This is a genomic window from Curtobacterium sp. PhB25 (assembly GCF_004365375.1).
Lineage (GTDB): Bacteria > Actinomycetota > Actinomycetes > Actinomycetales > Microbacteriaceae > Curtobacterium.
On record NZ_SODR01000005.1, the window covers coordinates 112167 to 223303 of the forward strand.

The following is a 111137-nucleotide window of genomic DNA, read 5'->3' on the forward strand; positions in this document are numbered from 1 at the left end:
ACGAGGTGGCACGTCAGCCCGGTCTGCTCCGCCGTCCGACGCAGGAACGGTGCGGCGGCGGAGCGCAGGTCGATCCCCTCGAGGTAGCTCTGCCCGAGCAGCAGGGCACCGAGGCCGAGCGTGAACCCGGCGTCCGCGGTGCGGCGCAGCAGGTCGTTCTCGAGCATCGGGGCCGTCAGGCGGAGCACCGTCGACTTCGAGGTGCCGAGCTCGGCGGCCAGCACGGACAGGCTGACGGACACCGCGCCGCTGCGGGTCCGGTCGGCGATGCAGTCGAGCAGGCGGAGCCCGCGACGCAGGGACAGTGCGGCGTTCCGGGCAGGACCGTCGCCGTCCGTCGGCACCGGGGCCGCGGTGGTCGCGCGCATCAGAACCACGTCGCGATCGTCCGGAGCACGGTGTCGTCGTCGGCCAGGACGTGCACCTGCCGCCACTTGTCGAACACCGTGCAAGGGTGCGAGATGCCGAACACGACGACGTCGCCGGGCGTCAGCTCGGGGGCGCCGTCCGCCAGCGCGAGGTAGCAGTGCTGGTCGTCGAGGCGGGTGACGGTGACCGCCCCGGGCGGCGGGACGACCTGTGGGGCGCCCGCCGGGCCTCCTGGCAGGGTCGGCCGTACCGACCGCACCGACCGCACCACCGGCAGCCCTTCGTCGAAGGAGATGTCGCGCTTGCCCACGGCGACGAACGCGAGCCCGGGCTCCGGGCAGGACGTCACGCGTCCCCAGACCTCGATCGCGGCGACGAGCGAGCCCTCGGCCGGGTGCCGGCCGAACGGCGTGCGCTCGGCGTAGAAGCCGTCGTCGTGGGTCAGGTACGCACCCGACCGCAGCAGGACGTCGAGGTCGTCGGTGCGTCGCGCCACGGCGTCCACGACGGCGTCGAACCAGGCGCTGCCGCCCATGCTGAGGAGGCCGCGACCGTCGACGAGCCCGCGGACGTCCTCGGCGACGTCGAGCACGCCGGCGACGTACTCGCGCGCAGCGTCGACGCCGGGCAGTCCGCCCTCGTACCCGGAGACCCCGCGGAGCACGAGCCCGGCGTCGTGGGCGAGCAGCGCGAGGGCACGCGCGTCGTCGGGGGAGCGGACTCCGGTGCGCCCGCCCGGGAACCCGAGCTCGACCAGGACTTGCAGTTCGCCGGCGACGCTGCCCTGTGCGGTGACGGCGGCGGTGACGCCCGCGGCGGAGTCGACGTAGCAGAGGACGTCGGCGTCCGGGTCGACCGTGCGCCGGGACACGAGCCAGGCGAGGCCGGCGGGGTCGAGGACCTCGTTCGCGACCAGGATCCGGTGGACGCCGTGCTCCCACGCGACCATCGCCTGCTGGACGGACGCGACCGTCACACCCCACGCTCCGGCGTCGATCTGCCGCGCGGCGAGGTCGGGTGCCATGTGCGTCTTCATGTGCGGCGCGAACAGCAGACCGTGGCGCTCGACGTAGGCCTGCATGACGGCGGTGTTGTTCGCCAGGGCGGACTCACGCAGGGTCATCACGGGCAGGTGGGCGTGGTCGAGGACGTGGTGCGGAGTGCCCGCTGCCGGGTCCCAGGCGCCCTTCGCGGTCACGGTCCCGGTCGTCGTGTCGGCGTCGGTCATCGGTGAGCCTCCTGTCGTCGCGCAGCCTCCACGCTCCCGCTCGGCGCACCCGCGGGGCAACGCACTGGTGCGCATCATTCTGCAATGCACAACAGGATCGCGGAACCTCCTGACACGATCCCCCTGCGACCCGGCACCGGGCATAGCCTTTGACGCGACATGGCGACGACGATGACGACACCCAGACGGCGGACGGGCAGCACGGCGGTCGCCGTGCTCGTGGCGGGGACCTTCTTCATGGAGCTCCTCGACGGCACGATCCTGGCGACCGCAGCGCCCGCGATGGGACGTGATCTCGGCGTCGACTCGGCCGCGGTGGGCGTCGCGATCACCGCGTACCTGGTCACCCTGGCGGTGTTCATCCCCGTCTCGGGCTGGCTCACCGACCGGATCGGGTCCCGCACCGTCTTCGCGGGCGCGATCGCGCTCTTCACGATCGCATCGGCGCTCTGCGCGATGTCGACCGGCCTCGTCGACCTGACGCTCTGGCGGATCCTGCAGGGGCTCGGCGGTGCGCTCATGGTGCCCGTCGGCCGGCTCGTGGTGCTCAGGAGCGCCGGCCGCGAGCAGCTCGTCACCGCCATCGCGATCCTCACCTGGCCCGCCCTCGCCGCGCCGATCATCGCCCCGTTCATCGGCGGCGTGCTCGTCGACACCCTGACGTGGCACTGGATCTTCCTGATCAACATCCCGCTCGGCGTCATCGCGTTCGTCGCCGCGCTCGTGCTCGTCCCGCAGGAGCGCGCCGCGCAGCGCGTGCCGTTCGACTGGTTCGGGTCGCTGCTCGCGTGCTTCGGCCTCGGGTCGCTCGTCGTCATGGCGTCCCTGCTCGCGCTCGACGTCATCCCCGTCCTGGCCGTCGTGGTGTCCGGTGTCGTCGGGGCTGTCTGCTGCTGGTTCGCGATCCGGCACTTCCGCCGCGCACCGCACCCGATCATGGGGCTCGAGGCGTTCCGGCTCGAGACGTTCCGGGTGTCGCACGCCGGCGGCAGCCTGTTCCGACTGGCGGTCTCCGCGGTGCCGTTCGTGCTCCCGCTGCTGTTCCAGGACGCCTGGGGCTGGAGCGCCGTGCTCGCCGGGTCCGCCGTGCTGTGGGTCTTCGTCGGCAACCTCGGCATCAAGCCGATGACGACACCGTTCCTGCGCTGGTTCGGCTACCGCCCGGTGATCATCGTGTCGAGTGCGATCGCTGCGCTGACCGTCGTCGCGATGGCGTTCATGACCGAGGACACCCCGTTCTGGCTGCTCGCGGTCCTGCTCGTCGTCAGCGGAGCCGCCCGCTCCGTCGGCTTCACGGCGTACAACACCATCGCCTTCGCCGACGTCGAGCAGGCCGACATGACCCCGGCCAACACGCTCTCGTCGACGCTCCAGCAGACCGCCGCCGGGTTCGGCGTCGCCGTCGCCGCGGTCGTCATCCGCGCGGCCGGCGGGCTCGGCGGCGACGGCCCGTACTCCGTCGCGTTCTGGGTCATCGCGGCGTTGCTCGCCGTCGCTTGCCTCGAGGGCATCCTGATGAGCCGCACAGCGGGGGACACCGTCCGCCCTGCCCGCCGGGTTCGCGCCTGACCCGGGCGGTTCCACGTAGCCCTGCGCGCGGCCCGCGGCTGTCCGTTTCCGTCACGGTCACACGCGTGAAACCCGACAGGCGTTACAGTCTCAGCATCCGTTTGCGAACGCCGAGTACGGTTGCCGCGGCAGGGTGACCCGGACCACCCGGACAGGAAGGCAGCATGGCCGCGCCAGAACAGCAGAGCACGATCGCCACCGACGCAGGCGTGCCGCCCACTGCCCTCCGGGTCGTCAGCTACAACCTCCGGGAGCACACCGCGAACGGTGAACTCGCCGCCCTGGCCGAGGCCTCAGACGCCGACGTCCTCTGCGTGCAGGAGTGCGACAGCAACGACCTCGCCCCGTCGATCGGTGGGCTCTCGCTCGCCGCGTCGACCCGCACGAACCGCCTCGGACTCGCCATCTACAAGCGCGACGACCGCTTCGAGGTGCAAGACTTCAGCATCCACTCGCTGCAGAAGTCCCTGCACGACCGGGTCCTCGCACCCGCGCACGAACGGCTCATCGCGATGCACCTGCGCGACACCGAGGCCGACGCCGAGGTCGTCGTCGCTTCGTTCCACGCCTCACCGCTGACCGCGACGAACTCCCTGCGCCGCAAGCAGATCGAGGCGGCGCACCAGTTCCTCCGCGAGCTCGCGAAGGACGTCCCCGCGGTCATGGTCGGTGACTTCAACTACCCCTGGTTCCAGACGAACCTGCGTCGCAAGATCGAGCAGGGCGGGTTCGCACTGTCGCTGTCCGACCAGCCGACGTACCTGCGCTACCGCAAGTTCACGGGTCACTTCGACTTCGCGACGAGCGTCGGGCTGCACATCGCCGGCGTCGAGACCCTGCCGGCGGGCATCTCCGACCACCGTCCGATCCTGGTGCGCGCGCACTACGAGCACCCCGGAGCGACCGGCACGATCGAGACCGTGGAGTCCCCGGCCGCCTGACCCGCGGGCATGTCGTCGACTGGTCAGCAAGTGTCGGCCGGCGGTCCGGCAGACGACACGTCGTGACCACTCCGCGGGCGACGGCGGGAAGTCGTGACCGCTCGGCGGGCGACGCTGGGCGCGCCGGTGGAGCCGGCAACGCACTGGAGGCCCGGTGCCGGTCTCGTGTACCGGCACCGGGCCTCCAGGCGGTTGCGGCCACGGCACATGGCGAGGCGGCGAAACGCGCCGCGCCCGCCGTCGCGTGGTCACGAACTGTCGGCCAGCGTTCCGCCGAGCGACACGTCGTGACCACTCGGCGGACGTGAGCGGGGAGTCGCGAGCCCGCGACGCACCCGCGTCAGCGACGCAGGGTCGCGCGCGCCAGCCGGTTGCCGACGAACTGGCCGAGCTGCACGATGACGACGATCGCCGCCACCGACACGTACACGATCCACCAGTCGTACCGCTGCGATCCGTAGGTGATCGCGTACTCACCGAGTCCACCGCCACCGATCAACGCACCCTGCGCCGTCATGTCGACGATGCCGATGTAGATGAACGTGTAGCCGAGGATGAGCGGCCCGAGGCCCTCGGGGATCAGGACGGTCAGCAGGATCGAGATCGGGTGCGCACCCGATGCGCGAGCTGCCTCGACGACGCCGGGGTCGACCGCGAGCAGGTTCTGCTCGACGATGCGCGACACCGCGAAGGCCGCTGCCAGGGAGATCGCGAAGGTCACCGCGGGCACGCCGATCGTGGTCTGCACCACGACGCGCGACAGCGGGGCGATCGCGGCGAGGAAGATCACGAACGGGATCGGCCGGACCAGGTTCACGACGACGTTGATGATCGTGTACGCGGTGCGGTTGCCGAGCAGGTTGCCCGGACGGGTCGCGTAGAGCAGCAGCCCGAGGGCGAGCCCGATGACGCCGGCGATCACGAGCGACACGAGCGACATGACGATGGTGTCGCGCATGGCGGCGAGGAAGACGTCGAACGTGTCGATCACGCTCTGGAACGAGTTGTTCACGCTGCTGCCTCCTCGTCGGTCGTGACGCCGTCGGTGCGCAGGGCGGCGACGGCGCGGTCGATGGCGTCCGGTGCACCAGCACCGGCACCAGCACCAGCACCGGCAACCCCGCCGGCCGTCAGCTCGTACGTGAGCGAACCGATCCGGCGCTCGCGGATCTCGCCGACCCCGCCGTAGACGAGCTCGGCGGTGACCCCAGCGGAGCGGAACACCGCGTCGATCCGGTTCTGGAGCCCGGCCTCGTCGGTGATCTGCACGGTCACCAGTCGCCCGGGGTGGCGTTCGCGCAGGCGAGCGAGCGTGTCGACCGAGGGGCGGTCGTGCAGCGCGGTGCGGACGAACCGCTGCGCAGCACCCGTCTTCGGCGCGGAGAACACGTCGTAGACGTCCCCGACCTCGACGACGCGACCCTGCTCCATCACGGCGACGCGGTCGGCGATCTGCCGGACGGCGTCCATCTCGTGCGTGATGACGATGATCGTGACGCCGAGTTCCTTGTTCACCCGGCGGAGCAGCCCGAGCACCTCGGACGTGGTCTCCGGGTCGAGGGCGCTGGTGGCCTCGTCGGCGAGCAGCAGGTCGGGCGACGCCGCGAGGGCCCGCGCGATGCCGACGCGCTGCTTCTGACCGCCGGACAGCTGCTCCGGGTAGGCGTGGGCGCGCTCGAGGAGCCCGACGAAGTCGAGCAGCTCGGCCACGCGACGGTCGCGCTCGTCCTTCGGCACACCGGCGACCTTGAGCGGGTACGCGACGTTGCCGGCGATGGTGCGGGACCGGAACAGGTTGAACTGCTGGAAGATCATCCCGATGTTGCGACGCGCCAGACGGCGATCCCGCTCGGGGATCGCCGTCAGTTCCTTGCCCGCCACGGTGACGGTCCCGGAGCTGGGGAGCTCGAGGGCGTTCACCAGACGGACCAGGGTGGACTTGCCGGCACCGGAGTACCCGATGACACCGAGGACCTCTCCCTGGTGCACGTCCAGGGAGACGTCCTCGACGGCCACCACGGTCTCGCCGGTGTCGGCGCGGCGGTAGTGCTTCGAGACGCCGCGGAGTTCGACGAGGACCGGCACTACTCCGCTGCCGCCTTCGCGTCGGACTCGACCGTGGTGAGCTCCTTCTGCAGCGAGGCGGCGCTCTCGTCGCTCGGGACGGCGTCCGGGTAGTCCTTCGCGAAGACCTTCTGCACGGCGTCGTCCTGGAACAGCTTCGCCAGGTCGAGGTACGTCTTGTTGGTCTTGTCGGCGTCGCGGACGGCGAAGACGTTCACGTACGGGGCAGCGGAGGCGCTCTTCGGGTCGTCCTGGAAGATCGCGTCCTTGGTGTCGAGCCCGGCCGAGGTGGCGTAGTTCACGTTGACGATCGCGCCCTCGACGGAGCCCTGCTGCAGGGCGTTCGCGGTCTGCGAGGCGTCGAGCGTCTGCACGTCGACCTTGTGCGAGGTGATGTCGGCCGTGGTCGAGAAGGCGTTGCCGCCGTCCTTGAGTTCGAGCAGGTCAGCGGCCTGCAGGACCAGGAGCGCACGGGCCTCGTTGATGGCGTCGTTCGGGATCGCGACCTTCGCGCCGTCCTCGAAGTCCGCGACGTCGGAGACCTTCGTCGAGTACAGCGGCAGCGGGTAGACGGCCGTCGCGCCGATCGGCTGCAGGTCGTCGTCCGAGGTGACGTTGTAGTTCGCCAGGTACTGGATGTGCTGGAACTGGTTGATGTCGATCTGCTTGTCCTTGAGCGCAGGGTTCGGCAGCGAGTAGTCCGAGAAGTTCTGGAGCTTCACGGTGACGTTGAGCTGCTCCTTGGCGGCCTTCACGTAGGTGTTCCAGTAGGGCAGCGACTTGTCCGAGACACCGATGGTGACGGTCTTCGGCGCAGCGTCACCGGCGGCAGCGCCACCGCTGTCGCCACCGGAGCGCACGACTCCGACGATGACGGCGACGACGATCGCCACGACGACGATGACGGCGGCGACGATCCAGCCGATCGGGCGCTTGCCCTTCGGCTTCTCGGGCAGTGCGGGGGCTGCGGACATGCTGGTGCTCCTCGTGGGCCGTGCTGTGCGGGGGAGCCGCGGTGGTCCGCGGCGTGGAGTCGAGTGTGACGGGAGCGGGTCCCCGGTGCGAGTTCCGTTCCGCCGTGTTACATCGCCGTCACGGGGTGCATTGGTTCACTCGGTACGTGCGCAGCATCGAACTCGTCCTCGACAGCCCCTCGGACCGAGCGGTCCGGGCACTCTGGCAGACCCTCGTCGCCGCGGAGCTGCCGAGCCTCGGCCACTCGGGCACGAACGACCCGCACGTCACCCTCGTGGCCGGCGAGGCCGTTCCCGTCCCGACGGACCTCGACGTCGCGGTGCCCGAGGCCCTGCGCGTCGCCGGTGTCCTGCTCTTCCCCGCCGGCCCCGGTCGGCACGTGCTCGGCCTCGGTGTGGTCGTCGATGAGCCACTCGCCCGCTTCCACCGCGCGGTCGACGCCGCCGCTCCAGGCTCGGTCGATTCGTCGCTGCCCGGACGGTGGGCGCCGCACGTCACCCTCGCTCGGCGGATCCGCGACGTCGACCTGCCGGCGGCGCTCCGGGTCCTCGCTGCGGACGCGCCCCTGCCCGAGGTGCTCATCGTGGGCGGTCTCCGGCACTGGGACGGGGATGTGAAGGTGGTCACCCGCCTGCGCTGACGCGCGCTGCGGACCGGCACCGGAGTGCGGGTGCGCAGGGGCGCGGGGCGTCGGACTGGAGGCGCGGGTCAGGCCCGCAGCACCCGCTCGCCGAACGCGGATGCGAACGTCCGGTCCGGGTCGGCTCGTGCGATCAGCTCACGGACGTCCGCCACCCGCGGGTACAGCTCCGCGATCGCGTCGCCGTCGAGCGAGCTCATCTTGCCCCAGTGCGGTCGCCCGTCGAACGGTGCGAGCCGCGCCTCGAGGTCGGGCAGCAGCGCAGCGACCGCCTCCGGGTGCTTCTGCCAGGTGAACGCGATGCAGAGCACGTCCTCGCCCTGGGTCGGGCTCAGCCAGAGGTCGTCGGCCGCCATCGTCCGGAGCTCGCACACGTGCAGGTGCGGCTGGATGCGGTCGGCCAGCCCGCGCAGGGCGTCGAGCGCCGCCGCCGCGTGCCGGAGCGGGACGAAGTGCTCGCTCTGCACCTCGGACCCGTGGCTCGGCACGGACTCGATGGGGAAGTGCGGCAGCCGGTCCCACCAGGGGCCCACCGACCCGTCGCGGGCCGTGTGGTGGCCGTCGCCGGGGGAGCCGGGCAGCCGGGGAGCGCCGAACAGGTCGTCCGGCACGGCGGTGTCGTCGGCGCCGTCGGGGACCCGGGACTTCACGAGCGCCTCGCTGATCTCGTCGCCGAAGACCGTGTAGGCGCACACCGAGTACCCGGCGGCGTGGACTGCGGCGACGTGGTCGGTGAACGTGCTCCACGGGAACGGCCCGTACGAGTCCTGCCGCATCCGGTACGTGGGTTCGAGGTCGAGCGTGACCCGGGTCACGACGCCGAACAGCCCGAGGTGCAGGGCGGTGCCGGGGAACGCCGGGTCGGTGCGGGCGACGGTCCGGAGCGAACCGTCGGGGCCGAGCAGTTCGAGGGACCGGACCGCGGTGGTCAACGAGCCGAGGGTGGTGCCCGAGCCGTGGGTGCCGGTGGCGACCGCGCCGCCGACGGAGATGTGCGGGAGCGACCCCATGTTGTGCAGCGCGAACCCGGCGCGGTCGAGGTCGGGCGCGACGACGCCGTAGCGGGTGCCGGCTCCGAGGGTCGCCGTCCGCCGCTCGGGGTCGACGACCAGGTCGGTGGGGATCGCGGTCAGGTCGAGCAGGACCCCCGGGGCGTCGGCGGAGTCGTTGAACGAGTGCCGGGTGCCGAGCCCGTGCACCCGCGGGGAGCGTGCGACGACCTCGGCTGCTTCGTCGATCGAGCCCGGTCGGAGCACCTGCTCGGCCGTGTAGGTGACCGTGCCGGACCAGTTCAGTTCGCTCGCCGTCGACCGCATGCCGCCCACGATGCCACGTGGACCCGTGGGCGGCACCGCGGTCAGTGCGCGGGCGGGGGCGTCGGCGCGCCCTCGGGCACCGCCGGACGGGTGACGAAGACCGATGCCAGGATGCCGAACAGCGAGATCACCGCGCCGACCATGAACGCGGTCTTCACACCGGAAGCGGTCGCAGCGGCCACGGCGTCAGCACCCGCGCCGGTCGCTGCCGTGGCGGCGCCGATCGTGAGCAGGGTGACGAACAGGGCGGTGCCGGCGGCTCCGGCGAGCTGCTGCGCCGTGCCGAGGACCGCGCTGCCGTGCGAGTAGAGCTTCGGGGGCAGGCCACCGAGCGCCGCCGTGAACAGCAGGGTGAAGGTGAGCGCCAGGCCGATGCTCAGCACGACGTGCGCCCCGAGGACGAACCACACGCTGGTGTCCACGCCGACCGTGGAGAGCGCCCAGAGCACCGCGCTGACGATGATCGACCCGGGGATGAGCAGCACGCGCGGTCCGCGACGGTCGTAGATGCGTCCGACGATGGGAGAGAGGAGCCCCATGAGCAGCCCGCCGGGGAGCAGCAGCAGTCCGACGTTCAGGACCTCGAGCCCGAGGACGCGCTCCAGGTAGATCGGCAGCAGGATGAGCGTGCCGAACATCGCCATGAAGCTCAGCGCCATCGCGACGATCGGGACGGTGAAGCCGCGGGTCTGGAAGGTGCGCAGGTCGAGCAGGGCGCTGTCGGTGCGCTGCAGTCGGGTCTGACGGAGGATGAAGACCGTCAGGGCGACGGCGCCGACGACGAGCGCGGTGACCGGGACGAACAGGCCGGTGGTGCCGGCCTCGCCGATGCTGGACAGGCCGTAGACGATCCCACCGAACGCGAACGCGGACAGGATCACCGAGAACACGTCGAGCGGTGCCCGGCGGGGCGTCGAGACGTTGCGGACCTTGACCATGCCGAGGATGAGCGCAGCGATCGCGATCGGCAGGACGAAGCCGAACAGCCAGCGCCAGTCGAACGCGTTGAGGATGAGCCCGGAGATCGTCGGGCCGATGGCCGGCGCGACCGAGATGACGATCGAGATGTTGCCCATGATGCGGCCACGGTGGGCCGGGTCGACGAGGGTGAGCACCGTCGTCATCAGGAGCGGCATCATGATCGCGGTGCCGCTGGCCTGGACGATGCGGCCGACGAGCAGCAGCGTGAACCCGGGTGCGAGCAGGGCGATCAGGGTGCCGGCCGAGAACAGGCCCATCGCCCAGACGAAGACGGGGCGGGTGTTGAACCGCTGCAGCAGGAACCCGGTGATCGGGATGACGACCGCCATGGTGAGCAGGAAGCCGGTGGTCAGCCACTGCCCGGTCGCCGCACTGATGTCGAGGTCGTCCATCAGCCGCGGCAGCGCCACGCCCATGATCGTCTCGTTGAGGATGACGACGAACGCGGACACGAGCAACAGCCCGATCACGAGTCGGGTCTCGGCAGCGGTCGGTTGCGAGACGCTTCCCGTGCGGGGGGCGGAATCGACGGCCTGGGTCATGCGGGAGCTCCTGGTGGATCACGACTGGTGGAACGAGGTGGCGCAGAACGCGCAGACAGGGCAACCGCCTGAGTGGATTCGATTATTCCGCTCCGCACCGACATCCGCACGTGAACGGTCGGGGCGACCGGGTCAGTGCAGGATCGCGAACCCGTCGGCGTCGCCGTGCGGCACGACCGGCCGGAACTCGACGTCCGTCACGGTGGCCGACGGCGGTCCGCTCCGCAGGCACTCCATCAGCGTCTCGACCGCGACCGACGGCCCCTCGGCCTCGACCTCGACGGTGCCGTCCCAGAGGTTCCTGGCGTACCCGACGAGGTCGAGCCCGTCGGCCTTCCGTGCCGTCCAGTACCGGAACCCGACCCCCTGGACGGTCCCCGACACCACGGCATGCATCCTCGTCACCGTCGTCATGATCCTCACCGTATCCACGCGGGGCGTCCCGGAGTTTTCGGCCTCGTGACGATCTGTTTCCGGTTCGTGACGACCCGGAGCTGCCTGCGGGCGCAACACACCGCGCAGCGGTGATAGTGTCATCGCAACCCGAACACTTCGAGTCAGAATGACATTAAGGTTCACCATGGACGAAGCAGGCATCCGCGTCGCGGTCTCGACCGTGATCGTCGCGCTGCGCCCGCACCCCGACACCGGGGCGCCGGCGCTGTGGATGCCGCTGGTGCGCCGGGTGGCCGAACCGTTCGAGGGGTCGTGGGCGTTGCCCGGCGGCTGGGTCGGCGTCGACGAGGGACTCGAGGACTCCGCCGCGGCGCGCCTGCGCGAGACGACGAACGTGCAGCCCCGCTACCTCGAACAGCTCTACGCGTTCGGCGACGTCGGCCGCTCACCGAGCCGGGTGGTGTCGATCGTGTACTGGGCGCTCGTGCACCCGGACGAGGCGAACGTCGTGCCGGACGACTGGAACGTCCGCTGGTTCCTCGCCGACGAGCACCCGCCGCTCGCCTTCGACCACGACCGGATCGTGGAGTACGCGCTCTGGCGGCTCCGCACCAAGATGTCGTACTCCCGCATCGCCCAGGCCTTCCTGGGGGACCGGTTCACCCTCGCCGAGCTGCGCGGGGTGTACGAGGCGGTGCTCGGGCGCGCGCTCGACCCCGCGAACTTCCGTCGGCAGGTCGAGAAGACCGACGCGATCCTGCCGACCGACGAGACCACGAGCGGGGGCCGGCACCGTCCGGCCCGGCTGTACCGCTCGAACCCCGACCTGGCCTACGCGGACAACGGCCCGCTGCAGCAGGGCACACGACCGCAGAACCGATAGGAACCACCGTGTCCATCGCGACGACCATCGACCTCATCTCGAACGGCAAGGCCGGCGGCAGCACCTGCACGCCCGACCTCGCCATGCCCACGTGGGACTTCGACTCCCGGCCCGGGTACGGCCCGGGTTCGTCGATGACCGACGTCATCCCGACGAGCGCACCGCGGCAGGGCGTGCTGCCGGACGAGTACAAGACCGCGCCGACCGACGAGCTGCACGCGCGCATCGAGCGGGCGAAGGCGACGCTCGGCGACCGGGTCGTCGTCCTCGGGCACTTCTACCAGCGCGACGAGGTCGTCCGGCACGCGGACTTCCTCGGTGACTCGTTCCAGCTCGCCAACGCGGCGCTGACGAAGCCCGACGCCGAGGCCATCGTGTTCTGCGGTGTGCACTTCATGGCAGAGACCGCCGACATCCTGGCCCGCGACGACCAGCGCGTCATCCTGCCGAACCTCGCAGCCGGCTGCTCGATGGCGGACATGGCCGACATCGACAGCGTCGAGGCCGCCTGGGCCGAGCTGACCGCCGTCTACGGCACCGAGCCCGACGCCGACGGCCGGGTGCCCGTCATCCCCGTCACCTACATGAACTCCGCTGCCGACCTCAAGGCGTTCTGCGGGCGCAACGGCGGCATCGTCTGCACCAGCTCGAACGCCGCGACGGTGCTCGAGTGGGCGTTCGAGCGCGGGCAGCGCGTGCTGTTCTTCCCCGACCAGCACCTCGGTCGCAACACCGCCAAGGCCATGGGGATCAGCACCGACCTGATGCCGATGTGGAACCCCCGGAAGCCCCTGGGCGGCAACGAGACGAGCGACCTCGAAGCGGCGAAGGTCATCCTCTGGCACGGCTTCTGCTCGGTGCACCGCCGCTTCACGGTCGACCAGATCGACCAGGCCCGCCGCGAGCACCCCGGCGTCCAGGTCATCGTGCACCCGGAGTGCCCGATGGCCGTCGTCGACGCCGCCGACCACGCCGGCAGCACCGACCTGATCCGGAAGACCGTCGCCGCGGCCACCGAACCGACGACGTTCGCGATCGGCACCGAGATCAACATGGTGAACCGGCTCGCCGCGGAGTACCCGCAGCACACGATCTTCTGCCTCGACCCGGTCGTCTGCCCGTGCTCGACGATGTACCGGATCCACCCGGGCTACCTCGCCTGGGTGCTCGAGGCCCTCGTGCGCGGCGAGGTGCTCAACGAGATCGTCGTGCCCGCCGAGGTCCAGGCCGACGCCAAGGTCGCGCTCGAGCGCATGCTCGCGGCCAAGCCCCGTGGCTGAGCCCCCAGCCCGAGCCCGAGCCCGAACCCGAACCCGAACGACCGAGGGAGACCACCGTGCACGTCGTCATCGTCGGCTCCGGCATCGCCGGACTGACCGCAGCGATCCGTGCCAGCGCCGTCCACGACGTCACGCTGGTGACGAAGGGCGCGCTCGCCGACAGTGCCACCGCGTACGCCCAGGGCGGGGTCGCGGTGGCGCTCGGAGCCGACGACTCGCCGGCACTGCACCAGGCCGACACCCACGTCGCGGCAGCCGGCAGCGCGGACGCGCGCGCCGTCGAGGTCCTCTGCACCGACGGGCCAGCCCGGGTCCGCGACCTGCTCGCCCTCGGTGTGCCGTTCGACCGCTCGACCGACCCGTCGGCACTCGACCGGTACGGCGACGACCTGGCCCGCGGGCGCGAAGCCGCGCACGGACGCTGGCGCGTGGTGCACGCCGACGGCGACGCGACCGGCGCGGCGATCGAGCGTACGCTCATCGACGCGCTGCACCGCCAGCACGTCACGATCCTCGAGCGCACCTGCCTCACCGACCTGGTCGTGCGCGACGGCACCGTCGTCGGCATCGACGTCCTCGACCTGCTCGGCGAACCCCGACGGATCGACGCCGACGCCGTCGTGATCGCCTCCGGGGGAGCGGGACACCTGTACCGCGAGACCACCAACCCGCTCGTGGCGACGGGGGACGGCGTGGCCGCCGCGTGGCGTGCCGGAGCGGTGGTCGCCGACCTGGAGTTCGTCCAGTTCCACCCGACCCGCCTCGCGGTGCCGGACGGCGGGCTCGTGTCCGAGGCCGTCCGCGGCGAGGGAGCCGTCCTCCGCGACGCGCGCGGACGCCGCTTCATGACGGCGGTGCACCCGGACGCCGAGCTCGCTCCACGCGACGTCGTCGCCCGCGGCATCGCCGCCGCCGTCCGCGACCAGGGCGGCGCACCGGTGCTCCTCGACGCCACCGGACTCGGCGCGGACTTCCTGACCGGACGCTTCCCCGGACTCACCCGGGCCACCCGTGCGGCCGGTTTCGACTGGACCCGACAGGGTGTGCCGGTGTCCCCGGCGGCCCACTACTCGATGGGCGGCATCGCCACCGACGCCGAGGGGCGCACCAGCCTCCCGGGGTTGCTCGCGATCGGCGAGGCCGCGTGCACCGGGGTCCACGGCGCGAACCGACTGGCCTCGAACTCCCTGCTCGAGGGGCTCGTCTTCGCGGTCCGCGCAGCGGACGCGGTCGCCGGACCCCGGCCCGGCCTGCTCCGCCTGCGGGGGAACGCAGACCTGCGCGTGACCAGCGTTCCCCGAGCGGCGGACGTGATCCGCGCCTCCCGTCAGACCTGGCCAGGAGGCCCGGATCACCGTGACGGGTCCACCGACGTCCGCCAGGCGGTCCAGGCCGTCATGACCGACCGCGTCGGGCTGCTGCGTGACGCGACCGGACTGGCGAGCGCCCGGCGGGACCTCGACGCGCTCACCGCGCCCGCCACCGGCGGCGTGCGCGAGCACGAGGACCGCGCACTGCTCGACCTGGCACGGCTGGTGGCGCTCGCCGCCGAGACCCGCACCGAGTCCCGCGGTGCCCACGCCCGCACCGACCACCCCGACACCGATCCAGCAGCCCCGGCCTCGTACGCCTGGGTCGCCGAGACGGTCACTCCACACATCGCCGTTCCGCAGGAGGTTCCCGCATGACCATCGACCCCGGCACCATCCCGCCGCACGCCCTCCGCCGAGTCATCGAGACCGCGCTGGAAGAGGACGCGCCCTGGGGCGACGTCACCAGCGAGACGCTCATCCCGGCCGACGCGACCGCGACGGCGACGCTCGCGGCCCGTGAGCCCGGAGTACTGAGCGGCGGGACCGTCTTCGTGGCGGTGATGCACGCGGTCGACCCGTCGATCCGGGCGACCGTGCACGCCGACGAGGGGGCCGCGTTCACCGCCGGCGACACGCTCGCCACCGTGACGGGGTCGGCGCGTTCGGTGCTCCGCGCCGAGCGGGTCGCGCTGAACCTGGTGCAGCGCATGTCGGGGATCGCCACCGCCACCGCGGCCCACGTCGCGGCCGCAGCGGGCACCTCGGCGCGCATCGTCGACACCCGGAAGACCACGCCAGGCCTCCGTGCGCTCGAGCGGTACGCCGTCCGCTGCGGCGGCGGCCACAACCACCGCACGTCGCTCTCCGACGCCGTGCTGGCCAAGGACAACCACCTGGCCGTGCTGCTCGCCGGCGGCATCGGCATCGGCGACGCGATCACCGCCGCACGGCAGCGGCTCGGGCACACCGTGCACGTCGAGGTCGAGGTGGACCGCATCGACCAGATCGAGCCCGTCGTCGCGGCGGGCGTCGACACGATCATGCTCGACAACTTCACGCCGGCCGAGCTCGAGACGGGTGTCGGCATCGTCGCGGGTCGTGCGCTCGTCGAGGCGTCGGGCGGGGTGTCCCTCGACACCGTCGCGGCCATCGCCGCGACCGGGGTCGACGTCATCTCGGTGGGGGCGCTCACACACTCGGCCCGGGCGCTCGACCTCGGGCTCGACATCGCGGTGGCGGCCGGGGACTGACCGTGTTCTACCTGGACCGGGCGGCCACGACCCCCGTCCGCCGCGAGGTCCTCGAGGCGATGTGGCCGTACCTGACCGGGGTGTTCGGCAACCCGTCGTCGACGCACGGTGTCGGTGACGAGGCCGCGCGCGGGCTCGCCGCTGCACGGGCCACGGTCGCCGGCGTGCTCGGCTGCCGACCGGCCGAGGTCGTCTTCACCACGGGTGGGACCGAGGGTGCGAACACCGCGGTCAAGGGGATCGCGCTCGCCGCCCCACGCGGACGCCACGTCGTCACCAGCGCGATCGAGCACGAGGCCGTGCTCGAGAGCTGCGCGTACCTGGCACGCTTCCACGGCTTCGACGTCACGGTGCTGCCGGTCGCGTCGGACGGCCTGGTCGACCCGTCGGTGCTGCGCGCGGCGCTCCGGCCGGACACGACCCTCGTGTCGATCGCGCACGCCGACAACGAGATCGGCACCGTGCAGGACGTCCCGGCGCTCGCCGCCGAGGCCCACGCGGTCGGCGCGCGCTTCCACACCGACGCCGTGCAGTCCGCGCCGTGGCTGCCGGTCGGGCTCGACGTCCTGGGCGTCGACGCACTGTCGCTGTCCGGGCACAAGCTCGGGGCGCCGAAGGGGACCGGCGTGCTCGCGGTCCGGTCGGGGGTGCCCGTCGAACCGTTGCTGCACGGCGGGGGACAGGAGCGGGGCCGACGCTCCGGCACCGAGGACGTCGCCGGCGCGGTGGCGGTCGCGACGGCGCTCGGGCTGGTGGCTGCCGGCGGTGCTGCTGCCTCTGGTGGTGTTGCTGCCTCCGCCGCCGCCGCGACGACCGTCCGTGACGCCGTGCTCGACGGGGTGCTCGCCGCCGTCCCCGGTGCGTTCGTGACCGGGTCGCGCGCGCACCGACTGCCCGGGCACGCGTCGTTCTGCTTCCCCGGGGTCAACGGCGAGACCGTGCTGCTCGAGCTGGAACAGCGCGACGTCGTGTCCTCGTCGGGCAGCGCCTGCGCCGCCGGCAGCACCGAGGCGTCGCACGTGCTCACCGCGCTCGGGATCCCGGACGAGGTCGCCCGGACCGCGCTCCGACTCACCTTCGACGGTTCCCTCGCCGCGGAGGACGTACCGGTCGTCGTCGGAGCGGTCGCGGACGCCGTGGCCACCGTCCGCGCTCTGGGCTGAGACATCGCATCCAGGGTGTACTAGACGTTCTACTCCATGAGTGGGGTCGTGTCCCCCCTTATGCGGACACGGAATCTGCGCCAGAGTGTCCACATGGCAAACGTGATGATGACCCGGACACGACGGGACGACCGCTTCCGAGCGGTGCAGCTCCTGCCTGCACCGGCGACCCTCGTCGCGCTCGCCCTGGCTGCGCAGCACGACCTCGGCACCGCCCCCCTCGGGCTGATCGCCGCCGTCGGAGCCCTCGCGACCGTCGGGAGCGCCCTGCTCCCCATGATCCGACCCGCCGCCGCTCGACGATCGATGCCCGCACCGATCGAGACGGACCGGTACCGAGAGGACACCGAACACCCTTGAGGTCCGACACCGCCCGGCTCCTCCCGTGATCCGGCCGGTGCCCCAGACCGGATGCCGATACCCCTGATCGACATCCGGAGCGGGGCGCGACGTTCCCCCTGTCGTCGCGTCCCGCCACACACCGCGACCCGCCGTGGGCCGACGTCGACCCCCTGAACGACGTCAGTTCCTCTGCAGCCCACGGCGGGCTCCCGGTGTCTCCCGCTCCCGCTACCGTCGGGGCATGCCCTCGTACCGTGTGACCCTGGCGATCGGCGCGCTCGCCGCCGGCACCGCGCCCGACGCCGTCCTGCCCGCTGCGGCCCGGCTGGTCGCCGAGCACGCCGTGGTCGAGGCGCAGGACGTCCGCCTGCTGCGCGGTGTGCCGTGCGCGGTCGTCCGGTTCGAGTCCGACGACGACGCCACGGCAGCGGTCGTGCGCGACCGGGCCGTGCACGGCCTCCGCGACGTGGTCGAGATCCGCTCCGCCGTCGTCACGCGCCGCGACGGTGCGCGGTGGATCCCGGTGGCGTGACGACTGCGGCCGTGCCGTCCGGAGCGTGCGGCGCGCCCGGCCAGACGTAGTCGAGGTCGTCGGGTGCGTCCGGGAACAGTACGCGGTAGTGCTCCGGCGCCTTCTGCACCAGCTTCGAGCGGTGTGACGCGTGCAGGGCCTCGTCGTCGTTCCACGGCGGGATCGGGACGTCGCCGCGCTCGTACGCCACCAGGTCCTCCGGGACCCGCCCGAGGTCCAGCAGCGTCTTCTCCAGGCAGGTGTCCACGTGCCCGCGCTCGAGCCAGACGCGGCACGTCGCCTCCTGGTACGCCATCAGCGCCGGACGGTAGCCGCGCCACATCGCGGTGACCGGGTGGTGCTGCCAGCCGTACCCCGGCAGCGTCAGCGCCCGCATCACCTGCAGGGTCTCCACGCGCTGCTTGCCGAGACGCCGGTCGTCGAGGACCTCGGCAGAGGCCCGGAAGTCGGCGTACGGCAAGAACGTCTGCATGCCGCGGGACGGTACCCGGGGGGCCTGGCACCCGACACATGTCGTCACACGCGGACCGCCTCGGTGGCAGGCGTGTGAGCATCGACCGCATGAGTGGAGAACTGGTCGTCGGCGTCAGCGGTAGCCCTTCGGACCCCTCGAGGACGTCCACCCTGGTCGCGGCCACGGTGGCGCGCCTCGGGCAGGAGATCGAGGGTGCCCGCACCGAGACCATCGAGATCGGCCCGCTCCTGGCCGACCTCGGTGCCGCGTCGTCGCGCGAGGCGATGTCCGAGCGCACCCGGGCGGCACTCGAGACCGTCGAGGCCGCCGACGTGCTCGTCGTCGGCAGCCCGGCGTTCCGCGCCGCCTACTCCGGCGCGTTCAAGCTGTTCTTCGACTGGATCGGGCAGTACGACCTCGTCGACACCCCGGTCCTGCTGACCGCAACGGGCGGCAGCGACCGTCACGCCCTGCTCGTCGAGCACCAGATGCGCCCGCTGTTCGGCTTCTTCCAGTCGACGACGCTGCCGATCGGGGTGTTCGGCAACGAGCGCGACTTCACCAAGCGCGAAGGTGGCTACGACATCGGCAACGTCGACCTGGAACTCCGCATCGACCAGGCCGTGCGCCGGGCGATCCCGATCATCCGCGGGGGCTTCGCCACCGCCGGCCTGGCCGACGTGCGGCGCCCCGCGGACTTCTGACCCGGCGCCGCCGCCCTTCCGCGCGTTCCTGGTCGATTCGGGCGCACCTGGTCTGGAGTTCTCACCAGGTACGCCCGATTCGACCTCGCATCGCAGATGTCGTGGGAAAGAACGCGCTACGGAGCGGGGACGGTGACCGTCTCGCCCGACGCCGCCGACCGGCGCGCCGCGTCGAGCACCTCGACCACGTGCACCGCGTCGTCGACGGGCACCGGCACCGGACCGAGCCCCCGGACGGCCCGCGCGAACCGCTCGTAGTAGTCCGTGTAGGAGCTCTGTGCCGACGGGACGTCGGCCGTGCCGGACTCCGTCGTGAGGGTCCCGGACGAAGGCTCGACTCCCCAGGTCGACCGGTCGTCGGCCGGTGACGCACCCGCCACGGCTGCCTGTGCCTGCACGTCGGTGCTCGTGGCCTCGTACGTCCCGTCGACACCGTCGAGGCGGAGCTGCCGTGCACCCAGCCACCCGGCCTTGTTCGACGTCAGGACGGACTCGACACCGGACACGTGCGTCGCTGCGAGCGTGAAGCCGGCGTCGATCTGGCCGTCCTGGTCACGGCCGAGCGAGCGGGCATCGCGGACGTCGAGCGTGCAGGACACCCGGGCGATCGGTCCGAACAACGACACGGCCTGGTCGACCAGGTGCGAGCCGATGTCGGAGAGCACGCCGCCGCCGATGCCGGTCGCGATGCCGTGCCGCTCGACCATGTCGAAGCGGGACCAGAAGCGCAGTGGAGTCCCGACCCGTCCGGCGTCCAGCACGCTCCGGAGGGTGGTGAGGTCGGTGTCCCAGCGGCGGTTGTGGAAGGGCGTGATCACGACGCCGGCGTCGGCCGCGGCCTGCCGGATCTCGTGCGCGGTGGCCGGGTCCGGGGCGAACGGCTTGTCCGCGACGACGGCGACCCCGGCGGCGATCGCCTGCAGGACGAGTTCGCGCCGGGTGGACGGGGGAGTGGTGACGACGACGGCGTCGACGCCCGCGGCGATCAGGTCACCGAGGGAGTCGTGCACGGTGACGCCGGGCAGGTCGGTCGCGAGCTGCTCGCGCTTCGCGGCCGAGCGGGCGACGACGCCGACGAGGTCGATGCCTGCCGCGTCCAGCAGGAACGGGCGGTGGAATGCCCGCCCTCCGATGCCGTAGCCGACGAGTCCGATGCGCACTTTGTCCATACATATGAACCTAGCGCGTCCAGCCCGCGTTGGGAACGTTCCAACGAGGCGGACGGGAGGCCCGCGGCGGCCCCGCCACGGGCCTCCCGTCCGCCTTTTGCGCGCGTGTCGGGCGCGACGTGCGCGCGTGACGGGCGTGACGGGCGCGACGTGCGACCGCCAGGTTCCACGACTTGCCGTCCGCGTGACGCCGAGGTTCCACTCCGAGGCGGCAGCGGCGCCGAGGTTCCGAGATCTCGGAACCTCGGCGGGGCGAGAGACGCCCGTGCGGCGTGACGGGCGTCAGGCGATGAGGGACGCGACGTGCGCGACGGCCAGGCGGTAGCCGTCGGCGCCCGCGCCGGCGATGACCGCGGTCGCGGCGGTGGCGACGTGGTCGACGTGCCGGAAGGGCTCGCGCTTCCACGTGTTCGACAGGTGCACCTCGACGACGGGGACGGACAGCGCCTCGACCGCGTCGTGCAGCGCGACCGAGGTGTGTGCGTAGGCCGCGGGGTTGATCACGACCGCGGCGAAGTCGTCGAGGGCCTCGTGCAGCCACTCGACCAGTTCGCCCTCGCGGTTCGTCTGGCGGAAGTCCGCGTCCAGCCCGTGCACGGCTGACTCGGTGTGCACGATCGCCTCGAGCTCGGCGAGCGTCACGGTGCCGTACTGCTCCGGGTCGCGCCGCCCGAGGATGTCGAGGTTCGGTCCGTTGAGGACGAGGATGCGCGCCTGGTCGGTCATGGGGCGAGCCTAGCGATCGCGGGCCACGGGGTACCGCCGGCAGACACATGCCTCGGCTATGTGAACGGTCACAATTCGGTGTAACGTCTCCGTCCGGGTCGGCGGAGTTGTCGACTGCAACACACTGACGTGGAGATGTTGAATGGTTCTCGCTGCAGCGAACGAAGGGATCCGGCTCGACTTGGGCTGGGTCGACTACCTGATGGTCATCGTGTACTTCGCGGTCGTCATCGGGATCGGGTTCACCGCCCGCAAACAGGTCCGGACGAGCATGGACTTCTTCCTGTCCGGGCGCTCGATGCCGGCGTGGATCACGGGCCTGGCCTTCGTGTCCGCGAACCTCGGTGCGACCGAGATCCTCGGCATGGCCGCCAACGGTGCCCAGATCGGCATGGCGACCCTGCACTACTACCTGGTCGGCGCGGTGCCGGCCATGGTGTTCCTCGGGCTCGTGATGATGCCCTTCTACTACGGCTCGAAGGTCCGGTCGGTGCCGGAGTTCATGCTCCGCCGCTTCGGCAAGGCCCCGCACCTGGTGAACTCGATCGCGTTCGCGGTGTCGAACGTGCTCATCGCGGGCATCAACCTCTACGCCATGGCCATCGTCATCGAGGCGATGCTCGGCTGGCCGGAGTGGCTGGCCATCGTCGTGTCCGCCGGCTTCGTGCTCGTCTACATCACCCTCGGCGGGCTCTCCAGCGCGATCTACAACGAGGTCATGCAGTTCTTCGTGATCATCGCCGGGCTCATCCCGCTGACGATCGTCGGTCTGCACCGCGTCGGCGGCTGGGACGGACTGTCGTCTGCCATCGTGAAGACCCAAGGCGTGCAGCACCTGCAGGCGTGGGCCGGCACCGGCTTCGGTGATGTGACCAACCCGATCGGCGCCAACTGGCTCGCGATCGTGCTCGGCCTGGGCTTCGTCCTCGGCTTCGGCTACTGGACCACCAACTTCACCGAGGTGCAACGCGCGTTCTCGGCGAAGAACATGTCCGCGGCACGCCGGACCCCGCTCATCGCCGCGATCCCGAAGCTGTTCATCCCGGCCATCGTCGTGATCCCCGGTCTCATCGCCGCGGCGGTCGTCGGCAACCAGTTCGCCGACGGCTCGCTCACCTACAACGACGCGATCCCGAAGCTCATCCAGATGTACCTGCCGACCGGTGTCCTCGGCGTCGCGGTGACCGGCCTGCTCGCGTCGTTCATGGCCGGCATGGCGGCCAACGTCTCGTCGTTCAACACCGTCTTCACGTACGACATCTGGCAGCGCTACATCAAGCCGAACATGCCGGACATCCACTACCTGAAGACCGGTCGCTGGGTCACCGTCGTCGGCGTCCTGGTGGGCATCGCGACCGCGTTCATCGCGGCCCAGGCGTCGAACATCATGACGTACATGCAGACGCTGTTCTCGTTCTTCAACGCGCCGCTGTTCGCCGTCTTCATCCTCGGCCTGCTCTGGAAGCGGATGACCACGCAGGGTGCGCTCTGGGGCTACGTGCTCGGCATCGTCACGCCGACGATCACCTGGATCGCGTACCTCGTGAACCCGGACCTGTTCGCCACGGCGACCGCCGAGACCCTGTACGGCGCGATCATCTCGTTCGTGACCGTCCTGATCGTCGGGTTCATCGTCTCGATGTTCACCACGCCCAAGGACGAGAAGGAGCTCGGCGGTCTGGTCTACGGCATCGGCAAGATCGACCTGCACGGCGACTCCGTCGCGACCGACACCGCCTGGTACCGCTCGCCCGCACTGCTCGGCACCGTCGCACTGATCCTGTGCGTCGTCCTGTACCTGCCGTTCCTCTGATCCGCGAAGGAGATCACCGACCATGAGTGACACCACCACCCCCGGCGCGCTGACCGAGGAGCAGAAGGCCGCCCTCGTCCGCTCGACCCGTCGTCTCGACCTGCGCCGCATCCTCGGCGGCCTGTTCGTGCTCTACGGCGTCATCGTGACGATCGTCGGCATCGTCCACTGGGACACCGACCCCGAGAAGACCGGCGGCATCCACATCAACCTGTGGGTCGGACTGTCGATGCTCGTCGGCGGCCTGCTGTTCTTCCTCTGGGACCGCCTGAACCCGGTGCCGGCCGAGGACATCATCGGCCAGGCCGAGGCCGAGGCCGACCAGAAGGCCGCAGGCGAGGGCCGCGCGTCCGCCTGACCTCGGTCGCGCGCCACTGAGCCGACCCGGGGCGACGAAGCCGCTGTCGCACGACAGCGGCTTCGTCGTTCCGAGTCGGTGTCCTGGATCACTTGACGTGGCCCGCGCTGGACTCGTAAAATTGATATGTCGACCGCGTGCTGCTCGGTCGAAAGTGAGCCCCGGAGAATCCTGCAGCCAGCGCGGGACCGGGGTTTTGCGCTGTCCAGGGTCGTTCACCCCACGCGGACAAGGGTGCTGTCGAGCTCGTCGTCGAGGCCCGCCACGTGCGCACCGCAAGCAAGATCAGCCAGTGCGACCAGTGGTTCATCGACCCCGCGGACGTGCTCGTGTCGCACCGGAACGCCGACTCCTCGTCGTCGAAGGGCATCGAACATCGACCGGTCGCCGTCATCTCGTGCCCCGCCGCCCGCACGTCCACACGTGCCGCTTCGCAGGCGGACGCCGTGATGACCACGGCAGCCATGACGTACGTCGTGTGATCGCGCCCGCCGCCCGGCTCCGATTCATCGACGTACGCCCGCATCGGTCCAGAATATCGCGTATCAGTCCGTACCGCGACGGAACGGTTGCGCATCGCCGCGCCACGGGCCAGGTTGAGCGTGACGAAAGGAACCTCCCCATGGACACGATGGTCTTCATCAACTTGCCCGTCACCGACCTCGACCGTTCGAAGGCGTTCTACGAAGCCCTCGGCTACTCGATCAACCCGATGTTCAGCGACGACACCGCTGCGTGCATCGTCATCAGCGACACGATCTACGTCATGGTGCTCACCCACGCGAAGTTCGCCGACTTCACCGACAAGACGATCGCCGACGCCGGCACCGTCGAGGTCATCAACTCGCTCACCGCCGGGTCGAAGGACGAGGTGCACCGCATCGTCGACGCCGCCGTCGCGGCCGGCGGGAGCGAGGACCGCGCGCCGATGGACCTCGGCTTCATGTTCCAGCGGAGCTTCACCGACCCGGACGGCCACCGGTGGGAGTACGTGTGGATGGACCCGCAGGCCGCCCAGGACGGCCCGCCAGCCGAGTGACCACACGGCTGGCAACGACGGTGTCGGCGGCGCACGCCAGGATGGTGCGATGAGCACCGAGCCCGCAGCCACCGAGCCCGCAGCCACCGAGCCCGCGCTCCACTCCGACCTGGTGATCGGCGACGACGGACTCGCCCGGCCGGTGTGGGCATCGACGGACGAGCTGCTCCGCGACTACTACGACACCGAGTGGGGCATGCCGGTGCGGGACGAGCGCGGCGTGTTCGAGCGGCTGTCGCTCGAGGCGTTCCAGTCCGGCCTGTCCTGGCGCACGATCCTGGCGAAGCGTCCGGCGTTCCGTGCGGCGTTCGCGGACTTCGACCCCGACACCGTCGCGGGCTTCGGTGAGGACGACGTCGCTCGGCTGATGGCCGACGCCGGCATCGTCCGGAACCGGGCGAAGATCCTCGCGACCATCACGAACGCGAACGCGACGGTCGCCCTGCGGCAGGACGGCGGGCTGTCCGACTTCGTCTGGTCGTTCCGTCCGGCGACGACGCCCGAACCGGAGTCGTACGCCCAGGTCCCGACGACCTCCGACGAGTCCGTCGCACTGTCGAAGGCACTGCGGAAGCGCGGCTTCGCGTTCGTCGGTCCGACCACGATGCACGCCTTGATGGAGGCGCTCGGCATCGTCGACACGCACCTGCTCGGCAGCCACCGGCGGGGGGCCTCGGGCGTCTGGAACTGACCAGGACGCCGACCCCACCGCCGGCGAGGGCACCGGGCTAGGGTCGCGGCATGAGCACCGACCAGCCGAACTCGCGCGTGCGCGCTGTCCACCCGGTCGACGCCGACGTCGTCGACGTGCCCGTCGACGTGCCGGCCCCCACGCCGGACACTGCCGGGGACTCGGCGATCGAGCCGGGCCACGACCCCGCCGAGGTCCGGATCGCCTTCCTGCTCTTCCCGGACCTGACGCAGCTCGACTTCACCGGCCCGGCGCAGGTGCTCTCGCGTGTGCCCGGCGCACGCGTCGAGTACGTGGCGGCGACGCTCGACCCGGTGCCGACCGACTGCGGGTTCGCGCTGGTCCCGACGACGACCATCGCCGACGCGGGTCCGGCGGACGTCCTCGTGGTCCCCGGCGGTGACGGTGCCTTCGACGCGATGCTCGACCCCGAGCTCATCGGGTTCGTCCGGCGCGAGGCCGAGCGCGCCACCTGGGTGACCTCGGTCTGCACGGGCGCGTTCGTCCTCGGTGCCGCGGGGCTCCTCGCCGGCAAGCGTGCGACGACCCACTGGGCGTCGAAGCCGATGCTCGAGGCGTTCGGGGCGCAACCGGTCGACGAGCGGATCGTCGACGACGGCGCGGTCGTCACTGCGGCTGGCGTCAGTGCGGGCATCGACATGGCGCTGTGGCTGGCGGCCGAGCTCGCGGGGCGGGCAGCGGCCGAGGCGATCCAGCTGCACATCGAGTACGACCCGCAGCCGCCGTTCGATGCGGGCTCCGCGGAGCGCGCCGACGCCGTCGTGGTCGCCCGCGCTCGGGCTGCGGCCGAGGCGGCTCGCGGGGACCGCGTCACCCGCGCAGCGGCTGCCGTCCTGCCGTGACGACGCACCTGCCGCGACGAAGCGGCAGAACCCAGCGGCAGGGCCCTCAGACCAGCGGCTTCTGCATCTGCGTCGCGGTGACCTCGTACCCGAGCGAGGCGTACAGGTCCTGCGCGCCGGTGTTGTAGCCGAACACGTTGAGCCCGATGCTCGTCGCGCCGTGCTCCGCTGCGGCCTGGTGGCCGAGCTCGAGCGCACGTCGGGCGTGCCCGCGACGACGGTGCGGTTCGTCGATCTCGACGTCGAACACCCACCAGTCGGTCCCGCCCGGAGCGAACGGGCCGATCCAGAGGTACCCGACCGTGGTGTCGTTCTGGTCGAGGACGTCCCACACCAGGTGTCCGTCGGCCGGGGACCCGCCCGGGAACCACTGGTCGAGCGACTTCTGCTTGTTCGCCTCGGCCTGTTCGCGGGTCTCACCCGCCTGCATCCGCGACGCCACGTACTCGGCCATCGTCCGGTCGAGCCAGGCCGGGAGGCGCGTGGCCGGCATCTCCTGCAGGCGCGTGTCCGTCATCGGTTGCCCTTCGAACCCCGGCTCGGCTTGCCGCGCATCTTCCCGCGGCCGGGGGTGGGGCCCTTGCCGGTGTTGGACTTCTTGCCGCTGCCGGACTTGCCGCTGCCGGGCGACTTGGCCTTCGCCTTGCCGCCGGCGCCTCCGGCACCCGCTCCGCCATTGGCCGACCCGCCCTTGCCTGCTGCGCCCTTGCCCGACCCGTCGGAGCCGCCACCGGCCTTGGAACCGCCGCCTGCCGCACGCAGGGCCTCTTCGACGTCGCGATCGGTGCCGGTCGGCTGGTTCCGCGAACTGTTGGCGGTGCGTCCGCGGACCACGCCGATGAACTCCTCGGTGGTCTCGGTGGCGTCCTCGTCACGCCAGACCAGCGCGATCTGCGTGCCGGGGGCGCCGAAGAGCGGGCGCGCGACGAGGTCCTTGCGGCTCGCCGCGCGGAAGAGCGACTGGGGGAGCACGACCACGCCGACGTTCGCCTCGACCAGGTCGAGCGCGGCGGCGATGTCGGCCGGCACCGGACCGGCGTCGACGACGTGCACCTCGGCGTCGGCGAGGTCCACCTCGGCCAGGTCGGCGAGGGGGGAGTCCTTCGGCATCGCGACCACGGCGGTCTCGGTCCAGAGCGGGATGGCGTTGTGCTGGTCGGAGACGGGCATGCGTGCGAAGACCATGTCGACCTCGCCGGCGAGCGTGTCGTCGACGTCGTCGGACCCGATCGGCCGCAGTCGCAGCTCGATCGAGGGGTGTCGATCCCGCCAGACACGGGCCCACTTGGCCGGGGAGACCCCGGGCACGAATGCGATGGTGAGTGCCGCGGTCATGCAGACGAGCATAGGGGCCGTACTCTAGGGGGCATGGCGCAGGAACAGACCATGAAGCCCGAAACGGCTGCGAAGAAGCTCGGCATCTTGCTGGCGGCCGCTCCGGAGTCCTTCCAGGGCGCTCCCGTCACACGGACCGCCTTCGACGAGCTCCGGACCGTACCCCCGACGTGGCTCGAGGACCTCCGACGCGACGGCCCGCACCCGCGACCCGTCGTGGCGCAGAAGCTCGGGATCTCGATCTCGGGGCTGACCCGTGCGGGGATCGACGACGCGCTCACCACGGCGGAGATCAAGACGCTGCTCGAGCAGAAGCCCGAGTGGCTCGTCCGTGAGCGCGAGACGCAGGCCGCCGTGCACGTCGAGAACGCCCGTGTGAAGCAGGAGCGCGCCGCCAAGGCCGCTGCCCGCGCCGAGGACTGACCCGCCCGGCACCGCGCCGCCGCAGCTGAGGACCCGCCGTGCACGAGACCGTCGCCGACGCCATGCTCGTCGTGCCGCAGTTCGCGTCGGTGTGCTGCATCGTCGGTGACCGCTACCGACCGCGCCCCGGCGTGATCGTGCCGGCCGCGGTGATGCTCGTCGCGATGCTCATGCCTGTGGTGCACGCGGGTGCGGTGTGGACGCTCTTCGCGGCGACGCTCCTGCTGTTGCTCGCACCGCTGCCGGTGATGCGCCGACGCCGTGCCGACGGCCGCCGCGCCGAGCCGATGGACGTGCACCGCGCGCTGTCGGCGGTCGTGATGGCCGGCATGCTCCTGATGGGCCACGCGACCGGCGTCGCCGACGGGCACGCGGGACACGGCATCGCGTTGTCCGCGGTGCTCGGTGCCGGCGTGATCGGCTACTGCGCGTTCAGCGGGTGGCTCCTGCGGTACGAGTGGGCGCAGGAGGACCGCCGGGCCGTGCGCAGCGGCGAGGTCTTCGCGATGACGGTCGCCGTCGTCGGCATGACCCTCGCGATGTAGCGCTCGAGCGCTGTCGGGGCTCAGTCGGTCGTGGGCGACGCGTCGCCCGTGTGCGTGACACGGTCCTTCGCTGCGCGGAGGGTGTCCTTCGGCACCGGCGGCACGCCCCGTCGGATGCCTCGGAGTCCGACGACGAACAGGATCGCGGTTACGACGGCGAACACGATGAACGTGATCCCCGTCGCGGCCCAGATCGGCAGTGCCAGGGCCAGGAGCGCCACCACGAGGCCGGCCAGCAGCACGAGTGTGGTCAGTGCGAAGGCCACCGCGGCGCCGGTGAGCACCAGCCCGGTCTTCGCGCCGTTCGCCCGTTCGCTGATCTCCCGCCGAGCCGAGGCCACCTCGTCACGGACGGCGCGCAGCACGGGTTCCAGCGCCTTCTGCACCAGGCCGGCGGTGACCGTGTCGCGGAAGGACGGCTTGCTGCTGGTCGTGGTGTCGTCGTGGTCCGTGGTGCTCATGGGTCTCCTGTCCGGGGCGCGGTGATCGCGTCCACCTGCTGTGACGCGTCCGGTCCGATGATCGTCACGTCGGCGGCGGCGTGCTCGGTCGCTTCCCAGCTTGCGGAGCCGCCGGTGGCGGTGGGCGCGACCGCCGGGAGGCCCGCCCCGCGTCGACGACGCAGGACGGGCCTCCCGGGGTGGTCGGGCCGAGAGCCCTACTCGGCGATCTCCTCGAGGTCGTCGATGCCACGGGCCGCCGCCGCTGCGCGGCGCGCGCGCATCGACGGGGCCGCGAGCGCGGCGAGCACGGCGAGGACCGCCACGCCGGTGCACGCCCAGAACCCGATGGTGAAGGCGTCGTCCGTCGGCAGACCCTGCGGGGTGCTGTGCGAGGTGATGAGCGCCGCGATGACCGCGGTGCCGACGCTCGAGCCGATCGTACGGACGACGGTGTTGGCGCTGATGGCCTCGCCGGTCTGGTTCGCGGGGACGCTCTCGATGATGGCGTTCGAGCACGCGGCGAGGGCCAGGCCGATGCCGATGCCGGTCAGGACGCCGGAGACGACGACCTGCCAGAGCTCACCGTGCGCGATCGCGGGCAGCAGGAACGCCGCGACGATGGCGATCCCGCCGAGCAGCATGGGCGGCTTCGGACCGACCTTGCGGACGAGGATGCCGGCGATCGGCCCGGCGACGATCATCATCAGGACGGTCGGCAGCAGGAAGAGACCGGCCTGGGTGACGTCCTTGCCGAAGCCGTAGCCGAGTGCGCTCGGCAGCTGCAGCAGGGTCGGCACGAGCACGAAGGTGCCGAACATCGCGAAGCCGAAGACGAGCGCGACGACGTGGGCCGTCCAGACGCCGCGGACGGCGAACAGGCGGACGTCGATGAGCGGTTCGGCGACGCGGAGCTCGACCAGGACGAACGCGACCAGTGCCACGGCGCCGAGGACCAGCAGGCCGATGGTCTTGCCGTCACCCCAGCCCCAGGTCTCGCCCTCGCTGACGGCCAGCAGGATCGACACGAGCGAGACGGCGAGGACGAACGTGCCGACCATGTCGAGGCGGCCGGGCTTGCGGACCGGCGACTCCGGCATGCCGAAGATCGCGCCGAGCAGGGCGATGACGACGAGCACGGCGGGCAGCCAGAACAGCCAGTGCCACGACAGGTGCTCGACGATCGGTCCGGCGGCGACGATGCCGACGCCGGCGCCGATGCCGAAGATCGCGGAGAGAAGACCGATCGTGACGCTCACCTTCTCCTTCGGCAGCTCGTCGCGGACGATGCCGATCGACAGCGGCATCACCGCGCCGGCGGCGCCCTGCAGCGCACGGCCGACGATGAGGACGCCGAGGTTCGGTGCCAGCGCGGCCAGCACGGCGCCGACGAGCAGGATCGACAGCACGACGATCAGGACCTTGCGCTTGCCGATCATGTCGCCGAGGCGACCGAGGATCGGCGTGAGCACCGACGCGGAGAGCAGGTAGGCGGTGAGCACCCAGCTCGTCGCGCTCGTCGAGGCGCCGAGGTCCTGTCCGATGGTCGACAGCGCGGGGGCGACGAGCGACTGCAGGACCGCGAACGACAGACCGCCGAGGGACAGGTAGACGATGATCGCCGTGCTGTTCGGCCGGTGTCCGGCGGTGGTGGGGTGCGAGCCCGTGCGGGGGCTCTGCATGGTGTCGGTCATCGTGCTCCGTGTCTCGGGTGATGTAAACAATTGCTGACTTGACGAGGGTACGCAGTTCTCACGCGATGTCAACACTTGCTTACATCCCGGGTCGGGCCGGTACGCTTCGACCATGAGCAAGGACGCCGCCGCCACCCGACTGCTGCTCGTGCGGGCGGCGCGGCACCGGTTCGCGTTCGACGGGTACAAGGCGACGACGGTGCGCGACATCGCCGCCGACGCCGGGGTCAACGTCGCGCTGATCAACCGCTACTTCGGTTCGAAGGAGGGGCTGTTCCGTGCCTGCCTCGACCGGGTGGTGCAGGACCTCGGGGTCGAGCAGCCCGTCGAGCGCGGCCTCGAGCGCGCGCTGGCCGGCCTGGTGTCACACGTGGTCCGCGCGCCGACCGACGACGACTCCCTCCAGCTCATGCTGCTGCTCCGGTCCTCCGGCGACGACGGTGCCGACGCCATCCGCCGCGAGACCCTCCGCCGGTACGCGGAACGGCTCGCCACGGCCGTCGGCGGCGAGGTCACCGAGGAACTGCTCGTCCGGGCCGAGATCGCGCTGTCGGTGGTGCTCGGGATGACGATGCTCCGGCGGTCCACCGCGGTGGAGCCGCTCGCGTCGGCCGACGACGACGTCGTGGCCGGGGCACTCGACGACGCGCTCCGCGCCCTGCTCGCACCGTCGCGGTAGCGTCGAGCCGTGTCCGACCGACCAGCCCGCCGTCCCGACCCCGCCCCGCGCCTCGACGAGGTCGACGAGCGCATCCTCTGGACCCTGGCCGGCGACGCCCGGATCCCGAACAACCGGCTCGCCGCCGCGGTGGGCATCGCGCCGTCGACGTGCCTGACCCGGGTCCGGGCCCTCGAGGACGCCGGGGTGATCCGCGGCTACCGGGCCGAGGTCGACATCGCGCGCCTCGGCTTCTCGATCGAGGCGATGGTCTCCGTCCGGGTCCACGCTGCGGCCCGCCACGAACTCCGGGACTTCGCGAAGCGACTGCTCCGGGTGCCCGTCGTGCAGGACGTCTCGTTCCTGGCCGGCGACAAGGACTTCCTCGTGCACATCGCGTGCGAGTCGACCGAGCAGCTGCGGGACTTCGTCGCCGACGAGCTCAGCGGCGACCCGTCGGTGGCGACGACCCAGACGAACATCGTGTTCGAGCGGCTCGTCGCCGACCGGTCCACGCAGGGCCGCTCGTTCGACGAGCTCCGCCGCTGGCGCGCCTGACGAGCCCGCCCACGCAGACGCGCCTGACGCGCCGGTCCGGTCAGCGCTGCCGGGTCATCGGGACGTGCGGGATCCGGTCCTCGAGGTACTCGTCCCCGGAGCGCACGAACCCGAAGCGGGCGTACCACTGCTCGAGGTGCGACTGGGCGCCGAGGGCGATGCTCGCGGAGCGGGACTCGGCGATCGCGGCCTCGATCAGCTGCCCCGACAGGCCTTGCCCGCGGGCGTGCGCCGCCGTGACGACCCGGCCGATGCGCTCGCTGCCGTCGGGTTCGCGCAGGAGGCGGAGCGTGGCGTCCACCGAGCCCTGGCCCGCCCAGAACTGCACGGTGCCGGGCTCGAGGTCACGCCCGTCGATGTCGCCGTACGCGGCCCCCTGTTCGACGACGAAGACGTCCTGTCGCAGGCGGAGGATCTCGTGCAGCGTGACGATGTCCAGGTTGCGGGTCGGTGCGGAGAAGATCGAGACCACGGACGGCCTTTCCTGAGAATTTCTTCCAGAACGGGGTGCGTTCCGGAACGGACCGGCGTACATTGCCGGTCAACCACTCTACGTGCGCAGCCGAGTTCAGGAGGTGAGCGCATGGACACGACGTCGCGCGCACCCTGGCTCGCGGTGCTCCGGATCGCCCTGCTGGGCGTCGGGACCCTCGCTGCCCTCGTGCTGCTGTCCCTGGCGTTCGGGGCCCGTCCGGCTTCGGCTGCCGAGGCCGCGGCCACTCCGCCCGCCCAGACGCAGCAGCGCGGGCTCGTCAGCGGTGTGGTCGACGGGCTCGGCGAGACCGTGCACGACGTGTCCGGCAGTGTCGGACAGGTCGTCGGCGGCGTCGTGGACCCCGTCCGCGCGGCGGTTGCGCCAGCTCCGAAGCCGGCACCAGCACCGGCACCGGCACCCCCGAAGTCGGCCCCGGCACCCCCGGCAGCGCCCACGCCTGCGCCAGCTCCCGTCGCCCCCGCCCCAGCAGCTCCGGCTCCCGCAGCTCAGACCCCCGCCGCTCCGGCGACCGCGCCCGCGGTGCCGGCCACGACCGCCCCTGCGGCCGAGCCGGCCACGCACCCGGTGCAGGGCGTCGTCGAGCACGTGGGCACCGCCTCCCGGCCCGTCACCGACACCGTCGCGACGGCGCTGCGCCCCGTCACCGGGACCGTGCAGACGGTCACCGACGCGCGACCCGTGACCACGGTCGTCGACACGCTCGACCACGTGGTCGGCAGCGTCCCGGTGGTCGGCCCCGTCGTCGGTGACGACACCCTCGGCACGGTCACCGCTCCGGTCACCGGCCTGGTCGACGACACCCTCGGCGGTGTCGGCACGATCGTCGGACAGGTCCCCGACGTCGTCGCGGGCGTGGTCCCGTCGGTCGGTGGCGTCCTGCCAGGAGGCTCGGATCCCGTCATCGACGTCCCCGCACCTCCGGTCGTCGTCGGCACCACCCCGTCCGGCGTGCCCGGCTCGGCTGTCCCGTCCGCGCGACCGCCGCTGGCGGCCGCCCCGGCGAGGACCCCGTCCGTGCCCACGGTCGCGTCGACGGGCGCGGACGGAGCGTCCGTTCCTGACGCCGGACGCCGGTCGGGCGTGACCACGCCGTCCACCTTCGTGACCGGACCGCTCGCCGGCCCCGTCGCTGGTGCCGTGCAGGACGCGACGCTGGGCGGCACCGCCCTGCTCGTCCCCGAGCCGGGCGACGGCCACGGAGCGCCGTCCGACCGCCAGGGCGGCGCGGGCGTCCTCGGGGGCAGTGCCACCTCGACTCCCGGCGGCGTCGCAGCCGTCGGCATCGTCGGCTCGACCGACGACATCGTCTCCCTCGCCGCGGGGTCTCGCGGCACGCTCTCCGACGACGCGGTCCCCGCATCGGTCGTCGGCGAGCACGACGTCGCCCCTGACTGAGATCGGTGCGCCTGTCCGGCACGGCAGGCACGCACACACACCGACCGCGAACGCGGTCGGCCAACGATCTCGATCAGGGAGTACGACCATGAACAACTACGTCTCGAGAGGGCTCTGGTTCGCCCTCTTCGTCGGCGGCCTCACGCTCGGAGGGGCGGCAGCGGCGAACGCTGCCACGACCTCCGGAGCGGACGGCGCCGTGTCCGGAACCCAGGTGGTTCCGTCGGTGGACGCTCCGGTGTCCCTCACCGGCAACGCCCTCGGGGTGCTCGGCGACGCGGTGTCGTCGGTGACCTCGCCCGCCGCGGCGCCCGCGGCTCCTGCAGCTCCAGCCGCCGCTCCTGCACCGGCCCCAGCTCCCGCGCCGACGACCTCGGGCGCCGACGGCACGGCCTCCGGCACCCAGGTGGCGCCGGCTGTGACCGCCCCGGTCTCCGTCGGTGGCAACGCCGTCGCCGTCGGTGGCGACGCGGTGTCGGCCCCGGCTGCTGCTCCGGCTGCGCCTGCTCCGGCTGCGCCTGCTCCGGTTCCGGCTGCCGCCGCTGCTCCGACCACCTCCGGTTCGGACGGCACCGGCTCGGGGACCCAGGTCGCCGGCGATGTGACCGTCCCCGTCACGGTCGGTGGCAACGCGGTCGCCGTCGGCGGTGATGCGGTGTCGACCACGACGCCGGCCACACCGGCAGCATCCACCCCGGCAGCACCGGCCGAGCCCGCTGCTCCGGCACCGGTCACCTCGGGTGCGGACGGCACAGCCTCGGGGACCCAGGTCGCCCCGGTCGTGTCGGTCCCGGTGACGGTGTCCGGCAACGGCATCGGGGTGCTCGGGGACGGCACCGCTGCGGGATCCGGCCCGGCGGCGACGCCGGCACCGGCCGCTCCGGCCACGACCACGCCGAGCACGTCCGGCGACGACGGGCTGCTCTCCGGCACCCAGGTCGGCGGACTGGTCGACGTCCCGGTCACGATCGGCGGCAACGGCATCGGGCTGCTCGGTGACGGCACCTCGGCGGGCACGACGCCCGCTGCGGGCACCGGCACCGGCACGACCGCCGGTCCGGCTCCGGCTGCCGGTGGCACGACGGACGGGGCGGACGGCACCGCCTCGGGCACCCAGGTGGCCCCGGTGGTCGCGGTCCCGATCACCATCGGCGGGAACGGCATCGGCGTCGTCGGCGACGGCACCAGCACCGTCGGGGCGACCCCGGCGGGCACCACCCCGAGCAGCACGACCCCGTCCGCCGGAGGGTCGACCTCCGGTGACGGTGGCCTGCTCTCCGGCACCCAGGTGGTTCCGGTGATCAGCCTGCCGATCACCATCGGTGGGAACGGCATCGGCGTCGTCGGTGACGGCACCGCCACCACCCCGGCCACCGGCACGACGCCCGGCGACGGCACGGACCCGGGCACCGACCCCGGCACGGACCCGGGTACGGACCCGGGCACGACCCCGGGCGACGGCACGGACCCGGGCACGACCCCGGGCGACGGCACGGACCCGGGCACGACCCCCGGTGACGGGACGGACGCCGGCGACGGCACCGTGCCCGGAACCGTGACCACCCCGGCCGGTGCCACCGGCGCGGACGGGCCGACCCGGGCCTCCACAGCGGGTGTGGTGACCACCACGGCCGCCGCGACCAGCGGGATCTCGGCCGTCACTCGGACGGTGGCCGACACGGTGAGTGCCGCCGGTGACGGCGCGACCGCGCTCGCCTACACGGGAGCGACCTCGCCGGTCGTCCCCGTCGGGTTCGCGCTCCTGCTGCTGCTCGCCGGGGCGGGCACGCTCGTGCTCCGTCGCCGGCACTCGGCGGTCGACACCGACGGGACGCGCTGACAGCAGGTGACCGAGGGGCGTCGCACCGCCGGCGCCCCTCGTCACCGTGCCCGGAGTTGTCCGAACGGCCGGCCGGCACCACCATGAGGGGGTGCGCTCCGCCCTCGTCCGGCATCCGGTGACGGCCGCCATCACGTTCCTCGTGGTCGCGACCGCGGTCTTCGGCATCGTCGTCCGGGTGCTGCACGGTGCCGACCCGGCCTCGTACGGGCCCTTCCGGATCTTCGCGGCGTCCACCGGCGCGGTCGCGTTGCTCACCACGATCGCCGGCGTCGTCGTCCTCGTCGGTGCCGCCGAGCGGCTGATGGGGTCGTGGCGGACCGCCCTGGCGTTCGTCGTCACCACGGTCGTCGGCACCGCGGCCGGCGCGCTCACCGCGTTCGTCGACACGGACGGCCGCGACCTCACCGGCCTGCTGCTCGGGCGGGCGACGGCCTTCGACCCCTGGACCGCGATCGTCGGGACGATCGTCACCGCGAGCGCGTTCGCCGGACCGCTCTGGCGACGACGCATCCGGGTGAACGCGCTCGCCGTCGTGGCCGCGCTCCTGCTCTACGCCGGACACGCCTCCGACCTGTACGCGGTGCTCGCCGCCGCCGCGGGGTGGGTGCTCGGTGAGCTGCTCCGCCGCACCCCGGAGCGCGGCGGATGGGTGCGCAGCTCGCACCGCGAGACCCGGGTCCTGCTCGGGACGGTCGTGCTGGTGTCGGCGATCGGCCCCGTGGTGGCGCTCGTCTCCCGCGCACGGATCGGATTGCTCGCGCCGATCGCCGCGGTGCTCGGCACCGGGCCGGTCACCCCCGTGAGCGGCTGCGGCACCGACGGGGCCGCTGGGCAGTGCCTCCGCGCGCTGCTCGCGTACCGGGCGACGGACCCGTGGACGCTGCTGCTCGCCATCGCGCCGCTGCTCGTCCTCGTGGTGGGCGGCCTCGGGCTCTTCCGGGGCAGCCGGTTCGCCGTCTGGCTCGTGGTGGCGGTCGACGTGGTGACGGCGGTCGCGGCCGCGGTGACCTACGGGGTGCTGCCGGCGCGGGCCGGTGGGCTGCAGGGCACCGCCGACGAGTTCGTCACGGCGCTGTCGGTCGGTGCGTCGATCGTGGTGCCCCTCGCGACCGCGGCCGTCCTCGTGCTCCGGCGCCGGTCGTTCACCGTGCTGCCCTCACGGCGGCGTGTGGTCGCCTTCGCGGTGACCGTCGTCGCGGCGGTCGCCGTCGTGGTCGGCACCGTCGCGGTGTTCGCGGCGTCGGCCCCGGAGCACGTCGAGGACCCGCTCCGGCTCGCCGTCGCCGCCCTCGGCCCCCTCTCGCCGCTGACCTTCTGGGAGCAACTGCCCTCACTCGGCACGGCGCTGCGCATCGTGATCGGACTCGCCGGCCCCGTGCTCTGGTTCGTCGTCGCGCTCGCCGCGGTCCGGCCCACCGGCGCAGTGGAACCCGACACCGACGCGGACGGCTCCCGGTCCGACCGCGAACGGGCCCGGGCGCTGGTGCTCGCGGGCGGCGGCGACACCTTCGGGTGGATGACGACCTGGCGCGGCAACGCCTACTGGTTCGCGGCCGACGGGCGCGCCGGGGTGGCGTTCCGGCGCAACGGTGGGGTGGCCGTCACCGTGGGTGGCCCGTTCGGCTACCCGGATGCCCGCGCCGCCGCGATGACGGACTTCGCCCGGTACTGCGACGACAACGGGTGGACGACGGTCTTCTACGGCATCGACGCCGGGACGGCCGAGCTGCTCACGACGCAGGGGTGGTCGACGTTGCCGGTCGCCGAGGACGCCGACCTCGACCCCCGCACGTGGACGACGACGGGCAAGCGCAAGCAGGACGTCCGCACCGCCGTGAACCGGGCCCGCCGCGAGGGCATCACCGCCACCTGGTCGTCCTGGCAGGACCTGCCGCCGTCGACGGCACGGCAGATCGAGGCGATCTCGGAGGAGTGGGTCTCCGAGCGCGAGCTCCCCGAGATGGGCTTCACGCTCGGCGGGGTGGACGAGATGCGCGACCCCGCCGTCCGGACGCTCGTCGCGCAGGACGCCACCGGGCGGGTGCTCGCCGTGACGAGCTGGTTGCCGAGCCACCGCGAGGGGCGGGTCGTCGGCTGGACCCTCGACGTCATGCGCCGGACCGAGGCCGCGCCGAACGGCGTGATGGAGTTCCTCGTCGCGAGCGCCGCCGAACGGATGCGCGACGACGGCGTCGAACGACTCAGCCTGTCGGCGGCACCGCTCGCGCAGGCGGGCGAGAACGCTGCACCGACCGACGGCGTGCAGAGCCTGCTCGAGCTCGTCGGGGGAGTCCTCGAACCGGTCTACGGCTTCCGGTCGCTGCTCCGGTTCAAGCAGAAGTTCGGCCCCGACTTGCACCCGCTCGTCCTCGCCTACCCCGACCCGGTCGCGCTGCCGTCGATCGGCCTCGCGGTCGTCCGGGCGTACCTGCCGGACCTGTCCCTGCGGCAGGCGGTCGCGCTCGCGCGCGGACGCGGCTGAGGCGGCACGGTCGACGGGCCGGTGCGGTGGACGCGACCGGGCGGCGGACGGGAGGCGCGGTGCGGGCCCGCCCCGGGCTCCCGGTCGTGCGCCGCGTCGCCCCGTTACGTGCCCCGCTCCGGCCCGACGCGTCGGTCACCGGTCTGGGGTATCGTTCCGACTACGCAAGCGCTCCGGGGTCGGTGCAATTCCGAACCGGTGGTGACAGTCCACGAACTGATGACGGGTGCGAACCCAGCAGAGGTTGACTCGGTGAAACTCCGGGACCGACGGTGAGAGTCCGGATGGGAGGCGCGCTGGCGGACGAGACGACCCATCCTGCGTGGGACGACCCGTCCGTCGATGCCGACGATCGTCGAACACCCCCGGAGTCCCGTTGAGAGGACACCAGTGTTCACCGGCATCATCGAGGAACTCGGCACCGTCACCGCCGTCGAGCAGCACGGCGACTCCGTCGCGCTCACCGTCCGCGGGCCGATCGTGGTCGCGGACGCCAGCCACGGCGACTCCATCGCCACCAGCGGCGTCTGCCTCACCGTGGTCGAGCAGACCCCCGACTCCTTCACCGCGTTCGTCATGAAGCAGACGCTCGACATGAGCGCGCACGGAGCGTTGCGGGTGGGCGACCGCCTGAACCTCGAGCGCGCGGCGTCGGTCGGCGACCGGCTCGGCGGCCACATCGTGCAGGGCCACATCGACGGCACCGCCACCGTGCTCGAGACCGCGGACGGCGACGGCTGGCGGCGGGTGCGGTTCTCGCTCGCGCCGGCGCTCAGCCCGCTCGTCGTCGACAAGGGGTCGATCGCGCTCGACGGCGTCTCGCTCACCGTCAGCGCCGTCTCGCCCGAGGACACCGCGCCGGACGCCGCCTGGTTCGAGGTCAGCCTGATCCCGGAGACGCTCGAGGCCACGACCCTCGGCCTGCGCGTGCCGGGGGACCGGGTGAACGTGGAGACCGATGTGCTCGCGCGGCACGTGCGCCGGATGCTGCGGCTCGACGCCGCGGTCGGTTCGCTCGAGCCCGCGGGCTCGCTCGAGCCCGCGGGCTCGTCCGAGCCCGTCGGCTCGTTCGAGCCCGTCGGATCGGAGGCCCGGTGATGGTCGCCTCGGTCCCGCAGACGCTCGGCTCGTCGAGCATCGAACTCGCGATCGCGTCGGTCGCGGCCGGCCGCCCGGTGATCGTCGTCGACGACGAGGACCGCGAGAACGAGGGCGACGTCATCCTGTCCGCCGAGCTCGCGACGCCGGAGTGGATCGCCTGGACCGTGGCGCACTCGTCGGGGTTCATCTGCGCGCCCGTCAGCGTCGAGATCGCCGACGCCCTCGACCTGCCGCCGATGGTCCAGCACAACGAGGACGTCCGCGGCACCGCGTACACCGTCACCGTCGACGCAGCCGTCGGGGTCACCACGGGCATCAGCGCCCACGACCGAGCGCGCACGCTGCGGGTCCTCGCCGACCCGACCTCCGTGCGCGACGACCTGCACCGCCCCGGCCACGTCGTCCCCCTGCGGGCACGACCGGGCGGGGTCCGCGAACGTGCGGGACACACCGAAGCCGCGATCGAGCTCGTCACCGCAGCCGGGCTCCGGCCTGCCGCGGCGATCTGCGAGATCGTCGACGAGGACGGCAGCATGATGCGGCTGCCGGCGCTCGTCGCACTCGGGGCGCGCGAGGGCGTACCCGTCATCACCATCGCCGCGCTCGTCGAGTGGCTGGACGCGGCAGACCGGACAACGGCAGCAGCTGCCCTGTCCACGGAAGGAACAGCACGATGAGCGGAGCAGGCGCGGCGGACCGCGACCACGTCGACGGCACCGGGATCCGGGTGGCCATCGTCGCCGGGCAGTGGCACGACACGATCGCGGCGGGCCTCCTCGCCGGGGCGCAGCGCGAGGTCGAACGGCTCGGCGCCACCGCGTCGGTGTTCCCGGTCCCGGGGAGCTTCGAGCTGCCCGTCGTCGCGAAGACCGCCCTCGAGGCCGGGTTCGACGCCGCGGTCGCGCTCGGCGTGATCATCCGGGGCGGCACCCCGCACTTCGAGTACGTGTCCGACGCCGCCACGAGTGGGCTCACCCGCGTGGCGATCGACACCGGCAAGCCCGTCGGGTTCGGCGTGCTGACCCTGGACGACGAGCAGCAGGGCATCGACCGGGCCGGGCTGCCCGGCTCGAAGGAGGACAAGGGCGCCGAGGCCGTGCACGCCGCCGTCGCGACCGCGGTGACGCTGCGCTCGCTGCGCGTGCTCGCCTAGCGCGGCTGGTTCACACGGCGCCCGCACTCGGAACGGCCCCGCACCTCGAGAGGTGCGGGGCCGTTCTGCGTCGGCGGAGTGGTTACCGCTTGCCGAACACGTGGATCGGCAGGAAGAAGGAGAGGGTCATCAGGATGAGGCCACCCATGAAGATGAACGCCTGGCCTGAGTCGACCTGGAACGCGAACCCGAACAGGTACATCGACACCAGCAGCAGCAGGATCGAGAAAACAGCGGCGATGACGCGGCCCACGGGATACCTCCGGGTGTCGACGAGTGGAACGTCGCCAAGTCTATCCCCAGGAACGGGGATGGTCGTTCACGCGCCGGGCTTCGTCGCGATCAGACGGTCCACGACGGCGAGGAGCGCCTCCATGTCGACGGTGCTGCGCTTCGGTCGACCGTCGCTCGCGGCACCGAGGGAGGCCTGGTGGTACAGGCCGTCGCCGAGGAGCTTGACCGCCTGGGCGGTGGGCTCGTCGTGGAGGGCGTCGACGAGGGTCACGAGCCACGCGTTCTCGGTGTCGTCGAGGGTCCGGCCCGCTTCTTCGTAGCCGGCCTGCTGCAGGCGGCTCGCGGCGAGGAGCGCGAGGTCGAGCTCGCTGCCGACGAACAGGCAGTTTCGGACGAAGTAGCGGGCGGCACCGTCCTCGGCCTCGGCCATGCGCTCGACGTCGATCGCGGACAGGTCGGAGAGACGCTCGCACAGCCCCTCGACCAGGGCCGCCTTGGAGCCGAAGTGGTACAGCAGCCCGCCCTTGGAGACACCGGCGCGGGCGGCGACGGCGTCGAGCGTCGCGGGACGTTCGCCGTCTTCGCACACGATGGCGACGAAGCTGTCGAGGACGCGGTCGCGGGCACTGGCCATGGGCACGAGTCTAGGAGGAGTTGTGCACGAGCAGGTGCAGGCGTCGCGGGCCGTCCCGCGACGCCTGCACCCTGCCGGTCGGGGCACTCGGCCCGTCAGCCCTTCAGCGCTCCGGCGGCGATGTTGGCGATGAAGTGGCGCGAGCCGATGATGAACACGCCGATGAGCGGGAACACGCTGATCACGGCGCCGGCCATCACCGCCCCGAGGTCGGTCGCGTTCACCGAGCTCAGTCCGGCCAGGGCCACCTGCAGGGTCTGTCCCTTCGGGTCGATGAGGACGATGAGCGGCCAGACGTAGTCGTTCCAGGCGGTGATGAAGGTGAAGATGCCGAGGAACGCGAGCCCGCCGCGGAGCATCGGGACCGCCACCGACCACCAGGTGCGGAAGAAACCCGCTCCGTCCACCCGGGCCGAGTCGATGACCTCGTTCGGGATCGACGAGGTGGCGAACTGCCGGAGCAGGAAGATGCCGAACGCGTTCGCCGCCCCCGGGATGATGAGCGCCTGCAGACCACCGATCCACCCGAGGTTCGCCATGAGCACGAAGCTCGGCACCAGCGACAGGCTGCCGGGCACCAGGAACGTGGCGAGCATGACGGTGAAGAGCGTGCGCTTGAACGGGAACTCGTACTTCGCGAACGCGAACGCAGCGAGCGAGTCGAACAGCATGACCAGGACGGCGGTGCTGCCGGCCACGAGCACGGTGTTCAGGAGTGCCCGCAGCATGTCCACGTTGCTGAAGACGGACGCCACGTTCGCGAGGGCGTTGTCCCCGAACCAGAGCGACGGCGGGTAGCCGAAGATCTCGGCGTTCGTCGACGTCGACATCACGAGGAGCCACCAGAACGGGAAGATCGACAGCAGCACCCCGATGATCAGGCAGAGGTGCGTGACGGCGGTCCCGAGCCAGCCGCGGCGGAACCCGCGGCCGCGGTCGTTCCCTGCGGCCCCCGGTCGGCCGAGTGCCGCGGCGGTGTTGGTCGTCGTCGTGGTCGGTGTCGCGGTCATGCGTCGACCCCCTTCGTGCTGGTGCGGACCGTGCGGGCCACGCGGAGTCGTCGTGGGGTCTTCAGGCCGTCGCGTTCACTGAGCAGACGCCAGTTGATGATCGCGAACACCACGGAGAACAGGAACAGCACCCAGGCGATCGCCGAGCCGTACCCGAAGTCGAACTGGTTGAACGCCTGCTCGTACTGGTAGAGCACGATCGTCATGCCGGCCTCGTCGGGGCCGCCCACCGCTTGTCCGTTGAACAGGATCTGCGGCTCCGTGAAGAGCCCGAGCCCACCGATCGTCGACGTGATGAGGGTGAACAGGATCACCGGGCGCAGCAGCGGCACGGTGATGCGCGAGAAGATCTGCCACGCGTTCGCGCCGTCCACCTTGGCGGCGTCGTACAACTCGGTCGAGATGGACTGCAGTCCGGCCAGGTAGATGATCGCGTTGTAGCCCGTCCAGCGCCAGATCACCATCACCGAGATGGTGACCTTGATGCCCCAGTACGACGACAGCCACCCGACCGGGTCCGCGCCGAGTGCGCGCAGTGCCGCGTTCACCAGGCCGAAGCCGTCGGAGAACACCGAGCCGAACACGATCGCCATCGCGACCATGCTCGTGACGTTCGGCACGAAGAACGCGACGCGGTAGAAGCCCTTCGCCCGGATGTTGCCGTGCAGCAGGAACGCGAGCACGAGCGCGAGGAACAGCATCGGGATCGTCGACATGACCCAGATGAGGAACGTGTTGCCGACGGCGTTCCAGAACCGCGGGTCGCCGAGCAGGTACTGGTACTGGGCCAGACCGACGAACGCGGGGGAGCCGACCCCGTCCCAGTCGGTGAACGACAGCACGATCGAGAACACGATCGGGAACAGCCCGAACACCAGGAAGAGCACGTAGAACGGCGCGATCGCGACGTACTGCGGCCAGAACCGGCGGAACCCGTACCGTTTGCCGGTCGCTGCGGTGGTGATGGAGGACGTCGGGGTCCCGACGACCGCGGGGATGCTCGTGGTCGGTGGTGCCTGCTTGGTGCTCATGCGCGGACCCCCCGCTTGTCGAGGACCCGGTTGGTCTGGTCGACGGCGTCCTGCCAGGCGCGGTCCGGGTCCTTGCCCCCGGCTTCGACGTTCGTGATCTCGGTCGCGAACGCACCGATGAACCGTTCGGAGTTGGAGATGTACGTCACCGGGACGTCCATCGCCGAGGCGTTGAAGAACGCCAGCGGGTCCTGGTCGCCGAAGTAGTCGCCGGGCTTCCGCATGATCCCGTTATCGAACGACGCCGGGGTGGAGGGGAACAGCTGGATGTCGTTGTACGTGTGCGACTGCACCTCGGGCGAGGTGATCCACTGCGCGAACGCGGCGGCCGCGGCCGGGTCCTTCGAGGTCTTCGGGACGGCGAGGAACGACCCGCCGCTGTTGCCCGGGCGATCCGGTTGCCGGGCGACCCGCCACGTACCGGCGGCGTCGGGAGCAGTGTCGTGGATGACCTGCGTCCACCACGCTCCCTCGATCTGTCCTGCGACCCGGCCGGACACCCACCCGGCGTTCTGGTCAGTGCCGGACTGCAGGTTGCCGGTGAGGCCGGAACGGACGCAGGCGACGGCGTTCTCCCACGCCTGCCGCACCGAGCTGTCGTCCTGCTCGAAGACCGGCTGGTCGTCGCGGTCGAAGTACCGCGTGGGGCTGGCGTAGATGTACTGGTTGAAGAGCTGGTTTGCGGTGATGACCGTCGCGGCGTCCGCACCCTTCCGGATCTTCGCGCCGAAGGAGCGGAACCCGTCCCACGTCGCGATCGCGTCGGAGACCTCGTCCGGGTCGGTCGGCAGCCCGGCCTTCGCCAGGACGTCCTGCCGGTAGAAGAGGCCGGTCGGTCCGGTGTCGACGGGCCAGAAGCACTGCCGGCCGCTCGGCGTCCGGCCGAGCGCGCTCTTCCAGTCGTAGTACTCGTCCCGCTTCGCCGCGCCGCCGTGGTCGTCGAAGTCGGTGAACAGGTCTTCGTCGGGGAAGTACAGCCAGCAGTTCGAGTTGACCATGAGGACGTCGGGGATGAACGCGTTCCCGGCGAGTGCCGTCCGGAACTTGGTGTCGTACGAGGCGCCGCCGATCAGGTCGGGGCGGAGCCGCTTGGACCCCTGCCCGGCGATCCCCCCGGCGGCCTGCCGCAGGAACTTCGGGTCGAGCGACCGGTTCCAGTACCAGAGGACGAGTTCGTCAGGGTCCTTGGAGATGGCGGTGCTCGTGGAGCACCCGGCCAACAAGGCGGTGGTGGCGAGGGCTCCGAGGGCACCTGCGCCGGCGAGGAACCCCCGCCTGCTGAGACTGATCGATGGAGATGACGTCACGAAACTACCTGCTCTCGTCGTTGAGATCGGGTTGGAAACAGCGATACCGGGTCCCCGGAGCGTTCGACCGTGAACGCTCACGAAGTGGTCCAGAGCATCCTCTGTGAGACACGCCGTGTCAAGCACTTCCGCATTGATCCGCCGGGCGTGTGGCACTAGCGTCGTCGTGACCGTGAAGGTTCACGAGACGACAAGGATCCGCATGTCAGCGCAGACCGCGAACACCGCCAGCACCCCGACTCCGACGGTCGCCGACCGCCCCGGCTGGGCCGTCCTCGGCCCCGGGGGCATCGCCCGCCGCTTCCTCTCCCAGCTGCCCGCGAGCGGTGGTGCCCTGGTGGCCGCCGGCAGCTCGTCCACCGAGCGGGCGCAGACCTTCGCCGACGAAGCCGCGCAGCTCGGGTTCGCCGACGTCTCCGCTGCGACCTACGACGAGGTCCTCGCCGACCCGCGCGTCGACGCCGTCTACGTCTCGACCGTGCACACCGGGCACGCGCGGCTCGTCCTCGCCGCGCTCGAGGCCGGCAAGGCCGTCCTGTGCGAGAAGCCCCTCGCCCCGAACCACGGCACCGCCATGGCGCTCGCCGACGCCGCACGGCAGGCCGGTCTGCCGCTGGTCGAGGCGTTCATGTACCGCTTCCACCCGCAGACCGCCGCACTGCTCGACCTCGTGCGGGACGGCGTGATCGGCGAGGTCACGCACATCGACGCCTCGTTCGCGTTCCGGACCGGTGAGCGGACCGGCCGACTGTTCGACGTCGACACGGCCGGCGGCGGGATCCTCGACGTCGGCGGGTACCCGGTGACGATGGCTGCCGCGATCGTGCAGGCCGCGACCGGGGTCGCCGTCGCCGAGCCGACGGAGCTCACCGCCACCGGCACCCTCGGGCCGACCGGTGTCGACGAGTGGACCGTCGCGCAGCTGACCTACCGCGGCGGCATCACGGCGTCCGTCCGCACCGGGGTTTTCGTGCAGGACGACAACGCGGTCGCGGTGTACGGCACGCGCGGTCGCCTCCTGCTCGCCGACCCGTGGACCCTCGGCGCCGACCCGACGATCGAGGTGCACACCGTCGACGAGGATCCGCGCACGCTGTCCTTCGCCGGCGAGCACCCCTACGCACGTGAGGCCGACGCCACCACCGACGCCCTGCGTGCCGGTGCGGTCGAGGCAGCACAGATGACGATCGACGAGTCGCTCGCGACCGCCCGCACCCTCGACAAGTGGCGCGCCGCGATCGGCCTGCGCTACCCGTTCGAGGCTGAGTCCGCCGACATCCCCACCGTGAGCGGTCGGCCGCTCCGGGTGCAGGACGGCAACCCCATGCAGTACGGCGAGATCCCGGGTGTCGGCAAGCGGCTGTCGCGCCTGGTGATGGGCGTCGACAACCAGCCCGACCTCGCCCACGCCAGCGCGATCTTCGACCTGTTCGTCGAGCAGGGCGGCAACGTCTTCGACACCGGCTACATCTACGGCGGCGGTGTGCTCGAGGGTCGGCTCGGCAAGTGGATCCAGAACCGCGGCATCCGCGAGGACGTTGTCGTCATCACGAAGGGTGCGCACACGCCGTTCTGCGACCCGGAGTCCCTGACGAAGCAGCTGCTCGAGAGCCTCGAGCGCCAGGGCACCGACTACGCGGACATCTACATGATGCACCGCGACAACCCGGACATCCCGGTGGGGGAGTTCGTCGACGTCCTCGACGAGCACCGCCGCGCTGGCCGCATCCGCGTGTACGGCGGGTCGAACTGGACGCCGGCACGCTTCGACGAGGCCAACGCCTACGCACGGGCGAACGGGAAGCACGAGTTCGAGGTCCTCAGCAACCACTTCGGCCTGGCCGAGGCCTACGACGTGCCGTGGGACGGCTGCGAGCACGCGACCGACGCCGCGTCGAAGGCGTGGCTCGAGGAGCGTCAGGTCCCGCTGCTGCCGTGGTCGTCGCAGGCCCGCGGCTTCTTCACCGGCCGTGCGACGCCGGAGGACACCAGCGATGCCGAGCTCGTCCGCTGCTACTACAGCGACGAGAACTTCGAGCGGCTCCGTCGCGCGCGGGAGCTCGGCGACCGGTTCGGCGTCCCCGCCACGGCGATCGCCCTGGCGTACGTGCTCAACCAGCCGTTCCCGACGTTCCCGCTCTTCGGACCGCGTACGATCGCGGAAGCCCGATCGTCCATGACGGGCCTCTCCGTCGACCTCACCCCGGAACAGGTGGCATGGCTGGACCTCCGCGACTGACCCAGTCGCCACCGGACGGCCCGCACTCCGGCGGCCGCGCGACGATCATCGACGTCGCCGCGGCCGCCGGGGTGTCCCGGCAGACCGTCACCCGCGCGATGAACGGCATGTCCGGCATCAGCGCGACCACGAAGGAACGGGTGCTCGCCGTCGCAGCGTCGCTCGACTACCGGCCGTCGCGGTTCGGCCGCGGGCTGGTGACCGGCGGCGACCACCAGCTCGGGCTCGTCGTGAACGACCTGCGGAACCCGTACACGCCCCAGCTCGCGTCCGCCGTGTTCCGGCTCGCCGCCGAGCAGGGGTGGAACGTCATGCTCGCCGACGTCGACCTGGCGAGCGACGCCGACCGGATGGTCCAGGCGCTCGGTGCGCAGACCGACGTGGTCATCGGTTACCTCGGCTCGCGCCGGCACCGGTGGAGCGAGCTCCTCGGCAACGTGCCGATGGTCGAGCTCGACCCGTCCTCCGACCCGCCCACGGCAGCGGTGTGGATCGACCCCGCCGACGCGATCGAGGCCCTTGCCGACCACCTGGTGGCGACCGGGGTGCGGCACCCCGTCGTGCTCGACAACTCGTCGCCGGACCACACGAGCGCGCGCGGCCTGCTCATGCTGGACGCGCTGCGCCGCCGCGGCTACCTGCCGGAGCTCGTGCACGCGCCGCACGGCACCGCCGAGTGCGGTGCCGACGAGACGGTGCGGATCCTGGCTCGGAAGCGCCGACTCGACGCGATCCTGGCCTTCAACGACGTGATGGCGCTCGGCGTGCTGCAGGCCTGCCGCCGCGCGGGCGTCGACGTCCCCGGTGAGGTCCGGGTCGTCGGCGTCGACGGCCTGCCGCTCGGCGCTCTGGTGTCGCCGATGCTGACGACCCTGGCGGTCGACCTCGACGCCGTCGCGCGCGAGGCCCTCACGCTCGCGCTCGGCATGCTCGCCGGTGAGCTGCCACGGCACGGCGCCGCAGTGCAGCGCACCGTGCGCCACAGCCTGCTGGTCCGCGACTCCGCCTGACGACGGCCGGCCCGCACGCCCCGCCCGCCCGCCCAGCCCCGCCCCGCCGGCCCAGCCTGCCCCCGAGGTTCCGAAATCTCGGCATGTCGGCGCTCAGGCCGCCCGACATCGGAACCCGGGCGGAGACCACGCGGCGTGTTGTGGAACCCCGGCACCGGAACCCCGGCACCGGAACCCCGGCACCGGAACCCCGGCACCGGACGCAGGTCGTGCCGTCGCCCCAGCCTCCCGCCCTGGGCGGGACCAGCCGTCGGACGGGAGGCCCGTGGCGCGCCCGCCACGGGCCTCCCGTCCGCTTGATGGTTGCATTTGCAACCATCACCGTCCAGACGGTACACTGACGGAGTCCTGACGGGGCGCGTGTCCATCCCGCGTCCCGTCTCGTCTGCCCCACGCACCGCCCGCCGTCGACCAGGTCCGGCTCGAAGTCCCAGGAGTCCGCCGTGTCCGCACTGCTCACCAGCCCCATCGCCACCCGCGTCACCGGCAGCCGCGCCCGACGGTTCCTCGCGCTCGCCGTGCTGATGCTGCCGGTCCTGCTCATCTCGGTGGACAACACCGTGCTGAGCTTCGCGCTGCCGTCGATCAGTCGTGCGCTCAACCCGGACGCCACCACGCAGCTCTGGATCGTCGACGCGTACCCGCTCGTCCTGGCCGGGCTGCTCGTCGTGATGGGCAGCATCGGTGACCGCATCGGCCGCCGTCGGATCCTGGTGATCGGGGCCACCGGCTTCGCGCTGTTCTCCGTCGCCGCGGCCTTCGCGACCGACGCCTGGATGCTCGTCGCCGCACGGATCGCGATGGGGGTGTTCGGGGCGATGCTCATGCCCGCGACGCTCTCGATCATCCGCAACGTCTTCGTCGACGCGGGGGAGCGGCGGATGGCGCTGGCCGTCTGGTCGACCATGTTCGCGGCCGGCAACGCCCTCGGTCCGCTCGTCGGTGGCACGCTGCTCGCGCACTTCCACTGGGGCAGCGTCTTCCTGGTCGCGGTGCCGATCCTCGTGCTCATGCTCGTCGGCGTCCCGTTCTGCGTGCCGGAGTCGCGCGACCCGATGCCCGGGCCGGTCGACGTGCCGAGCATGTTCCTGTCCCTCGGTGCGCTGGCGCCGATCGCCTGGGCGATCAAGTCGTTCGTGCACCCGGAGGAGCGCGGGTTCGCCGTCGCGATGCTCGCCGTCGGCGTCGTGTGCGGTATCGCGTTCGTCCGCCGACAGCTGCGGTCCCGTACGCCGATGCTCGACCTGCGCCTGTTCCGCAGCACGGCGTTCACCGGCAGCGTGCTCATGAACCTGATGGCGATGTTCTCGCTGACCGGCTTCCTGTTCTTCATCGCGCAGCACCTGCAGCTCGTGGCGGGGCTCGACCCGTTCGCCTCCGGCGTCGTGCTGATCCCCGGATCGGTGCTCACGATCGTCGCCGGCCTCGCGGTGGTGCCGGTCGTCGCACGGGTCGCACCGCGCTGGGTCGTGTCGGTGTCCCTGCTGTTCTCGGCCGCGGCGTACGCCCTCGTGGCGGTCCTCGGACACCACGCGTCGATCGCGGCACTGGCGTTCGCGTTCGTGCTGCTCGGCATCGGGATCGGCGCGTCCGAGACCGTCACGAACGACCTCATCATCTCGACCGCTCCGGCGGACAAGGCCGGTGCGGCGTCCGCGATGTCCGAGACGGCGTACGAGATCGGTGCGGTCCTCGGCACGGCCGTCCTCGGCACGATCCTGGCGAGCACCTACCGGGCGCACGTCGTGGTGCCGGGCGGCCTGAGCTCGACGGCGCACACCGCTGCCCAGGAGACGCTCGGCGGTGCGGTGTCCGCCGCGTCGTCCCTCGGCGGCGGCGCCGGCCAGGCGCTCCTCGAGTCGGCGCGGGCGGCGTTCGACTCCGGCGTGACGATCACGGCCGGCGTCGCCGCGGTGCTCATGGTGATCGCTGCCGCGGGTGCCGTCGTCATGCTCAAGCGTCGCTGACGCGCGCCGCTTCGTGAGCCGCTGACGCGCGCCGCTTCGTGAGCGGAAATGGTCGGGTTGCGCCACGCGACCCGACCATTTCTGCTCACGAAGTCATCGCCACGGCGCGCCCGGGAGCCGTCGAACCTGTGAATCGTTGACCTCAACCATGGTTCAGGTCATACGTTGGGACATGCCCGCCCAGTGACGGCACACCCCCGCGCGAAGGAACGACGACGAACACCATGCCCGACGAAGCCCCGGCGAACATCGCCGAAGCGTACAAGTCCGCGTTCCGCGGGCACCCGGCCGGCGTCGCCGTCATCACCGCCGAGGGGCCGGACGGTCCGACCGGACTCACCGCCTCGAGCGTCGCGAGCGTGGCTGTGGACCCGCCGGTCCTCGTCTTCTCGCTGTCCACGAACTCCGGGTCCGCCGGGGTCGTGCTCGGCGCTCCGGTCTTCGTCGTGCACCTGGTCGACTCGCTCAGCGTGGCGCTCGCCCGGCGGTTCGCCTCGACCGGCAGCCCGACCGCTGACGACCCGATCTGGGGCACCCTGCCCTCGGGTGACCGCTACCTGCCCAGTGCCGCGAGCGCGCTGCGGTGCCGCCCGCTCTCCACGACCCCGATCGGCAGCTCGACCGTCGTCGTCGCCGAGGTCCTCGACATCGTCGTCGGCCTCGAGCACGGCGAGCCGCTGGTCTACCACAACCGGGAATTCCACTCCCTCACCGATCGTTCCCGGCTCTCGTGAGCCGCGGAATCCCATCCGCAACCCACTGATCGAAAGGACCTCACATGGCTGAGTACACCCTGCCGGAGCTGCCGTACGACTACGCCGCACTCGAGCCGCACATCAGCGGCAAGATCATGCAGCTGCACCACGACAAGCACCACCAGGCCTACGTGACCGGAGCGAGCACCGCGCTGCAGCAGCTCGGTGAAGCGCGCGAGTCGGGCAACTTCGGTGCGATCAACAAGCTCGAGAAGGACCTGGCGTTCCACCTCGGTGGCCACGTCAACCACTCGATCTTCTGGACCAACCTCGGCCCGGACACGAAGGTCCCCGAGGGTGAGCTCGCCGCGGCGATCGACGAGTTCTTCGGCTCGTTCGACACCTTCAAGGCGCAGTTCGCCGCCGTCGCGAACGGCATCCAGGGCTCCGGCTGGGCCGTCCTGGCCTGGGACACCGTCGGCCAGAAGCTGACCACGTTCCAGCTGTTCGACCAGCAGGCCAACGTGCCGTTCGGCCTCGTGCCGATCTTCCTGCTCGACATGTGGGAGCACGCCTTCTACCTCGACTACCTCAACGTCAAGGCGGACTACGTGAAGGCCGTCTGGAACATCGTCGACTGGGAGAACGTCGCGGCGCGCTTCGCCAACGCGAAGTCGCAGTCGTTCGTGACGCTCTGATCCACCGATCGCGGGTCGCGTGACGCGACCGACGGACGAACGGGAGGCACGGTGCCAGCTGGCACCGTGCCTCCCGTTCGTGCATCACGCCGCGGTGACTGCCGCGCCGGCGGCGAGCCGGTCGGCGATCGCCCGGAGCGCGGCGTCGGTGTCGGCGCGCTCGCGGTCGACGATCGCGGTCCACTGGGCACCGCGGGCAGTCGTCACGGCGTCGCGTGCGACGCGCTCGGCGGCCTCGGCGTCGTAGCCGTGTGCGAGGCACCACGCGGCGACCGCTGCCACGTGGTCCCGGTGCAGACCGCGTTGCTGGACCCGGCCGTCCATCGCCTCGACGGACCCGAGCTCGAAGGTGAGCCGGGCCGCGAGTGCTCGGTGCGGGTCGTCGAGGCGACCGAAGCTGGTCACCAAGTAGTCAGCGAGGGCGGAGCGGTCTGCAGCGGGATCGAGCGCAGCGTGGCAGACCGTGTCCGCCAGGTGCACGACGACCGAGTCGATGAGGGCGTCGCGGGAGCCGAAGTGGTAGACGATCGGGTACGCACTGGTGCCCAGGATGCGCCCGAGGCTGCGGACCGAGACGTCCTCGAGCTTGGTGTCCAGCAGGTGCAGGGTGACCTTCTCGAGGATCGCCGGCTTGAGCGTCGGGTCGGGCTTCCGGGGCATGGCATCTCCGTCGGATCGTCGGCGGCGGGCACAGGACCCGCCACATGGTGGCATTGCGTATGTTACCGGTCGGGCAGTGCGATTGGCCACCACGACGAGGGTCCGTGCGGTCCCGAAAACGGAGCTTTACTCGGTTCCCCGTACACTGGGGCAGATGTCCATGCCGCAAGAGGCCTCCGTGCCCGTGTCGCAGCCCGAGGGGACCCGTGCCGGACGGGTGGTCGCGGGCCGCCGTCGTGGCGCCGGAAAACGGTTCCTGGTCATCGGCGACGTCCTGGACGGGGTGCTCGTGCAGACGACCGCGCACACCATCGGGGTGCACGACCCCGCCGCCGTGATCCGCCACCGACCGACGGGTGCCGCCGGCAACACCGCCGCCTGGCTCGGCTGGCTCGGTGCCGAGGTGGACCTCGTCGCGCGGGTCGGCGTCGACGACGTCTACCGGCACGAGCGCTCGTTGGAGGACGCCGGTGTCCGCCCGCACCTGCGCTACGACGCGATGACCTCCACCGGGGTCGTGGTGTCCGTGCGCAACGACAGCGGCCGCACGGCGATGTCCGACCCGGCCGCGAGCGGGAAGCTCACGGCTGCCGACGTCCCCGAGGCCGTGGCCCGACGCGCGGACATCGTGCACCTGACCGGGCACGCGATGCTCGGTGGTGGCGCCGACCGCATCGCGTCCCTGGTCGCCCGCGCCCGGACGGGATCTGCCCGGGTGTCGCTCGACCCGTCCTCGGCAGCGATCGTCCGGTCGGTCGGTGCCCCCGCCTTCCTCGAGGCCCTCGTCGGCGTCGACGTCCTCTTCCCCGGCCGGCAGGAGGCCCTCGAACTGACCGGGACGACCGACCTCGACGACGCGGTGCGGCGACTCACCGAGCACGTGCCGCTCGTGGTGGTCACGGTGGGCGCCGACGGCGTGCTGGTGGGGCGACGCGGACGGAGCGTGCACCGCGTCCCCGCGACGCCGGCCACGGTCGTCGACACGGTCGGCGCCGGTGACGCGTTCGCCGCGGGCTTCGTGCGTGCCTGGGCGACCGATCCCGTGCGCGTCGGAGCGGCTGCACGTGAGGGCACCCGCGTCGCGGCCCGAGCACTCGGGTTCGTGGGTGGTCGTCCACCGGTGTGACGGGCAGTCGCCAGACCGGCACCGACACGGACTTGGCCGGCCCGTCGCGTGGGGTCCGGTGTGTCAGTGCTCGGCGGGCTCCGCCACGACGGTGAGGGTCTGGACCCGTCCTGCCGCGCCAGGGGCGAGCCGGATCTCGACGCGCAACCGCCCGCAGGTGCCGGGCAGCCACCACCGCAGGTGCGACGGCGTCGACGACTGCTCCGCGACGGGAGCGGCGGTCAGGTCGGCACCCACCTCGGCCACCGCCGCCGCGATCGCCCGCCGGCGTCGGTCGTAGGGGACGTCCATCGCCACGTTCGGCGTGCAGACCACGTCCGCTCCGTCGTCCTGCCAGTCGGCCAGGAGGCCCGTCACGGCAACCTGCGCGGCTCGCGTCGCCCGGATGGTCGGCTCGGCGCCGGGGCGGCGCACCGGTCCGGTCGTCGTGTCGCCGTGCCCGTCGGACGCCGCCGGACGCGTTGCGTCCAGGAGCAGGTCGTGTGCCTGCTGGGCAGCGGTGGAGACCTTCGCCTGCGTGGCGTTCTCGAACGCGACGACACCGAGACCCGTCTGCGCGGACCAGCGCATGTGTGCCGAGAACCCCGGGTAGCCGCCGGAGTGCGAGACGAGTTCGCCGAACCGGTCGTCCTGTTCGACGAACAGTCCGAAGCCGTAGGCCGTGGCGCGTGACGAGCCGGGGACGACGGACGACGGCACGACCCGCATCGCCTGCTGCATGAGCCGGCGGTCGGCGGGGGAGACCGGGCCGGGTTCCGGAGCATCGGAGGACGCCGACCCGAGGTGCGTGGCCCACCGTGCGAGGTCGCGGACGGTGGAGAACAGTCCGCCGATCGACGAGAACGCACCCGGGCCGGTCATCGGCAGGGGCTCCCAGTCGCCGTCGTGCGGGCGGAACCCGGTGACGACCGGTCCCTGCGCCTCGGCCGCGCTGAACACCGTGTGGTCGAGACCGAGCGGTCGGAGCACGGTGTCATGTGCTGCCTGGGTGAACGGACGGCCGGTGACGACGGCGACGACCCGACCGAGCAGCGCGTAGCCGAGGTTCGAGTACGCGAACCGGGTGCCGGGCACGGAGTCGAACAGCAGACCGCCGCGCAGGACGTCGTCGAGCTCGGCGTCGCTGATCGACTCCTGCCGGTCCGCCCAGGGGTCGTCGGTGGGGAAGCCGGCCGACATGGTCAGCAGCATCCGCACGGTCGGCACGGGGGAGTCCGGTGTGGGCAGGGGCACCGCGCCGAACGCCGGGACGAACGCGGTGATCGGCGCGTCGAGGTCCAGTCGGCCGTCGGACACCAGCGTCAGCAGCGTCGCCGCGGTGACGCTCTTCGTGCACGATGCGATCCGGTAGACGGTGTCGGCGTCCGGCCGCTGCCCGTCGCCGCGGTCGCCGTGGCCCCCGGAAGTGACGAGACCCGTCCGGTCGAACACACCCCACGCACTGCTCGGCGCGACGCCACGGTCGACACGGTCACAGAAGAGCGCGTCGACCTGCGCGACGGCGGTGTCCCACGGGCTCATGACCGACGCATCTCGGCGTACGCGTCGAGCGCGCGCTGCCGGGTCGCCTTGAGGTCGACCATCGGCTCGGGCCGGAGCTCCTCCGACGGCACCCACCGGTGCACGTACTCGCGGTGCGGGTCGAAGCGCTCGAGCTGCCGGTCGGGGTTGAACACCCGGAAGTACGGCGCCGCGTCGAAGCCCGACCCGGCGACCCACTGCCAGTTCGCGGCGTTGTTGGCGGAGTCGGCGTCGACGAGGGTGTCCCAGAACCACTGCTCGCCCACCCGCCAGTCGACGAGCAGGTTCTTGACGAGGAAGCTCGCGGTCGCCAACCGGACACGGTTGTGCATGGCGCCGGAGTGCCACAGCTCGCGCATACCGGCGTCGACGAGGTCGAACCCGGTCGTCCCGGTGCGCCACCGGTCGACCTCGGCATCGGGGGCGTCCCGCCACGGGAACGCGTCGAACTCACGACGCACGTTCACCGTCGTGATGTCCTCGCAGTGGAAGTACTCGTTCCAGTTGAACTCGCGCCAGGCCAGCTGTCGCAGGAAGGCGGAGGCGTTCTGGCGCTGCTCGGGCTCGAGCGCTCCGTGCAGCCGGTGCCACACCTGGTACGGGCTGACCTCGCCCCAGCGCAGGTGCGGGGACAGGTCGCTCGTGGTGGCCATGGCGGGTTCGTCGCGCTGGTCGTAGTCCTCGAGCGCATGGGTGACGAAGTGCTCGAGCCGCTGGTGTGCGCCGTGCTCGCCGGGCTCCCAGGCATCGCGGAGTCCGCCGGCCCAGTCGGGGCGGGTCGGCAGGAGGTCCCACTGGCTCAGGTCGTCGCTCGCGACGCGGGCAGGGGCGGGCAGGTCGCGGGGCTTCGGGAGCGGGTGCCGTGGTTCCGGCATCGCCTGGGCAGCGCGCCAGAACGGGGTGAACACCTTGTACGGCTCGCCCTGTCCGGTGCGGACGGTCCACGGTTCCCAGAGCAGGCTCGCCGCGAAGCTGTGCGCCTCGATGCCGCGGTCGTGCAGGGCGCTCTTGATGCCGGCGTCGACCTCGCGCTCGGCCGGACCGTACCGACGGTTCCAGAACACGGCGTCGGCACCGGTGTCGGCGACGAGGGTGTCGATCACCGCGGCGGCCGCACCCCGTCGCAGCACCAGCCGCGAGTCACGGTCACGCAGTTCGCCGTCCAGCGCGGTGAGCGAGTGGTGGAGCCACCAACGGCTCGCCGCGCCCGCGGGACGGATGCCGGGGGATTCGTCGTCGAGGACGTAGACCACCGTGACGTCGCCGCCGTGGTCGATCGCGGCACGAAGTGCGGGGTTGTCGGCCAGCCGCAGGTCGTCGCGGAGCCAGACCAGTGCGCCGGTCACACCGCTGCCGGGTCCGACTCGGAGACCGACCGCGCGACGGCCCGTCGGCCCGGGGCGGTGCCGACCGCGAGGCGCAGCTTCGTGCAGAGCTCGGTGAGCGTGCGGAGTTCGGCGTCGGACAGTCCGGCGCCGACCTGCTGCGCGATGCTCGCCGCGTGCTGCACGGCCACCTGGCGGTAGACGTCGAACCCGTGCGGGGTGAGGGCCACGATGACGCCGCGGGCATCGGACGGATCCGGCTGCTTCTCGACGATCCCGCGGGCGAGCAGGCGATCGACCAGACGGCTCACGCTCGGCTGGGTGAGGAGCAGGTGGCCGGTGAGGTCACGCATGCGGCAGCGTCGACCGGGCTGCGTCGACAGGTTGAAGCAGACGTCGTACTCGTTGAAGGAGATCTCGCCGCCGGGGAAGTCCGCGTTGAGGCTCCGCATCACGGTGACCTGGGCGCGGAACAGTGATTCCCAGGCAGCGACGGCGGTCGCCTTCTCGCTGCGGCGTGACTCGCTCACGATGGCGCTCCCCTCTGGTCGGACGGTCCGTCCACACTACCGACGGCCCCCGACAGGCGCGGGTTCGACATGCATGCGCTCCGACATGCACGAGGGCCGGCCGCTCTTCCGAGCGACCGGCCCTCTCCCTTGCACCAAGAGTTTCCTGCAATCACATTCCGCAGGCGGTGCCACAGCAAACACCGTCTGCACCACCGACTGTATAACGAAGCGGTAACGGCGCGCTAGCCTCCCCGTGCGTCGTTCGCTGCGAGTTCACCAAGAGCGACCGATCAGGATCAGAAGAGGTCGGGCGACGGCGTCGAGGCGTAGCGCACGGCCACGTCGGCGTGCCGGTCGAACCGGTAGCCCACGCCGCGGACGGTGCGGACGATCTCCTCGAACGCGCCGAGCTTGGAGCGGAGACGACGCACGTGCACGTCGATGGTGCGCTCGTTCGGGGTCTCGTCCTCGCCGTCCGACCACAGGCCGTCGATGATGGCCGAGCGGTCCACCGTCTGGCCCTCGCGCAGCACCAGGAACTGCAGGAGTTCGAACTCCTTGTAGGTCAGGGGTGCTGCGTCGCCGTCGAGCGTGACGCGCTTGCGGGAGATGTCGATGACGACCCCGGTCTCCTCCGGCTCGGGCTTCTCGGCCTGCTTGCGGGCGGCGACCGCGGACCGGTCCTGCAGGGCCAGTCGGACGACGTCGACGTCACGGCCACCGGACTGCTCCGCGGCGACGGCGACGGCCGCGTAGGTCTCCGAGTTCGGCACCAGCTGCGCGGTCAGTGCCTTCAGCTGCTCGACGACGGCTGCGAGCGTCGTGCCGGCCGCTGCCGCCTTCGCCTCGTCGATCCCGACGTAGAGCGCGAAGCCACGGGCCTCGGTGCCCTCGGGCAGGGAGCGGTTGCGCTGCGGTGCGACGACCGGGCTGGTCGGCACGCTCGTCTGTCCGGTCGTGGCCGGTGTCGCGGGACGCGGACGGATCGGGGTGACCGTCCCGAGGTCGGTCGGCGCCGGAGCGGCGGTGCGGAGCGCGGTGCGGGGCTGGGCGATGGTGAGCGACATGGTGGTTCTCCGGGCGATGTGGCCGGTGCGCGTGTGGCGCTGGCGGCGGTGTCGAATGCGTCGACCCGGGTACGGCTGGATGCCGATGTGCCCTGCGGTCCTGCTGCGGACCGGGGCGGACCCGGGGGAACGGGAGACAGACCTCGTGACGTGGTGCGCGTCGCCGACGGTGTCCGTCACCCGGGGATCACACGCTCGCGACCGGGGTGGTGTCGCGGGGGATCCGGCTGGAACGGGTGCCGATCAGGCACACATTCGACAACGCATGACGGCGACCGGCATCATCATGCCGGCAGTCCCCTGGACCTCGGAGAGGACGCGGGTGGACACGGTTGCAGTCATGGGACGAGTATCGGCGGTATACCAAGGTGGTGTCAACCGTCCGAGCAGACGGTGCGTTCCGCGCACCGGTGGCGGTGGACCGGGCTGACGGACGACGGGAGGCCCGTGGCGGTGTCGCCACGGGCCTCCCGTCGATCGTCGGTGACGTCGACTGCCTACTCGGCCAGACCGTAGAGGCGGTCGCCGGCGTCGCCGAGACCGGGGACGATGTACCCGTTCTCGTCGAGCTTCTCGTCGAGGGCACCGAGGACGATCGAGACGTTGCGGTCGCCGACGGCCTCTTCGACCATGGCGAGCCCCTCCGGCGCACCGAGGATGCACACGCAGGTGATCTCCTCGGCACCGCGTGCGAACAGGAAGTCGATGGCAGCGGCGAGGGTCCCGCCGGTGGCCAGCATCGGGTCGAGCACGAAGCACTGACGGCCGGACAGGTCGTCGGGCAGGCGCTCGGCGTAGGTCTGCGGCTCGAGCGTCTCCTCGTTGCGGGCCATGCCGAGGAACCCGACCTCGGCCGTCGGCACGAGCTTGACCATGCCCTCGAGCATGCCGAGGCCGGCACGCAGGATCGGGACGACGAGCGGACGCGGCTTGGCGATCGAGACGCCCATGGTGTGCGCCACGGGGGTGTCGATCGGCGTCGCGGTGACTCGGACGTTCCGCGTGGCCTCGTACGCGAGGAGCGTGACGAGCTCTTCGGTCAGGGCGCGGAACGTGGGGGAGGGTGTGGTCCGGTCGCGGAGCACCGAGAGCTTGTGGGTGATGAGCGGGTGGTCGGCGACGTGGACTCGCATAGGGTCGAGCCTACCGTGCTGCCGACCACCTGGAGGTCCCGTGGAAGCGCCCGCTGCCCGTCCGTTCGTCCCGGCGATGGAGCGCGCGCTCGACGAGGCCCGGGCCTGCCTGGCGACCGGCGACGTGCCCGTGGGCGCGGTGGTGCTCGACCGCGACGGCGTCGTCGTCGCCGTCGGCCGGAACGAGCGCGAGGCGCTGCAGGACCCGACCGCCCACGCCGAGGTGCTCGCGCTCCGCGCGGCCGCCGCGGTCACGGGGGACTGGCACCTCGACGAGCACACGCTCGTCGTGACCCTCGAGCCGTGCCCGATGTGCGCCGGGGCGATCCTGGCCGCGCGTGTGCCGCGCGTCGTGTTCGGCGCCTGGGACCCGAAGGCGGGCGCGACCGGCAGCGTCTACGACATCGCCAGGGACCGTCGGCTGCCGCATCGTTCCGAGGTCGTCGGCGGCGTGCTCGAACGCGAGTGCGCCGCGCTGCTCGACGCGTTCTTCAGTCAGCGGCGAGGATGACGATCGCCTCGGTCGGCGGGCGCGGACCGGTGCGGAGCACGTCGGGCTCGACGTAGATGACCCGGGCGATCGGCACCGCGGAGCGCACCCGCTGCTCGACCGTGTCGATGCCCGCGGCGACGTCCCCCAGGCGGCGGTCGCCGTCGACGGCGACCTTCACGCCGACCATCAGCTCGTCCGGGCCCAGGTACAGGGTCTTGATGTGGATGATCGAGTCGACCTCCGGGCCGTCGAGCACCGCGTGCTTGATCCGCTCGACGTCGGCGGCGGTCGCGCCTTCCCCGACGAGGAGGCTCTTCGTCTCGATGCCCAGGACGACCGCGACGGCGATGAGCAGGGCGGCGATGAAGATCGTGCCGATCGCGTCGAAGACGCCGTTGCCGGTGATCGCGGTCAGCCCGACGCCGAAGAGTGCGAACACCAGGCCGAGCAGTGCCGCGGTGTCCTCGAGCATGACGACGGGCAGCTCCGGGGCCTTGGCGCGGCGGACGAACTGGACCCAGCTGAGCGTGCCCTTCTGCGGCCGGGCCTCCTTCAGCGCGGTGCGGAGCGAGAAGCCCTCGAGCCCGATCGCGATGACGAGCACGACGAGCGGCAGCCACCAGTTCTCGAGCGGGTGCGGGTGGGCGAGCTTCTCGATGCCCTCGTAGAGCGAGAAGACGCCGCCGACGGAGAACAGGATGATCGAGACGACGAAGGCGTAGACGTAGCGCTCGCGGCCGTAGCCGAACGGGTGCTCCTCGTCGGCGGCGCGGCGCGCCCGGCGACCACCGAGCAGCAGGAGGAGCTGGTTCGCGGAGTCGGCCAGGGAGTGCACGCCCTCGGCCAGCATCGACGCGGACCCGCTGATCGCCGCCGCGACGAACTTCACGATCGCGATGCCGACGTTCGCACCGAGTGCGGCGAGGATCGCCTTCGTGCCTCCTGAAGCGCTCACAGCTGTCCCCTTCTCCCGATCTGGAAGACGATCCTAGGCGAGGCCGGTCGGTAGGGTCGGGAGCATGACGATCGACCTGCCCCGTACCGCCCTGCTCGGCGTCGGCTCCATGTCCGGCTCGGTCCTCGACGGCCTGCTCGCCGCCGGACTCGACCCGGCGACCGTGACCCTCACGACGAAGTCCGAGGCGTCGGCGGCCGCCCACCGGGAGCGCGGGCTCGACGCCACCGCGAGCGACACCGACCCCGACGCGAACCGCTCGGCCGTCCGTGGCGCGGCACTCGTCGTCGTCGGTGTGAAGCCGTACGTGATCGCGGACCTGCTCGACGAGGTCGCCGCCGACCTGGAGCCCGGTGCGGTGCTGGTCAGCGTGGCGGTCGGCACCACCACCGCGAGCATGGAGGCGCGGGTGCCGGCCGGGGTCCGCGTCGTCCGAGCGCTGCCGAACACGCCGATCGGCGTCGGCCACGGCGTCACCGGGATCAGCGCCGGGGCATCGGCGGACGCCGAGGCCGTCGCGCTCGCGTCGTCGGTGTTCACGGCGTCAGGACGGGTGCTCGAGGTGCCCGAGGCGCAGCTCGACGCCCTGTCGGCGGTGTCCGGCTCGGGCCCGGCCTACGTCTTCCTGCTCGTCGAGGAGTGGCAGCGTGCCGCGGAGGCGCTGGGCTTCGCCCCCGAGCAGGCGGCCGCGATGGTGCAGGGCACGCTCCGGGGTGCCGTCGAGCTGCTCGACCGGTCGGATCGCGGACCCGCAGACCTGCGGCGTGCCGTCACGAGCCCGAAGGGCACCACCGAGCGGGCCGTCGCGGTGCTGCAGGACGCCGACCTGGCCGACACGTTCCTGCGCGCGTCGCGCGCGGCGATCGCTCGCGCGGAGGAGATCGCGGCGTCGTAGCCGCGGTCGGGACTACTCGTAGGCGGCGAAGCGCTCCAGGTCCGTCTCGGACCCCGAGACGATGATCACGTCGTTCTCGCCGATGATGCTCTCCGGCGTCGCAGGCACGAACGGGCTGCCCGGCGGCTTGATGCCGAGCACCGTCAGGCCGAACCGCGTGCGGATCACCGTGGTCGCGAGGTCCTTGCCGCGCACCGCCCGCGGCGGGAACATCTTCACCACCGCGAAGTCGTCGTCGAACTCGATGAAGTCGAGCATGCGCCCGGACACCAGGTGCGCCGTGCGCTCGCCGGCCTCGCGCTCCGGGTAGACGACGTGGTTCGCGCCGATGCGGGACAGGATCGTGCCGTGCGACCGGCTGATGGCCTTCGCCCAGATCTGTGGGATACCGAGGTCGACCAGGTTCGCGGTGATCAGCACGCTCGACTCCAGGTCGCTGCCCGTGCCGACGACCGCGATCGCGAAGTCCTGCGCACCGATCTGGCGCAGGGCGTCGATGTCCGTCGCATCGGCCTGCACGGCGTGCGTGACCCGGTCCGACCACTTCTGCACCAGGCCCGGGTCGGTGTCGACGACCAGCACCTCGCGGTCCTGCCGTTCGAGCTGACCGGCGGTGGCGGCGCCGAACCGGCCGAGGCCGATGACGAGCACGGGTGCGTCGTGACTGATCGCACCCATCGGGTGCGGGGGACGGGTTCGGTCAGCCAACGATCGGCCTCTCCTCGGGACGGCGGAACAGTTGCCGGCTCTGACTCGCGGCCAGGGCTGCGGCGATGGTCACTGTACCGACCCGGCCGAGGAACATGGTGGCGGCCAGGACGTACTTGCCGGACTCGGGCAGGTTCGCGGAGACACCCGAGGACAGCCCACTGGTGGAGAACGCCGAGATCACCTCGAACAGGACACGGTCGAGCGAATCGTCCGTGATCTGCAGGAGCACCACGGTCGCGACGGCCACGATCGTCGCCCCCCAGAGCACGATGGCGACCGCGACCCGCAGCACGTCGCTCGGGATGCGGCGGCCGAACGCCTCCATGCTCTGCCGCCCCCGGGCCTCGGCGACCGCGGCGAGGAACAGCACGGCGAGCGTCGTGACCTTGATGCCGCCGGCGGTCGAGGCCGACCCGCCGCCGATGAACATGAGCATGTCGGTGACGAGCAGGCTCGAGCCGTTCAGCTGGTCGAAGTCGACGAGCGAGAAGCCACCGGACCGCGTCATCGTCGACAGGAAGAGGGCCTGGAACGCGGTCCGGCCGGCCCCTTCCTCGCCGAAGGTCGTCGGGTTCGACGCCTCGAGCGCGGTGTAGACGATCGCACCGCCGATGAGCAGGACGGCGCTCGTGGCCAGCGTGAGCTTGACGTGGATGGGCCAGCGGCGCGGCGTGCGGAGCTGCTTCGTCAGGGTGCGGATGACCGGGAAGCCGATCGACCCCGCGACGACACCGATCATCAGGAGCGTCAGGAACCAGTAGTCGTGGGCGAACGGGTCGAGGCCGTCCGCGTTCGGTGAGAAGCCGGTGTTCGTGAACGCCATGGCGGCGTAGTAGAAGGAGTCACCGACCGCGGTCCAGAACGGGATGCCGGCGATCAGCACGGACGGCAGCAGCAGCAAGCCGAGGACGATCTCGATCGACAGGGTGCTCACCGCGACCGTGGCGAGCAGGGTGCCGACCTCGCCGAGGCGGACGGCCTGCCCCTCGGGGACCGCCCCGTGGTGGGTGCGGAGCGGGTTCGAGTCGCCGGCGGCCATCAGCTTCGCGCGGAGCCCGAGCTTGCGGGTCACGAAGAGCCCGAGGATCGACGCGAAGGTCAGGACGCCCACCGCACCGATCTGCGTCCCGATCACCACGAGGACCTTGCCGAACACCGACCAGTGCGTGGCCATGTCGACGGTCGCGAGGCCCGTGACGCAGACCACCGACGCCGCCGTGAACAGCGCGTCGGAGAAGTGCGTGCCGGTCCCGTCGGCTGCCGCCCACGGGGTCATGAACAGCGATGTGAACACGAAGATGAGGGCGACGAACACCAGGATCGCCAGACGTGACGGCGACGAGCGCAGGACCGTCGCGATCCGTCCGCCGCGTCGTCGGGTGACGGTCACGTGCCGCGGGAGCGGCTCGGTACGGTCGAGCATCGTATGCCTCCGAGGACATGGGCCGGGACGGTTCGTCATGGTACATCCGTGGTGCCCCGGCTAGCCTTGCCCGCATGGCCGACATCTTCTCCGTCGTGGCGGACCCCACGAGGCGCGAGCTGCTCGGGACCCTCCTCGCCGCGTACGGATCGGACGTCACCGGCGGGGAACTCAGCGTCGGGCAACTGGTCGAACGACTGGGCGTCAGCCAGCCGACGGTGTCGAAGCACCTCCGGGTCCTGCGCGACATCGGACTCGTCACCAGCCGTGAAGAAGGGCAGCACCGCTTCTACCGGCTCGACCCGGAACCGCTCGTGTCGCTGGAGGACTGGGTCTTGCCGTTCACCGGCGCGGTCGACGCCGACGGCATGCCCGCGACCACGGCCTGGACCCCCGACGGTCAGCCCGTGTCCGTCCGCCGGAACGGTGCTGCCGGCAAGACCACCGTCGAGGTCGGGACCGAGCTCGGGCGTGTCATGGCCGAGGCGTCCTACCGGGCCACCGCGGCGATCTCCGGTGCGCAGCAGGGCTGGGAGCGTGTCGTCGACCGCAGCCGCAAGCGCTTCACTCGCCGCGGCGACGAAGACTGAGCCTGGACACTGGGTCGCACGCGCCTCTACAGTTGCCAGTGACCACACAGGTCACACCAAACCCGTGCGCGGATCGCGTGCGAGCCACCGAAGGCGGATCATGACCGGCAGTTTCGACGACGTGCGCTTCCTCACCGTCGCTGAGGTCGCCGAGATGATGCGTGTCTCGAAGATGACCGTGTACCGCATGGTCCACGCCGGTGAGCTCCCCGCCATCCGTTTCGGCCGGTCCTTCCGTGTCCCCGAGTCAGCCGTCGCCGACGTGCTGCGCGGCGGCATCGCAGACGTCGGCTGAGCGCACACCCGTCCGTTCCGGGCGCGTTCGACATCGCGTCAGCCCTCCGGTAGACTCGGCCGGGTTGATTTTCCGCGGTCTCGACGGCCCGGTGTCCGATACATCAGCACAGTCCGAGCGAGGTCCACATGGGTTCTGTCATCAAGAAGCGTCGCAAGCGCATGGCGAAGAAGAAGCACCGCAAGCTGCTTCGCAAGACGCGCCACCAGCGTCGCAACAAGAAGTAGGCCCCGAGCCTGCAGCGTCAAGCCCCGGTTCGCCGGGGCTTTCGCATTCCCCAGGGGACGCGGACCGCGGGCTACGCTGGAGCCATGCCCGCAGTGACGTTCCTGACGAAGCCCGGATGCCACCTCTGCGACGACGCACGGCCCGTGGTCGAACGCGTCGTCGCCGAACACCCCGGCGTGACCCTGCAGGAACGCTCGATCCTCGACGACGACGCCCTTCGCCAGGAGTACGCGGAGGACATCCCCGTCGTGCTGGTCGACGGGCGCGTCCACAGCAACTGGCACGTCGACGCCGACCGGCTCGCACGTGCCCTCGAGAAGGCCGGTTCCCCCGCATGATCTCCCACGTCGTCGCCTGGACCCTGCGCGAAGACCTCGACCGCGCCGCGACCATCGCCCGGATCCGCGAACTCCTGACCGGCCTGACCGGCACCATCGGGTCGATCCGTTCGCTCGAGGTCGTCGAGAACGTCGCTTACCCGGAGAAGAACAGCGACGTCGCCGTCGTCGCGTCGTTCGACGACCTCGCCGGACTCGACGAGTACCAGGTGCACCCGGACCACCAGGCTGCCGCAGCCGAGATCCGTGGACTGGTCACGGGGCGGGCTGCCATCGACTGGCAGAGCTGAGCCGGGCCTCCCGTCCCGCCCCCGGCGCTGCGTGCGCTGCGGCGCTTCGTGAGCAGAAATGGTCGCCTCCCGCATCGGGAGGCGACCATTCCTGTTCACCATGTGCGCTCGCGCGGGGCGCCGCGCGACGTGCGCTCGCGCGGGGCGCCGCGCGACGTGACTACGGCGTCAGGCGCGTCGGTCCACGGAAGAGGTACGTGACCTCACGGATGGACGGCTCACCCAACATGAGCATGAGCACGCGCGCAAGGCCCATGCCGAACCCACCGTGCGGCGGCACGCCGTAGCGGAAGAAGTCGAGGTACCAGCCGAGCTCCTCGGGGTCGAGGCCCTTCTCGACGGCCTGCGCCTCGAGCACGTCGACGCGGTGCTCGCGCTGTGCGCCCGTGGAGATCTCCGCGCCGTTGAAGATGAGGTCGTAGCTGTTCGTGAGCGAGGGGTCGCCCGGCTTGCGCATGTGGTAGTACGGCCGGATCGAGGCGTCGTACTCGGTGACGAACACGAACTCCGAACCGTGGTGCTCCTTCGCCCAGGCGGCGACGCGGCGCTCACCCTCGGGGTCCAGGTCGCCGTCGGCGCGGACGACGTCGTGGCCGCTGTCGGCCACGATCTTCCGGGCCTCGGCCAGGGTCACGCGGGGGAACGGCGTCGCGGGGACCTGCAGCTCGAAGCCGAAGACCTCCTCGATGTCCTTGCCGTGCTTCTCCTTGACCGCGGTGATGCCGGCGACCAGGACTTCTTCGTGCATCGCCATGACGTCTTCGTGGGACTCGATCCACGAGAACTCGGCGTCGACGCTCGTGAACTCGGTCGCGTGGCGGCTCGTGAAGGAGGGGTCCGCGCGGAACGCGTCGGCGATCTCGAACACGGCGCCGAAGCCGGCCGGCTGGGCCATCTGCTTGAAGTTCTGCGGCGACTGCGCCAGGTAGGCGGTCGTCTCGAAGTACTCGAGCTGGAAGAGCTCGGCGCGCGACTCGGACGCCGACGCCATCAGCTTCGGGGTGTGGATCTCGATGTAGTCGCGGTCCACCCAGTAGGTGCGGAACGCGTGCTCCAGGGTCGTCTGGATGCGGAAGATGAGGTTCTGCTTGCGGTTGCGCAGATCGAGGAAGCGCCAGTCGAGCCGCTTGTCGAGCGACGAGTCGTCGGCGATCGGGGTCTCCGGGATCGCGGCGCTCACCACCTCGAGCGTGCCGACCTTGACCTCGAGCCCGCCGAGCTTGACGCGCTCGTCGTGCTTCAGGGTGCCGGTGGCGTGGATGAAGGTGCCGTGGGCGAGGGCCGAGATCTCGGTGGTGGTGGCGAGCGCGGCCTGGGCGGCGTCGTCACCGTCCTCGGCCTCGCGCGTGGCGGGGTTCACGAGCTGGACGGCGCCGGATTCGTCGCGGAGGACGACGAACTGCACCTTCTTCTGGTCTCGGACGGTCTCGACCCATCCGGCCACGGAGACGGGGCCGTCGGGGAGGGCAGCGAGGTCGGCGATGCGGGTGCGTTCGATCACGGTGGTCGAGTCTAACCGTCTGCGTCCGGCGGCGTCGGTCCGCAGGGTGTTCCCCTCCACAGGGCGGCTCGCTTCCGGCGTCGTCCACAGGTCTGACCGGGAGGCCCGTGGGGCGTCGCGTGGGTCCGTAGCGTTCTCGACGTGGCCGGGTCGCGAGACGAGAGGGGGGACCGGGTGGGGACGGGGACGGGGGAGCTCGCGACCTGGCCGCCTGCGGCGATCGCGACGATCGTCGCGTCGTTGTTGGCGCTCGGAGGCACCACGACGGCAACGGTCTGGTCGTTCATGCGGTGGCGGCGAGAGCACCGTGCGATCGAGCGAGCGTACGTCTGGCAACAGGTTGTCTGGGCAGCGGAGATGGTGTCGTCCGACGACGTCGGCAAGGCCGAGATCGGACGGATGGTCGCGGGCGCGATGTACGACATGCAGATTCATGGACGGGTCGACGATCCAGGTGTGAGTGTCCTGGTACGAACACTCGGAGAAGAGGAACGCGATGCAACGCATGTTCATGCACATGACCGGTGAGGAACGCCGGCGTGCGCAGGTCCGGCTCAACCAGGTCATCCTCGACGCGTACCCGAAGCGGAAGGCGCGGAAGATGATCGCCATGTTCGAGCGGGTGGAGGCACGTCTGGAGTACTCCCCGGAAGAAGCAGCCGAGGCTGAGCGGCGATGGCTCGCGCGGTACGAGCGCTCAGGGAAGCGAAGCGCGGAGTGACCCCAGGGTGCCGATGAACTCCTCGGCCATGCCGGCGCGCTCGACGAGCTTGGCGTGCCGGGCCCGGGCATCGTCGAGGTACTCGTCGAGGCGTGCAGCCAGCGCGGGCTCGTCGTCGGGGTCCTTCGCCGCCAGCGCATCGACGACCCGCAGCAGGTCCGCCATCTCGTCGAGCGTGAACCCGAGTGGCTTCATGCGGCGGATCACGAGCAGCCGGTCCAGGTCCTGCGCGGTGTAGACCCGGAACCCGCCCGTGGTGCGGCCGCTCGGCACGAGCAGCCCGACCTCGTCGTAGTGGCGGATCGTCCGCAGGGACATGCCGGCACGGTCCGCCAGCTCGCCGATGTGCATCGTGTCCGGGGTGTCGGTGGTGCTCACGGTGCACAACTCTACCCTCACGTGAGGGTAGAGTTCCGATCGATGTCCGTGATCACACACGCGCCGGCGGCCCCGAGCGTCCTCACCGCCCTCCGCTCACCCCGCATGCTCACCCGCGAGGTCCTCGCCGGTGTCGTCACCGCGCTCGCGCTCATCCCCGAGGCGATCTCGTTCTCCGTCGTCGCCGGGGTCGACCCCGCGGTGGGCCTGTTCTCGAGCGTCATCATCGCGGTCGTCATCTCGATCGTCGGCGGCCGTCCGGCGATGGTGTCCGCCGCGGCCGGTTCGGTGGCCCTGGTCATCGCGCCGCTCGTCCGCGAACACGGCATCGAGTACCTCGTGCCCGCGATCGTCCTCGGCGGCGTGTTCCAGCTCGTGCTCGGGTTCCTCGGGGTCGCGCGCCTGATGCGCTTCATCCCGCGCAGCGTCAACGTGGCGTTCGTCAACGCGTTGGCCATCCTCATCTTCACCGCGCAGCTGCCCAACCTGCTCGGCCCCGACGTCCCGTTCGTCGTCTGGCCGCTCACCGCCCTCGGCATCGCGATCATCGTCGGCTTCCCGTTCCTGACCAAGGCGGTGCCCGCGCCGCTCATCGCGGTCGTCGTGATCACCGGCATCACGATGCTCTTCAGCGTCGTCGTCCCCACGGTCGGCGACGAGGGCGAACTGCCCACCGCACTACCCGGGTTCAACGGCATCGTCACCCCGTTCTCCTTCGAGACGCTGCAGATCATCGCGCCGTACGCGTTCGGCGTCGCGATCGTCGGCCTCATCGAGACCCTGTTGACCGCGCAGCTCGTCGACTCCATCACCGAGACCGGCTCGAGCAAGTGGCGGGAGTCCTGGGGGCAGGGCGTCGCCAACATCGCGTCGGCGTTCTTCGGCGGGACGGGTGGTTGCGCGATGATCGGCCAGACGGTCATCAACGTGAAGACCGCGGGCGCACGGACCCGGATCTCGACCTTCGTCGCCGGTGCTTCCGTACTCGTCCTGACGATCGTGCTGCACGACCTCGTGGCCGAGATCCCGATGGCCGCGCTGACCGCCGTGATGCTCATGGTGTGCGTGGCGACCTTCGACTGGCACAGCATCCGTCCGCGCACCCTGCGGCGGATGCCCCTCGGGGAGACCGCCGTCATGCTCATCACCGTCGTGGTGGTCGTCGTGACCGAGAACCTCGCGACCGGCGTGCTCGTCGGGGTCGTCGTCGCAGCACTGGTCTTCGCTCGCCGGGCGGCCCACGTCGTCACCGTCGTCCGCGAGCCGGTCGACGAGCACACCGTGCGGTACCGGGTGCGCGGCGCCCTGTTCTTCGCGTCGTCGAACGACGTCGTCACGCGGTTCTCCTACGCCGAGGACCCGGAGCACGTGGTCATCGACCTGTCCGACGCGCACGTCTTCGACGCCTCGACGGTCGCGGCACTGGACGGCGTCGAGCAGCGGTTCGCCAAGCACGGGTCCACGGTCGAGGTCGTGGGCCTCAACACCGGGTCGGTGGCCATCCACGGGCGGTTGTCGGGCGAGCTCGGCTGAGCGCTTCCGCATCCGGTGAATCGGCTGTGGGGCCGGTGAGCACCGGTGGGCGACCTACACTGGAACCCATGCCCGCCACCCGACTCCACCTCGTCCGGCACGGTGAGGTGCACAACCCCGACCGCGTCCTGTACGGGCGGCTCCCGGGCTTCGGACTGAGCGACCTCGGCAAGCAGATGGCCCTCGCCTCGGCGACCGCGTGGAAGGACGCCGGTGTCGACGTGCGCCGGATCGTCGCCTCGCCGCTGCAGCGCACGCAGGAGTCCGCGGCGCCGTGGTCGGCTGCGTACGGGCTCGACGTCACGCTGGACGAGCGCCTGATCGAGCCGACGAACCGGTACGAGGGGCAGCCCCCGGGCTTCACGAAGCGTTCGCTCGGCCGTCCGGCGGAGTGGCCCTGGATCGCGAACCCGTTCCGGCCGAGCTGGGGCGAGGCGTACGAGTCGATCGCGAACCGCATGCTCGCCGCGATGACCACGGCGTGGGAGAGCGTGGACGGCGGCGACGTCGTCCTGGTCAGCCACCAGCTGCCGATCTGGACGGTCCACCGGAAGCTCGCGGGGGAGTCGCTCTGGCACGACCCACGCAAGCGCCGCTGCGACCTGTCGAGCATCACGACCGTCGAACGGGTGCCCGCCACGTCGACCGGTCGGTTCACCGAGGTCGGGTACACGGATCCCGCGCAGGAGCTGCGCGCGACCGCCATCGACGAAGGAGCAGTGTGAGCGTCATCAGCAAGCGGTTCGCGGTCCTCGCAGCGACGGCGGTCGCCGCGGCGCTCGTCCTGTCCGGGTGCTCGTCGGACAACGGTGGCCTCGCCAAGCAGTACGGCAACGGCACCACCCAGAACTACATCTCCGGCGACGGCGCGGTGACCGAGGTCACCGCCGACAAGCGGTCCGACGCGGTCGACTTCGAGGCGAAGGACTCCGACGGCGACACCGTCTCGTCGAAGGACCTCAAGGGCAAGGTCGTCGTCCTGAACTTCTGGTACGCGAGCTGCCCGCCGTGCCGCGCCGAGGCGAAGTACCTCAACGAGGTGCACGAGTCCTACGCCGGTGCCGACGACGTCGCGTTCATCGGCGTCAACGTCCGCGACGAGGCAGCGACCGCAGCCGCCTTCGAGCGCACCTTCGGCGTCGACTACCCGACGGTCCTCGACCAGAAGACCGGCACGATGCAGCTCGCCCTGTCCGGTCAGATCGCCCCGAACGCCGTGCCGGCCACGATCGTCCTCGACACCAAGGGCCGCGTGGCTGCCCGGGTGCTCGGCGCCGTCGACGGCACGAGCATCCTGAAGACCCTGATCAGCGACGAAGTCGACGCCGGCAAGGCCTCCTGACCCGTGGCCTCCAACCCCTTCGCCGAGGCGATCCTCAGCGGCCAGATGGCCGTCGCGCTGCCCGTGGCGGCGCTCGCGGGGCTCGTCTCGTTCCTGTCGCCCTGTGTGCTCCCGCTCGTGCCCGGCTACCTCGGGTACGTCGGTGGGATCGCCGAGGGCGGGCAGCGCCGAGGGCGGGTCGTGCTCGGCGTGCTCCTGTTCATCCTCGGCTTCACGGCGGTCTTCGTCGCGTACACGACGGTGTTCGGCGCGCTCGGGTTCTGGCTCGTGCGGTGGCGCGACCTCATCACGCAGATCCTGGGCGTCGTCGTCATCGCGATGGGGCTGGTGTTCGTCGGCCGGTTCACGTTCATGCAGCGCACCATCAAGCCGAGCTGGACACCCGCGACCGGACTCGTCGGCGCCCCGCTGCTCGGCATCGTGTTCGGCCTCGGCTGGACCCCGTGCCTCGGCCCGACCCTCGCCGCCATCAACCTGCTCAGTGTGCAGTCGGGCAGTGCCTGGCAGGGCATGTGGCTCGGCGTCGCGTACTGCCTGGGCCTCGGCATCCCGTTCGTCCTCGTCGCCCTCGGGGCCGGCTGGGCGACCGGTGCGATCCGCGCCGTGAAGCGGCACATGCGCACCGTCAACATCATCGGAGGAGCGATCCTGATCGTCATCGGTCTGCTCATGGTCACCGGAATCTGGTCGGCCGTCATGTCGAGCGTCGGGGCGGTGATCCAGAGCTTTGTCCCCGCGGTCTGATCCCGAAACCGAAGCGACGGGCGCCGACACCGCGTCGGACCCGCAGCGACCGTCCGACCACGTCGACGGCTCCGGACCCGGCGACGCCGGCATCAACCAGCCGAAGCTCGGCTTCGTCGGCACCCTCCGGTTCTTCTGGCGACAGCTCACGAGCATGCGCACCGCGCTGTTCCTGCTCATGCTGCTCGCCCTCGCGGCGATCCCGGGCTCGCTCGTGCCGCAGCGCACCGCCGACCCGAACGGTGTCGTCCAGTACAAGGCCGACCACGCCACGCTCTACCCGATCCTCGACAAGCTGCAGGTCTTCGACACCTACACCTCGGTGTGGTTCTCGGCGATCTACCTGCTGCTGTTCGTCTCCCTGATCGGCTGCATCGTGCCGCGCACGAAGCACCACTGGCAGGCGCTCCGCACCCGTCCGCCCCGGACCCCCGTCCGCCTGACACGACTGGCGGGCTTCCGCACCGTGGCGGTGCAGCCCGACGCGATGATCGACGGCACCACCGGGATCGACGTGACCACGGGCCTCCCGTCCAGCGAGCACGCGGTGACGCGCGCGATGGCGATCCTGAAGCGCTCCGGGTACCGCGTCGAGCGCTTCGGTGACTCGGTGAGCGCGGAGCGCGGCTACCTGCGCGAGACCGGCAACCTGGTGTTCCACGCGGCGCTCGTCGGTGTCCTGCTGGCCGTCGGTGTCGGCGGCGGGTTCGGGTTCACCGGCCAGCGGCTGCTGGTCGAGGGGCAGACGTTCTCGAACGTCCTCGGCTCCTACGACTCGTTCAACCCGGGTCGCTGGTTCCAGCAGACCGACCTCAAGGGCTACAACCTGACGCTCGACAAGTTCGTCACGAAGTACGAGGAGCGCAACCTCGACGCCCTCGGCCAGGCGCTCGACTACTCGGCGACCGTGACGAGCAAGGAGAAGGGCGGCGAGTCGACGACCAGCCGCCTGGGCGTGAACGACCCGCTGCACGTGGGCGGCACCAACGTCTACCTGCTCGGCAACGGCTACGCGATGAACGTCACGGTGCGCGACGGCGAGGGCAACGTGGCGTTCCAGGACGTCGTGCCGTTCCTGCCCGAGGACGCCAACTACACGTCCACCGGCGTCATCAAGGTGCCGGACGCGCTGCCGGACCAGCTCGGCATGGTCGGGTTCTTCTACCCGACGGCGTCGAAGCTCGCCTCGGGTGCGTACACGAGCGCCTACCCGGACACGCAGAACCCGCTGCTGACGCTGCAGGTCTACACCGGCGACCTCGGCCTCGACAGCGGCGTGCCGCAGAGCGTCTACACGCTCGACACCAAGGGCCTCACGCAGATCGCCGGCCGTCAGTCCGACACGGCGAGCATCGCGCTCGAGCCCGGGCAGACCAAGAAGCTGCCGAACGGTGCCGGGTCGATCACCTTCGACGGCGTCAAGCGCTACGTGTCGCTCGACGTGCACCACGACCCGTCGCAGGCGTGGGTCGCCGCCTTCGCGCTGCTCTCGACGCTCGGGCTGCTCACGTCGCTCTTCGTCCCGCGCCGACGCGTGTGGGTGAAGGTCGTCCCCCGCAAGGGCGCAGAGCACGGCGAGTACGACTTGGAGTACGCGGGCCTCGCCCGCGGTGAGGACCCCAACCTCGAACGGGCCGTCGCGGACATCGCACAGCGCCACACGTCGGACCTCGGAGTTAGGATGCCCCAGTGAACGACATGACCACGAACCTCGCGACCTACTCGGTCGTGCTGACGTACTCCGCGATGGCGGTCTACGTCATCGCGTTCATCTCGTTCGCGCTGGACATGGCGAAACGCTCCGGCGAGGTGACGGCAGCGGCGAAGGACGCTGGTGCGGACTCGGACGACGCTGCGGCGACCGCCTCGGTGGGCGCGGCCCGCTCGACGAAGACCGTCGCCACCGTCCGGGGCGGCACCGTCGTGCTCGAACCGGTCGCGGCACCCCCGGCGAACGCCGGCGGCTCGGCCGCGCGCGGCACGAAGTTCGAGCGCGTCGGCATGGCCATGACGATCCTCGCGCTGGTGCTGCACGTCGCATCGGTGGTCCTGCGCGGCATCGCGGCCGACCGTGTGCCGTGGGGCAACATGTTCGAGTTCTCGCTCACCGGCACGGCGCTCATCACGCTCATCTTCCTGCTCGTGCAGTTCTGGCAGAACCTGAAGTTCCTCGGCGTCTTCATCACCGGGCTGACGATCATCCTGCTCGGCATCGCGACGGTGAACTACTGGGTCCCCGTCGTGCCGCTGCAGCCGGCGCTGCAGTCGTACTGGCTCGTCATCCACGTCTTCGTGGCGATCGCGGGCACCGGGTTCTTCGCGCTCGGTGCGGGGCTCGCGGTGGCGCAGCTCGTGCAGACGTACCGCCAGGGCCGGACCGCCTCGGGCAAGCTCCGCTTCATGGCGACCCTGCCGGACGCCGACCGCCTCGAGGTCCTGACCTACCGCGTCCTGCTCGTCGGCTTCGTCCTCTGGACCTTCACCCTGATCGCCGGTGCGGTCTGGGCGGAGCGTGCCTGGGGCCGGTACTGGGGTTGGGACACCAAGGAGGTCTGGACCTTCATCATCTGGGTCGTCTACGCCGGGTACATCCACGCCCGTGCGACCCGCGGCTGGCGCGGTGCGCGGTCGTCGTGGCTGGCGCTCATCGGCTTCGCCGCCGTGATGTTCAACTTCTCGGTCGTGAACGTCTTCTTCAAGGGCCTGCACAGCTACTCGGGCCTGTGAGCGACGCGCGTCACTGACGCGGCTCTGGTCGCGACCAGGACCGGACGGGAGGCACGGTGCCAGCTGGCACCGTGCCTCCCGTCCGTCGTCCGGTCGCGTGCAGGGCCAGGGAGACGGATCTACGCGGCGGCAAGTACGGCGTGCACTCGCGCCACCCGCGCGAGCCACCATGCCGTCCGCTCCGGCGACGCGGCGTTCCGGTCGAGCAGGTCCGCCGACACCGCGACCCGTCGCACCGGCACGCGGCCCCCGACCGGCAGCAGCGGGTCCGCGGTGACGTCGGACGCGAACATCGCGGCGGTCCCGAGCCCGGCGGCGTACCCCGGGGACATCGCAGCCGCGGCGAGGAACGCGCCCATGCCGAGCCCCACCGAGGTGTCGAGCGCGCTGGAGACCACGCACGGCAACCCGGCCTCGGCGATGACCGTACGCGCCGCGGTGACGCCCCCGAGCGGTTGTGCCTTGACGACCAGGACGTCGGCCGCTCCGGCTCGTGCGACGGCGAGGGGGTCAGCGGCCTTGCGAACGCTCTCGTCCGCGGCGATCCGCACCCCGAGGCCGTCGATCCGTGCCCGCAGCGCGGCGAGCTCCGGCACGGTCCGACAGGGCTGCTCGGCGTACTGCAGGTCGAAGGGAGCGAGGCGTTCGAGCGCCTCGGTGGCCTGGTCGACGCTCCACAGTCCGTTGGCGTCCACCCGGACGGCGGCCCCGGGGCCCATCACCCGTCGGACCTCGGCGACCCGGGCGACGTCGTCGTCGACGGTGGTACCGGGTTCGGCGACCTTGACCTTGGCGGTGGTGCACCCGGGGTAGCGCGCGAGCAGTGCGGCGACCTGGTCCGGGGCGATCGCCGGCACCGTGGCGTTCACCGGCACCGAGTCGGCGGCGGCCTCGTGCTCGGTCCAGCCGAAGTCGATCGCGCCCCGGAGCCACGCGGCGGCCTCGGTGTCGTCGTACTCGACGAAGGGTGAGAACTCGGTCCAGCCCGAGGGGCCGCGGAGGACGAGCGCCTCGCGCGTGGTGATGCCGCGGAACCGCACCCGCATGGGCAGGGCGACCACGTGCGCGTCGGCGGTGAGTTCGGCGAGGTCGGGGAGCACGTCGGCCATCCTCCCACCGCACCCAGGGCACCTGCCGGTTCCTCGGAGGGGACCGCCAGGGCAGGGCATTAGCATGCATCGGTCGGCCTCGGTCGGCACTGGTCACGACCCGGATCGAACCGTCCGGAACGAGGGAGGCGCGGTGGCGCGGGAACCGCAGCAGCGTGCGCAGCGCCCCGGTCGCGACACCGACGAGTTCGCGCGGCTCATGCAGCAGAACACCGTCGACGTCCGCCAGACGGCGGGTCGGAAGCGCCGCAGCCCGATCGTCGGCAAGATCGCCCTCGGCCTCGCGGTGGTGTCCGCTGCGGTGGACGCCAGCGCCTTCGCGGTCTTCATGGGCGGTGACACCGAGTTCGCGTTCGGGATCTGCTTCGTCGTGGTGTTCCTGACCCTCATCGCGGCGGTGCTCGGCTTCGTCGCGGCCGTCGGTGGCCTCGGCCGGTGGTACGGGGCGATCGGTGTCGTGGTGGCCTTCTTCGCCAACCCGGTGATCCTCATCGTGATCCTGGTGTTCGTCGCGCCCGAGGTCCTGACCGGCATGGGCGCCTGACGGCGGCGGTACGTTGGGGGCATGGCTGCTCCCGTCTCCGACCTGTTCGACCCCGACGTCTGGACCGCGGCTCCGATCGCGGAGCAGTTCACGGACATCACGTACCACAAGCACGTCTCGAAGGGGATCGTCCGGGTCGCGTTCGACCGGCCCGAGGTGCGGAACGCCTTCCGTCCGCGCACCGTCGACGAGCTCTACCGGGCGCTCGACGACGCCCGCCAGGACCCCCGCGTCGGCGTCGTCCTGCTGACCGGCAACGGTCCGAGCCCGAAGGACGGCGGCTGGGCGTTCTGCTCCGGCGGCGACCAGCGCATCCGGGGGCGCAGCGGCTACCAGTACGTCGGCGACGAGGGTGCGCCGCCCGAAGGAGTCGACCCCGCCGCCGCGCAGGCGTCGATGGGACGACTGCACATCCTCGAGGTGCAGCGCCTGATCCGCATGATGCCCAAGGTCGTCATCGCCGTGGTCCCCGGCTGGGCAGCCGGCGGCGGGCACTCGCTGCACGCGATCTGCGACCTGACCATCGCGAGCGCCGAGCACGGCAGGTTCAAGCAGACCGACGCCGACGTCGGGTCGTTCGACGGCGGGTACGGCAGCGCCTACTACGCCAAGCAGATCGGCCAGAAGTTCGCGCGCGAGGTCTTCTTCCTCGCGCAGGAGTACTCGGCGCAACGTGCGTACGAGATGGGTGCGGTGAACGCGGTCGTCCCGCACGAGGACCTCGAGCGCGAGGCGATCCGCTGGGGCGAGATCGTCCTCGGCAAGTCCCCGACGGCGATCCGGATGCTCAAGTACGCGTTCAACGCCGTCGACGACGGCATGGTCGGGCAGCAGGTCTTCGCGGGCGAGGCGACGCGGCTCGCCTACGGCACCGACGAGGCCGTCGAGGGCCGCGACTCGTTCCTCGAGAAGCGCGCCCCCGAGTGGACGTCGTTCCCGTGGCACTACTGAGCCCGGCGGTGCCGGCATGAGCCGTCCGCTGGTCGCGCTGGGCACGTCGGATCCGCTGGCGGTGCTCCGCGGCCTGGAGGCAGCGCTCGCCGGCGGCCCCGCGCTGCTCCCCGTCGCCGAGGGAGCACCGGCGCTGCCGACCCTGCCACCGGCCGAGGTCCGGCAGCGGGTCGCCCTGGTGGTCGAGACGAGCGGGTCCACCGGCACCGGCAAGCGCGTGGCCCTCTCGTCCGAGGCGCTCCTCGCCGGTGCCGCAGCGGCGGACGCAGCGCTCGGCGGACCGGGCAGCTGGGTGCTGGCGCTGCCCACGCACTACATCGCGGGCCTCAACGTCCTGACCCGCTCGATCGCCGCGGGGACGACGCCGGTCGTCGTGGCACCGGGGCACTTCGACGCCACGGCGTTCGCGGACGCCGCGGACCAGCTCGTCACCGGCCCTGCGGCGCCCCGTCGCTACACGTCGCTCGTCCCCGTGCAGCTCGCCCGCGTGCTCGACGACGACCGCGCGACGGCTGCGTTGGGCAGGTTCGACGCGGTCCTCGTCGGCGGGCAGGCGACCCCGGCGGCGCTCCGCGAGCGAGCGGTCGCCGCAGGCGTGCGCATCGTGACGACCTACGGCGCCAGCGAGACGAGCGGCGGCTGCGTGTACGACGGCGTGCCGTTCGGGACCGTCCGCACCGCGGTGGTGGACGACGAGCTCCAGTTGGCGGGTCCGATGCTCGCCGAGGGGTACCTCGGCGACGAGGACCGCACGGCCGCGACGTTCGGCGAGCGCGACGGCCTGCGCTGGTACCGCACGGGGGACGCCGCCACGGTGTCGGACGGGGTGGTCCGGGTGCTCGGACGCCTCGACGACGTGGTGATCTCCGGCGGCGAGAAGGTCCGGCTCGGCGCGGTGGAGCGGCTCGTGCGCGACCTGCCCGACCAGCACGGCGCAGTCGTCACCCGACGGGCCTCGGGGGAGTGGGGCGAGGTGCCGGTCGTGGTCACCGAGCGACCGCTCGACCTCGACACCGTCCGGTCCCACGTGGGCGACGCCCTCGGCCGAGCCGCACGTCCGGCCGCGGTGGTGGTGGTCGACCGGCTGCCGATGCTCGCGTCCGGCAAACCCGACCGGCGGGCGATCCAGGACCTGGCGTCCTCGTAGGCCCGCGCGTCGGCACCGCGGTGCAGTGCGACGCGGCGCGGATAGGATCGGTGGTCGTGGCACGAACGAAGAACACGACGCACAAGCAGGGCCGCTCGGGCAACCCGGCGAAGGCTGCGACCCCGGTCCGCTCGAAGCGCCGGGCGACCGCGCGGGACTGGATCGGCGGGGCACGACTCCGCACGCTGACGCTCGGCGTCGTCCCCGTGGTGCTCGGCACCACCGTGGGCTTCGTCGACAGCGGCACCACGGGCGACTTCGGCGCGTTCCTGGCGCAGGACGGGCACCTCGCCATCGCGCTGCTCGCCCTCGCGGTGGCACTGTTCCTGCAGATCGGCGTGAACTACAGCAACGACTACTCCGACGGGGTCCGCGGCACCGACGAGTACCGCGTCGGCCCCGCTCGACTGACGGGGGCCGGCCTCGCGAAGCCCGGCACGGTGCTGACCGTCGCGCTGACGTTCTTCGGGCTGGCTGCCGTCGCCGGGATCGTCATCGTGGTGCTCACCCAGCTGTGGTGGCTGCTGCTCGTCGGCGCCGCGGCCATCGTCGCCGCGTGGTTCTACACCGGCGGCAAGAAGCCCTACGGGTACAACGCGCTCGGCGAGGTCTTCGTCTTCGTGTTCTTCGGACTCGTCGCCGTGCTCGGCACCCAGTACGTGCTCATCGGCCAGGCCACCACGAGCGGGTGGGCCGCCGCGGTCGCCGCCGGGTTCTTCGCCTGCGCGGTCCTGATGGTGAACAACATCCGCGACATCGACGAGGACCGTCTCGCCGGCAAGCGCACCCTGGCCGTCGTCGTCGGACGACCGGTGGCACGGGTGCTGTACGGCCTGTTCCTGCTGCTGCCGTACGTCGTGCTGCTCTGGTTCGTCCTGCTCTACTTCCGCACGGGCTTCACGTACTTCTCGCTGCTGCTGGCCCTGCCGGCGCTCGCGATCGGGGTGTCGTCCCGCAAGCCCCGTGAACTCATCACGGCACTGCAGCTGTCGTCGTTCGCCTCGCTGGTCTTCGGCGTCGTGCTCGGCATCACGCTCGCCGTCCAGCCGTAGGACTCCGCCGGACTACTCCGCGTCGGTGTCCCGGCGCGCGGCGTGCCGGTCGGCGTCCGACACCGGGCGCACGGTCGGCGTGTCCGCGGCGTCGGTGTCCGCCGCGTCGACGAAGTCGTCCTCGAAGTCGGTGTCCGCATCGCGCTCCGGGCCACCGCGGCGGTTCGCCAGGCTCAGGGCGACCTTGGTGCGGAGTCCGGCGAGCGCGATGTAGGACACCAGCAGCCCGACGAGGGCGGCGATGATCGTCGCCCAGTACCAGGGCATCGGGGTCAGGAGCCGGAGGAGCACGAGCGCCGCCGCGAAGATGCCGAGCCGGGCCAGGGTGTACAGGAGCCACGCTTTCACCCTGCGAGTCTACGGACGGCCGACCGGCAGGGTCGTCACAGGCTCGCGACCTAGACTCCTGGGCATGGTCCGCTTGTGGTTGATCGTCGTCGTCGCCGCTGTCGCCTTCACGGTGTACGCGGCCATCGACTGCGCGACGATGCCCCGCGAACGTGTCCGATCCCTCAGGCGGGGTGTCTGGATCCTCCTCGTGATCGTCCTCCCCGTCCTCGGTGGGGTGCTCTGGTTCCTGCTCGGCCGCTCGCCGGCGTCCCCGGGCACGACAGCCCGGTACCGTGGACCCGAAGACGACCCGGACTTCCTCGGCACCACGCCCGTTCCGGGGGACACCCTCACGGACAAGGACCAGGACGACGCGACCCTCCGAGACCTCGAAGACCAGTTCCACGACCGAGACGACGACGGCCGCACCGATCGCTGACGGTCCCGCCGGATCGGGCAGTCCGGCGACGGACGCTGCCCTGACGCTGCTGCAGGAACTCGTCCGCGCCGGCGTCACCGATGTCGTCGTCAGTCCGGGCTCGCGATCCCAGGCCCTGGCGCTCGCGGCCGTCGCCCTCGAGCGAGCCGGCGGCCTGACCGTCCACGTCCGGCTCGACGAGCGCACCGCCGGGTTCTTCGCCCTCGGGCTCGCGGTGGAGTCCGGTCGACCGGCCGCCGTCGTGACGACCTCGGGCACCGCCGTCGCCAACCTGCACCCTGCCGTCCTCGAAGCGCACCACTCCGGTGTGCCGATGATCGTGCTGAGCGCCGACCGGCCGGACGAGCTCCGCGGCATCGGCAGCAACCAGACCACCGTCCAGCCGGGGATGTTCGGCGACGCGGTCGCCTTCGTCCGCGACGTCGAGGCGCCCTCTGCGCACGGAGCCGACGCCTCGGTGCGTGCAGCGCTCCGCGACCTCGCCCGCCAGGCAGTCGCCGCGGCCGCCGGACACACCGGACAACCGGGGCCAGCGCAGCTCAACGTCGCGTTCCGTGAACCCCTGTCCGCCGGCCTCGACGCCGAGCGCGTGCAGGGCGTCTCCGACGACGAGGTCGACACCGCGTTCGCCACCCGTCGTGCGCACGGCGGACTCCCGGTGGCCGAGCTGTCGCCGGACGATGAGCCGGGCACGGTCGTCATCGCCGGGCACGACGCCGGCGAGGACGCCGAGCGCATCGCGTGGGAGCTCGGGGCGCCCCTGCTCGCCGAGGTCTCCAGCGGCGCACGGTTCGGCCGGAACCTCGTCGTCACCTACCGCGAACTCCTGCGCGACCAGGACTTCGGCGGAGCGGTCCGTCGTGCCGTCGTGCTCGGCCACCCCACCCTCAGTCGCGAGGTCCCGGCGCTCCTGCAGCGGCAGGGGGTCGAGACGTTCGTGGTCCGCGGACACGCGGCCGACCCCTTCGACCCAGCCCGCGCCTCCCGGCCCTCCGACACCACCTTCGTGTCCGACGTCCGCGTGACGGGCCGGACCCGGCCGGAGCACCGTGCGTGGGTCGGCCGCTGGGTCGGCGCGAGCCGTCAGCTGTTGGGCGATGGTGACGCCGGACCCGACCTCGGCGCCAAGCGGTCCCCGGACCGTGCCGAGCGCAACAAGTTCCTGCGCGACGAGGTCGCCCTCCGCCGCCGACCCGTCGACCGCGCGATGCTCGCCGACGCCGTGTGGGGCGTGACGTGGCCGCACGACCGGCTCGTGTTCGGCGCCTCGCAGATCATCCGCGTCGCCGACGGGCGCGTGCTCGGCAAGAAGATCCGGGTGCACGCGAACCGTGGGCTCGCCGGCATCGACGGCACCGTGTCGACGGCGCTCGGGATCGCCGCGGCCCTCGAACAGTCGTCGGCGTCGGTCGGCACCACGCGCGTGCTGCTCGGCGACCTGACCCTGCTGCACGACCTCGGGGCGTTCGTCACCGGGACAGAGGAGCGCACGCACCGGGTCCAGGTCGTCGTCGGCAACGACCACGGCGGCGCGATCTTCCGCGGGCTCGAGGTGGCACGCACCACTCCACCAGAGGACATGCGCCGGATGATGTCGACCCCGCAGCACGTCGACGTCGAACGGGTCGTGACCGGCCTCGGTTGGGAGTACCGCCGCGCGGAGACGTGGGGCGACCTCGAGCGGGTGCTCACCGACCCGGCCGAGCGGGTCGTGATCGAGGTCCCGCTGGCCGACTGACGCGGCGCTCAGGCCAGCGCGTCGGTGACCGGTCGGAACTTCAGGGCGGTCTCGGCGACCTCGCGCGCCGGTTCCGACCCCGCGACGACGCCCGCACCCGCCCAGGCCCGGACGGTGCCGTCGTCGTCGATCCGGGCGCTGCGGAGCGCCAGCATCCACTCACCGTCGCCGGTGGCGCTCATCCAGCCCACCGGGCCGGCGTAGCGACCGCGGTCGACGCCCTCGAGCTCGGCGACGAGCCGGACGGCCACGTCGGTGGGGGTGCCCGCGACGGCGGCCGTCGGGTGCAGGGCGTCGGCGACGTCGAGCGAGGTGGTGTCCGGCGGCAGGGTCGCCTGCACGTCGGTCGCCAGGTGCCACAGGTTCGGCAGCTGCAGCCGGAACGGCTCGGGGTCGGCGCGCAACTCGGTCACGAGCGGGCGGAGCGAAGCGAGCAGGCTGTCGATCGCGAACGCGTGCTCCTCGACGTCCTTCGCGCTGGCGGCAAGGGCTTCGGCAGCGGCACGGTCCGACACCTCGTCTTCGCCGCGTGCGGCGCTGCCGGCCAGCACCCGCGCCGTCAACCGGGTGCCGTCGGTGCGGGCGAGCGTCTCGGGGGTCGCACCGACCAGGCCGTCGACCGCGAAGGTGACGCACTGCGGGTAGGCGGCGGCGAGGTCGAGCAGCAGGGCGCGGTGGTCGGCGTCCGCTGGCATCTCGCCGACGAGGTCGCGGGCGAGGACGACCTTCTGCGCGCTCCCGGCGGCGATGCGTCGCACGGCCTCGGCGACGTTCGCGGCGTAGGCGGCCTCGTCGATCCGGCCGGGGTGCAGCGCGACGGAGACGTGTGGTCCGACGTGGGGGACCGGCACCGAGGTCCGCGTGAACGTGAGCGGCTCGGCGCCGACGGTCGTGTCGATCGCCGTGAGCCAGGCCTTGCCGCGCCGACGGCCGATGACCACGCGCGGGACGATCAGGACGCTCTCGTCGGCGGAGTCGTCGGCGAAGGCGAAGGAGCCGAACGCGACCAGGCCGGAGCCGCGCAGCTGCACCGGGTCGTCGACGACGGCCGACTCCACGACGGTGCGCCAGACCGCGGCGGCGTCGCGCATCCGGTCGGGGCCGGTGAACGTGAACCGCAGCGCCTCCCCGATGCCGACGATGCCGTCACCGTTCCGGACGAAGGCCAGGGGACGGTCGCGCAGGGTGTGGCGGAGGACGGTGCCCGGGTCGTCGAGGATCCGGGTGGAGACCGTCAGCGGGGGCGCCGCCGTGGTGGTTCGGGTCACGGCTCCGATGCTACGCGCGGTCGGTGGACCACCTGGCCGCGCGCTCGACGAGTGGGCCGTTGCTGCGAGTCCGGTGAACGTACGGTCGGGACCTCTAGGATTGGTCGGGTGAGCAGAGCGGACCTGAACAAGCGGCCGGACGAGGTGGCGGCGATGTTCGACGACGTCGCGGCCAAGTACGACCTCACGAACGACATCCTGTCGGCGGGCAACGCACCGCTGTGGCGTGTCGCCACGGTGCGGGCGGTCGACCCCCAGCCCGGCGAGAAGGTCCTCGACATCGCCGCGGGCACCGGGACGAGTGCCGCGGCCTTCGCGAAGAAGGGGGCCGAGGTCAGCGCGCTCGACCTCTCCGCCGGCATGATCGCGGTCGGTCGCGAGCGGCACCCCGAGATCACCTTCGTCGAGGGCGATGCCGAGCACCTGCCCTTCGACGACGACACGTTCGACGCCGTCACGATCTCGTTCGGGCTGCGCAACGTGAACGACCCGAAGCAGGCGCTCGCCGAGATGCTGCGGGTCCTCAAGCCCGGCGGCCGAGTGGTCATCTGCGAGTTCTCGACCCCGCCGCGTGCGCTGCTGCGCCTCGGCTACGGCACCTACCTGAAGCGCGTGCTCCCGGGCATCGCGAAGCTCTCGAGCAGCAACCCCGCCGCCTACCGCTACCTCGCCGAGTCGATCGACGCGTGGCCGGACCAGCAGGTCCTCACCCAGTGGCTGCGCGGCGTCGGCTTCTCCGTGGTCGCCTACCGGAACCTCACGGCCGGTATCGTCGCACTGCACCGTGGTCGCAAGCCCGTCGCCGACACGGTGCGCGAGTCCGCGGCCCGTCGTGCGAAGGCACGCCGCGACCACCAGACCACCGGCGAGCAGCCGCGCGTCGACCCGGCCGACGACTGACCGGTCACCATCCCCCGAAGACGGAGCAGCACTTGAATCCGAGCGTCCCGGTCGCACGTCGCGCGCCGAGCCTCCGCGCCTCGCTGGGCATCGGCGAGCGGTTGTTCGCCACGCCCGCCGACCGCCGCTTCATCGCCGCCGTCGACGACGGTCTCGAACTCGTCGAGCAGGGGCTCGAGGACGCCATGCGGTCCACGGACACCCTCGCCGACACCACGAGCCGCTACCTGCTGTCCGCGGGCGGCAAGCGGATCCGTCCGACGCTGACGCTGCTCATCGCGCAGCTCGGCGACGGGGTGACCGACGCCGTGGTCAAGGCCGCCGTCAGCATCGAGACGACCCACCTGGCGTCGCTCTACCACGACGACGTCATGGACGAAGCGCCCGTCCGCCGCGGGGTCCCCGCAGCGCAGATCACGTACGGCAACAACGTCGCGATCCTGACCGGCGACCTGCTCTTCGCCCGCGCCAGCCTCATCACCGCCGACCTGGGCACCGACGGCATCCGGATGCAGGCCGAGACCTTCCAGCGCCTCTGCATGGGGCAGCTGCACGAGACCACCGGCCCGCAGCCCGACGACGACCCGGTCGAGCACTACATCCAGGTGCTCAGCGACAAGACCGGCTCGCTCATCGCGACCGCCGCCCGCGCCGGTGTCATGTTCTCCGGCGCCGACCGTGCCTACCTCGACGCCGTCGGGACCTTCGGCGAGAAGGTGGGCGTCGCCTTCCAGCTCGTCGACGACGTCATCGACCTGGCACCGGCGACGGACAAGACCGGCAAGATCGCCGGCAACGACCTCCGAGCCGGCGTCGACACGCTGCCGATGCTGCACCTGCGTCGGCACGCGGCGACCGACCCGGCGGCGCAGAACCTCGTCCTGCGCATCGAGCGCGACGTGAACGGCGCCCCGGACGACGCGGTCGGCTCCGTGCCGTACCAGTCGGCCGTCGCCGCTCTGCGTGACCACGAAGCGACCGCGTCGACGCGCACGGTCGCGGTCCGCTGGGCCCGCGAAGCCGTGGACGCCCTCGCCCCGCTGCCCGACGGCACCGTCAAGCGGGCACTCACCCGCTTCGCCGACTCCGTCGTCGACCGCAGCCGCTGAACACCACCCGCGACCGGACGACCCCACGGTCGCCGCGCGGGACGCACCACCGGGAGCACCCCACCCGAACGAACTGGAGACGATCAGTGCCCACCCTCCGAATCGCCATCGTCGGCGCCGGACCCGCCGGCATCTACGCCGCGGACATCCTGCTGCGCGAGGCCCACGGACACGACGTGTCGATCGACCTGTTCGAGCAGCTCCCCGCGCCGTACGGACTCGTTCGCTACGGCGTCGCACCCGACCACCCGCGGATCAAGGGCATCGTCAACGCCCTGCGCGACGTACTCGACCGCGGTGTCGTCCGGCTGTTCGGCAACGTCCGCTTCGGCGAGGACATCACCCTCGAGGACCTCAAGAAGCACTACAACGCGGTCGTCTTCTCGACGGGCGCGATCAAGGACGCCGACCTCGACGTCCCCGGCGTCGACCTCCGGGGCTCCTACGGTGCCGCCGACTTCGTCAGCTGGTTCGACGGCCACCCCGACTTCCCGCGCACCTGGCCGCTGACCGCGGAGAGCGTCGCGGTGATCGGGGTCGGCAACGTCGCGCTCGACGTCTCCCGCATCCTCGCGAAGCACGCCGACGACCTGCTGCCGACCGAGATCCCGGCGAACGTGTACGAGGGCCTCAAGGCGTCGCCCGTCACGGACGTCCACGTCTTCGGCCGCCGTGGTCCCGCCCAGGTCAAGTTCACGCCGCTCGAGCTCCGCGAGCTCGGCGAGGTCCGTGACGTCGACATGGTCGTCTACGACGAGGACTTCGACCACGACGAGGCGTCGAAGACCGCGATCGCCACGAACAAGCAGGTCATGGTCATCAACCGGGTGCTCGAGCAGTGGCGCACCCGCGAGACCGGCCAGGCGAGCCGGCGGCTGCACCTGCACTTCTACGCGAAGCCGACCGAGTTCGTCGGCGACGAGCAGGGCAACCTCACCGCGATCCGGTACGAGCGCACCCGGCCGAACGGCGAGGGCGGTGTCGAGGGCACGGGCGAGATCCGTGAGATCCCGATCCAGGCGGCCTACCGCGCCGTCGGCTACTTCGGTTCCCCGCTGCCCGGGCTGCCGTTCGACGAGCGCCACGGCGTCATCCCGAACCACGAGGGCCAGGTCCTCGACGACGACAACCAGCAGATCCCGGGCGTCTACGCCACCGGGTGGATCAAGCGCGGTCCGGTCGGGCTCATCGGGCACACGAAGTCCGACGCCATGGAGACCGTGCAGCACATCGTCAACGACCAGGCGAGCTGGTGGACGCCGGAGGACCCCTCCGAGGGTGCGATCCCGGCCCTGCTCCGCGAGCGTGGCGTCGAGTACACCGACCTCGAGGGCTGGCACCACCTGGACACCCACGAGCTCGCGCTCGGTGCTGCCGAGGGCCGTGAGCGCATCAAGGTCGTGCCCCGCGACGAGATGATCGACGTGTCCCTCGGTCGCGTCGACGTGCCCACGAACTGACACCGATGACCGACACGCGCCCCGTCCCGCCCACCGCGGTCCGGGGCGCGTCCGTGTCCGGCGTGCGACTGCAGGGCGTCGACGTCGCGCGGGCCGTCGCGTTGCTCGGCATGATGGCCGCGCACATCGGCGGCATCGCGGACCAGCTCGACTGGTCCGATCCCTCGACGTGGTCCGCGGTGGCGCACGGGCGCCCGTCCACGCTGTTCGCCGTCCTCGCGGGGGTGTCGATCGGGCTGACGAGCGGTCGCACGACTCCGCCAGGACCCCCGACGATCGGGCGGGTCCGGGCGCGCCTGGCGGTCCGCGCCGCGGCCGTCGTCGGCATCGGGTTCGTGCTCATCGCGTTGGACACCCCGGTCTACGTCATCCTGCCGACGTACGGGGTGCTGTTCCTGCTGGTGATCCCGGTGCTCCGGGTCCGCCCGGCGTGGCTCCTCGCCATCGCGGGCGCCTGCGCCGTACTGTCGCCGATCGTCGCCGTCGCGACCGCACCGGCCTACGCCGATTCGGGCATGGTCGGACAGCAGCTCGGCCTGGTTTACCCCGTGGTCACCTTCCTGGCGTACGTCCTGGTCGGTCTCGCCGTCGCCAGGTCCGGTCTGGGCCCACGCCGCCGGCAGGTCGCGCTCCTCGCATCCGGCGCACTGGTCGCCGCCACCGCGTACGTCGTCGGCACGGTGCTGGCGCCGCTGCCGGCCGGGGCCGCGTTCGCGTTCCCGGGCGTCCCGTACGCCGCCGAGGGCAGCACGCCGGCCGAGGCCCTCGCCCAGCTCTTCCTGTCACCGCGCGACCACTCGTCGACGACGGTCGACGTGATCGGCACCGCGGGGGTGGCGGTGGCGGTCATCGCCCTCTGCACCCTGGTGTTCGACGGGCGCGGGCGGGTCGCCGAGCGGATCGCGTTCCCGCTCGCCGCCGTCGGGTCGATGCCCCTGACGATCTACTCGGGACACCTCCTGGTGATCGCGATGCTTCCCGAGTACCCGGAGTCGGCCGAGGCGTGGGGCTGGTTCGCGCTGGGCTCGGTCGTGTTCGCGATGGTCTGGCGCCGGTTCCTCGGCCGCGGCCCGCTCGAGCGGGCCGTCGCGGCCCTGGCGTCCACCGTCCCGATGCGCTGAGCGCCCCTGCCGGGGCCGAGCCGCGCCTCCCGGTCGTCCGCTACTGCAGCGCTGCCGTGAGCCGCGCGACGTTGTCGAGCACCTTGGACCGGCGCGGACGGTCGACCCACTCGTCGAGCGTGAGCTCGAAGCTGTGCTCCTTGTAGGCGTCCTGCACCTTGCGCAGGGCGTCGACGAAGCGGTGGCCCCGGACCATCACGGAGACCTCGAGGTTCAGGCTGAACGAGCGCATGTCCATGTTGCTCGACCCGATCACCGACACCTCGTCGTCGATGGTGAAGTGCTTGGCGTGCAGGATCGTCGGTGCCCGGTACAGCCAGATCCGCACGCCGGCGCGGAGGAGTCCCTCGTAGTACGAGCGCTGCGCGTGCCACGTCATGGCGTGGTCGCCCATCTCGCCGACGAAGAGCTCGACCTCGACGCCGCGCTGGGCGGTCGTCGTGATGGCGTAGAGCATCGAGTCGTCCGGCACGAAGTACGGCGAGGTGATCGACACCTTCTTCTGCGCCGAGTAGAGCAGTGCGTTGAACAGGCGCAGGTTGTTCTCGCCGTCGAACCCGGGCCCGGACGGCACGACCTGGCAGTCGAGGGCGTCGCCGCGGTCGGCCCGCTGGACGGGGTCGCTCTCACGGAGCAGCAGTTCGTCGGTCTCGCTGTACCAGTCGGTGACGAACAGTGCGTTCAACCCCGCGACGACCGGTCCCTCGAACCGGGCGAACAGGTCCTTGTAGACCATGCCCTTCTCGATGTGCGACTTGATGTCGTACGAGGGGTCGATCAGGTTCTGCGACCCGGTGAACGCGACCGAGCCGTCGATGACCATGATCTTCCGGTGGTTGCGCAGGTCGGGGCGCTGGAACTTCCCCTGCAGTGGCAGCAGCGGGAGCATGAGGTGCCACTCGATGCCGGCGCGGTCCATGAACGCCAGCGTGTCCTTGTACCCGGGGTAGCCGCGGCTGGCCCAGTGGTCGAGCAGGAACCGGACGGTGACGCCGCGGGCCTGTGCACGGGCGAGCGCGTCGAAGAACGGTCGCGTGGTGTCGTCGAGCGTGGCGATGTAGAACTCGACGTGCACGAACCGGCGCGACTGGTCGATCGCCCGGGTCATCTCCGCGATCGACTCCTCGGAGTCGGGGTAGAGCTCCGCCGAGTTGCCGCCGACCAGCGGCATCGCGCCGAGTTCGCGGTTCAGCGTGGTGATGCTCTCGAGCCACAGCGGCCACGGGTGGTCACGGCGCACGCGTTCGATGCCCTCGGTCTGTTCGAGGATGTACGCGTTGATCTCGGTCTGCTTCTCACGCCGTGCACGCGGCAGTTTCGTCGACCCGATGACGAGGAAGACGATGAAGCCGATGTAGGGGATGAGGAAGATCGCGAGCAACCAGGCGGTCGCCGTCTGCGGCTTCCGGTTGATCGGGACGTAGATGATCGAGAAGACGCGGATCGCCAGGTCCAGCAGGACGGCCAGGACCGTGATCGCGACGGTGAGCCAGTGCTCCACGGACGTCAGCGGAAGTTGATGTACTGCAACGGGACGTCGAACTCTTCACCCTTGAGGAGCTGGATCGTGTTCTGGAGGTCGTCGCGGCTCTTCGAGGAGACCCGCAGTTCGTCGCCCTGGATCTGGCTCTTCACGGTCTTCGGGGCGTTGGCGCGCAGGAACGCGCCGATCTTCTTCGCGACGTCCTGCTCGATGCCGTTCTTGAACTTCACCTCGATGCGGTACTCCTTGCCCGAGGGGTAGGGGTCGCCGGCGTCGAGGCTCTTCAGGCTGATGTTGCGCTTGATCGCCTTGCTCTGCAGGACGTCGAGGACGGCCTTCGCGCGCTCTTCCGAGTTCGCCTTGATGAGGACGTCCTCGCCGCTGAAGGCGACCGACGCGTCCGCGCCCTTGAAGTCGTACCGCTGCTCGATCTCCTTGGCCGCCTGGTTGAGGGCGTTCTCCGCCTCCATCTTGTCGACCTTGCTGACCACGTCGAAGGAACTGTCTGCCATGCCGGACAGCCTAACGGCGGACGGGAGGGCCGGTTCGGCTCCGGCGGTCGGCTCGCGGTGGTCACGACCACCGTTCCGGATCCGCTATGCTTTTGTGCGCGCCTTCGGTTGGTGATCACACCGGCTGGGTGCGCATGGCAAGTTACCCAAGCGGCCAAAGGGATCTGACTGTAAATCAGCCGGCGTAGCCTTCGGGGGTTCGAATCCCTCACTTGCCACCATCGCGAAGCCCCGTCCGACCCGGACGGGGCTTTCGTCGTCCCTGGCAGGATCGGTGCATGGCATCCGACTGCACACCGTCCCAGTTCGCCGACCTCGCCGAGACGATCGCGCGCGAAGCGGCCACGCTCGCCGCACGACGACGGGCCGAGGGCGTCGAGGTCGCCGACCGGAAGTCGAGCATCGTCGACGTGGTCACGGCGGCGGACCGCGAGGTCGAGGCGCTCATCCGCGCCCGGATCGCCGAGGCCCGGCCGGACGACGCGTTCCACGGCGAGGAGTCCGGCTCGGCGTCGGGGGAGTCGGGCATCACCTGGGTCGTCGACCCGATCGACGGCACGGTGAACTACCTGTACGGCAGCGCCGAGTACGGCGTGAGCATCGGCGTCGTGCGGGGCTCCGCCGACCCGATGACGTGGGAGCCGATCGCCGGCATCGTGGTGGCCCCCGCGACCGGGGTGGTGTTCCGTGCCGCCGCCGGACAGGGCGCCACCCGCGACGGCGTCCCCCTGTCCGTCAGCGCTCCGGCCTCGCTCGCCGAGACACTCGTGGCGACGGGCTTCGGGTACACGGCCGACCGGCGCCGCGAGCAGGTGGCGGTGCTCGCCGGACTCATCGGCGAGGTGCGGGACATCCGGCGCGGGGGAGCGGCGTCGCTCGACTGCTGCGCGGTAGGAGCCGGGGTCGTCGACGCCTACTACGAGCGCGGGATCAACCCGTGGGACATGGCCGGCGGCTCCGTCGTCGCGCGCGAGGCCGGAGCGTCGGTCCGCATCTGGGAGGCCGGCGGCACCCGTTCCTTCCTGTTCGCGAGCCCCGCGGTGGCCGACGACCTCGAGGCGCTGCTGCGCGGGCTGGAAGCCGAGGCGCTCGGCGTCTGAGGTCCGTCGGTCCCTCGGTCTGGGGGTGCCCGGTGGACATGACCACGACTGGCGACGTGCGACGACGTTTGCTACCGTGCTCAGGTCCCGTTATCTGCTCGTTACCAACGAGCGCGCCCCTTCCCCGATCAGGATCGCCACCGCACGCATGCCCCACTCCCCACTGACGTCCGTCCCCACCGGTCCCGTCGACGCCGCCACCCCGGTCGTCCACCTGACCCGACGAGCACGGATCGAGGCGGAGCGAGCGGCTGCGAAGGGCGCTCCCGTCACGCAGGACCACGCGCAGGACGTCGCACCCGACCGTGCCGCGGGCCCGTCGTTCGACGAGGTCGTCGGGCTGACCACACCGTCGTCGGCCGCGGCTCCCGTGTCGCCGATCGACCTCGCGCCGGTGTCGCCCGCGCTGCCCGAGTCGGCGGTCCGTCCGGCCTCCCGCATCACGACGCCGCCGGCTCCCACGTCGCCGGACGTCCGCGCCACGGCGCCGCGCACCGCGACGGCTGCAGCGGAGTCCATCGCGCCCCAGCCCCGCCGTGTCATCGGCCAGGTCCCGGCGTCCCGTCGGCGGACCGGCCGTGCCGCACCGGCCGTGCAGGTCGACCGCGCCACCCGGCACATCGCGGCCAGCCGCACCGCTGCCGCGCCCGCCCCGGCTGCTGCTGCCCGGAAGCAGGGCGCCTCGTTCCGCCGTGCGGCCTCGCGCGTGACGGCCGTCGGTGCGCTCCTCTTCGTCGCCGGCCTCGTCGTCTCGACGTCACTGCCCGCCCAGGCGCTCTACGTGCCGGAGACCGGCTCGACCGCGGCCCGGTCGACGGCGAGCGGTGCGACCCAGTCGATGAGCGTCAGCGCCGCAGCCGACGGATCGACGAGCCGCGACCAGTACACGGTGTCGGACGCCACGCAGTACAAGAACGTCGACGCCTCGAGCTTCACCAACGACCCGACCGGCACGATCCAGTGGCCGTTCCTCACCGGCGTCCCGATCACCTCCGGCTTCGGCGGTCGTCAGGTCGCGGGCTGCTCGTTCTGCTCGACGAACCACATGGGCGTCGACTTCGCTCCCGGCGAGGGCACCCCGATCCGGGTCATCGCCGCCGGCACCGTCATCAAGGTCCAGGCGAACGACGGCGGCTTCGGCAACGACGTCTGGGTGGAGCACGACGTCGACGGCAAGCAGTTCGTCAGCGTGTACGGCCACATGGAGGACAACTCCTTCAAGGTGGTCACCGGTCAGCAGATCGAGGTCGGCGACGAGCTCGGTCTCGTGGGCAGCACGGGCAACTCCACGGGCCCGCACCTGCACCTCGAAGTGCACGTCGACGGGGTCCCCGTGGACCCGCTGGCGTGGCTCCAGACCAACGCGAACTAGCGGTCGCCGACGCGGCACGCCCGGGCGTCTCGCCCGGTTCCGGAGCAGCGTCGGAGGTCTGCTATCCTCGTGTGGTGCCGTTCGCGGCACATCGCCCCGATAGCTCAGTGGTAGAGCACCTCCATGGTAAGGAGGGGGTCGTCAGTTCAATCCTGACTCGGGGCTCCGACCCGGTGCGCGTGTCGCTCCGGATCTCTGGCGGGGTAGCTCAGTTGGTTAGAGCACACGACTCATAATCGTGGGGTCGCGGGTTCAAGTCCCGCCCTCGCTACAGCAAGCCCGGCGATCTGTTCGCCGGGCTTTCGTCGTTCCCGGGCTGCGTCGTTCTCGGGCTGCGTCGTTCCCGGGCTGCGTGCACAGCGGTGCGGACGCACTTCGGCTGTGCGCTGGACCAGGTGCGTGCCAGGAGGCACGTGGCGGACGCACACCGGGCCTCCCGTCCGCCCTGGGGCCGGCCCTACAGCGCGGAGTGCGACCCGGTGTCGGCCCGCGTCTGCAGCACGCCGGCCGCGCGCAGCGCGCGCTCGATCGCCGCGTTCACCTCGTGCCAGGCGGCTCGTCGCCGGCTCGCGCCGATGCTGCCGCCGGAGACGGCCGTGCCGTGTCCGCGGTGCCGCAGCGTGATCGTGGTGGACGCCCCGGTGACGGTCGTCGACAGCTCGTAGCGGCGGAACTCGCGGGACGGGTGCACGAGCGCGCCGAGCAGGATCGTCAGCAGCCGGTTGCCGGTCGTCGCGGTGAGGGTCCCGCCGGTCGACTCGACGTGGTGTCCCGCCGTGCGGAGTGCCGCGCCGGCGACCTCCATCGCGGTGCACCGGTCGCCCGTGTGCACGGCGAACTCGGTCCTGGTGTCCATGGTTGCTCCCCCGTCCCCTGATCCGGTGTCGCGACCGGACCGCCGATTCCCCCGAACCGGCCCGGCAAGCCTAGCCGATGCATCCTCAGCATCGACAGGCCCCCGGACGGGCGTCGGTAGACTGCCGACGTGTCAGTGAACCCCGAGCTCGTCGGCAGGACGTTCCCGCCGGCCCAGCCCTACCTGGTCGGTCGCGAGAAGGTGCGCGAGTTCTCGCGCGCGGTGTTCGCGACCAACCCCGTCCACCACGAACCCGACGCGGCCCGCGCCGCCGGGTACGCCGACGTCGTCGCCCCGCCGACCTTCGCGGTCGTCGTGCAGGAAGCCACGCTCGCGCAGCTGCTCGCCGAGCCGGACGCCGGCATCGACTTCTCCCGTGTCGTCCACGGCGAGCAGTCCTTCACCTACGACCGGCCCATCGTGGCCGGTGACGAACTCACCGCGACCCTGACCGTCACGAGCGTCAAGACGCTCGGCGGCAACGCGATGGTCACGGCCCAGAGCACCATGAACGACGCCTCGGGGGAGCACGTCGTCACGGCGACGTCCACCCTCGTGGTCCGAGGAGACGACGCATGACCGCCGCACCCGCCACCGCGATCGAGGTCGGCACGGTCGTCGCCGAGCGCGAGGTGCACGTCACCCGCGACTCGCTCGTCCGCTACGCCGGCGCCTCCGGTGACTTCAACCCGATCCACTACCGCGACGACGTCGCCGCCTCGGTCGGTCTGCCCGGCGTCCTCGCGCACGGCATGCTCACGATGGGCCTCGCCGTGCAGCCGGTCTCCGAGTGGCTCGGTGACAGCGGTTGGGTCGCGGGCTACGGCGTCCGCTTCACCCGCCCCGTCGTCGTGGACCCGGAGCAGGGCGCGACCATCGGCATCGTCGCCAAGGTCGGAACCGTCGACGACGACGGCCGACCGAAGCGCATCGACCTCACCGTGACCGCCGGCGGGCAGACCGTGCTCGGCAAGGCGCAGGTCACGGTGGCGTTCCGCTGACCGTGCACGAGCCGGTGCTCGCCGACCTCACGACGCTCGGCGTCGGTGGGGCGGCCGCGCGGCTGCTCACGGCCACGACGACCGACGAGCTCGTTGCCCACACGCGCACCGCATGGGACGACCACGAGTGGCTGGTCCTCGGCGGCGGCAGCAACGTGCTGGTCGCCGACTCCGGCTTCGACGGCACCGTCGTCCTGGTCCGCACCACGGGGGTGGACGCCGACACGGACGCCGACGGCGTCACCGTCCGCGTCGCCGCCGGCGAACCCTGGGACGCGTTCGTCGCCACCACCGTCGCGAACGGCTGGACCGGCCTGGAGGCCCTCAGCGGCATCCCGGGCACCGTCGGCGCCGCCCCCGTGCAGAACATCGGCGCCTACGGGGTCGAGCTCTCCGACGTGCTCACCCGGGTCGAGTTCCTCGATGCGGCCACGGGGGAGCGCACGTGGGTGCCCGCGGCCGAGCTGGCGCTCGGCTACCGCACGTCAACCCTCAAGCACGGACGCCGCGGTGTCGTGCTGACGGTCGAGTTCCGGCTCGGCACGGCGGGGGAGCACGGCGTGCCGGTGCGGTACGCCCAGCTCGCCGGTTCGCTCGGGGTCGACCTCGGTGCCCTCGTGGAACCCACGACGGTCCGTGACGAGGTCCTGCGCCTCCGCGCCTCGAAGGGCATGGTGCTCGACGCCGACGACCGGGACACCTGGAGCGCCGGGTCGTTCTTCACGAACCCGATCGTGTCCGCGGCCTTCGCCGAGACCCTCCCCGCCGACGCGCCACGGTGGCCGGCCGGCGACGACGTCAAGCTCAGCGCCGCCTGGCTCATCGAGCACGCGGGGGTGCACCGTGGCTACGCCGTGCCGGGGTCGCGCGCGGCGATCTCGTCGAAGCACACCCTGGCCCTGACCAACCGTGGCGGCGCGACGGCGGCCCAGGTGGCCGAGCTCGCGCGGTACGTGCAGGTCACGGTCCTGAACCGCTTCGGGGTGTCGCTCGTGCCGGAGCCCGTCGTGGTGGGGGACCTGCTCGACTGAGCGCACGGGCACGGGCACGACCCGGCCACGGGCCTCCCGGAACGCAGAACGGGCCACCTCGACGAGGCGGCCCGTTCTGCGTTCTGCGGGGTGTCGTGGGCGCGGGGACTACGCGAAGAACTTCGCCAGGCGGGCCACACCCTCGGCGATGTCGTCGTCGCCGAGCGCGTACGACAGGCGCAGGTAGCCGGACGGACCGAAGGCCTCGCCCGGGACGACCGCGACCTCGGCGTGCTCGAGGATCAGGTCGGCCAGCTCGAGGGTCGTCGTCGGGGTCGAGCCCGCCCACTCGCGACCGAGCAGTGCGGTGACGTCGGGGTAGACGTAGAAGGCGCCCTGCGGGGTCGGCGTGACGAAGCCCGGGATCGCGTTGAGCCCGGCGACGATGGCCTGGCGACGGCGGTCGAAGGCCTCGCGCATGGCCGCCACCGGCTCCTGCGGCCCGGTGAGCGCGGCGATCGCGGCGCGCTGGGACACGTTCGACACGTTCGACGACAGGTGCGACTGCAGGTTCGACGCGGCCTTGACCGCGTCGGCGGGACCGATGAACCAGCCGACGCGCCAGCCGGTCATCGCGTAGGTCTTCGCGACGCCGTTGACCAGGATCGTGGTGTCGGCGAGGGCCGGCACGGCGTCGAGGATGCCGGTGAAGCGGAGTCCGTCGTACACGAGGTCCTGGTAGATCTCGTCGCTGATCACCCAGATGCCGTGCTCGAGTGCCCACTCGCCGATGGCCGTGGTCTGCTCGGCGGTGTAGACGGCGCCCGTCGGGTTCGACGGCGAGCAGAACAGCAGCGCCTTCGTCTTCGGGGTGCGCGCGGCCTCGAGCTGCTCGACGGTGACGAGGTAGCCCTGGTCGCTGCCGGCGAAGACCTCGACCGGCTCGCCACCGGCCAGGCGGATGGCCTCGGGGTAGGTGGTCCAGTACGGGGCGGGGAGCAGGACCTCGTCGCCGGCGTCGACGATCGTCTGGAACGCCTGGTAGACGGCCTGCTTGCCGCCGTTGGTGACGATCACCCGCGACGGGTCGACGGTGATGCCGGACTCGCGTGCGGTCTTCTCGGCGATGGCCTGCTTCAGCTCCGGCAGACCGGTCGCCGGCGTGTACCGGTGGTTCTTCGGGTCCTGTGCGGCCTCGACCGCGGCGACGACCACGTGGTCGGGCGTGGCGAAGTCGGGCTCGCCGGCGGCGAAGGAGATGACGGGTCGGCCCGCGGCCTTCAGGGCCTTGGCCTTCGCGTCGACCTTGAGCGTCGCGGACTCGGCGATCGCCGCGATGCGGGACGCGATGCGCGGCCGATCGGTCGGCGCGGCGGCGGGGGTTGCGGTGGACTCGGGGCCGGGGGCTGCGGTGCTCACGGGTGCCAGCCTATCGGCGCGGCACGCCGTGGAGGGGGCCAAGTGGACACCGTGTGACGGACTCCCGTACACTCGACCACCGGAACACGATCGGTGACGGACGTGCTCTGAAGGGCGGTGGCTCAATTGGTAGAGCAGCGGTCTCCAAAACCGCAGGTTGCAGGTTCGAGTCCTGTCCGCCCTGCAACTCTGGAAGGGTAGAAGTTGGCGAGCAAAGACATGGAGACGACGGCGGACGACGTCGTCGCCAAGGCGAAGCAGGACCGGGCCGAGCGCCGGGGTCCGATCGCTGCCATCGTGCTCTTCATCCGTCAGGTGATCGGCGAACTGCGCAAGGTCGTGACGCCGACCCGCAAGGAGCTCTTCAGCTACACGCTGGTCGTGCTCGTCTTCGTCGTCGTGATGATGATCCTGGTGTCGATCCTCGACTTCGTGTTCGGTCTCGGCGTCGGGTACGTCTTCGGCAACGGGCCCACGGCCTGACCCGGACGTCGACTGCCGAGTGCGGCAGTCCACTGGAGTACGGTCGCCCGAGACGGTGCCGATCGTGACCAGGACCGTCCGCCATCCCGACCCGCACCACCGAACGGAAAGAATCGACTGTGTCTGACTACTCCCGCGACGACATCGACCTCGCGACGGCTGCCGAGCAGTCCTCCGAGGTCGAGGAGAACCAGGAAGGCGACGTCGAGACCGGCGAGGAGCGCTCCGCCGAGTCCGCCGAGGAGCGCGCGATCTCCGTCGAGTCCGAGGACGACGAGTCCCTCGGCATCGACGAGGAGCTGACGGCACTGCAGGAGTCCAAGGACCCCGAGGCCGACGCCGTCGTCGAGGACGCCCTCGAGATCGACTCCACCGACGAGGCCGAGGCCGCGGTGGAGGCCGTCGAGGACGAGGAAGAGATCGAACTCGAGTCCGAGACCGCCGAAGAGGCGAACGAGACCCTCGCCGCCGACGAAGCGATCGACGCCGAAGACGACGACGCCGAAGAGGCCGAGGTCGACCCGTACGAGGCCTTCAAGGTCGAGCTGCGGATGAAGCCGGGCAAGTGGTACGTCATCCACTCCTACGCGGGCTTCGAGCGCCGCGTGAAGTCGAACATCGAGAACCGCATGGTGTCGATGTCGATGGAGGAGTCGATCTACCAGGTCGAGGTCCCGATGGAGGACGTCGTCGAGATCAAGAACGGGCAGCGCAAGCTGGTCACCCGCGTCCGGATCCCCTCGTACGTGCTCGTCCGCATGGACCTCAACGAGGACTCGTGGTCCGTCGTCCGGCACACCCCCGGTGTCACCGGCTTCGTCGGCAACGCCCACAACCCGACGCCGCTCCGTTTCGACGAGGCGTTCGGCATGCTCAAGTCCCTCGTGCAGGTCGCCGAGGCCGCCCCGACCAAGGGTGGCTCGAAGTCCGGCGGTTCCCTGCAGGCGCAGCCCGCTGCCGAGGTCGACTTCGAGGTCGGCGAGACGATCACCATCAAGGAAGGCTCGTTCGCGGGCCTGCCGGGTTCGATCTCCGAGATCAAGCCGGAGAGCGGCAAGCTCACCGTCCTCGTCTCGCTGTTCGAGCGCGAGACCCCGGTCGAACTCAGCTTCGACCAGGTCACGAAGCTCTAGTCCAGGTCTCCCCATTCGGGTAGACTCATCGAGTTTGGGCCCGCACGCCTCGTGCGTGTGGGCCTTCACCGCGGTCCGGAACGGCCGGACCAGCGGGAGAGTGCACGGATCCCCGTGCGTTCGATTCCAGGAGGAAGACAAGTCATGGCACCGAAGAAGAAGGTCACGGGCCTGATCAAGCTGCAGATCAACGCGGGAGCCGCCAACCCGGCCCCGCCGATCGGTCCGGCACTCGGTCAGCACGGCGTCAACATCATGGAGTTCTGCAAGGCGTACAACGCGGCGACCGAGTCGCAGCGTGGCAACGTCGTGCCGGTCGAGATCACCGTCTACGAGGACCGTTCGTTCACGTTCGTCCTCAAGACCCCGCCGGCCGCTGAGCTCATCAAGAAGGCTGCTGGTGTGCAGAAGGGGTCCGCGACCCCGCACACGGTCAAGGTCGCGAAGATCTCGATGGACCAGGTCCGTCAGATCGCCGAGACCAAGCAGGCCGACCTGAACGCCAACGACATCGAGCAGGCCGCGAAGATCATCGCCGGCACCGCACGCTCGATGGGCATCACGGTCGAGGCCTAAGCACCGATCGGGCTCCGGCCCACACCCAGACACCTTTCCGTGGGAGAGCCGCGCCGGCTCGTCAACCACGTATCTCGCAAGGAGACCACCATGGCGAAGAAGTCCAAGGCCTACGAAGCCGCGGCCGCGAAGATCGAGGCCGACAAGTTCTACACCCCGACCGAGGCAGTCGCCCTGGCCAAGGAGACCGGCTCTGCGAAGACCGACTCCACGGTCGAGGTCGCACTGAAGCTCGGCGTCGACCCGCGCAAGGCGGACCAGATGGTCCGCGGCACGGTCATCCTGCCGCACGGCACGGGCAAGACCGCCCGCGTCATCGTGTTCGCGACGGGTGCAGCGGCCGAGGCCGCGATCGCAGCCGGCGCCGACGAGGTCGGTGGCGACGAGCTCATCGCGAAGGTCGCCGAGGGCTACACGTCCTTCGACTCCGCCGTCGCGACGCCCGAGCTCATGGGCAAGGTCGGTCGTCTCGGCAAGGTGCTCGGCCCGCGTGGCCTCATGCCGAACCCGAAGACCGGCACCGTGACCCCGAACGTGGCGCAGGCCGTCAACGACATCAAGGGCGGCAAGATCGAGTTCCGCGTCGACAAGCACGCCAACGTGCACTTCGTCGTCGGCAAGGCCTCGTTCACGCCGGAGCAGCTCGACGAGAACATCTCGACCGCGCTCGAGGAGATCAACCGCCTCAAGCCGAGCTCCTCGAAGGGCCGTTACGTCATGAAGGGCGCCGTCTCGACGACCTTCGGCCCCGGCATCCCGCTGGACGTCAACAGCATCTGAGTCCACTGACTCGCAGAAGGGCCCGCACCGGCAACGGTGCGGGCCCTTTTCGCGTGCAGGGGCGCGCGTCCCGGTAGCGTGGTCTCGTGCGCACCCTCGTGAACTCGCTCCGGTTGATCGCCGTCATCGCCGTCGTCGTCGCGATCGTCGCCCAGTGGCTCGTCAGCTCGAAGACGGACGTCTACAACCCGTGGAACTTCTTCGGCTACTTCACGATCCAGTCGAACGTCATCATCGCCGTGGCCCTGGCGGTGACCCTCGTCGCCTCGGCCCGCCGCAAGCGTGGGGATCTGCGGGTGAGCCTGCTCCGGGGCGCCGGCACGGTCTACATCGCCACGACCGGGATCGTCTACAACACCCTGCTGACCAACGTCGACGTGTCGGCGAGCGTCCAGTGGTCGAACGACGTGCTGCACAAGGTCATCCCCGCGTACGCGGTCCTCGACTGGCTGCTGTTCTCCGACCGGTCGAAGCTGCTCCTCCGCCACGTCTGGTGGTTCCTGATCTACCCGGTGGTGTGGACGATCGTCATCCTGATCCGGGGCGCGACCGACGGCTGGGTGCCGTACCCGTTCCTCGACCCGGCGCAGGGGTACGGCGTCGTGGCGATCTACTGCGTCGGCGTGGGCGTCTCGATCGGGTTGCTCGGCGTCCTGGTCGTGGGGATGAGCCGGCTGAGACTCGTCAAGGTCTGAGCTGACGGGCTACGAGCGGAAGTCGCGCAGCTTGTCGAGCACCAGGTCGGCGAGCTGCACGAGTCCGCGGATCTGGTCGTCGTCACGGTCGACCCAGCGGCACTCGGGCTCGTCGGCGACGGGGATGAAGCCGTCGTGGCGCTCCCAGACGAACAGGGTGCGGTCGGCACCGAGCACGTACTGCTGCCACCAGATCTGCCGCAGGTAGTGCCGGGGGATGCTCCGCCAGCCCTTCGCGGTGGTCTTGATCTCGGCGAGCACCACCCGCGAGCCCTGGACACCGACGCCGTCGGGGGTGGCGAGGTGCGCCCGGTTCGCAGCGGCGTGGAACAGGTGCGCCGAGGGCTGGATGCCGTGCGTGGCCGCGACCCAGGCGGCGATGTGGGGCTCGCGGTCCTTGCCGTGCTCGGTGAACGCGTTGCCGGAGAACCGTGAGCCGTAGCGCTTCTCGGTGACGACGGCCTCGACCGCGTGCAGCGAGGCGAGCCGAGCGACGTCGGTCGCGGTGATGCCCGCGGCGCGGGCTCGGAGCCAGGCGAAGCGGTCCGAGGAGTGCGCGACGATCCGCTCGGTGTGGCCGCGCAGGGCGGTGAACGCGTCGCGACCGGGGACCGCAGCCGGCGTGGCGGAGGCAGACACTGCCTCCAGGCCGGGGTCCAGGTCGCCCCACAGGGTGGGCTGCACGATCGTCACCCGTCGATTCTCCCCCCGACCACCGGCAAGACCGAATCCGACGCGCTCACGAGGCGCAGCGCACACGTCAGGAGACCAGCTCACGCCCCTCGGCGTAGGCGACCAGCTCGTCGACCCCGGCGGGGGAGAGCGCGTAGCCGATCGCGAGCGCCGCTGCGCCCTGCAGCGCGGCGAGCGACCCCGCACGCGACTGGGCGATGACGAGGTGTTCGGTGGCGAGCGGCATCGACCGCGAGTAGACGACCTCGCGGACGCCGGCGAGCAGGTGCTCACCAGCCTGCGTGATCGAGCCGCCCAGGACGATCACCGACGGGTTCATGAGCGAGACGCACGTGACGAGCACCTCGCCGATGTCGCGGCCCGCCTGTCGGACGGCGTAGATGGCGTCGAGGTCGGAGCGGTTCACCAGGTCCAGCACGTCGGCGCCGGTGTGGGCGTCGTGCCCCTTCGCACGCAGGGCACGGGCGATCGCCGGACCGGACGCGACCGCCTCGAGGCACCCGGTGTTGCCGCAGTGGCAGGGGACGTCGCAGGCGCGGGACACCCGCACGTGGCCGATGTCACCGGCGGTGCCCTGGGCACCGCGTTGCAGCTCGCCGTCCGACACGATGCCGGACCCGATGCCGGTGGCGACCTTGACGAACAACAGGTGGTCGACGTCGGGCCAGCCGTGCTCCCGTTCGCCGAGGGCCGCGATGTTCACGTCGTTGTCGAGCAGGACGTGCGCCGCGATGTGCTGGCGGAGCCACGACGGCACGTCGAAGCCGTCCCACCCGGGCATGATCGGCGGGTTCGCCGGGCGTCCGGTCGAGAACTCCACCGGACCGGGCACGCCGATCCCGATGGCGATGACGTCCTGTCGGGCGCGGCCGACCTCGTCGAGCAGCTCGTCGATGGTGGCGACCAGCCACGACAGGGTCTCCACCGGGCCGGCGGCGATGTCGATGCGTGCTTCACGGGTGGCGAGCGGGGCGGCGACCAGGTCGGTGACGGCGACACGGCCGTGCGAGGCGCCGAGGTCGGCGGCGATCACGAGCCGGGCGCGGGGCTTCAGCGCCACCTGGGCCGGCGGCCGTCCTCCGGTGGAGACGGCGGTGTCGACGGGGCCGACGAGACCGACCTCGATGAGGGAGTCCAGGCGCACGCCGATGGTGGAGCGTGCGAGTCCTGTCAGTGCGGCGAGCTCGGCCCGGGTCCGCGGCACGCCGTCGCGGAGGATCTGGAAGAGCTCGCTCGTCCCGACCGGAGGCGACGCTGCCGTCCGAGTCAAGTCGACCATGGGGGGAGTGAAGCACACATCGAACGCGCCACGCAACGAAGTTCGTCGACCTTCCACGAACTTCTGCTTGACCGCCGACAGAAGTGGTCATAGTGTGACGCTCGGTCAGTGACGACCGCACCATCTCGACGAGGAGAACCCCTGGTGACCCAACCGATCTCGGTTCAGCTCTACACCGTCCGCGACGCCCTCTTGGCCGACCTGCCCGGCACGCTCCAGCGCATCGCCGACATCGGCTACACGAACGTCGAGGCCTTCGGCTTCGTCGACAACGCCGACGAACTCGCCGCCGCGCTCCGCGACGCCGGCCTCGCCGCCCCGAGCGGACACGCACGACTGCTGGACGCCGGCGAGCAGGACCTCGAGCGGATCTTCCACGCGAGCGTCACCGTCGGACTCGGCACCCTGATCGACCCGCACATCGACGAGGCCCGCTGGACCACCCGCGAGGACGTCGAGGCCATCGCCCGCGAACTGAGCGCCCTCGCCCCCCGCGCGGCCGACCACGGCCTGGTGCTCGGCTACCACAACCACGCGTTCGAGTTCTCGAACCGCATCGACGGCGTCAGCGCCTACGAGGTCTTCGCCGACGCGCTGTCCGACGACGTCGTGCTCGAGCTCGACACCTACTGGGTCAAGGTCGGCGGTGACGACCCGGTGGCGATCATCGGCAAGTACGGCGACAAGATCGAGTTCCTGCACGTCAAGGACGGCGACGGCTCGCACGACGACGACAAGCAGGTCGCCGTCGGCAACGGCATCATGCCGATCCGCGAGATCCTCGCCGCCGCACCCGACGCACTCCACGTCGTCGAGCTCGACGGCCACGAGGGCGACGTCTTCCAGGCGGTCGCCGACTCCTACACGTTCCTCGAGGGGGCCCGCGCATGACCGACACCACGGCGTCCACCGCCCTCGACAACAGCACCCGGACCGGCCGCGTCGGCGTCGGCGTCATCGGTGCCGGGGTCATCTCCGACCAGTACCTGTCGAACCTCACCGTCTTCCCCGACGTCGAGGTCCGCTTCATCGCCGACATCGACCTGCCGCGCGCAGCCGCCCAGGCCGAGAAGTGGGGCGTCGCCGGGTCGGGCACGGTCGAGGAGCTCCTGGCCGACGACGACATCGAGATCGTCGTCAACCTCACGATCCCGGCCGCCCACGTCGAGGTCGCCCTGCAGGTCCTCGCCGCCGGCAAGCACGTGTGGGGCGAGAAGCCCTACGCCCTCGACCGCGAGAGCGCGACCGAACTCCGTGACGCCGCACGCGCCGCGGGCAAGACCGTCAGCGTCGCACCCGACACCTTCCTCGGTGCCGGCCTGCAGACCGCGCTCCGCACCATCCGCGACGGCCGCATCGGCAAGCCGCTCAACGGCCTGACGCTCTTCCAGAGCCCCGGCCCGGAGTCCTGGCACCCGAGCCCCGAGTTCCTCTTCGCGTACGGTGCGGGCCCGCTGTTCGACATCGGCCCGTACTACATCACCACCCTGGTGCAGACGTTCGGTCCGGTGAAGAAGGTCACGGCGACGGCGTCGAAGTCCCGCGCCACGCGCACGATCGGCTCCGGCCCGAAGGCGGGCACCGAGTTCCCCGTCGACGTCCCGACGAACCACTCCGCGCTGATCGAGTTCGAGGACGGCGGGAGCGCGCAGAGCGTCTTCTCGTTCGAGTCGGACCGCGGTCGCACGGGCGTCGTCGAGATCGCGGGCGAGACCGGCACCGTCGTGTTCCCGGACCCGAACAACTTCGACGGCGACACCGAGCTGTACGCGCTCGGTGCCGAGGAGCCCGAGACGATCCCCGCGGTCGGCTCCACCTACTCGCGCGGCACCGGCGTGGTCGACCTCGCCCGCTCGCTCCGCGCAGGCGACGAGAACCGGGTCCCCGGTGCCCTCGCCTTCCACGTCCTCGACGTGATGGTCTCCATCGCCGAGGCGGCAGAACGTGGCGAGGCGGTGCTCGTCGAGAGCACCGTGTCGCCCTCCCAGACCCTCCCAGAGGGTTGGGACCCCGCGGAGCAGACCCTGGCCTGACCGGCCCGGATCCGCCCCGCACACCACAGCAGCACCCGAAGATCCATCCCGCACCACCCCTGCACCGTCCCTGCACCATCTCAACGACGAGAAAGTAGAGAGTCATGCGCACTGCCATCCGCGCACTGGCCATCACCGCGGCCGCCGCACTCACCGTGACCGGCCTCGCAGCCTGCTCCTCCGGATCGTCCGGTTCCTCCGGCGACTCCAAGACGCTCACCTACTGGGCGTCCAACCAGGGCACGTCGCTCCAGAACGACAAGGAGGTGCTGACCCCCGTCCTCAAGAAGTTCACGAAGGAGACCGGGATCAAGGTCGACCTCCAGGTCATCGGCTGGAACGACCTGCAGACGAAGATCCAGACCGCCGTCACCTCGGGCCAGGGCCCGGACGTCGTCAACATCGGCAACACCTGGGCCACCTCGCTCCAGGCGACCGGTGCGTTCCAGGAGTACGGCGACTCCGAGATGAAGGCGATCGGCGGTGCCGACAAGTTCGGCAAGGTCGCGCTCTCCACCGGTGGCGCCCCGGGCAAGACCGTCACGAGCGTCCCGCTCTACGGCCTCGCGTACGGCCTGTACTACAACAAGTCCATGTTCAAGGACGCCGGCCTCGAGGCACCGACCACGTGGGAAGACCTCACGGCGGACGCCAAGAAGCTCACGACCGGCGGCAAGTACGGCTTCACCATCGCCGGTGGTTCGTACACCGAGAACTCGCACTTCGCGTTCATCACCTCGGCGCAGAACGGTGGCGAGTGGTTCGACAAGGACGGCAAGCCGACCTTCACCGACAAGGCGAACGTCGACGGCATCAAGCGCTACCTCGACCTCATGCAGTCCGACAAGGTCGTCAACACCTCGAACGCGCAGTACGACAACGGCACGCAGGCCGTCTCGGACTTCGCGAACGGCAAGGCCGCGATGATGCTGACGCAGAACAACGCGAACGCGACGATCACCTCGCAGGGCATGAAGACGGACGAGTTCGGCGTCGTGCCGTTCCCGACCACCGCTGACGGCGCGGACATCGCGTCGTTCCCGGCCGGCATCAACCTGTCGATCTTCAAGAACACGAAGAACAAGGACGGCGCGCTCAAGTTCGTCAAGTACATGACGAGCGCGGACACGCAGACCACGCTCGACAAGCCGTACTCGGCCCTCCCGGTGCTCGCCGCCGCGGCCGACTCGGTCACCGACGAGCAGACGAAGACGTTCCTCGACATCTACAACAACAAGGCCAAGCCCCTCCCGCTGGTCCCCGCCGAGGACCAGTTCGAGTCCACCGTCGGCAAGGCGATGAACGACATGTTCGCCAAGATCGCCACCGGCGGCTCCGTGTCCGACAGCGACATCAAGACCGCGCTGCAGACCGCCCAGGACCAGGTGTCCCAGGCGAACGGCTGATCCAGCCAGGAGGCCCGGGGCGCTTCCGCAAGGACGCCCCCGGGCCTCCACCCCTCGCGTCCACAGCCGGACGCGCCGGGGCAGGTCGTCACCGGCCCCACAGCCCCAGAGCCGGCAATCCGCCGGCAGTGAGCGTCCCGTCTCACGCACGCCGTGCCTCCCGTCCGCTGCCACGGACCGGAGTGCGAAGCACCCGAACCCCCTCCTGCCGAAAGGCCCCCGCCCATGTCCACGACGGTCCTGCCCGATGCGGAGCGCATCGACCTGACGCACACGAAGGGCTCGACGCTGTCGGGCCGTCCGCCAGGTCGCAAGCGCAAGACCAACTGGCTGCCCTACGCGCTCGTCGCGCCGGCCATCCTGTTCGAGCTGCTCATCCACATCGTCCCGATGCTCACCGGCATCTGGATCTCGTTCATCCAGCTCACCAAGTACTTCATCGCCAACTGGGGCGCTGCACCCTTCGCGGGACTGCACAACTACTCGGTCGTCGTCGACTTCGACCAGGCGATCGGCAAGGGCGTCCTGCACTCCTTCCTGATCACCTGCGGCTTCACGGTGCTCGTCGTCGGCCTCTCCTGGACCTTCGGCATGGCCGCCGCGGTCGCACTGCAGAAGCCGTTCAGGGGCCGCGGGCTGTTCCGCACCCTGTTCCTGGTGCCGTACGCGCTGCCGATGTACGCCGGCATCATCACCTGGAAGTTCATGTTCCAGCGTGACTCCGGTGCGGTGAACCACGTCCTGGTCGACCAGTTGCACCTGTTCAACGGCACCGGCCCGTTCTGGCTGATCGGCTCGAACGCCTTCGTCTCCGTCGTCGTCGTGGCGATCTGGAAGACCTGGCCCTTCGCCTTCCTGATGCTGATGGCCGGCCTGCAGTCCGTGCCGAACGACGTGTACGAGGCCGCCTCGGTCGACGGTGCGAAGCCGTTCCGGCAGTGGCGCTCGATCACGCTGCCGATGGTCCGCCCGGTCAACGTGACGCTCGTGCTCGTGATGTTCCTCTGGACCTTCAACGACTTCAACACGCCGTTCGTGCTGTTCGGCTCGACCGCGCAGCCCCCGGCCGCGGACCTGCTGAGCTTCCACATCTACAACGCGTCCTTCATCACCTGGAACTTCGGCTCCGGTGCCGCGATGAGCGTCCTGCTCCTCATCTTCCTGCTCATCGTCACCGGCATCTACCTCGCCGTGACCAACCGGAGGTCCGTCCGTGCGTGAGACATTCGGCGCCAAGTCCTTCAAGGTCGTGACCCTGGTCATCCTGACCCTGTTCACGGTCGTGCCCCTCTACGTGATGATCACCACGGCCATCAAGCCGCTCGGTGACGTGCAGAACGACTTCACGTGGATCCCGACCAACATCACCATCCAGCCGTTCATCGACATGTGGTCGACGGTGCCGCTCGGCAAGTACTTCGTGAACTCGCTCGTGGTCTGCACGGTCGCCACGGTGTTCTCGCTGATCATCGCGACGTTCGCCGCCTACGGTGTCTCGCGCTGGAACTTCAAGGGCAAGAGCACCTTCACCACCGCGGTGCTCTCCACCCAGATGTTCCCCGGCGTGCTGTTCCTGCTCCCGCTGTTCCTCATCTTCACGAACCTCGGGAACTCGCTCGGCATCCAGCTCGTCGGCAGCTGGACCGGCCTGATCATCACGTACCTGACGTTCACGCTCCCGTTCTCGATCTGGATGCTCGCCGGCTACTTCGAGACCATCCCGCGGGAGCTCGACGAGGCCGCGATGGTCGACGGTTCCGGCCCGATGGGTGCCCTGTTCCGGGTCATCCTGCCCTCGGCCCGCCCGGGTCTGGTCGCGGTCGGCATCTACTCGTTCATGACGGCCTGGGGCGAGGTGCTCTTCGCCTCGGTCATGACCAACGGCGACGGGCAGACCCTGGCGGTCGGTCTGCAGCAGTACTCCACGCAGACGAACGTGTACTGGAACCAGATCATGGCCGCGTCCCTGGTCGTGTCCATCCCCGTGGTGATCGCGTTCCTCATCGTGCAGCGCCAGTTCGTGGCCGGCTTGACCGCCGGTGCGGTGAAGTAGCCAGCTGACTTCAGCTCTAGCTCCAGCTCCGCGAAAGCGACAGATTCCCGGCGAACATCGCCGGGAATCTGTCGCTTTCGCGTACCGGTCCGTGCCGCCCGGGCAGGATGGGGCGCATGAGTGGAGCGCGTGGGCGGCAGCTGCTGCCAGGACAGACCAGCCGGGTGCACGTGTACGACCTCGAGTCGCGGACATCGCGGCTGGTGTTCGAGTCGAGGACGGTGCTCGTCGAGGCGCCGAACGTGCTCGACGACGGCACGATCCTGCTGAACGGGAACGGTGACCTGTGGCTGCTGCCGCTCGCCGACGGCGCACAGGTCCTCGACGAGACCGCGCTCGTCCCGGTGCCGATGCCGGGCGTCCCCGAGATCAACAACGACCACGTGCTCGACCCCTCGGGCAAGTCGGTCGTGGTGAGCGGCCGCGACGGGGACCTGTACCGGGTGCCCGTGCCGGCCGGGGGAGCGGCCGCGACCCTCACCGACGTCACCACCGCGCTGCCGGTCGTCCGGAAGTTCTACCTGCACGGCATCGCCCCGGACGGGGAGACCCTCGCGGCGATCGTCGGGGAGCGCACCGAGGCGGGCGTCTGGACCACCGACGTCGCACTCGTCGACCCCGCCACCGGCGAACCGACGTTCCTGACCCGCGACGAGCACCCCGACGACGGCGTCTCGTTCGCGGGCGAGATGCTCGTGTGGAACTCGGAGCGGTTCACGCCGGGCACCGCGCAGCTCGTCGCGCTCTGGCCGGGGGCGACCGACCCGGTCCGGATCACGAACGACGACCGGGTGAACTGGTTCCCGCACGTCTCGCCGGACGGGGAGCACCTGCTCTACCTGTCCTACGAGCCGGGGGTGCAGGGCCACCCGGCCGACCACCGCGTGGAACTGCGGCGGCTGCCCGGGGTGCTCGTCCGCGGCGCCCGGATCATGCCGGTGCCGGAGACCCTCGTCGTGCTCGACGGCGGCCAGGGCACGGTCAACGTCCCGCCGTGGTCCCCGGACTCCCGCTGGTTCGCCTACTGCGACTACCCCGTGGGTCGAGACTCGGTCTGAGCGACAGTCCTCGGGCTCGTGGCCACGAGGACTGTCGCCCACCGCGAGACTCGGGTCACCTCAGACCTCGCGCACCTGCCCCTGCTTGAGGTGCAGGCGACGCTCGGCCCGCTTCGCCACCCACGAGTCGTGCGTGACGATGACGACCGTCAGCCCGCGTTCCTTCCACTGCTTCTCGATGAGCCCCATGATCTCGTCGCGGGTGCCCTCGTCGAGCGCGCCGGTCGGCTCGTCCGCCAGCAGGACGCTCGGGTTCTTCACCAGGGCACGGGCGATCGCCACGCGCTGCTGCTGCCCGCCGGAGAGCTCGGCAGGCAGGTGCTCCATCCGCTCGCCGAGCCCGACCTCGCGGAGCGCCGCCGTGGCCCGCTCGCGGATCTCCGAACGTGCCCGGTTCGCGAGCGACCCCGCGAACGCCGTCTCGACGTTCTCGAGCGCCGTCAGCGTCGGGATGAGGTTGAAGCTCTGGAACACGAAGCCGATCTCCGTCGCCCGCAGGTCGGTCAGCGCACGGTCGCCGAGCTTCGCCACGTCGCGGTCGCCACCGAGGTGGATCGAGCCGGCCGTCGGCCGGTCGAGCGCCCCGAGCATCTGCAGCAGCGTCGACTTGCCACCGCCGGTCGGCCCCTGGATCGCCACGAGCTGTCCCTGCGGGATCGTCAGGTCCACGTTCGTCAGGGCGGTGACGGTGCGGTTCTTCTGCTTGTACGTCTTGCTGACGTTGGTCAGCCGGTACATCGGACTGGAGGCGCGGCTCGCCTCCGCCTGGCCGGGTGCGGTGTCGGTGTCGGTGCTGGTCACGGTCACTCCTTCTGGTCGCGTGCTCGGGGTCGGTGCGGGTCCGGTGGTCGGCACCGCGCCGGTGGCGGGGCCGGGCATCAGGCCACGCTCCGCAGGGCCTCGGCCGGACGGAGCTTGCTCGCGCGCCAGCCGCCGAGTGCGCCGGCGATGAGGCCACCGAGGATCGCGAGGCCGATCGCCAGCAGGATCACCTCGACGGTCACCGGGGCGTGCAGGACCACGTCGGTCGTCGACGCGGTGCTCGCACCGCCGCCGAAGCCGCCAGCCGGGGCACCGCCTGTCGTACCGCTGCCCGCGGCCGCGGTCGCCGCGCCACCGGGCATGCCACCGCCGCCACCTGCGCCGCCGTCACCGGTCGTGCTCGAGGCGCTCGCCGAGATGGTAGGGCTGATGATGTTCACCACGAGGATGCCGATCAGACCGGCTGCTGCGCCGAGGACACCGCCGATGAGGCCCTGCACGAGGGACTCGCCGGCGACCTGCCGGGTGATGCGGCCGTTCGACCAGCCGATGGCCTTGAGGGTGCCGAACTCGCGGGTGCGCCTCGTGACGCCGGAGATCGTGAAGAGGATCGCGATGAGGAACGCCGCCGCCAGCACCACGATCGACAGCCAGGTGCCGAGGTTCGAGACGAGGCTCGACGCGGTGCTCAGCGAACCGGAGACGCTCGACGCCAGGTCGGACTCGGTGGAGACCGTGGCGGTGGTGAGCTTCTGCTGCAGGGCGGTCTTGATCGCGCTGACGTCCGACGAGGACTCGGCGGACACGTAGATCGAGGTGACCTTGCCGTCGAGGTCCGCCAGTGCCTGCGCGGTGTCGAGGGGGATGTAGGTGTTCGAGCCGGTCGTCGACGACGAGCCGGTCGAGGTGACGATGCCGATGACCTCGAAGTCGGTGCCGCCGATGTCGACCGTGTCGCCGACCGCCTTCGACTCGCTCTTCGCGTAGGACGCGTCCAGCACGACGACGTCCTTGCCGGCGTCCTTCGCGGTGAACGTGCGGCCCTTGGTGAGCTCGGTGCTGGTCAGGGGGCCGACGGCGTCGCCGGAGACCGGGATGCCCGTCACGGTGAACGAGTCGACGTTGAACGAGCCGCCGCCGAAGCCGCCGCCGCCCTGGCCGGAGTCGCCGCTCGGCGGGCCCTGCTGGGTGGAGCTGTCCGTGCTGCTGCTGTCCGTGCTGCTGCTGTCGGAGCTGCTGCTGTCCGTGCTGCTGCCGTCGGTCGACTGCTGGACCTGCCCCGAGAACGTGCTGTTCTCGAGGGTCAGGACACCGGTCGCCGCCTTGACGCCGTCGGTGCCCGTCACGGTCGTGAGGTTCGCGGCGCTGAGCGTGCTCGTGCCACGGGCGACGGCGAGCCGTGACTGCGACAGGTCGGTCGAACCGCTGCTGTCGCTGTCGTCACCGCTCTGGCTGCCGAAGTCGAAGCTCGGCCGACCGGAGCCCGAAGCGCTCGGGGTCGTCGTCTTCGTGACGGTGATGTCGGTGCCGACGCCGTACACGGACTGCAGGACGCTGGACTGGGCCGCCTTCACGCCGCCCGCGATCGAGGACACGATGACCACGAGGGCGATGGCCAACGCCATGCCGATCGCGATGATGACGGTCTGCTTCTTGCGGTTCGTGAGTTCGCGCCTGAGGTACGTCAGGAACATGGTTCTCCTCGGTGGTGGCCGGCTGGGGTCACCGGCCGCGCAGAGCGCACGGCGGGGCCGACGGAGGAGAACGTAGGCAGCCGGTCAGTGGCCGCCCCATCGGCAGCCTATGAGCTGTCTAAGGGGCCCTCAGCTCGCGTCGCCGTACTCCCGGCGCAGGTGCTCCGCGTAGCCGCCGGGCGTCCGGCCGGCGAACCGACCGCTCGTCACCACCGGCAGGTCGACCGTCGCGTCGACGCGGAACCCCATAGCGTGCGCCCGCTCGACGAGCCGGACGTCCTCGTGCTCGGGGACGGGGTCGAACCCGCCGAGCGCCAGGTACGCCGATGCCAGCACGCCGAGGTTCGCGCCGTGCACGTGCCCGAGCGCGGCGCCGGGCGGGTGCGCCTGCGTCCACCGGGCGAGCACGACCGGGTCCAGGTCGTCCGGGTCGGGGACGACGGCGCCGACGAGCACGTGCGCCCCGGAGCGGAGGGCGTCGGCCTGTTGGACCAGCCAGCCCTCCGGCACCCGCGAGTCCGCGTCGGTGTGGGCGAGCCAGCGGGACGCCGGGTCGGCAGGATGCTGCCGGAGCGCGTGCGTGGCCCCGATGGTGCGCGCCCGACCGACGCCGACGTGGGCGGTCGCGACGACGTCGACGGGGAAGCGCTCGACGACGGTCGCCGTGTCGTCGGTGCAGCCGTCGAGCACGACCGTCACCGAGACCGCCACGTCGGGGTGCTCCTCGGCGAGTCGGGCGCGGGCGGCGAGCAGGGCGTCGAGGCAGGCGGCGATGCGGTCTTCCTCGTCGTGGGCGGGCAGCACGACGTCGATCCGCGTGACGCCGGAGGGCGCGGTCACCGGACGAGTCCCTCGGCCCGTGCGACCGACACGACGCCGGGGCCGGGCAGGACGCTCAGCACGAAGTCCGGTTCGACGTGGCGGACGAGCGCCGGTCGTGGCCACCGTTCCGCGAGCCGGGCGTCCACCGCGTCACCGCTCGACACCGCCTCGTCGTCGGGGTGGCGCCAGTGGCAGGCGACCAGCACGCCGTCGTCGTCGAGCGACGCCAGCACCCGGTCGATCGTCTCGTCGAGGTCATCGGGGGACAGGTAGTAGCCCACCTCGGACATCACGACGAGGTCCCACCGACCCGCCGGCCACTCGGCGGGCAACGAGGCCTGCACGAACCGGGCCCCCGGCGCACGGACGGCAGCCCGGGCCAACGGTGCGGCCGAGATGTCGGTGCCGAGCACGGCGTCGGCCCGTTCGGCGAGCGCTGCGGTGAGGACGCCCGTGGCGCAGCCGAGCTCGAGCGCGGACCGGTACCGCTCGCGGGGGAGCGCGGCGAGCGTCACCGCCCGCTTGCGGCGTTCGTACCAGGAGCGCTCGAAGTCCCAGCCCTCCGGCTTCCGCTCGTAGTGCGCGTCGAACGACTCCCGCGAGCGCGACGCCGTCGGCTCCGGCACGAAGAACCACTCGGTCGACCGCAGGTGGTGCGCGGCGTGCCGGTCGTCGATGATCGCCTCGTCCCCGGCGGCACCGGACAGCGGGCGGACCTGCGAGGCGTAGGC

General features: G+C 71.2%; 118 protein-coding genes, 5 tRNA genes and 1 riboswitch (2 of these 124 cut by a window edge). Of the genes, 78 read left to right on the plus strand and 45 right to left on the minus strand.

All coding sequences use genetic code 11. The features are described 5' to 3' along the window. Window positions 1–368, minus strand: the beginning of a protein-coding gene (locus EDF51_RS11230; protein WP_131879380.1) for an IclR family transcriptional regulator. 478 nt of this gene lie to the left of the window's left edge; only the first 368 of its 846 coding nucleotides appear in the window; it begins with the start codon at window positions 366–368; its stop codon lies off the left edge, out of view. Beyond that, window positions 368–1597: an alanine racemase gene (locus EDF51_RS11235; RefSeq protein WP_166673535.1), complete on the minus strand. Its 1230-nt coding sequence runs from the start codon at window positions 1595–1597 to the stop codon at window positions 368–370. Before EDF51_RS11235 ends, EDF51_RS11230 begins: the two co-directional genes overlap by 1 nt. Window positions 1598–1756: 159 nt before the next feature. Between EDF51_RS11235 and EDF51_RS11240 the strand changes: the two genes are divergently transcribed. Together EDF51_RS11240 and EDF51_RS11245 are read left to right on the plus strand one after the other, a co-directional pair. Continuing rightward, window positions 1757–3166 (plus strand): MFS transporter, encoded by a 1410-nt coding sequence (locus EDF51_RS11240; protein WP_207896137.1) that lies wholly within the window; start codon window positions 1757–1759, stop codon window positions 3164–3166. A gap of 164 nt (window positions 3167–3330) precedes the next feature. Beyond that, window positions 3331–4107 carry an endonuclease/exonuclease/phosphatase family protein gene (locus EDF51_RS11245; RefSeq protein WP_111084345.1) on the plus strand — a complete coding sequence of 259 codons (777 nt, stop codon included), beginning with the start codon at window positions 3331–3333 and terminating at the stop codon, window positions 4105–4107. Window positions 4108–4447: 340 nt separating this feature from the next. On the opposite strand, the gene EDF51_RS11250 is transcribed toward EDF51_RS11245, so the two are convergent. From EDF51_RS11250 to EDF51_RS11260, 3 genes are read right to left on the minus strand one after another with little or no spacing between them, the layout of a single operon-like run. After that, complete coding sequence (locus EDF51_RS11250) at window positions 4448–5065, minus strand: ABC transporter permease subunit (RefSeq protein WP_111084480.1); 618 nt, start codon at window positions 5063–5065, stop codon at window positions 4448–4450. A 50-nt stretch (window positions 5066–5115) separates the two neighbouring features. Continuing rightward, window positions 5116–6192, minus strand: coding sequence for a methionine ABC transporter ATP-binding protein (locus EDF51_RS11255; protein WP_134194943.1), 1077 nt, complete (start codon window positions 6190–6192; stop codon window positions 5116–5118). Beyond that, window positions 6192–7145: a MetQ/NlpA family ABC transporter substrate-binding protein gene (locus tag EDF51_RS11260; RefSeq protein ID WP_123292037.1), complete on the minus strand. Its 954-nt coding sequence runs from the start codon at window positions 7143–7145 to the stop codon at window positions 6192–6194. Before EDF51_RS11260 ends, EDF51_RS11255 begins: the two co-directional genes overlap by 1 nt. Before the next feature lie 146 nt (window positions 7146–7291). Here EDF51_RS11260 and EDF51_RS11265 point away from each other — a divergent pair, with 146 nt between their 5' ends. Continuing rightward, the gene (locus tag EDF51_RS11265; protein ID WP_134194945.1) at window positions 7292–7786 is read left to right on the plus strand and encodes a 2'-5' RNA ligase family protein; all 495 of its coding nucleotides are present in this window, start codon (window positions 7292–7294) and stop codon (window positions 7784–7786) included. 68 nt (window positions 7787–7854) lie between these two features. Here the strand turns inward: EDF51_RS11265 and EDF51_RS11270 are convergent, their stop codons facing one another. The 3 genes from EDF51_RS11270 to EDF51_RS11280 all read right to left on the minus strand — a co-directional run bounded on the left by EDF51_RS11270 (window position 7855) and on the right by EDF51_RS11280 (window position 11039). Beyond that, complete coding sequence (locus EDF51_RS11270; protein ID WP_134194947.1) at window positions 7855–9102, minus strand: FAD-binding protein; 1248 nt, start codon at window positions 9100–9102, stop codon at window positions 7855–7857. A 41-nt stretch (window positions 9103–9143) separates the two neighbouring features. Then, window positions 9144–10625, minus strand: coding sequence for an MDR family MFS transporter (locus EDF51_RS11275; protein ID WP_134194949.1), 1482 nt, complete (start codon window positions 10623–10625; stop codon window positions 9144–9146). 132 nt (window positions 10626–10757) lie between these two features. Further along, the gene (locus tag EDF51_RS11280; RefSeq protein WP_228504877.1) at window positions 10758–11039 is read right to left on the minus strand and encodes an acylphosphatase; all 282 of its coding nucleotides are present in this window, start codon (window positions 11037–11039) and stop codon (window positions 10758–10760) included. Between the two features lie 166 nt (window positions 11040–11205). Between EDF51_RS11280 and EDF51_RS11285 the strand changes: the two genes are divergently transcribed. The 7 genes from EDF51_RS11285 (at window position 11206) to EDF51_RS19890 (ending at window position 17674) form a co-directional block, all read left to right on the plus strand. After that, a complete protein-coding gene (locus tag EDF51_RS11285) occupies window positions 11206–11904 on the plus strand; it encodes an NUDIX domain-containing protein (protein ID WP_111084339.1) in 699 nt (232 codons plus the stop codon). A gap of 8 nt (window positions 11905–11912) precedes the next feature. Then, window positions 11913–13184 carry a quinolinate synthase NadA gene (gene nadA / locus EDF51_RS11290; RefSeq protein ID WP_123338800.1) on the plus strand — a complete coding sequence of 424 codons (1272 nt, stop codon included), beginning with the start codon at window positions 11913–11915 and terminating at the stop codon, window positions 13182–13184. Window positions 13185–13240: 56 nt separating this feature from the next. Continuing rightward, window positions 13241–14872 carry an L-aspartate oxidase gene (gene nadB / locus EDF51_RS11295; RefSeq protein ID WP_134194951.1) on the plus strand — a complete coding sequence of 544 codons (1632 nt, stop codon included), beginning with the start codon at window positions 13241–13243 and terminating at the stop codon, window positions 14870–14872. After that, window positions 14869–15747, plus strand: coding sequence for a carboxylating nicotinate-nucleotide diphosphorylase (gene nadC, locus EDF51_RS11300; RefSeq protein WP_131845736.1), 879 nt, complete (start codon window positions 14869–14871; stop codon window positions 15745–15747). Before nadB ends, nadC begins: the two co-directional genes overlap by 4 nt. A gap of 2 nt (window positions 15748–15749) precedes the next feature. Further along, complete coding sequence (locus EDF51_RS11305; RefSeq protein ID WP_134194953.1) at window positions 15750–16910, plus strand: cysteine desulfurase family protein; 1161 nt, start codon at window positions 15750–15752, stop codon at window positions 16908–16910. Window positions 16911–17003: 93 nt separating this feature from the next. Further along, window positions 17004–17270, plus strand: coding sequence for a hypothetical protein (locus EDF51_RS11310; protein ID WP_131921776.1), 267 nt, complete (start codon window positions 17004–17006; stop codon window positions 17268–17270). Between the two features lie 322 nt (window positions 17271–17592). Further along, window positions 17593–17674, plus strand: a tRNA-Ser gene (locus tag EDF51_RS19890). A 69-nt stretch (window positions 17675–17743) separates the two neighbouring features. Here EDF51_RS19890 and EDF51_RS11320 read toward each other — a convergent pair. Continuing rightward, window positions 17744–18256, minus strand: coding sequence for an MSMEG_6728 family protein (locus EDF51_RS11320; protein ID WP_134194955.1), 513 nt, complete (start codon window positions 18254–18256; stop codon window positions 17744–17746). Between the two features lie 89 nt (window positions 18257–18345). Between EDF51_RS11320 and EDF51_RS11325 the strand changes: the two genes are divergently transcribed. Then, entirely contained in the window at window positions 18346–18942 is a 597-nt protein-coding gene (locus EDF51_RS11325; RefSeq protein ID WP_165901113.1) for an NAD(P)H-dependent oxidoreductase, read from the plus strand. Window positions 18943–19058: 116 nt separating this feature from the next. On the opposite strand, the gene EDF51_RS11330 is transcribed toward EDF51_RS11325, so the two are convergent. Together EDF51_RS11330 and aroQ are read right to left on the minus strand one after the other, a co-directional pair. Beyond that, window positions 19059–20111 (minus strand): Gfo/Idh/MocA family oxidoreductase, encoded by a 1053-nt coding sequence (locus EDF51_RS11330; protein ID WP_134194957.1) that lies wholly within the window; start codon window positions 20109–20111, stop codon window positions 19059–19061. 282 nt (window positions 20112–20393) lie between these two features. After that, window positions 20394–20837, minus strand: coding sequence for a type II 3-dehydroquinate dehydratase (gene aroQ / locus EDF51_RS11335; protein ID WP_111084329.1), 444 nt, complete (start codon window positions 20835–20837; stop codon window positions 20394–20396). Window positions 20838–20979: 142 nt separating this feature from the next. Between aroQ and EDF51_RS11340 the strand changes: the two genes are divergently transcribed. The 6 genes from EDF51_RS11340 (at window position 20980) to EDF51_RS11365 (ending at window position 25601) form a co-directional block, all read left to right on the plus strand. Beyond that, window positions 20980–22650, plus strand: coding sequence for a sodium:solute symporter family protein (locus EDF51_RS11340; RefSeq protein WP_123292052.1), 1671 nt, complete (start codon window positions 20980–20982; stop codon window positions 22648–22650). A gap of 22 nt (window positions 22651–22672) precedes the next feature. Continuing rightward, window positions 22673–23008, plus strand: coding sequence for a hypothetical protein (locus tag EDF51_RS11345; protein ID WP_111084327.1), 336 nt, complete (start codon window positions 22673–22675; stop codon window positions 23006–23008). A 266-nt stretch (window positions 23009–23274) separates the two neighbouring features. Next, a complete protein-coding gene (locus tag EDF51_RS11350) occupies window positions 23275–23490 on the plus strand; it encodes a hypothetical protein (protein ID WP_131879353.1) in 216 nt (71 codons plus the stop codon). 140 nt (window positions 23491–23630) lie between these two features. Continuing rightward, complete coding sequence (locus tag EDF51_RS11355; protein ID WP_131845730.1) at window positions 23631–24047, plus strand: VOC family protein; 417 nt, start codon at window positions 23631–23633, stop codon at window positions 24045–24047. A 49-nt stretch (window positions 24048–24096) separates the two neighbouring features. Beyond that, entirely contained in the window at window positions 24097–24738 is a 642-nt protein-coding gene (locus tag EDF51_RS11360) for a DNA-3-methyladenine glycosylase I (RefSeq protein WP_134194959.1), read from the plus strand. Between the two features lie 50 nt (window positions 24739–24788). Next, window positions 24789–25601, plus strand: coding sequence for a DJ-1/PfpI family protein (locus EDF51_RS11365; protein WP_131845728.1), 813 nt, complete (start codon window positions 24789–24791; stop codon window positions 25599–25601). Between the two features lie 46 nt (window positions 25602–25647). Here EDF51_RS11365 and EDF51_RS11370 read toward each other — a convergent pair whose 3' ends face one another. Together EDF51_RS11370 and EDF51_RS11375 are read right to left on the minus strand one after the other, a co-directional pair. Beyond that, on the minus strand, window positions 25648–26118 hold the full coding sequence (locus tag EDF51_RS11370; RefSeq protein WP_123938586.1) for a GNAT family N-acetyltransferase: 471 nt from the start codon (window positions 26116–26118) through the stop codon (window positions 25648–25650). Further along, entirely contained in the window at window positions 26115–26936 is an 822-nt protein-coding gene (locus EDF51_RS11375; RefSeq protein WP_165901362.1) for a LysR family transcriptional regulator substrate-binding protein, read from the minus strand. Before EDF51_RS11375 ends, EDF51_RS11370 begins: the two co-directional genes overlap by 4 nt. Before the next feature lie 33 nt (window positions 26937–26969). Between EDF51_RS11375 and EDF51_RS11380 the strand changes: the two genes are divergently transcribed. Beyond that, window positions 26970–27359: a DUF5997 family protein gene (locus tag EDF51_RS11380; RefSeq protein ID WP_131845726.1), complete on the plus strand. Its 390-nt coding sequence runs from the start codon at window positions 26970–26972 to the stop codon at window positions 27357–27359. 38 nt (window positions 27360–27397) lie between these two features. Then, window positions 27398–27904: a hypothetical protein gene (locus tag EDF51_RS11385; protein ID WP_123292060.1), complete on the plus strand. Its 507-nt coding sequence runs from the start codon at window positions 27398–27400 to the stop codon at window positions 27902–27904. Window positions 27905–27924: 20 nt separating this feature from the next. On the opposite strand, the gene EDF51_RS11390 is transcribed toward EDF51_RS11385, so the two are convergent. Both EDF51_RS11390 and EDF51_RS11395 read right to left on the minus strand, forming a co-directional pair. After that, window positions 27925–28365 carry a phage holin family protein gene (locus EDF51_RS11390; protein ID WP_131845725.1) on the minus strand — a complete coding sequence of 147 codons (441 nt, stop codon included), beginning with the start codon at window positions 28363–28365 and terminating at the stop codon, window positions 27925–27927. A 197-nt stretch (window positions 28366–28562) separates the two neighbouring features. Beyond that, entirely contained in the window at window positions 28563–30038 is a 1476-nt protein-coding gene (locus EDF51_RS11395; RefSeq protein ID WP_123292062.1) for an MFS transporter, read from the minus strand. A 112-nt stretch (window positions 30039–30150) separates the two neighbouring features. Here EDF51_RS11395 and EDF51_RS20435 point away from each other — a divergent pair, with 112 nt between their 5' ends. Together EDF51_RS20435 and EDF51_RS11405 are read left to right on the plus strand one after the other, a co-directional pair. Then, entirely contained in the window at window positions 30151–30717 is a 567-nt protein-coding gene (locus tag EDF51_RS20435) for a TetR/AcrR family transcriptional regulator (RefSeq protein WP_123338818.1), read from the plus strand. A gap of 9 nt (window positions 30718–30726) precedes the next feature. Further along, window positions 30727–31254 carry an Lrp/AsnC family transcriptional regulator gene (locus EDF51_RS11405; protein WP_123292064.1) on the plus strand — a complete coding sequence of 176 codons (528 nt, stop codon included), beginning with the start codon at window positions 30727–30729 and terminating at the stop codon, window positions 31252–31254. Window positions 31255–31294: 40 nt separating this feature from the next. Here EDF51_RS11405 and EDF51_RS11410 read toward each other — a convergent pair whose 3' ends face one another. Next, window positions 31295–31726, minus strand: coding sequence for a GNAT family N-acetyltransferase (locus EDF51_RS11410; protein ID WP_134194961.1), 432 nt, complete (start codon window positions 31724–31726; stop codon window positions 31295–31297). A 111-nt stretch (window positions 31727–31837) separates the two neighbouring features. Here EDF51_RS11410 and EDF51_RS11415 point away from each other — a divergent pair, with 111 nt between their 5' ends. The 6 genes from EDF51_RS11415 (at window position 31838) to ribH (ending at window position 39724) form a co-directional block, all read left to right on the plus strand. Beyond that, complete coding sequence (locus tag EDF51_RS11415; protein ID WP_131845724.1) at window positions 31838–33145, plus strand: hypothetical protein; 1308 nt, start codon at window positions 31838–31840, stop codon at window positions 33143–33145. 88 nt (window positions 33146–33233) lie between these two features. Beyond that, on the plus strand, window positions 33234–34985 hold the full coding sequence (locus EDF51_RS11420; RefSeq protein ID WP_134194963.1) for a hypothetical protein: 1752 nt from the start codon (window positions 33234–33236) through the stop codon (window positions 34983–34985). Window positions 34986–35076: 91 nt separating this feature from the next. Beyond that, the gene (locus tag EDF51_RS11425; protein ID WP_134194965.1) at window positions 35077–37470 is read left to right on the plus strand and encodes a DUF2156 domain-containing protein; all 2394 of its coding nucleotides are present in this window, start codon (window positions 35077–35079) and stop codon (window positions 37468–37470) included. A gap of 165 nt (window positions 37471–37635) precedes the next feature. After that, window positions 37636–37770, plus strand: a riboswitch (FMN riboswitch). Between the two features lie 90 nt (window positions 37771–37860). Next, complete coding sequence (locus EDF51_RS11430) at window positions 37861–38568, plus strand: riboflavin synthase (RefSeq protein ID WP_131879339.1); 708 nt, start codon at window positions 37861–37863, stop codon at window positions 38566–38568. Then, window positions 38568–39248 carry a 3,4-dihydroxy-2-butanone-4-phosphate synthase gene (ribB, locus tag EDF51_RS11435; protein ID WP_123292069.1) on the plus strand — a complete coding sequence of 227 codons (681 nt, stop codon included), beginning with the start codon at window positions 38568–38570 and terminating at the stop codon, window positions 39246–39248. The genes EDF51_RS11430 and ribB overlap by 1 nt, the downstream gene beginning before the upstream one ends. Next, the gene (ribH, locus tag EDF51_RS11440; protein ID WP_123292070.1) at window positions 39245–39724 is read left to right on the plus strand and encodes a 6,7-dimethyl-8-ribityllumazine synthase; all 480 of its coding nucleotides are present in this window, start codon (window positions 39245–39247) and stop codon (window positions 39722–39724) included. Before ribB ends, ribH begins: the two co-directional genes overlap by 4 nt. Window positions 39725–39806: 82 nt before the next feature. Here ribH and EDF51_RS19900 read toward each other — a convergent pair whose 3' ends face one another. The 5 genes from EDF51_RS19900 to EDF51_RS11460 form a co-directional block, all read right to left on the minus strand. Next, entirely contained in the window at window positions 39807–39977 is a 171-nt protein-coding gene (locus tag EDF51_RS19900; protein ID WP_159574085.1) for a hypothetical protein, read from the minus strand. 66 nt (window positions 39978–40043) lie between these two features. Then, window positions 40044–40592, minus strand: a complete 549-nt coding sequence (locus tag EDF51_RS11445) for a TetR/AcrR family transcriptional regulator (protein WP_123292071.1) — start codon at window positions 40590–40592, stop codon at window positions 40044–40046. Between the two features lie 95 nt (window positions 40593–40687). Next, a complete protein-coding gene (locus tag EDF51_RS11450) occupies window positions 40688–41602 on the minus strand; it encodes a carbohydrate ABC transporter permease (RefSeq protein ID WP_123292072.1) in 915 nt (304 codons plus the stop codon). Next, window positions 41599–42633 carry a sugar ABC transporter permease gene (locus EDF51_RS11455; RefSeq protein ID WP_132100037.1) on the minus strand — a complete coding sequence of 345 codons (1035 nt, stop codon included), beginning with the start codon at window positions 42631–42633 and terminating at the stop codon, window positions 41599–41601. Before EDF51_RS11455 ends, EDF51_RS11450 begins: the two co-directional genes overlap by 4 nt. Beyond that, a complete protein-coding gene (locus EDF51_RS11460; RefSeq protein WP_243692434.1) occupies window positions 42630–43940 on the minus strand; it encodes an extracellular solute-binding protein in 1311 nt (436 codons plus the stop codon). The genes EDF51_RS11455 and EDF51_RS11460 overlap by 4 nt, the downstream gene beginning before the upstream one ends. Window positions 43941–44142: 202 nt before the next feature. Between EDF51_RS11460 and EDF51_RS11465 the strand changes: the two genes are divergently transcribed. The 5 genes from EDF51_RS11465 to EDF51_RS11485 all read left to right on the plus strand — a co-directional run bounded on the left by EDF51_RS11465 (window position 44143) and on the right by EDF51_RS11485 (window position 50549). Further along, window positions 44143–46179 carry an aldo/keto reductase gene (locus EDF51_RS11465; protein ID WP_123292074.1) on the plus strand — a complete coding sequence of 679 codons (2037 nt, stop codon included), beginning with the start codon at window positions 44143–44145 and terminating at the stop codon, window positions 46177–46179. Beyond that, window positions 46158–47189, plus strand: coding sequence for a LacI family DNA-binding transcriptional regulator (locus EDF51_RS11470; protein ID WP_123672380.1), 1032 nt, complete (start codon window positions 46158–46160; stop codon window positions 47187–47189). The genes EDF51_RS11465 and EDF51_RS11470 overlap by 22 nt, the downstream gene beginning before the upstream one ends. Before the next feature lie 443 nt (window positions 47190–47632). Beyond that, a complete protein-coding gene (locus EDF51_RS11475) occupies window positions 47633–49156 on the plus strand; it encodes an MFS transporter (protein WP_132100038.1) in 1524 nt (507 codons plus the stop codon). 224 nt (window positions 49157–49380) lie between these two features. Beyond that, on the plus strand, window positions 49381–49890 hold the full coding sequence (locus EDF51_RS11480) for a flavin reductase family protein (protein ID WP_111084301.1): 510 nt from the start codon (window positions 49381–49383) through the stop codon (window positions 49888–49890). 44 nt (window positions 49891–49934) lie between these two features. Beyond that, window positions 49935–50549 carry a superoxide dismutase gene (locus tag EDF51_RS11485; RefSeq protein ID WP_134194967.1) on the plus strand — a complete coding sequence of 205 codons (615 nt, stop codon included), beginning with the start codon at window positions 49935–49937 and terminating at the stop codon, window positions 50547–50549. A gap of 84 nt (window positions 50550–50633) precedes the next feature. Here EDF51_RS11485 and EDF51_RS11490 read toward each other — a convergent pair whose 3' ends face one another. Beyond that, a complete protein-coding gene (locus EDF51_RS11490) occupies window positions 50634–51209 on the minus strand; it encodes a hypothetical protein (protein ID WP_132100039.1) in 576 nt (191 codons plus the stop codon). Window positions 51210–51363: 154 nt separating this feature from the next. Here EDF51_RS11490 and EDF51_RS11495 point away from each other — a divergent pair, with 154 nt between their 5' ends. Continuing rightward, window positions 51364–52335, plus strand: coding sequence for a PfkB family carbohydrate kinase (locus EDF51_RS11495; RefSeq protein WP_165901360.1), 972 nt, complete (start codon window positions 51364–51366; stop codon window positions 52333–52335). Between the two features lie 63 nt (window positions 52336–52398). Here the strand turns inward: EDF51_RS11495 and EDF51_RS11500 are convergent, their stop codons facing one another. From EDF51_RS11500 to upp, 5 genes are all read right to left on the minus strand, one after another. After that, window positions 52399–53856, minus strand: coding sequence for a serine hydrolase domain-containing protein (locus EDF51_RS11500; RefSeq protein WP_132100041.1), 1458 nt, complete (start codon window positions 53854–53856; stop codon window positions 52399–52401). Continuing rightward, the gene (locus tag EDF51_RS11505) at window positions 53853–55202 is read right to left on the minus strand and encodes a deoxyribodipyrimidine photo-lyase (protein ID WP_134194969.1); all 1350 of its coding nucleotides are present in this window, start codon (window positions 55200–55202) and stop codon (window positions 53853–53855) included. Before EDF51_RS11505 ends, EDF51_RS11500 begins: the two co-directional genes overlap by 4 nt. Then, window positions 55199–55711 carry a MarR family winged helix-turn-helix transcriptional regulator gene (locus EDF51_RS11510; RefSeq protein WP_123338832.1) on the minus strand — a complete coding sequence of 171 codons (513 nt, stop codon included), beginning with the start codon at window positions 55709–55711 and terminating at the stop codon, window positions 55199–55201. The genes EDF51_RS11505 and EDF51_RS11510 overlap by 4 nt, the downstream gene beginning before the upstream one ends. 278 nt (window positions 55712–55989) lie before the next feature. Further along, window positions 55990–56760 (minus strand): winged helix-turn-helix domain-containing protein, encoded by a 771-nt coding sequence (locus EDF51_RS11515; protein ID WP_123292081.1) that lies wholly within the window; start codon window positions 56758–56760, stop codon window positions 55990–55992. 497 nt (window positions 56761–57257) lie between these two features. Continuing rightward, window positions 57258–57893 carry a uracil phosphoribosyltransferase gene (gene upp, locus EDF51_RS11520; RefSeq protein ID WP_111084293.1) on the minus strand — a complete coding sequence of 212 codons (636 nt, stop codon included), beginning with the start codon at window positions 57891–57893 and terminating at the stop codon, window positions 57258–57260. A gap of 76 nt (window positions 57894–57969) precedes the next feature. Between upp and EDF51_RS11525 the strand changes: the two genes are divergently transcribed. Further along, window positions 57970–58404, plus strand: a complete 435-nt coding sequence (locus EDF51_RS11525) for a nucleoside deaminase (RefSeq protein ID WP_123938773.1) — start codon at window positions 57970–57972, stop codon at window positions 58402–58404. Here EDF51_RS11525 and EDF51_RS11530 read toward each other — a convergent pair. Continuing rightward, complete coding sequence (locus tag EDF51_RS11530; RefSeq protein WP_123292082.1) at window positions 58385–59341, minus strand: cation diffusion facilitator family transporter; 957 nt, start codon at window positions 59339–59341, stop codon at window positions 58385–58387. The genes EDF51_RS11525 and EDF51_RS11530 overlap by 20 nt on opposite strands. A 64-nt stretch (window positions 59342–59405) precedes the next feature. On the opposite strand from EDF51_RS11530, the gene proC reads away from it, so the two are divergent. Further along, window positions 59406–60236 (plus strand): pyrroline-5-carboxylate reductase, encoded by an 831-nt coding sequence (proC, locus tag EDF51_RS11535; RefSeq protein WP_123292083.1) that lies wholly within the window; start codon window positions 59406–59408, stop codon window positions 60234–60236. Window positions 60237–60248: 12 nt separating this feature from the next. Here the strand turns inward: proC and EDF51_RS11540 are convergent, their stop codons facing one another. Together EDF51_RS11540 and EDF51_RS11545 are read right to left on the minus strand one after the other, a co-directional pair. Further along, window positions 60249–60914 carry a TrkA family potassium uptake protein gene (locus EDF51_RS11540; RefSeq protein WP_111084290.1) on the minus strand — a complete coding sequence of 222 codons (666 nt, stop codon included), beginning with the start codon at window positions 60912–60914 and terminating at the stop codon, window positions 60249–60251. A gap of 22 nt (window positions 60915–60936) precedes the next feature. Next, window positions 60937–62370 (minus strand): potassium transporter TrkG, encoded by a 1434-nt coding sequence (locus tag EDF51_RS11545; protein WP_123938603.1) that lies wholly within the window; start codon window positions 62368–62370, stop codon window positions 60937–60939. A 74-nt stretch (window positions 62371–62444) separates the two neighbouring features. On the opposite strand from EDF51_RS11545, the gene EDF51_RS11550 reads away from it, so the two are divergent. The 5 genes from EDF51_RS11550 (at window position 62445) to EDF51_RS11570 (ending at window position 64111) form a co-directional block, all read left to right on the plus strand. Then, window positions 62445–62960, plus strand: coding sequence for a metalloregulator ArsR/SmtB family transcription factor (locus tag EDF51_RS11550; protein ID WP_123292085.1), 516 nt, complete (start codon window positions 62445–62447; stop codon window positions 62958–62960). A 100-nt stretch (window positions 62961–63060) separates the two neighbouring features. Further along, a complete protein-coding gene (locus EDF51_RS11555; RefSeq protein WP_022902482.1) occupies window positions 63061–63255 on the plus strand; it encodes a helix-turn-helix domain-containing protein in 195 nt (64 codons plus the stop codon). A 128-nt stretch (window positions 63256–63383) separates the two neighbouring features. After that, window positions 63384–63482 carry an AURKAIP1/COX24 domain-containing protein gene (locus tag EDF51_RS11560; protein WP_003792170.1) on the plus strand — a complete coding sequence of 33 codons (99 nt, stop codon included), beginning with the start codon at window positions 63384–63386 and terminating at the stop codon, window positions 63480–63482. Between the two features lie 84 nt (window positions 63483–63566). Next, complete coding sequence (locus EDF51_RS11565) at window positions 63567–63821, plus strand: glutaredoxin family protein (RefSeq protein WP_123338836.1); 255 nt, start codon at window positions 63567–63569, stop codon at window positions 63819–63821. Further along, the gene (locus tag EDF51_RS11570) at window positions 63818–64111 is read left to right on the plus strand and encodes a Dabb family protein (RefSeq protein ID WP_123292087.1); all 294 of its coding nucleotides are present in this window, start codon (window positions 63818–63820) and stop codon (window positions 64109–64111) included. The genes EDF51_RS11565 and EDF51_RS11570 overlap by 4 nt, the downstream gene beginning before the upstream one ends. A gap of 160 nt (window positions 64112–64271) precedes the next feature. On the opposite strand, the gene aspS is transcribed toward EDF51_RS11570, so the two are convergent. Beyond that, window positions 64272–65612 (minus strand): aspartate--tRNA(Asn) ligase, encoded by a 1341-nt coding sequence (gene aspS / locus EDF51_RS11575; RefSeq protein WP_132100042.1) that lies wholly within the window; start codon window positions 65610–65612, stop codon window positions 64272–64274. Window positions 65613–65753: 141 nt separating this feature from the next. Here aspS and EDF51_RS11580 point away from each other — a divergent pair, with 141 nt between their 5' ends. Together EDF51_RS11580 and EDF51_RS11585 are read left to right on the plus strand one after the other, a co-directional pair. After that, entirely contained in the window at window positions 65754–66140 is a 387-nt protein-coding gene (locus EDF51_RS11580) for a hypothetical protein (RefSeq protein WP_132100043.1), read from the plus strand. Next, on the plus strand, window positions 66130–66333 hold the full coding sequence (locus tag EDF51_RS11585; RefSeq protein WP_132100044.1) for a hypothetical protein: 204 nt from the start codon (window positions 66130–66132) through the stop codon (window positions 66331–66333). Before EDF51_RS11580 ends, EDF51_RS11585 begins: the two co-directional genes overlap by 11 nt. Here EDF51_RS11585 and EDF51_RS11590 read toward each other — a convergent pair. Next, entirely contained in the window at window positions 66310–66684 is a 375-nt protein-coding gene (locus EDF51_RS11590; RefSeq protein ID WP_111084475.1) for a MerR family transcriptional regulator, read from the minus strand. The genes EDF51_RS11585 and EDF51_RS11590 overlap by 24 nt on opposite strands. A 69-nt stretch (window positions 66685–66753) precedes the next feature. Between EDF51_RS11590 and EDF51_RS11595 the strand changes: the two genes are divergently transcribed. The 6 genes from EDF51_RS11595 to ccsB all read left to right on the plus strand — a co-directional run bounded on the left by EDF51_RS11595 (window position 66754) and on the right by ccsB (window position 73057). Next, a complete protein-coding gene (locus tag EDF51_RS11595; RefSeq protein WP_132100045.1) occupies window positions 66754–68244 on the plus strand; it encodes a SulP family inorganic anion transporter in 1491 nt (496 codons plus the stop codon). A 68-nt stretch (window positions 68245–68312) separates the two neighbouring features. After that, window positions 68313–68969 carry a histidine phosphatase family protein gene (locus EDF51_RS11600; protein WP_123292091.1) on the plus strand — a complete coding sequence of 219 codons (657 nt, stop codon included), beginning with the start codon at window positions 68313–68315 and terminating at the stop codon, window positions 68967–68969. Beyond that, on the plus strand, window positions 68966–69586 hold the full coding sequence (locus EDF51_RS11605; protein WP_123339052.1) for a TlpA disulfide reductase family protein: 621 nt from the start codon (window positions 68966–68968) through the stop codon (window positions 69584–69586). The genes EDF51_RS11600 and EDF51_RS11605 overlap by 4 nt, the downstream gene beginning before the upstream one ends. 45 nt (window positions 69587–69631) lie before the next feature. Beyond that, window positions 69632–70330 carry a cytochrome c biogenesis protein CcdA gene (locus tag EDF51_RS11610; RefSeq protein ID WP_123292336.1) on the plus strand — a complete coding sequence of 233 codons (699 nt, stop codon included), beginning with the start codon at window positions 69632–69634 and terminating at the stop codon, window positions 70328–70330. After that, the gene (locus EDF51_RS11615; protein ID WP_235036025.1) at window positions 70314–72023 is read left to right on the plus strand and encodes a cytochrome c biogenesis protein ResB; all 1710 of its coding nucleotides are present in this window, start codon (window positions 70314–70316) and stop codon (window positions 72021–72023) included. Before EDF51_RS11610 ends, EDF51_RS11615 begins: the two co-directional genes overlap by 17 nt. Window positions 72024–72028: 5 nt before the next feature. Further along, window positions 72029–73057 (plus strand): c-type cytochrome biogenesis protein CcsB, encoded by a 1029-nt coding sequence (gene ccsB, locus EDF51_RS11620; RefSeq protein WP_131879561.1) that lies wholly within the window; start codon window positions 72029–72031, stop codon window positions 73055–73057. A 119-nt stretch (window positions 73058–73176) separates the two neighbouring features. On the opposite strand, the gene EDF51_RS11625 is transcribed toward ccsB, so the two are convergent. Further along, complete coding sequence (locus EDF51_RS11625) at window positions 73177–74166, minus strand: o-succinylbenzoate synthase (protein ID WP_131879306.1); 990 nt, start codon at window positions 74164–74166, stop codon at window positions 73177–73179. Between the two features lie 133 nt (window positions 74167–74299). On the opposite strand from EDF51_RS11625, the gene EDF51_RS11630 reads away from it, so the two are divergent. Genes EDF51_RS11630 through EDF51_RS11645 form a run of 4 tightly spaced genes read left to right on the plus strand, consistent with a single transcriptional unit; the run spans window position 74300 to window position 77860 of the window. Continuing rightward, window positions 74300–74710, plus strand: coding sequence for a hypothetical protein (locus EDF51_RS11630; protein ID WP_123292094.1), 411 nt, complete (start codon window positions 74300–74302; stop codon window positions 74708–74710). Between the two features lie 21 nt (window positions 74711–74731). Then, window positions 74732–75661, plus strand: a complete 930-nt coding sequence (locus tag EDF51_RS11635; protein ID WP_111084280.1) for a 1,4-dihydroxy-2-naphthoyl-CoA synthase — start codon at window positions 74732–74734, stop codon at window positions 75659–75661. Window positions 75662–75677: 16 nt separating this feature from the next. Continuing rightward, complete coding sequence (locus EDF51_RS11640) at window positions 75678–76808, plus strand: AMP-binding protein (protein WP_123938610.1); 1131 nt, start codon at window positions 75678–75680, stop codon at window positions 76806–76808. Between the two features lie 50 nt (window positions 76809–76858). Beyond that, window positions 76859–77860: a 1,4-dihydroxy-2-naphthoate polyprenyltransferase gene (locus tag EDF51_RS11645; protein ID WP_131879304.1), complete on the plus strand. Its 1002-nt coding sequence runs from the start codon at window positions 76859–76861 to the stop codon at window positions 77858–77860. A gap of 12 nt (window positions 77861–77872) precedes the next feature. Here the strand turns inward: EDF51_RS11645 and EDF51_RS11650 are convergent, their stop codons facing one another. Next, complete coding sequence (locus tag EDF51_RS11650; protein ID WP_123292098.1) at window positions 77873–78208, minus strand: DUF4229 domain-containing protein; 336 nt, start codon at window positions 78206–78208, stop codon at window positions 77873–77875. Window positions 78209–78272: 64 nt separating this feature from the next. Between EDF51_RS11650 and EDF51_RS11655 the strand changes: the two genes are divergently transcribed. Both EDF51_RS11655 and menD read left to right on the plus strand, forming a co-directional pair. Then, entirely contained in the window at window positions 78273–78629 is a 357-nt protein-coding gene (locus EDF51_RS11655; protein ID WP_131921755.1) for a PLD nuclease N-terminal domain-containing protein, read from the plus strand. A gap of 49 nt (window positions 78630–78678) precedes the next feature. Beyond that, the gene (gene menD / locus EDF51_RS11660) at window positions 78679–80367 is read left to right on the plus strand and encodes a 2-succinyl-5-enolpyruvyl-6-hydroxy-3-cyclohexene-1-carboxylic-acid synthase (protein WP_347812766.1); all 1689 of its coding nucleotides are present in this window, start codon (window positions 78679–78681) and stop codon (window positions 80365–80367) included. A gap of 8 nt (window positions 80368–80375) precedes the next feature. Here the strand turns inward: menD and EDF51_RS11665 are convergent, their stop codons facing one another. Further along, window positions 80376–81635 carry an isochorismate synthase gene (locus EDF51_RS11665; RefSeq protein WP_131879301.1) on the minus strand — a complete coding sequence of 420 codons (1260 nt, stop codon included), beginning with the start codon at window positions 81633–81635 and terminating at the stop codon, window positions 80376–80378. Between the two features lie 108 nt (window positions 81636–81743). Here EDF51_RS11665 and EDF51_RS11670 point away from each other — a divergent pair, with 108 nt between their 5' ends. The 4 genes from EDF51_RS11670 (at window position 81744) to EDF51_RS11685 (ending at window position 86225) form a co-directional block, all read left to right on the plus strand. Then, window positions 81744–82535, plus strand: coding sequence for a demethylmenaquinone methyltransferase (locus tag EDF51_RS11670; RefSeq protein WP_111084274.1), 792 nt, complete (start codon window positions 81744–81746; stop codon window positions 82533–82535). Window positions 82536–82567: 32 nt separating this feature from the next. Next, window positions 82568–83644, plus strand: a complete 1077-nt coding sequence (locus tag EDF51_RS11675; RefSeq protein WP_134194971.1) for a polyprenyl synthetase family protein — start codon at window positions 82568–82570, stop codon at window positions 83642–83644. Window positions 83645–83730: 86 nt separating this feature from the next. Further along, a complete protein-coding gene (locus EDF51_RS11680; RefSeq protein WP_132100047.1) occupies window positions 83731–85104 on the plus strand; it encodes an FAD-dependent oxidoreductase in 1374 nt (457 codons plus the stop codon). 5 nt (window positions 85105–85109) lie between these two features. Then, the gene (locus EDF51_RS11685; RefSeq protein WP_132100048.1) at window positions 85110–86225 is read left to right on the plus strand and encodes a heparan-alpha-glucosaminide N-acetyltransferase domain-containing protein; all 1116 of its coding nucleotides are present in this window, start codon (window positions 85110–85112) and stop codon (window positions 86223–86225) included. A 40-nt stretch (window positions 86226–86265) separates the two neighbouring features. Here EDF51_RS11685 and cls read toward each other — a convergent pair whose 3' ends face one another. Next, entirely contained in the window at window positions 86266–87726 is a 1461-nt protein-coding gene (gene cls, locus EDF51_RS11690) for a cardiolipin synthase (RefSeq protein WP_131879293.1), read from the minus strand. A gap of 5 nt (window positions 87727–87731) precedes the next feature. Beyond that, a complete protein-coding gene (locus tag EDF51_RS11695; protein WP_111084269.1) occupies window positions 87732–88220 on the minus strand; it encodes a YajQ family cyclic di-GMP-binding protein in 489 nt (162 codons plus the stop codon). Between the two features lie 136 nt (window positions 88221–88356). Here EDF51_RS11695 and EDF51_RS11700 point away from each other — a divergent pair. The 5 genes from EDF51_RS11700 to EDF51_RS11720 all read left to right on the plus strand — a co-directional run bounded on the left by EDF51_RS11700 (window position 88357) and on the right by EDF51_RS11720 (window position 90963). Further along, a tRNA-Tyr gene (locus tag EDF51_RS11700) sits at window positions 88357–88441 on the plus strand. Between the two features lie 57 nt (window positions 88442–88498). Further along, a complete protein-coding gene (locus EDF51_RS11705; RefSeq protein ID WP_131879291.1) occupies window positions 88499–89320 on the plus strand; it encodes an inositol monophosphatase family protein in 822 nt (273 codons plus the stop codon). A 148-nt stretch (window positions 89321–89468) separates the two neighbouring features. Continuing rightward, the gene (locus EDF51_RS11710) at window positions 89469–90692 is read left to right on the plus strand and encodes a M23 family metallopeptidase (protein WP_131879289.1); all 1224 of its coding nucleotides are present in this window, start codon (window positions 89469–89471) and stop codon (window positions 90690–90692) included. Between the two features lie 93 nt (window positions 90693–90785). Continuing rightward, window positions 90786–90857: transfer RNA gene (locus tag EDF51_RS11715), tRNA-Thr, on the plus strand. Between the two features lie 32 nt (window positions 90858–90889). Continuing rightward, window positions 90890–90963 (plus strand) — tRNA-Met (locus tag EDF51_RS11720). A 186-nt stretch (window positions 90964–91149) separates the two neighbouring features. On the opposite strand, the gene EDF51_RS11725 is transcribed toward EDF51_RS11720, so the two are convergent. After that, window positions 91150–91548: a hypothetical protein gene (locus EDF51_RS11725; protein WP_134194973.1), complete on the minus strand. Its 399-nt coding sequence runs from the start codon at window positions 91546–91548 to the stop codon at window positions 91150–91152. A 129-nt stretch (window positions 91549–91677) separates the two neighbouring features. On the opposite strand from EDF51_RS11725, the gene EDF51_RS11730 reads away from it, so the two are divergent. From EDF51_RS11730 to EDF51_RS11740, 3 genes are read left to right on the plus strand one after another with little or no spacing between them, the layout of a single operon-like run. Then, window positions 91678–92127 carry a MaoC family dehydratase N-terminal domain-containing protein gene (locus tag EDF51_RS11730; RefSeq protein WP_123292106.1) on the plus strand — a complete coding sequence of 150 codons (450 nt, stop codon included), beginning with the start codon at window positions 91678–91680 and terminating at the stop codon, window positions 92125–92127. Next, window positions 92124–92549 carry a MaoC/PaaZ C-terminal domain-containing protein gene (locus EDF51_RS11735; protein ID WP_123292107.1) on the plus strand — a complete coding sequence of 142 codons (426 nt, stop codon included), beginning with the start codon at window positions 92124–92126 and terminating at the stop codon, window positions 92547–92549. The genes EDF51_RS11730 and EDF51_RS11735 overlap by 4 nt, the downstream gene beginning before the upstream one ends. Window positions 92550–92563: 14 nt before the next feature. Further along, entirely contained in the window at window positions 92564–93580 is a 1017-nt protein-coding gene (locus EDF51_RS11740) for a UDP-N-acetylmuramate dehydrogenase (protein ID WP_243692435.1), read from the plus strand. Window positions 93581–93688: 108 nt separating this feature from the next. On the opposite strand, the gene EDF51_RS11745 is transcribed toward EDF51_RS11740, so the two are convergent. After that, window positions 93689–94870: a pyridoxal phosphate-dependent aminotransferase gene (locus EDF51_RS11745; RefSeq protein WP_131921844.1), complete on the minus strand. Its 1182-nt coding sequence runs from the start codon at window positions 94868–94870 to the stop codon at window positions 93689–93691. Window positions 94871–95050: 180 nt separating this feature from the next. On the opposite strand from EDF51_RS11745, the gene EDF51_RS11750 reads away from it, so the two are divergent. The 6 genes from EDF51_RS11750 to EDF51_RS11775 all read left to right on the plus strand — a co-directional run bounded on the left by EDF51_RS11750 (window position 95051) and on the right by EDF51_RS11775 (window position 98606). After that, a tRNA-Trp gene (locus tag EDF51_RS11750) sits at window positions 95051–95123 on the plus strand. Window positions 95124–95143: 20 nt separating this feature from the next. Next, a complete protein-coding gene (gene secE, locus EDF51_RS11755; protein WP_111084262.1) occupies window positions 95144–95422 on the plus strand; it encodes a preprotein translocase subunit SecE in 279 nt (92 codons plus the stop codon). Window positions 95423–95541: 119 nt separating this feature from the next. Further along, window positions 95542–96555 (plus strand): transcription termination/antitermination protein NusG, encoded by a 1014-nt coding sequence (nusG, locus tag EDF51_RS11760; protein ID WP_123672358.1) that lies wholly within the window; start codon window positions 95542–95544, stop codon window positions 96553–96555. A 144-nt stretch (window positions 96556–96699) separates the two neighbouring features. Beyond that, window positions 96700–97131: a 50S ribosomal protein L11 gene (gene rplK / locus EDF51_RS11765; RefSeq protein WP_022906459.1), complete on the plus strand. Its 432-nt coding sequence runs from the start codon at window positions 96700–96702 to the stop codon at window positions 97129–97131. Window positions 97132–97221: 90 nt separating this feature from the next. After that, window positions 97222–97911: a 50S ribosomal protein L1 gene (gene rplA / locus EDF51_RS11770; protein ID WP_123292110.1), complete on the plus strand. Its 690-nt coding sequence runs from the start codon at window positions 97222–97224 to the stop codon at window positions 97909–97911. Between the two features lie 86 nt (window positions 97912–97997). Further along, entirely contained in the window at window positions 97998–98606 is a 609-nt protein-coding gene (locus tag EDF51_RS11775; protein WP_134194975.1) for a Pr6Pr family membrane protein, read from the plus strand. A 9-nt stretch (window positions 98607–98615) separates the two neighbouring features. Here EDF51_RS11775 and EDF51_RS11780 read toward each other — a convergent pair whose 3' ends face one another. Both EDF51_RS11780 and EDF51_RS11785 read right to left on the minus strand, forming a co-directional pair. Further along, on the minus strand, window positions 98616–99299 hold the full coding sequence (locus EDF51_RS11780; protein WP_134194977.1) for a YqaJ viral recombinase family protein: 684 nt from the start codon (window positions 99297–99299) through the stop codon (window positions 98616–98618). Between the two features lie 67 nt (window positions 99300–99366). Continuing rightward, window positions 99367–100578 carry an ROK family protein gene (locus EDF51_RS11785; RefSeq protein WP_208321843.1) on the minus strand — a complete coding sequence of 404 codons (1212 nt, stop codon included), beginning with the start codon at window positions 100576–100578 and terminating at the stop codon, window positions 99367–99369. A gap of 144 nt (window positions 100579–100722) precedes the next feature. On the opposite strand from EDF51_RS11785, the gene EDF51_RS11790 reads away from it, so the two are divergent. From EDF51_RS11790 to EDF51_RS11815, 6 genes are all read left to right on the plus strand, one after another. Next, the gene (locus EDF51_RS11790; protein ID WP_134194979.1) at window positions 100723–101469 is read left to right on the plus strand and encodes a sugar phosphate isomerase/epimerase; all 747 of its coding nucleotides are present in this window, start codon (window positions 100723–100725) and stop codon (window positions 101467–101469) included. Beyond that, window positions 101466–102611, plus strand: a complete 1146-nt coding sequence (locus tag EDF51_RS11795; RefSeq protein WP_134194981.1) for a Gfo/Idh/MocA family oxidoreductase — start codon at window positions 101466–101468, stop codon at window positions 102609–102611. Before EDF51_RS11790 ends, EDF51_RS11795 begins: the two co-directional genes overlap by 4 nt. Window positions 102612–102715: 104 nt before the next feature. Continuing rightward, window positions 102716–104017 (plus strand): sugar ABC transporter substrate-binding protein, encoded by a 1302-nt coding sequence (locus tag EDF51_RS11800; protein WP_123938625.1) that lies wholly within the window; start codon window positions 102716–102718, stop codon window positions 104015–104017. A gap of 225 nt (window positions 104018–104242) precedes the next feature. After that, window positions 104243–105238 (plus strand): sugar ABC transporter permease, encoded by a 996-nt coding sequence (locus EDF51_RS11805; RefSeq protein WP_111084254.1) that lies wholly within the window; start codon window positions 104243–104245, stop codon window positions 105236–105238. Continuing rightward, window positions 105231–106070, plus strand: coding sequence for a carbohydrate ABC transporter permease (locus EDF51_RS11810; protein WP_111084253.1), 840 nt, complete (start codon window positions 105231–105233; stop codon window positions 106068–106070). Before EDF51_RS11805 ends, EDF51_RS11810 begins: the two co-directional genes overlap by 8 nt. A 116-nt stretch (window positions 106071–106186) precedes the next feature. Next, window positions 106187–107128, plus strand: coding sequence for a hypothetical protein (locus EDF51_RS11815; RefSeq protein ID WP_134194983.1), 942 nt, complete (start codon window positions 106187–106189; stop codon window positions 107126–107128). Window positions 107129–107188: 60 nt separating this feature from the next. Here the strand turns inward: EDF51_RS11815 and EDF51_RS11820 are convergent, their stop codons facing one another. The 4 genes from EDF51_RS11820 to EDF51_RS11835 all read right to left on the minus strand — a co-directional run. Continuing rightward, complete coding sequence (locus tag EDF51_RS11820) at window positions 107189–107866, minus strand: ABC transporter ATP-binding protein (RefSeq protein WP_111084468.1); 678 nt, start codon at window positions 107864–107866, stop codon at window positions 107189–107191. Window positions 107867–108006: 140 nt separating this feature from the next. Continuing rightward, on the minus strand, window positions 108007–109584 hold the full coding sequence (locus EDF51_RS11825; RefSeq protein WP_133938470.1) for an ABC transporter permease: 1578 nt from the start codon (window positions 109582–109584) through the stop codon (window positions 108007–108009). 129 nt (window positions 109585–109713) lie between these two features. Next, window positions 109714–110424, minus strand: a complete 711-nt coding sequence (locus tag EDF51_RS11830) for a glycosyltransferase (protein WP_165918794.1) — start codon at window positions 110422–110424, stop codon at window positions 109714–109716. Continuing rightward, on the minus strand, window positions 110421–111137 hold the 3' portion of the coding sequence (locus EDF51_RS11835) for a bifunctional PIG-L family deacetylase/class I SAM-dependent methyltransferase (RefSeq protein WP_166673254.1). It continues 639 nt past the right edge of the window; the window shows 717 of its 1356 coding nt (coding positions 640–1356); its start codon lies off the right edge, out of view; the stop codon is at window positions 110421–110423. Before EDF51_RS11835 ends, EDF51_RS11830 begins: the two co-directional genes overlap by 4 nt.

Excerpts from the sequence above, each read along its gene's own strand:
- EDF51_RS11235 (WP_166673535.1), bottom strand. The coding sequence starts at position 1,597 with ATGACCGACGCCGACACGACGACCGGGACCGTGACCGCGAAGGGCGCC.
- EDF51_RS11240 (WP_207896137.1), top strand. The coding sequence starts at position 1,757 with ATGGCGACGACGATGACGACACCCAGACGGCGGACGGGCAGCACGGCG.
- EDF51_RS11245 (WP_111084345.1), top strand. The coding sequence starts at position 3,331 with ATGGCCGCGCCAGAACAGCAGAGCACGATCGCCACCGACGCAGGCGTG.
- EDF51_RS11250 (WP_111084480.1), bottom strand. The coding sequence starts at position 5,065 with ATGCGCGACACCATCGTCATGTCGCTCGTGTCGCTCGTGATCGCCGGC.
- EDF51_RS11260 (WP_123292037.1), bottom strand. The coding sequence starts at position 7,145 with ATGTCCGCAGCCCCCGCACTGCCCGAGAAGCCGAAGGGCAAGCGCCCG.
- EDF51_RS11270 (WP_134194947.1), bottom strand. The coding sequence starts at position 9,102 with ATGCGGTCGACGGCGAGCGAACTGAACTGGTCCGGCACGGTCACCTAC.
- EDF51_RS11275 (WP_134194949.1), bottom strand. The coding sequence starts at position 10,625 with ATGACCCAGGCCGTCGATTCCGCCCCCCGCACGGGAAGCGTCTCGCAA.
- EDF51_RS11280 (WP_228504877.1), bottom strand. The coding sequence starts at position 11,039 with ATGACGACGGTGACGAGGATGCATGCCGTGGTGTCGGGGACCGTCCAG.
- EDF51_RS11285 (WP_111084339.1), top strand. The coding sequence starts at position 11,206 with ATGGACGAAGCAGGCATCCGCGTCGCGGTCTCGACCGTGATCGTCGCG.
- nadC (WP_131845736.1), top strand. The coding sequence starts at position 14,869 with ATGACCATCGACCCCGGCACCATCCCGCCGCACGCCCTCCGCCGAGTC.
- EDF51_RS11310 (WP_131921776.1), top strand. The coding sequence starts at position 17,004 with ATGGCAAACGTGATGATGACCCGGACACGACGGGACGACCGCTTCCGA.
- EDF51_RS11320 (WP_134194955.1), bottom strand. The coding sequence starts at position 18,256 with ATGCAGACGTTCTTGCCGTACGCCGACTTCCGGGCCTCTGCCGAGGTC.
- EDF51_RS11325 (WP_165901113.1), top strand. The coding sequence starts at position 18,346 with ATGAGTGGAGAACTGGTCGTCGGCGTCAGCGGTAGCCCTTCGGACCCC.
- EDF51_RS11330 (WP_134194957.1), bottom strand. The coding sequence starts at position 20,111 with ATGGACAAAGTGCGCATCGGACTCGTCGGCTACGGCATCGGAGGGCGG.
- aroQ (WP_111084329.1), bottom strand. The coding sequence starts at position 20,837 with ATGACCGACCAGGCGCGCATCCTCGTCCTCAACGGACCGAACCTCGAC.
- EDF51_RS11340 (WP_123292052.1), top strand. The coding sequence starts at position 20,980 with ATGGTTCTCGCTGCAGCGAACGAAGGGATCCGGCTCGACTTGGGCTGG.
- EDF51_RS11345 (WP_111084327.1), top strand. The coding sequence starts at position 22,673 with ATGAGTGACACCACCACCCCCGGCGCGCTGACCGAGGAGCAGAAGGCC.
- EDF51_RS11355 (WP_131845730.1), top strand. The coding sequence starts at position 23,631 with ATGGACACGATGGTCTTCATCAACTTGCCCGTCACCGACCTCGACCGT.
- EDF51_RS11360 (WP_134194959.1), top strand. The coding sequence starts at position 24,097 with ATGAGCACCGAGCCCGCAGCCACCGAGCCCGCAGCCACCGAGCCCGCG.
- EDF51_RS11365 (WP_131845728.1), top strand. The coding sequence starts at position 24,789 with ATGAGCACCGACCAGCCGAACTCGCGCGTGCGCGCTGTCCACCCGGTC.
- EDF51_RS11370 (WP_123938586.1), bottom strand. The coding sequence starts at position 26,118 with ATGACGGACACGCGCCTGCAGGAGATGCCGGCCACGCGCCTCCCGGCC.
- EDF51_RS11375 (WP_165901362.1), bottom strand. The coding sequence starts at position 26,936 with ATGACCGCGGCACTCACCATCGCATTCGTGCCCGGGGTCTCCCCGGCC.
- EDF51_RS11380 (WP_131845726.1), top strand. The coding sequence starts at position 26,970 with ATGGCGCAGGAACAGACCATGAAGCCCGAAACGGCTGCGAAGAAGCTC.
- EDF51_RS11390 (WP_131845725.1), bottom strand. The coding sequence starts at position 28,365 with ATGAGCACCACGGACCACGACGACACCACGACCAGCAGCAAGCCGTCC.
- EDF51_RS11395 (WP_123292062.1), bottom strand. The coding sequence starts at position 30,038 with ATGACCGACACCATGCAGAGCCCCCGCACGGGCTCGCACCCCACCACC.
- EDF51_RS20435 (WP_123338818.1), top strand. The coding sequence starts at position 30,151 with ATGAGCAAGGACGCCGCCGCCACCCGACTGCTGCTCGTGCGGGCGGCG.
- EDF51_RS11415 (WP_131845724.1), top strand. The coding sequence starts at position 31,838 with ATGGACACGACGTCGCGCGCACCCTGGCTCGCGGTGCTCCGGATCGCC.
- EDF51_RS11420 (WP_134194963.1), top strand. The coding sequence starts at position 33,234 with ATGAACAACTACGTCTCGAGAGGGCTCTGGTTCGCCCTCTTCGTCGGC.
- ribB (WP_123292069.1), top strand. The coding sequence starts at position 38,568 with ATGGTCGCCTCGGTCCCGCAGACGCTCGGCTCGTCGAGCATCGAACTC.
- ribH (WP_123292070.1), top strand. The coding sequence starts at position 39,245 with ATGAGCGGAGCAGGCGCGGCGGACCGCGACCACGTCGACGGCACCGGG.
- EDF51_RS11445 (WP_123292071.1), bottom strand. The coding sequence starts at position 40,592 with ATGGCCAGTGCCCGCGACCGCGTCCTCGACAGCTTCGTCGCCATCGTG.
- EDF51_RS11450 (WP_123292072.1), bottom strand. The coding sequence starts at position 41,602 with ATGACCGCGACACCGACCACGACGACGACCAACACCGCCGCGGCACTC.
- EDF51_RS11455 (WP_132100037.1), bottom strand. The coding sequence starts at position 42,633 with ATGAGCACCAAGCAGGCACCACCGACCACGAGCATCCCCGCGGTCGTC.
- EDF51_RS11465 (WP_123292074.1), top strand. The coding sequence starts at position 44,143 with ATGTCAGCGCAGACCGCGAACACCGCCAGCACCCCGACTCCGACGGTC.
- EDF51_RS11470 (WP_123672380.1), top strand. The coding sequence starts at position 46,158 with ATGGCTGGACCTCCGCGACTGACCCAGTCGCCACCGGACGGCCCGCAC.
- EDF51_RS11480 (WP_111084301.1), top strand. The coding sequence starts at position 49,381 with ATGCCCGACGAAGCCCCGGCGAACATCGCCGAAGCGTACAAGTCCGCG.
- EDF51_RS11485 (WP_134194967.1), top strand. The coding sequence starts at position 49,935 with ATGGCTGAGTACACCCTGCCGGAGCTGCCGTACGACTACGCCGCACTC.
- EDF51_RS11490 (WP_132100039.1), bottom strand. The coding sequence starts at position 51,209 with ATGCCCCGGAAGCCCGACCCGACGCTCAAGCCGGCGATCCTCGAGAAG.
- EDF51_RS11495 (WP_165901360.1), top strand. The coding sequence starts at position 51,364 with ATGTCCATGCCGCAAGAGGCCTCCGTGCCCGTGTCGCAGCCCGAGGGG.
- EDF51_RS11500 (WP_132100041.1), bottom strand. The coding sequence starts at position 53,856 with ATGAGCCCGTGGGACACCGCCGTCGCGCAGGTCGACGCGCTCTTCTGT.
- EDF51_RS11515 (WP_123292081.1), bottom strand. The coding sequence starts at position 56,760 with ATGTCGCTCACCATCGCCCAGCCCCGCACCGCGCTCCGCACCGCCGCT.
- upp (WP_111084293.1), bottom strand. The coding sequence starts at position 57,893 with ATGCGAGTCCACGTCGCCGACCACCCGCTCATCACCCACAAGCTCTCG.
- EDF51_RS11525 (WP_123938773.1), top strand. The coding sequence starts at position 57,970 with ATGGAGCGCGCGCTCGACGAGGCCCGGGCCTGCCTGGCGACCGGCGAC.
- proC (WP_123292083.1), top strand. The coding sequence starts at position 59,406 with ATGACGATCGACCTGCCCCGTACCGCCCTGCTCGGCGTCGGCTCCATG.
- EDF51_RS11540 (WP_111084290.1), bottom strand. The coding sequence starts at position 60,914 with ATGGGTGCGATCAGTCACGACGCACCCGTGCTCGTCATCGGCCTCGGC.
- EDF51_RS11545 (WP_123938603.1), bottom strand. The coding sequence starts at position 62,370 with ATGCTCGACCGTACCGAGCCGCTCCCGCGGCACGTGACCGTCACCCGA.
- EDF51_RS11550 (WP_123292085.1), top strand. The coding sequence starts at position 62,445 with ATGGCCGACATCTTCTCCGTCGTGGCGGACCCCACGAGGCGCGAGCTG.
- EDF51_RS11555 (WP_022902482.1), top strand. The coding sequence starts at position 63,061 with ATGACCGGCAGTTTCGACGACGTGCGCTTCCTCACCGTCGCTGAGGTC.
- EDF51_RS11560 (WP_003792170.1), top strand. The coding sequence starts at position 63,384 with ATGGGTTCTGTCATCAAGAAGCGTCGCAAGCGCATGGCGAAGAAGAAG.
- EDF51_RS11565 (WP_123338836.1), top strand. The coding sequence starts at position 63,567 with ATGCCCGCAGTGACGTTCCTGACGAAGCCCGGATGCCACCTCTGCGAC.
- EDF51_RS11570 (WP_123292087.1), top strand. The coding sequence starts at position 63,818 with ATGATCTCCCACGTCGTCGCCTGGACCCTGCGCGAAGACCTCGACCGC.
- EDF51_RS11585 (WP_132100044.1), top strand. The coding sequence starts at position 66,130 with ATGACCGGTGAGGAACGCCGGCGTGCGCAGGTCCGGCTCAACCAGGTC.
- EDF51_RS11590 (WP_111084475.1), bottom strand. The coding sequence starts at position 66,684 with ATGCACATCGGCGAGCTGGCGGACCGTGCCGGCATGTCCCTGCGGACG.
- EDF51_RS11595 (WP_132100045.1), top strand. The coding sequence starts at position 66,754 with ATGTCCGTGATCACACACGCGCCGGCGGCCCCGAGCGTCCTCACCGCC.
- EDF51_RS11600 (WP_123292091.1), top strand. The coding sequence starts at position 68,313 with ATGCCCGCCACCCGACTCCACCTCGTCCGGCACGGTGAGGTGCACAAC.
- EDF51_RS11610 (WP_123292336.1), top strand. The coding sequence starts at position 69,632 with ATGGCCGTCGCGCTGCCCGTGGCGGCGCTCGCGGGGCTCGTCTCGTTC.
- ccsB (WP_131879561.1), top strand. The coding sequence starts at position 72,029 with ATGACCACGAACCTCGCGACCTACTCGGTCGTGCTGACGTACTCCGCG.
- EDF51_RS11625 (WP_131879306.1), bottom strand. The coding sequence starts at position 74,166 with ATGGCCGACGTGCTCCCCGACCTCGCCGAACTCACCGCCGACGCGCAC.
- EDF51_RS11635 (WP_111084280.1), top strand. The coding sequence starts at position 74,732 with ATGGCTGCTCCCGTCTCCGACCTGTTCGACCCCGACGTCTGGACCGCG.
- EDF51_RS11640 (WP_123938610.1), top strand. The coding sequence starts at position 75,678 with ATGAGCCGTCCGCTGGTCGCGCTGGGCACGTCGGATCCGCTGGCGGTG.
- EDF51_RS11655 (WP_131921755.1), top strand. The coding sequence starts at position 78,273 with ATGGTCCGCTTGTGGTTGATCGTCGTCGTCGCCGCTGTCGCCTTCACG.
- EDF51_RS11685 (WP_132100048.1), top strand. The coding sequence starts at position 85,110 with ATGACCGACACGCGCCCCGTCCCGCCCACCGCGGTCCGGGGCGCGTCC.
- EDF51_RS11695 (WP_111084269.1), bottom strand. The coding sequence starts at position 88,220 with ATGGCAGACAGTTCCTTCGACGTGGTCAGCAAGGTCGACAAGATGGAG.
- EDF51_RS11705 (WP_131879291.1), top strand. The coding sequence starts at position 88,499 with ATGGCATCCGACTGCACACCGTCCCAGTTCGCCGACCTCGCCGAGACG.
- EDF51_RS11710 (WP_131879289.1), top strand. The coding sequence starts at position 89,469 with ATGCCCCACTCCCCACTGACGTCCGTCCCCACCGGTCCCGTCGACGCC.
- EDF51_RS11725 (WP_134194973.1), bottom strand. The coding sequence starts at position 91,548 with ATGGACACCAGGACCGAGTTCGCCGTGCACACGGGCGACCGGTGCACC.
- EDF51_RS11735 (WP_123292107.1), top strand. The coding sequence starts at position 92,124 with ATGACCGCCGCACCCGCCACCGCGATCGAGGTCGGCACGGTCGTCGCC.
- rplK (WP_022906459.1), top strand. The coding sequence starts at position 96,700 with ATGGCACCGAAGAAGAAGGTCACGGGCCTGATCAAGCTGCAGATCAAC.
- rplA (WP_123292110.1), top strand. The coding sequence starts at position 97,222 with ATGGCGAAGAAGTCCAAGGCCTACGAAGCCGCGGCCGCGAAGATCGAG.
- EDF51_RS11785 (WP_208321843.1), bottom strand. The coding sequence starts at position 100,578 with ATGGTCGACTTGACTCGGACGGCAGCGTCGCCTCCGGTCGGGACGAGC.
- EDF51_RS11795 (WP_134194981.1), top strand. The coding sequence starts at position 101,466 with ATGACCGACACCACGGCGTCCACCGCCCTCGACAACAGCACCCGGACC.
- EDF51_RS11800 (WP_123938625.1), top strand. The coding sequence starts at position 102,716 with ATGCGCACTGCCATCCGCGCACTGGCCATCACCGCGGCCGCCGCACTC.
- EDF51_RS11805 (WP_111084254.1), top strand. The coding sequence starts at position 104,243 with ATGTCCACGACGGTCCTGCCCGATGCGGAGCGCATCGACCTGACGCAC.
- EDF51_RS11815 (WP_134194983.1), top strand. The coding sequence starts at position 106,187 with ATGAGTGGAGCGCGTGGGCGGCAGCTGCTGCCAGGACAGACCAGCCGG.
- EDF51_RS11820 (WP_111084468.1), bottom strand. The coding sequence starts at position 107,866 with ATGTACCGGCTGACCAACGTCAGCAAGACGTACAAGCAGAAGAACCGC.
- EDF51_RS11825 (WP_133938470.1), bottom strand. The coding sequence starts at position 109,584 with ATGTTCCTGACGTACCTCAGGCGCGAACTCACGAACCGCAAGAAGCAG.